Source organism: Streptomyces sp. NPDC051578 (assembly GCF_044454045.1).
Lineage (GTDB): Bacteria > Actinomycetota > Actinomycetes > Streptomycetales > Streptomycetaceae > Streptomyces.
Genome location: NZ_JBITDH010000001.1, coordinates 1,249,994 through 1,365,336, shown reverse-complemented (window position 1 = coordinate 1,365,336; position 115,343 = coordinate 1,249,994). Strand labels below are relative to the sequence as shown.

General features: G+C 71.4%; 86 protein-coding genes, 4 tRNA genes, 2 pseudogenes and 1 riboswitch (1 of these 93 cut by a window edge). Of the genes and pseudogenes, 62 read left to right on the top strand and 30 right to left on the bottom strand.

What is annotated here, in order from left to right:
• The 5 genes from ACIA6C_RS06045 to gcvT all read right to left on the bottom strand — a co-directional run.
• Window positions 1–11, bottom strand: the 5' portion of a protein-coding gene (locus ACIA6C_RS06045) for a hypothetical protein (protein ID WP_399273222.1). It extends 481 nt beyond the left edge of the window; the window shows 11 of its 492 coding nt (coding positions 1–11); its start codon is at window positions 9–11; its stop codon lies off the left edge, out of view.
• A gap of 143 nt (window positions 12–154) precedes the next feature.
• Window positions 155–1,537, bottom strand: a complete 1,383-nt coding sequence (locus tag ACIA6C_RS06040) for an L-serine ammonia-lyase (protein WP_361128366.1) — start codon at window positions 1,535–1,537, stop codon at window positions 155–157.
• A gap of 268 nt (window positions 1,538–1,805) precedes the next feature.
• On the bottom strand, window positions 1,806–3,062 hold the full coding sequence (glyA, locus tag ACIA6C_RS06035; protein ID WP_399273220.1) for a serine hydroxymethyltransferase: 1,257 nt from the start codon (window positions 3,060–3,062) through the stop codon (window positions 1,806–1,808).
• A 15-nt stretch (window positions 3,063–3,077) separates the two neighbouring features.
• A complete protein-coding gene (gene gcvH, locus ACIA6C_RS06030) occupies window positions 3,078–3,458 on the bottom strand; it encodes a glycine cleavage system protein GcvH (protein ID WP_329198480.1) in 381 nt (126 codons plus the stop codon).
• A gap of 122 nt (window positions 3,459–3,580) precedes the next feature.
• Window positions 3,581–4,696 carry a glycine cleavage system aminomethyltransferase GcvT gene (gene gcvT / locus ACIA6C_RS06025; protein ID WP_366079972.1) on the bottom strand — a complete coding sequence of 372 codons (1,116 nt, stop codon included), beginning with the start codon at window positions 4,694–4,696 and terminating at the stop codon, window positions 3,581–3,583.
• Between the two features lie 160 nt (window positions 4,697–4,856).
• Window positions 4,857–4,960: riboswitch (glycine riboswitch) on the bottom strand.
• A gap of 244 nt (window positions 4,961–5,204) precedes the next feature.
• Between gcvT and ACIA6C_RS06020 the strand changes: the two genes are divergently transcribed.
• From ACIA6C_RS06020 to ACIA6C_RS05970, 11 genes are all read left to right on the top strand, one after another.
• A complete protein-coding gene (locus ACIA6C_RS06020; protein WP_399273217.1) occupies window positions 5,205–5,852 on the top strand; it encodes an AAA family ATPase in 648 nt (215 codons plus the stop codon).
• A gap of 418 nt (window positions 5,853–6,270) precedes the next feature.
• Complete coding sequence (locus ACIA6C_RS06015; RefSeq protein ID WP_366081637.1) at window positions 6,271–7,005, top strand: enhanced serine sensitivity protein SseB; 735 nt, start codon at window positions 6,271–6,273, stop codon at window positions 7,003–7,005.
• A 56-nt stretch (window positions 7,006–7,061) separates the two neighbouring features.
• Window positions 7,062–7,802, top strand: coding sequence for an enhanced serine sensitivity protein SseB C-terminal domain-containing protein (locus tag ACIA6C_RS06010; protein WP_399273215.1), 741 nt, complete (start codon window positions 7,062–7,064; stop codon window positions 7,800–7,802).
• A 562-nt stretch (window positions 7,803–8,364) separates the two neighbouring features.
• On the top strand, window positions 8,365–9,357 hold the full coding sequence (locus tag ACIA6C_RS06005; RefSeq protein WP_399273213.1) for an ABC transporter permease: 993 nt from the start codon (window positions 8,365–8,367) through the stop codon (window positions 9,355–9,357).
• Between the two features lie 41 nt (window positions 9,358–9,398).
• Entirely contained in the window at window positions 9,399–11,159 is a 1,761-nt protein-coding gene (locus ACIA6C_RS06000) for an ABC transporter substrate-binding protein (protein ID WP_399273211.1), read from the top strand.
• Between the two features lie 143 nt (window positions 11,160–11,302).
• Window positions 11,303–12,304, top strand: a complete 1,002-nt coding sequence (locus ACIA6C_RS05995) for an ABC transporter permease (protein ID WP_399273209.1) — start codon at window positions 11,303–11,305, stop codon at window positions 12,302–12,304.
• Window positions 12,305–12,333: 29 nt separating this feature from the next.
• The gene (locus tag ACIA6C_RS05990) at window positions 12,334–13,410 is read left to right on the top strand and encodes an ABC transporter ATP-binding protein (RefSeq protein ID WP_399274490.1); all 1,077 of its coding nucleotides are present in this window, start codon (window positions 12,334–12,336) and stop codon (window positions 13,408–13,410) included.
• Complete coding sequence (locus ACIA6C_RS05985; RefSeq protein ID WP_399273207.1) at window positions 13,407–14,540, top strand: ABC transporter ATP-binding protein; 1,134 nt, start codon at window positions 13,407–13,409, stop codon at window positions 14,538–14,540. Before ACIA6C_RS05990 ends, ACIA6C_RS05985 begins: the two co-directional genes overlap by 4 nt.
• 259 nt (window positions 14,541–14,799) lie before the next feature.
• Window positions 14,800–15,456, top strand: coding sequence for a trimeric intracellular cation channel family protein (locus ACIA6C_RS05980; protein ID WP_399273205.1), 657 nt, complete (start codon window positions 14,800–14,802; stop codon window positions 15,454–15,456).
• Between the two features lie 57 nt (window positions 15,457–15,513).
• Window positions 15,514–16,374 (top strand): thioesterase family protein, encoded by an 861-nt coding sequence (locus tag ACIA6C_RS05975; protein ID WP_399273202.1) that lies wholly within the window; start codon window positions 15,514–15,516, stop codon window positions 16,372–16,374.
• A gap of 306 nt (window positions 16,375–16,680) precedes the next feature.
• Window positions 16,681–17,844, top strand: a complete 1,164-nt coding sequence (locus ACIA6C_RS05970; RefSeq protein ID WP_361128332.1) for a cysteine desulfurase family protein — start codon at window positions 16,681–16,683, stop codon at window positions 17,842–17,844.
• On the opposite strand, the gene ACIA6C_RS05965 is transcribed toward ACIA6C_RS05970, so the two are convergent.
• A complete protein-coding gene (locus ACIA6C_RS05965; RefSeq protein ID WP_399273200.1) occupies window positions 17,841–18,476 on the bottom strand; it encodes an N-acetylmuramoyl-L-alanine amidase in 636 nt (211 codons plus the stop codon). The genes ACIA6C_RS05970 and ACIA6C_RS05965 overlap by 4 nt on opposite strands.
• Before the next feature lie 69 nt (window positions 18,477–18,545).
• Between ACIA6C_RS05965 and mnmA the strand changes: the two genes are divergently transcribed.
• Window positions 18,546–19,679: a tRNA 2-thiouridine(34) synthase MnmA gene (gene mnmA / locus ACIA6C_RS05960; RefSeq protein WP_399273198.1), complete on the top strand. Its 1,134-nt coding sequence runs from the start codon at window positions 18,546–18,548 to the stop codon at window positions 19,677–19,679.
• 36 nt (window positions 19,680–19,715) lie between these two features.
• On the opposite strand, the gene ACIA6C_RS05955 is transcribed toward mnmA, so the two are convergent.
• Window positions 19,716–20,639, bottom strand: coding sequence for an NADP-dependent oxidoreductase (locus tag ACIA6C_RS05955; RefSeq protein ID WP_366081629.1), 924 nt, complete (start codon window positions 20,637–20,639; stop codon window positions 19,716–19,718).
• A gap of 144 nt (window positions 20,640–20,783) precedes the next feature.
• On the opposite strand from ACIA6C_RS05955, the gene ACIA6C_RS05950 reads away from it, so the two are divergent.
• The 10 genes from ACIA6C_RS05950 (at window position 20,784) to gatB (ending at window position 32,712) form a co-directional block, all read left to right on the top strand.
• Window positions 20,784–21,764 (top strand): GlxA family transcriptional regulator, encoded by a 981-nt coding sequence (locus ACIA6C_RS05950; RefSeq protein WP_399273195.1) that lies wholly within the window; start codon window positions 20,784–20,786, stop codon window positions 21,762–21,764.
• Window positions 21,765–21,853: 89 nt separating this feature from the next.
• A complete protein-coding gene (locus ACIA6C_RS05945) occupies window positions 21,854–22,198 on the top strand; it encodes a DUF1330 domain-containing protein (RefSeq protein WP_399273193.1) in 345 nt (114 codons plus the stop codon).
• Window positions 22,199–22,262: 64 nt separating this feature from the next.
• A complete protein-coding gene (locus ACIA6C_RS05940) occupies window positions 22,263–22,952 on the top strand; it encodes an SDR family oxidoreductase (protein WP_399273191.1) in 690 nt (229 codons plus the stop codon).
• Window positions 22,949–23,944, top strand: coding sequence for a methionine synthase (locus ACIA6C_RS05935; protein WP_399273189.1), 996 nt, complete (start codon window positions 22,949–22,951; stop codon window positions 23,942–23,944). Before ACIA6C_RS05940 ends, ACIA6C_RS05935 begins: the two co-directional genes overlap by 4 nt.
• A gap of 30 nt (window positions 23,945–23,974) precedes the next feature.
• On the top strand, window positions 23,975–26,185 hold the full coding sequence (ligA, locus tag ACIA6C_RS05930) for an NAD-dependent DNA ligase LigA (protein ID WP_399273187.1): 2,211 nt from the start codon (window positions 23,975–23,977) through the stop codon (window positions 26,183–26,185).
• A 388-nt stretch (window positions 26,186–26,573) separates the two neighbouring features.
• Window positions 26,574–28,769, top strand: a complete 2,196-nt coding sequence (locus ACIA6C_RS05925) for a putative bifunctional diguanylate cyclase/phosphodiesterase (RefSeq protein ID WP_399273185.1) — start codon at window positions 26,574–26,576, stop codon at window positions 28,767–28,769.
• A gap of 376 nt (window positions 28,770–29,145) precedes the next feature.
• Window positions 29,146–29,442 (top strand): Asp-tRNA(Asn)/Glu-tRNA(Gln) amidotransferase subunit GatC, encoded by a 297-nt coding sequence (gene gatC, locus ACIA6C_RS05920; RefSeq protein ID WP_007266718.1) that lies wholly within the window; start codon window positions 29,146–29,148, stop codon window positions 29,440–29,442.
• A gap of 4 nt (window positions 29,443–29,446) precedes the next feature.
• Window positions 29,447–30,946 carry an Asp-tRNA(Asn)/Glu-tRNA(Gln) amidotransferase subunit GatA gene (gatA, locus tag ACIA6C_RS05915; RefSeq protein ID WP_361128306.1) on the top strand — a complete coding sequence of 500 codons (1,500 nt, stop codon included), beginning with the start codon at window positions 29,447–29,449 and terminating at the stop codon, window positions 30,944–30,946.
• Entirely contained in the window at window positions 30,943–31,188 is a 246-nt protein-coding gene (locus tag ACIA6C_RS05910) for a hypothetical protein (protein ID WP_361128303.1), read from the top strand. The genes gatA and ACIA6C_RS05910 overlap by 4 nt, the downstream gene beginning before the upstream one ends.
• A 72-nt stretch (window positions 31,189–31,260) precedes the next feature.
• Window positions 31,261–32,712, top strand: a complete 1,452-nt coding sequence (gene gatB, locus ACIA6C_RS05905; protein WP_399274488.1) for an Asp-tRNA(Asn)/Glu-tRNA(Gln) amidotransferase subunit GatB — start codon at window positions 31,261–31,263, stop codon at window positions 32,710–32,712.
• A gap of 210 nt (window positions 32,713–32,922) precedes the next feature.
• On the opposite strand, the gene ACIA6C_RS05900 is transcribed toward gatB, so the two are convergent.
• From ACIA6C_RS05900 to ACIA6C_RS05885, 4 genes are all read right to left on the bottom strand, one after another.
• A complete protein-coding gene (locus tag ACIA6C_RS05900) occupies window positions 32,923–33,531 on the bottom strand; it encodes a GNAT family N-acetyltransferase (RefSeq protein WP_399273182.1) in 609 nt (202 codons plus the stop codon).
• A complete protein-coding gene (locus ACIA6C_RS05895) occupies window positions 33,528–35,636 on the bottom strand; it encodes a penicillin acylase family protein (RefSeq protein ID WP_399273180.1) in 2,109 nt (702 codons plus the stop codon). Before ACIA6C_RS05895 ends, ACIA6C_RS05900 begins: the two co-directional genes overlap by 4 nt.
• A 72-nt stretch (window positions 35,637–35,708) precedes the next feature.
• The gene (locus ACIA6C_RS05890; protein ID WP_399273178.1) at window positions 35,709–36,209 is read right to left on the bottom strand and encodes a DinB family protein; all 501 of its coding nucleotides are present in this window, start codon (window positions 36,207–36,209) and stop codon (window positions 35,709–35,711) included.
• A gap of 153 nt (window positions 36,210–36,362) precedes the next feature.
• The gene (locus ACIA6C_RS05885; RefSeq protein ID WP_399273176.1) at window positions 36,363–41,189 is read right to left on the bottom strand and encodes an FG-GAP-like repeat-containing protein; all 4,827 of its coding nucleotides are present in this window, start codon (window positions 41,187–41,189) and stop codon (window positions 36,363–36,365) included.
• Window positions 41,190–41,552: 363 nt separating this feature from the next.
• On the opposite strand from ACIA6C_RS05885, the gene ACIA6C_RS05880 reads away from it, so the two are divergent.
• Together ACIA6C_RS05880 and ACIA6C_RS05875 are read left to right on the top strand one after the other, a co-directional pair.
• Window positions 41,553–48,755 (top strand): RHS repeat-associated core domain-containing protein, encoded by a 7,203-nt coding sequence (locus ACIA6C_RS05880; protein ID WP_399273174.1) that lies wholly within the window; start codon window positions 41,553–41,555, stop codon window positions 48,753–48,755.
• 107 nt (window positions 48,756–48,862) lie between these two features.
• Window positions 48,863–49,471, top strand: coding sequence for a hypothetical protein (locus ACIA6C_RS05875; RefSeq protein WP_399273172.1), 609 nt, complete (start codon window positions 48,863–48,865; stop codon window positions 49,469–49,471).
• 106 nt (window positions 49,472–49,577) lie between these two features.
• On the opposite strand, the gene ACIA6C_RS05870 is transcribed toward ACIA6C_RS05875, so the two are convergent.
• On the bottom strand, window positions 49,578–50,396 hold the full coding sequence (locus tag ACIA6C_RS05870) for a GNAT family N-acetyltransferase (RefSeq protein WP_399273170.1): 819 nt from the start codon (window positions 50,394–50,396) through the stop codon (window positions 49,578–49,580).
• Window positions 50,397–50,450: 54 nt separating this feature from the next.
• On the opposite strand from ACIA6C_RS05870, the pseudogene ACIA6C_RS05865 reads away from it, so the two are divergent.
• The 6 genes and pseudogenes from ACIA6C_RS05865 to ACIA6C_RS05840 all read left to right on the top strand — a co-directional run.
• Window positions 50,451–50,840 (top strand): annotated as a pseudogene (locus tag ACIA6C_RS05865) (signal peptidase I); the annotation flags it as partial.
• 277 nt (window positions 50,841–51,117) lie between these two features.
• On the top strand, window positions 51,118–53,391 hold the full coding sequence (locus ACIA6C_RS05860) for an MMPL family transporter (RefSeq protein ID WP_399273168.1): 2,274 nt from the start codon (window positions 51,118–51,120) through the stop codon (window positions 53,389–53,391).
• Window positions 53,392–53,486: 95 nt separating this feature from the next.
• The gene (locus tag ACIA6C_RS05855; RefSeq protein ID WP_399273166.1) at window positions 53,487–54,041 is read left to right on the top strand and encodes a GNAT family N-acetyltransferase; all 555 of its coding nucleotides are present in this window, start codon (window positions 53,487–53,489) and stop codon (window positions 54,039–54,041) included.
• A gap of 103 nt (window positions 54,042–54,144) precedes the next feature.
• Window positions 54,145–54,786: a hypothetical protein gene (locus tag ACIA6C_RS05850; RefSeq protein ID WP_399273164.1), complete on the top strand. Its 642-nt coding sequence runs from the start codon at window positions 54,145–54,147 to the stop codon at window positions 54,784–54,786.
• 179 nt (window positions 54,787–54,965) lie between these two features.
• The gene (locus ACIA6C_RS05845; protein ID WP_361128270.1) at window positions 54,966–55,139 is read left to right on the top strand and encodes a hypothetical protein; all 174 of its coding nucleotides are present in this window, start codon (window positions 54,966–54,968) and stop codon (window positions 55,137–55,139) included.
• 79 nt (window positions 55,140–55,218) lie between these two features.
• Window positions 55,219–58,284 (top strand): AAA family ATPase, encoded by a 3,066-nt coding sequence (locus tag ACIA6C_RS05840; protein WP_399273162.1) that lies wholly within the window; start codon window positions 55,219–55,221, stop codon window positions 58,282–58,284.
• A 51-nt stretch (window positions 58,285–58,335) separates the two neighbouring features.
• On the opposite strand, the gene ACIA6C_RS05835 is transcribed toward ACIA6C_RS05840, so the two are convergent.
• Complete coding sequence (locus ACIA6C_RS05835; RefSeq protein ID WP_399274486.1) at window positions 58,336–59,502, bottom strand: PQQ-dependent sugar dehydrogenase; 1,167 nt, start codon at window positions 59,500–59,502, stop codon at window positions 58,336–58,338.
• A gap of 359 nt (window positions 59,503–59,861) precedes the next feature.
• Window positions 59,862–60,869: an aldo/keto reductase gene (locus ACIA6C_RS05830; protein WP_399273160.1), complete on the bottom strand. Its 1,008-nt coding sequence runs from the start codon at window positions 60,867–60,869 to the stop codon at window positions 59,862–59,864.
• A 73-nt stretch (window positions 60,870–60,942) separates the two neighbouring features.
• Between ACIA6C_RS05830 and ACIA6C_RS05825 the strand changes: the two genes are divergently transcribed.
• The 6 genes from ACIA6C_RS05825 (at window position 60,943) to serA (ending at window position 70,800) form a co-directional block, all read left to right on the top strand.
• Window positions 60,943–61,890, top strand: a complete 948-nt coding sequence (locus tag ACIA6C_RS05825; protein ID WP_399273158.1) for a 2-hydroxyacid dehydrogenase — start codon at window positions 60,943–60,945, stop codon at window positions 61,888–61,890.
• A gap of 346 nt (window positions 61,891–62,236) precedes the next feature.
• Window positions 62,237–65,083 carry a putative bifunctional diguanylate cyclase/phosphodiesterase gene (locus ACIA6C_RS05820; RefSeq protein ID WP_399274484.1) on the top strand — a complete coding sequence of 949 codons (2,847 nt, stop codon included), beginning with the start codon at window positions 62,237–62,239 and terminating at the stop codon, window positions 65,081–65,083.
• Window positions 65,084–65,310: 227 nt separating this feature from the next.
• Window positions 65,311–67,197, top strand: coding sequence for an acetolactate synthase large subunit (locus tag ACIA6C_RS05815; protein ID WP_361128255.1), 1,887 nt, complete (start codon window positions 65,311–65,313; stop codon window positions 67,195–67,197).
• A gap of 31 nt (window positions 67,198–67,228) precedes the next feature.
• On the top strand, window positions 67,229–67,753 hold the full coding sequence (gene ilvN, locus ACIA6C_RS05810; protein ID WP_136214556.1) for an acetolactate synthase small subunit: 525 nt from the start codon (window positions 67,229–67,231) through the stop codon (window positions 67,751–67,753).
• Window positions 67,754–67,902: 149 nt separating this feature from the next.
• The gene (ilvC, locus tag ACIA6C_RS05805; protein WP_136214557.1) at window positions 67,903–68,904 is read left to right on the top strand and encodes a ketol-acid reductoisomerase; all 1,002 of its coding nucleotides are present in this window, start codon (window positions 67,903–67,905) and stop codon (window positions 68,902–68,904) included.
• Between the two features lie 306 nt (window positions 68,905–69,210).
• Window positions 69,211–70,800: a phosphoglycerate dehydrogenase gene (gene serA, locus ACIA6C_RS05800; RefSeq protein ID WP_399273155.1), complete on the top strand. Its 1,590-nt coding sequence runs from the start codon at window positions 69,211–69,213 to the stop codon at window positions 70,798–70,800.
• A gap of 68 nt (window positions 70,801–70,868) precedes the next feature.
• On the opposite strand, the gene ACIA6C_RS05795 is transcribed toward serA, so the two are convergent.
• Window positions 70,869–72,410, bottom strand: a complete 1,542-nt coding sequence (locus ACIA6C_RS05795; RefSeq protein ID WP_399273153.1) for an MFS transporter — start codon at window positions 72,408–72,410, stop codon at window positions 70,869–70,871.
• 102 nt (window positions 72,411–72,512) lie between these two features.
• Here ACIA6C_RS05795 and ACIA6C_RS05790 point away from each other — a divergent pair, with 102 nt between their 5' ends.
• On the top strand, window positions 72,513–73,118 hold the full coding sequence (locus ACIA6C_RS05790) for a TetR/AcrR family transcriptional regulator (protein ID WP_361128245.1): 606 nt from the start codon (window positions 72,513–72,515) through the stop codon (window positions 73,116–73,118).
• Between the two features lie 49 nt (window positions 73,119–73,167).
• Window positions 73,168–74,373, top strand: coding sequence for a GDSL-type esterase/lipase family protein (locus ACIA6C_RS05785; RefSeq protein WP_399273150.1), 1,206 nt, complete (start codon window positions 73,168–73,170; stop codon window positions 74,371–74,373).
• Window positions 74,374–74,382: 9 nt separating this feature from the next.
• Here the strand turns inward: ACIA6C_RS05785 and ACIA6C_RS05780 are convergent, their stop codons facing one another.
• Complete coding sequence (locus ACIA6C_RS05780) at window positions 74,383–75,525, bottom strand: helix-turn-helix domain-containing protein (RefSeq protein ID WP_361128240.1); 1,143 nt, start codon at window positions 75,523–75,525, stop codon at window positions 74,383–74,385.
• Window positions 75,526–75,724: 199 nt separating this feature from the next.
• On the opposite strand from ACIA6C_RS05780, the gene ACIA6C_RS05775 reads away from it, so the two are divergent.
• A complete protein-coding gene (locus tag ACIA6C_RS05775; protein ID WP_366081965.1) occupies window positions 75,725–76,651 on the top strand; it encodes a proline dehydrogenase family protein in 927 nt (308 codons plus the stop codon).
• A gap of 32 nt (window positions 76,652–76,683) precedes the next feature.
• Window positions 76,684–78,315 carry an L-glutamate gamma-semialdehyde dehydrogenase gene (gene pruA, locus ACIA6C_RS05770; RefSeq protein ID WP_361128234.1) on the top strand — a complete coding sequence of 544 codons (1,632 nt, stop codon included), beginning with the start codon at window positions 76,684–76,686 and terminating at the stop codon, window positions 78,313–78,315.
• 81 nt (window positions 78,316–78,396) lie between these two features.
• On the opposite strand, the gene ACIA6C_RS05765 is transcribed toward pruA, so the two are convergent.
• Window positions 78,397–79,320, bottom strand: coding sequence for a zinc-binding alcohol dehydrogenase family protein (locus ACIA6C_RS05765; protein WP_399273147.1), 924 nt, complete (start codon window positions 79,318–79,320; stop codon window positions 78,397–78,399).
• 86 nt (window positions 79,321–79,406) lie between these two features.
• Here ACIA6C_RS05765 and ACIA6C_RS05760 point away from each other — a divergent pair, with 86 nt between their 5' ends.
• Window positions 79,407–79,853, top strand: coding sequence for a MarR family winged helix-turn-helix transcriptional regulator (locus ACIA6C_RS05760; RefSeq protein ID WP_399273144.1), 447 nt, complete (start codon window positions 79,407–79,409; stop codon window positions 79,851–79,853).
• Between the two features lie 16 nt (window positions 79,854–79,869).
• Here the strand turns inward: ACIA6C_RS05760 and ACIA6C_RS05755 are convergent, their stop codons facing one another.
• Window positions 79,870–80,571 carry a nitroreductase family protein gene (locus ACIA6C_RS05755; RefSeq protein ID WP_399273142.1) on the bottom strand — a complete coding sequence of 234 codons (702 nt, stop codon included), beginning with the start codon at window positions 80,569–80,571 and terminating at the stop codon, window positions 79,870–79,872.
• 41 nt (window positions 80,572–80,612) lie between these two features.
• Between ACIA6C_RS05755 and ACIA6C_RS05750 the strand changes: the two genes are divergently transcribed.
• Window positions 80,613–81,194, top strand: a complete 582-nt coding sequence (locus tag ACIA6C_RS05750) for a GNAT family N-acetyltransferase (protein WP_399273140.1) — start codon at window positions 80,613–80,615, stop codon at window positions 81,192–81,194.
• Window positions 81,195–81,261: 67 nt separating this feature from the next.
• Here ACIA6C_RS05750 and ACIA6C_RS05745 read toward each other — a convergent pair whose 3' ends face one another.
• Both ACIA6C_RS05745 and ACIA6C_RS05740 read right to left on the bottom strand, forming a co-directional pair.
• Window positions 81,262–83,289, bottom strand: coding sequence for a phosphocholine-specific phospholipase C (locus tag ACIA6C_RS05745; RefSeq protein WP_399273138.1), 2,028 nt, complete (start codon window positions 83,287–83,289; stop codon window positions 81,262–81,264).
• A gap of 119 nt (window positions 83,290–83,408) precedes the next feature.
• Window positions 83,409–84,421, bottom strand: a pseudogene (locus ACIA6C_RS05740) (NADP-dependent oxidoreductase).
• 101 nt (window positions 84,422–84,522) lie between these two features.
• Between ACIA6C_RS05740 and ACIA6C_RS05735 the strand changes: the two are divergent.
• The 4 genes from ACIA6C_RS05735 (at window position 84,523) to ACIA6C_RS05720 (ending at window position 88,297) form a co-directional block, all read left to right on the top strand.
• Window positions 84,523–85,401 carry a LysR family transcriptional regulator gene (locus ACIA6C_RS05735; RefSeq protein WP_399273136.1) on the top strand — a complete coding sequence of 293 codons (879 nt, stop codon included), beginning with the start codon at window positions 84,523–84,525 and terminating at the stop codon, window positions 85,399–85,401.
• A gap of 270 nt (window positions 85,402–85,671) precedes the next feature.
• The gene (locus ACIA6C_RS05730; RefSeq protein ID WP_361128211.1) at window positions 85,672–85,803 is read left to right on the top strand and encodes a hypothetical protein; all 132 of its coding nucleotides are present in this window, start codon (window positions 85,672–85,674) and stop codon (window positions 85,801–85,803) included.
• 136 nt (window positions 85,804–85,939) lie between these two features.
• On the top strand, window positions 85,940–86,980 hold the full coding sequence (locus tag ACIA6C_RS05725) for a 3-isopropylmalate dehydrogenase (protein WP_399273133.1): 1,041 nt from the start codon (window positions 85,940–85,942) through the stop codon (window positions 86,978–86,980).
• A gap of 231 nt (window positions 86,981–87,211) precedes the next feature.
• Window positions 87,212–88,297, top strand: a complete 1,086-nt coding sequence (locus tag ACIA6C_RS05720; protein ID WP_190183567.1) for a branched-chain amino acid aminotransferase — start codon at window positions 87,212–87,214, stop codon at window positions 88,295–88,297.
• A gap of 82 nt (window positions 88,298–88,379) precedes the next feature.
• On the opposite strand, the gene ACIA6C_RS05715 is transcribed toward ACIA6C_RS05720, so the two are convergent.
• A complete protein-coding gene (locus ACIA6C_RS05715; RefSeq protein WP_399273131.1) occupies window positions 88,380–89,813 on the bottom strand; it encodes a cytosine permease in 1,434 nt (477 codons plus the stop codon).
• A 164-nt stretch (window positions 89,814–89,977) separates the two neighbouring features.
• Here ACIA6C_RS05715 and ureA point away from each other — a divergent pair, with 164 nt between their 5' ends.
• The 6 genes from ureA (at window position 89,978) to ACIA6C_RS05685 (ending at window position 97,615) form a co-directional block, all read left to right on the top strand.
• Window positions 89,978–90,733 carry an urease subunit gamma gene (gene ureA / locus ACIA6C_RS05710; RefSeq protein ID WP_399273129.1) on the top strand — a complete coding sequence of 252 codons (756 nt, stop codon included), beginning with the start codon at window positions 89,978–89,980 and terminating at the stop codon, window positions 90,731–90,733.
• Entirely contained in the window at window positions 90,730–92,463 is a 1,734-nt protein-coding gene (locus ACIA6C_RS05705) for an urease subunit alpha (protein WP_399273127.1), read from the top strand. The genes ureA and ACIA6C_RS05705 overlap by 4 nt, the downstream gene beginning before the upstream one ends.
• Window positions 92,464–92,555: 92 nt before the next feature.
• Window positions 92,556–93,590, top strand: a complete 1,035-nt coding sequence (locus ACIA6C_RS05700) for an agmatine deiminase family protein (protein ID WP_361128194.1) — start codon at window positions 92,556–92,558, stop codon at window positions 93,588–93,590.
• Between the two features lie 33 nt (window positions 93,591–93,623).
• Window positions 93,624–94,241, top strand: coding sequence for a TetR/AcrR family transcriptional regulator (locus ACIA6C_RS05695; protein ID WP_366082140.1), 618 nt, complete (start codon window positions 93,624–93,626; stop codon window positions 94,239–94,241).
• Between the two features lie 308 nt (window positions 94,242–94,549).
• A complete protein-coding gene (gene cimA, locus ACIA6C_RS05690) occupies window positions 94,550–96,172 on the top strand; it encodes a citramalate synthase (RefSeq protein ID WP_361128188.1) in 1,623 nt (540 codons plus the stop codon).
• Between the two features lie 102 nt (window positions 96,173–96,274).
• On the top strand, window positions 96,275–97,615 hold the full coding sequence (locus ACIA6C_RS05685; protein WP_399273124.1) for a hypothetical protein: 1,341 nt from the start codon (window positions 96,275–96,277) through the stop codon (window positions 97,613–97,615).
• Between the two features lie 38 nt (window positions 97,616–97,653).
• Here the strand turns inward: ACIA6C_RS05685 and ACIA6C_RS05680 are convergent, their stop codons facing one another.
• The gene (locus ACIA6C_RS05680) at window positions 97,654–98,283 is read right to left on the bottom strand and encodes a YceI family protein (RefSeq protein WP_399273122.1); all 630 of its coding nucleotides are present in this window, start codon (window positions 98,281–98,283) and stop codon (window positions 97,654–97,656) included.
• Between the two features lie 275 nt (window positions 98,284–98,558).
• Here ACIA6C_RS05680 and ACIA6C_RS05675 point away from each other — a divergent pair, with 275 nt between their 5' ends.
• The gene (locus ACIA6C_RS05675; RefSeq protein WP_361128179.1) at window positions 98,559–100,142 is read left to right on the top strand and encodes an acyl-CoA carboxylase subunit beta; all 1,584 of its coding nucleotides are present in this window, start codon (window positions 98,559–98,561) and stop codon (window positions 100,140–100,142) included.
• Between the two features lie 22 nt (window positions 100,143–100,164).
• Window positions 100,165–100,368: an acyl-CoA carboxylase subunit epsilon gene (locus ACIA6C_RS05670; protein ID WP_190186906.1), complete on the top strand. Its 204-nt coding sequence runs from the start codon at window positions 100,165–100,167 to the stop codon at window positions 100,366–100,368.
• Between the two features lie 89 nt (window positions 100,369–100,457).
• Here ACIA6C_RS05670 and ACIA6C_RS05665 read toward each other — a convergent pair whose 3' ends face one another.
• From ACIA6C_RS05665 to ACIA6C_RS05630, 8 genes are all read right to left on the bottom strand, one after another.
• On the bottom strand, window positions 100,458–101,039 hold the full coding sequence (locus ACIA6C_RS05665; RefSeq protein ID WP_079429940.1) for an ATP/GTP-binding protein: 582 nt from the start codon (window positions 101,037–101,039) through the stop codon (window positions 100,458–100,460).
• Entirely contained in the window at window positions 101,020–101,598 is a 579-nt protein-coding gene (locus ACIA6C_RS05660) for a DUF742 domain-containing protein (RefSeq protein WP_361128175.1), read from the bottom strand. The genes ACIA6C_RS05665 and ACIA6C_RS05660 overlap by 20 nt, the downstream gene beginning before the upstream one ends.
• A gap of 93 nt (window positions 101,599–101,691) precedes the next feature.
• Window positions 101,692–102,105 carry a roadblock/LC7 domain-containing protein gene (locus ACIA6C_RS05655; RefSeq protein WP_008739857.1) on the bottom strand — a complete coding sequence of 138 codons (414 nt, stop codon included), beginning with the start codon at window positions 102,103–102,105 and terminating at the stop codon, window positions 101,692–101,694.
• A gap of 10 nt (window positions 102,106–102,115) precedes the next feature.
• On the bottom strand, window positions 102,116–105,310 hold the full coding sequence (locus ACIA6C_RS05650; protein WP_399273118.1) for a nitrate- and nitrite sensing domain-containing protein: 3,195 nt from the start codon (window positions 105,308–105,310) through the stop codon (window positions 102,116–102,118).
• A 295-nt stretch (window positions 105,311–105,605) separates the two neighbouring features.
• Entirely contained in the window at window positions 105,606–106,190 is a 585-nt protein-coding gene (locus tag ACIA6C_RS05645) for an ATP/GTP-binding protein (RefSeq protein ID WP_136214586.1), read from the bottom strand.
• Window positions 106,171–106,563 carry a DUF742 domain-containing protein gene (locus ACIA6C_RS05640; protein WP_136214587.1) on the bottom strand — a complete coding sequence of 131 codons (393 nt, stop codon included), beginning with the start codon at window positions 106,561–106,563 and terminating at the stop codon, window positions 106,171–106,173. Before ACIA6C_RS05640 ends, ACIA6C_RS05645 begins: the two co-directional genes overlap by 20 nt.
• A 152-nt stretch (window positions 106,564–106,715) precedes the next feature.
• Window positions 106,716–107,129 (bottom strand): roadblock/LC7 domain-containing protein, encoded by a 414-nt coding sequence (locus ACIA6C_RS05635; RefSeq protein ID WP_306432442.1) that lies wholly within the window; start codon window positions 107,127–107,129, stop codon window positions 106,716–106,718.
• Between the two features lie 9 nt (window positions 107,130–107,138).
• Window positions 107,139–110,846 (bottom strand): nitrate- and nitrite sensing domain-containing protein, encoded by a 3,708-nt coding sequence (locus ACIA6C_RS05630; protein WP_399273115.1) that lies wholly within the window; start codon window positions 110,844–110,846, stop codon window positions 107,139–107,141.
• A 568-nt stretch (window positions 110,847–111,414) separates the two neighbouring features.
• Here ACIA6C_RS05630 and ACIA6C_RS05625 point away from each other — a divergent pair.
• The 8 genes from ACIA6C_RS05625 (at window position 111,415) to ACIA6C_RS05590 (ending at window position 115,320) form a co-directional block, all read left to right on the top strand.
• Window positions 111,415–111,609, top strand: a complete 195-nt coding sequence (locus ACIA6C_RS05625) for a hypothetical protein (protein WP_361128165.1) — start codon at window positions 111,415–111,417, stop codon at window positions 111,607–111,609.
• A gap of 109 nt (window positions 111,610–111,718) precedes the next feature.
• Window positions 111,719–112,507 (top strand): fumarylacetoacetate hydrolase family protein, encoded by a 789-nt coding sequence (locus ACIA6C_RS05620; RefSeq protein ID WP_361128162.1) that lies wholly within the window; start codon window positions 111,719–111,721, stop codon window positions 112,505–112,507.
• A complete protein-coding gene (gene gltX / locus ACIA6C_RS05615) occupies window positions 112,500–113,975 on the top strand; it encodes a glutamate--tRNA ligase (protein WP_366083363.1) in 1,476 nt (491 codons plus the stop codon). The genes ACIA6C_RS05620 and gltX overlap by 8 nt, the downstream gene beginning before the upstream one ends.
• Window positions 113,976–114,100: 125 nt before the next feature.
• Window positions 114,101–114,829, top strand: coding sequence for an HAD family hydrolase (locus tag ACIA6C_RS05610; protein ID WP_399273112.1), 729 nt, complete (start codon window positions 114,101–114,103; stop codon window positions 114,827–114,829).
• Between the two features lie 85 nt (window positions 114,830–114,914).
• A tRNA-Gln gene (locus tag ACIA6C_RS05605) sits at window positions 114,915–114,986 on the top strand.
• Window positions 114,987–115,012: 26 nt separating this feature from the next.
• A tRNA-Glu gene (locus ACIA6C_RS05600) sits at window positions 115,013–115,085 on the top strand.
• A 63-nt stretch (window positions 115,086–115,148) separates the two neighbouring features.
• Window positions 115,149–115,221 (top strand) — tRNA-Glu (locus tag ACIA6C_RS05595).
• A gap of 27 nt (window positions 115,222–115,248) precedes the next feature.
• A tRNA-Gln gene (locus tag ACIA6C_RS05590) sits at window positions 115,249–115,320 on the top strand.
• The last annotated feature ends 23 nt before the right edge of the window (window positions 115,321–115,343 follow it).

Sequence of the window (115,343 nt, the reverse complement as noted above, 5' to 3'; positions counted from 1 at the left end):
ACGTGCTGCATGACGTCCCCTCGATTCCGAGAGACGGGGACAAGCTGACACCGTTGAAGACACCCGGGACGGCGTCACGGTTGCACGCACGGGGGGACGACGTGAGGGCCGGGCGCGTCGTGCGCGCCCGGCCCTCACCTCCCTGCTCAGCGGATCAGCACTCGATGACGTTGACCGCGAGGCCGCCGCGGGCCGTCTCCTTGTACTTGACCTTCATATCGGCTCCGGTCTCCTTCATGGTCTTGATGACCTTGTCCAGGGAGACCTTGTGGGAGCCGTCGCCGCGCATCGCCATCCGGGCCGCCGTGACGGCCTTGACCGCCGCCATGCCGTTGCGCTCGATGCACGGGATCTGGACCAGGCCGCCGACCGGGTCGCAGGTCAGACCCAGGTTGTGCTCCATACCGATCTCGGCGGCGTTCTCCACCTGCTCCGGGCTGCCGCCCAGGACCTCGGCGAGGGCGCCGGCCGCCATGGAGCAGGCGGAGCCGACCTCGCCCTGGCAGCCGACCTCGGCGCCGGAGATCGAGGCGTTCTCCTTGAAGAGCAGGCCGATCGCACCGGCCGACAGCAGGAAGCGGACCACGCCCTCCTCGTCGGCGCCGGGCACGAAGTTCATGTAGTAGTGCAGCACCGCCGGGATGATGCCCGCGGCGCCGTTCGTCGGGGCGGTGACCACCCGGCCGCCCGCGGCGTTCTCCTCGTTCACGGCCATCGCGTAGAGGGTGATCCACTCCATCGACAGCGCCTGCGGGTCGCCCTCGGAGCGCAGCTTGCGCGCGGTGTTCGCGGCGCGCCGGCGGACCTTGAGGCCGCCCGGGAGGATGCCCTCGCGCGACATGCCGCGCGCGACGCAGGCCTGCATGACCCGCCAGATCTCCAGGAGGCCCTCGCGGATCTCCTCCTCCGTGCGCCAGGCCTTCTCGTTCTCCAGCATCATCGCGGAGATCGACAGGCCGCTCTCCCGGGCCATGCGCAGCATCTCGTCGCCGCTGCGGAAGGGGTACCTCAGCTCGGTGTCGTCGAGCTTGATCCGGTCCTCGCCGACCGCGTCCTCGTCCACGACGAAGCCGCCGCCGACCGAGTAGTACGTCTTCTCCAGCAGCGGGGCGCCGGCGGCGTCGTACGCGAAGAGCGTCATGCCGTTCGCGTGGTAGGGCAGGGACCGGCGGCGGTGCAGGATGAGCTGGCTCGGCTCGTCGAAGGCGATCTCGTGGGCCCCGCCTATCTCGGCGCCCAGCAGGCGCAGCCGGCCGCTCTGGCGGATCCGCTCGACCTCGGCGTCGGCGGTCTCCACGTTCACCGAGCGGGGGGAGTGGCCTTCGAGGCCCAGCAGGACCGCCTTGGGGGTGCCGTGGCCGTGGCCGGTCGCACCGAGCGAGCCGAAGAGCTCCGCGCGGACGGAAGCCGTCTGGGCGAGGACGCCTTCCTTCTTCAAACGGGTCACGAACATGCGCGCCGCCCGCATCGGGCCGACCGTGTGGGAGGAGGAGGGGCCGATGCCGATGGAGAAGAGGTCGAAGACGGAGATGGCCACGGTGGCGAGACTCCCTTGTCTGCTCGTGGGTGGGAGAGGGGCACAGGAGAGCGGGTTTGATCAGCCGGAGGTGATCAGGGAGGTTTGTTCGGATTTTGTCCGACGGTCGAGCTTAACGCGGCGAGGTGAACGACCCGCCTGCCGGACGGGGCCACCAGGGGAAGCCGGGGTGTGCGTCGGCTCACATTCCCGGCCGTCCACCGGCGGGGCGGGCGTGAAAAAGGGGCCCGGGCCTGTGGGAACAGGCACCGGGCCCCGCCCGGCCGCGTCAGAGCGTCGGGTACAGCGGGAACTTCGCCGCGAGCGCGGAGACGCGCGCCTTGAGGGCCTCGGCCTCGTACGCCGGCTTGAGCGCCTGCGCGATGATCTCGGCGACCTCGGTGAAGGCCTCGGCGTCGAAACCGCGCGTGGCCAGGGCCGGCGTACCGATCCGCAGGCCCGAGGTGACCATCGGAGGCCGCGGGTCGTTCGGGATGGCGTTGCGGTTGACCGTGATGCCGACCTCGTGGAGGCGGTCCTCGGCCTGCTGGCCGTCCAGCTCCGAGTTGCGCAGGTCGACCAGGACCAGGTGCACGTCGGTGCCGCCGGTCAGGACGTCCACGCCCACGGCCTTGACGTCGTCCTGGACCAGGCGCGCGGCCAGGATCCGGGCGCCCTCCAGGGTGCGCTCCTGGCGCTCCTTGAACTCGGGCGACGCGGCGACCTTGAAGGAGACGGCCTTGGCGGCGATCACGTGCTCCAGCGGGCCACCCTGCTGACCGGGGAAGACCGCGGAGTTGATCTTCTTCGCCAGCTCCTGCGTCGACAGGATGACACCGCCGCGGGGACCGCCGAGGGTCTTGTGCGTGGTGGTGGTGACGACGTGGGCGTGCGGCACCGGGTTCGGGTGCAGACCCGCGGCGACCAGGCCGGCGAAGTGCGCCATGTCGACCATCAGGTACGCGCCGACCTCGTCCGCGATGCGGCGGAAGGCGGCGAAGTCCAGCTGGCGCGGGTACGCGGACCAGCCGGCGACGATCAGCTGCGGCTTGGACTCCTTGGCAAGGCGCTCGACCTCGGCCATGTCGACCTGGCCGGTCTCGTCCACGTGGTACGGGACCACGTTGTAGAGCTTGCCGGAGAAGTTGATCTTCATGCCGTGGGTCAGGTGACCGCCGTGGGCCAGGTTCAGGCCCATGATCGTGTCGCCCGGCTTGAGCAGCGCGAACATCGCGGCGGCGTTCGCCTGCGCACCCGAGTGCGGCTGGACGTTCGCGGCCTCGGCGCCGAACAGGGCCTTGATCCGGTCGATCGCGATCTGCTCGACCACGTCGACGTGCTCGCAGCCGCCGTAGTAGCGGCGGCCGGGGTAGCCCTCGGCGTACTTGTTGGTCAGGACCGAGCCCTGGGCCTCCATGACGGCGACCGGAGCGAAGTTCTCCGACGCGATCATTTCCAGGGTCGACTGCTGGCGGACGAGCTCGGCGTCGACGGCGGCGGCGACGTCGGGGTCGAGCTCGTGGAGCGGGGTGTTCAGTACGGACATCAGGATCCCCTGGGGTCAGTTACCGGCGGTGAGCTTGGCGTACTCGGCATCGGAGAGCAGGTCGGCCGGCTCCTCCGTGACGCGCACCTTGAAGAGCCAGCCGCCCTCGAACGGAGCCGAGTTCACCAGCGAGGGGTCGTCCACGACGTCCTGGTTGGCCGCGACGACCTCACCGGTGACGGGGGAGTACAGGTCGCTGACCGACTTGGTCGACTCCAGCTCGCCGCAGGTCTCGCCCGCCGTCACCGTGTCGCCGACCTCGGGGAGCTGGGCGTAGACGACGTCACCGAGCGCGTTGGCCGCGAACTCCGTGATGCCGACCGTCGAGACGCCGTCCTCGGCGGCCGACAGCCACTCGTGCTCCTTGCTGAAACGCAGCTGCTGGGGGTTGCTCATGACCTGATTCTCCTGGATGCGGGGGAGTGGATACGAACAGTGGTCTTGGGTACTGGGACAGCGCCGTACGGACCTCCGTGCGGAGCTCCGTGCGGCGGTGGCGCTGTACGGGCAGGGGCGGACTACTTCTGCCGCTTGTAGAACGGCAGGGCCACGACCTCGTACGGCTCATGCGTACCGCGAATGTCCACGCCGACGCCGGAGGTGCCGGGCGCGGCGTGCGCCGCGTCCACGTACGCCATGGCGATCGGCTTGCCCAGCGTCGGCGACGGGGCGCCCGAGGTGACCTCGCCGATGACCTTGCCTCCGGCGACCACCGGGAAGCCGGCGCGCGGGACCCGGCGGCCCTCGGCGATCAGGCCGACCAGCTTGCGGGGCGGGTTGGAGGCGGCGCGCTCGGCGGCCGCCTCCAGCGCCCGGCGGCCGACGAAGTCGCCCTCCTTCTCGAACTTCACGACCCGGCCCAGACCCGCGTCGAACGGGGTCAGCGAGGTGGTCAGCTCGTGCCCGTACAGCGGCATGCCCGCCTCCAGGCGCAGCGTGTCGCGGCAGGACAGGCCGGCCGGGACCAGGCCGACGCCCTCGCCGGCCTTCGTCAGCGCCTGCCACAGCTCCACGGCGTGCTCGGGCGCGACGAACAGCTCGAAGCCGTCCTCACCGGTGTAGCCGGTACGCGCGATCAGCGCGGGGACGCCGGCGACGGTGCCGGGCAGGCCCGCGTAGTACTTGAGGCCGTCCAGGTCGGCGTCGGTGAGGGAGGCGAGGATCCCCGGGGACTCCGGGCCCTGGACGGCGATCAGCGCGTACGCGTCACGGTCGTCGCGGACCTCGGTGTCGAAGCCGGCGGCGCGCTCGGTCAGGGCGTCCAGGACGGTCTGCGCGTTGGAGGCGTTCGCGACGACCATGTACTCGGTCTCGCCCAGGCGGTAGACGATCAGGTCGTCGACGATCCCGCCGTCCTCCTGGCAGATGTGCGTGTAGCGGGCGCGGCCGACGCCGACGGTGGAGATGTTGCCGACCAGGGCGTAGTCCAGCGCCTTGACGGCCTCGGGGCCGGTCAGGGTGATCTCGCCCATGTGGGACAGGTCGAAGAGGCCGGCCTTCGTGCGTACGGCGTTGTGCTCGTCGCGCTCACTGGCGTAGCGCAGCGGCATGTCCCAGCCCGCGAAGTCGGTCATGGTCGCACCGAGCGAGCGGTGCAGCGCGTCGAGCGCGGTCAGGCGGGGGGCAGTGCTCATGGGTGTGGCTCCCGGGTCCCAGGGCATGACATGACGAGGACGATCCTCCCCATCTGTCATCGGAACCTGAGAGGTTCGCCGAGAGTTCCCGCGCCGGGCGGGTGCGTCATCGGCTTGCACCTTGGGTGGAGCTGTCGAGCAGCCCGCTTTTCAGATCTGCCTCATCCACGCGGTACGGGGCCTGAGAGATTCAAGGGAGGAACTTGCTCCTTCGGCGCCCGGGCATGGCCTTGCGGCCTGCCGGGACTCTCCCGCGCGGATTCAAGCGGCCGGTATGCAGTTGGTGTCCAGATGGCGCACATCATTGCACGAGGCGGGCGGGTGTGGGCGGGCGGGCCCGAAAGTCCGGGCCGGGCCTAGCGGGGCTTGAGCAGGGCGGAACCGGGTGGGGCGGAACAGGGCGACGGAACGGGGCGGCGGAACCGGGTGGGGCGGATTACCGTCCCTTTACATTCAGTGGGCAGAGACGGGGGAGGCGATCACAGTGCGGAGGTTCGGAGTGCCGGCTTTGACGGGGACCCTTGAGGGGGTTCCGGCGCAGCGGCGTACGGACGTGTCGGTGCCGGGGCCGCCGGCGGTGGTGCAGCCGGGGCGGGTCCGGGACCTGCGCGGGGCCGGGGTGCGGGGGCCGCGGCTCTGCTTCGCCGAAGGGGACGTCGTGGTGGTGTCCGGTCTGCCCGGCGGGGGCAAGAGCACGCTGATCAAGCGGGCCGCCGGGGCCGTGGTGATCGACTCGCAGGACACGCGGGAGCGGTGGGAGCGGCGGATGCCGGGGGCCGTGCCGTATGCGGTGTACCGGCCGCTGGTCCGTCTGGCCCACTACTGGGGGCTGTGGCGGACCCTGCGGTCGGGGGCTTCGGCGGTGGTGCACGACTGCGGCAGCCAGGCGTGGGTGCGGGGCCTGCTGGCGGCGGCGGCACGGCGGCGGGGCCGGGCGCTGCACCTGGTGCTGCTGGACACCACCGCCGAGGAGGCGCTGGCGGGCCAGGCGGAGCGGGGGCGGCGGGTGTCGGCGTACGCCTTCGCCCGCCACCGTGCGGCGGTGACCCGCCTGCTGCGCTCCGCGGAAGCCGGCCACCCCCCTCCGGGCTGCGCGACGACGACCCTCCTCGACCGCCCCTCCGCTGCCGCGGTCACCCGCATCACCTTCCCCTGACCCCCGGACCGGGGCCGCACTCCCGCCCCCTCGGCTGACCACCCCGCCCCGGGGCCGCACCGTTCGGTCCCAGCGGCCGACCATCCGCGCCGAGGCGCGCGGCTGCCAGCCCCAGCGGCTGCCCCTGCCGTTACGTGGCTGCCGGCCAACCCCAGCCCCCGCCGGCACCATCCCGCCCCGCCGGACACGCCCAGCCCCGTGGGGGCACCTCCCAGCGGTAGCAGGGGGAGCCTGGGGCGCGGGTCCGGGCGGAGCCCGGCGCCCGGCGGAGCCGGGCTCCCTGGGGCTCCGCCCCAGACCCCGCGCCTCAAACGCCGGCGAGGCTGAATTGGCGGAGCCGGCAGGCGAGGGCCGGGGTTCGGGGCGGGGGCGGGACGGATTAGGGTCTGCGGGGTAGCGCGGAGCGAGGAGGCGGCGGATGCACGGCAGCGGGTGGCCCGAGAACGAGCTGGAGCAGGTGCTCGGCGCAGCCCTGGGGCAGGCGGACGCCGGGCCGCGGATCCTGGAGGTGCTCGGCCGCAGCCAGGTCTGGGTGCCGCTGCCCTCCGGCGGGAGCCCCACGCACGCCTCCCTCGCCCTCCCGACCATGCTCATCGGCGGCGACGCCTACGTCCCCGTCTACACCTCCGAGGCCCAGTTCCGCGTCTGCGCCGGCCCCGCCATGGACTTCGCCGTCGCCCCCGCCGTCGAGTTCGCCCGCGGTCTGCCCCCTCAGCTCGGCATCGCCCTCAACCCCGAGGGCGCCGTCGGCGTCCCGCTCCCCCCGCCCGCCGTCGCGGAGCTCTGCCGCAGCGGCCGCACCCCCCTCGACGGCCCCGCCACCGGCGGCCGCGTCCGGCTCTTCGAGCCCGACTGGCAGGACGACCCGGTCGACTTCCTCACCGCCGCCGCCGACGAGTTCCGCGCCCTCGGCGTGGTCACCGCCGCCCACCGCTGCCTCGCCAGCGTCGAGGGCGGGGCGCCGCAGCTGTACATCGGTGTCCGGCTGGCGGGATGGGACCCGCAGGCGCGCAGTGCCCCGCTGGAGGCCCTGGGGCGGGCCCTCACCCGCGTACCGCCGCCCTGGCCCGTGCAGTTGATCCTCCTCGACGCCGCCCAGGACCCGGTGGTCGACTACATCCGTGAGCGCGTACGCCCCTTCTACCTCCCGTAGGGCCGCTTAAGCTGGGGGCCTACGCGTGGATGACGGCGGACGAAGAGGGGTACCGGGTGAGTGCGTCAGGCACGGCCGCGGCCGGTCAGGTCGAGCACATGCTGCGCCAGGTGACTCCCGGGCGCTATGAGAGCTACGAGTCGCTGCTGCACGCCCTCGCCGAGGGCCGCCTGTGGATGCTGCTCTGGCAGGGGCGACCGGGCTCCCCGGACGCCCAGTACGGCGGCATGGAGGTCGACGGCCTCGGCTACGCGCCCTGCGTGACCTCCCCGCAGGAGCTGGCCGCCAGCGGATGGAACCGCGGCTACGAGGTGGTCACCGGCCGGGACATCGCCTGCGCCCTGTACCCGGACCGCTGGGGCCTGTGGCTCAACCCCCACGCCCAGGGCGGCGGCCTCGGCCTGCCCTGGGCGGACCTGCGCCGCATCGCCACCGGCCTCGACCGGATGCCGGCCGGCCCGCTGCGGCTGTCCGAGCCCGCCCTGGAGCTCCCGCAGTTCTACGGGCTGCTGACCCAGCACGCGCACCGCACGCCCGCCGTCCGCTCGCTCCGCCGCGCCTGGGTCCAGCCCTCGCTGGGGTCGGCTTACCTGGCGGTGGGGCTGGACCTGTACGACGCCTCCGCGCCCGCGCTGGAATCCGTACGGGAGATGATGCGGCAGTCGGTCGGGGCGGTCCCGGAGGGCGTCCCGGTGTGCACCGTCGCGCTCGCCGACGAGCACGACCCGGTGGCGATGTGGCTGCGGTCGCAGACCCGTCCCTTCTACGACCGCGAGGGCCAGGCCCCTTCCTACTAGCCCCTCCCACCGGTCCCTTCGTACGAGTCCAGCACCGGAATCCAGCCTTCCGGAACGTGCTCATGTTTTGAGACAGCCAATACCGGCCATTTCGAGGCCGCCGGCCCCCACGGTTCCCGGCGGCCTTCGTCTTGTCCTGGTTTCGCCGCTGTTGTACGCCCAAAAGGCGCAGCACTCTTGCGAGTTGGGCGAGATGCCCGTTTGCGTACCGAACGGACGGTCTTGCTCCGCTCAGGTGGGAGTGAAGTCCGGATAACGGGAATCAGGGCGTCAGATCACGGTTGCGCATCCATTCAACTGCGGGTCTGGCGGCTGGTCGAGCGCCCGATGAAGACTCCCCACCCAAGAGCCGGTCAGTCCTCCAGGACGCGGTTCGGCACGTGATCGGCACCTGCATTCGCACACCGCGTTTCACCGCAGCACTTCCCGCACGTTTCGCACTTCCTGCACTTCACACGCGTTCAGCGTGTCCCACGCACTCCGAGCGCCACTCCGCACCAACGCCGCCACAGCGGCGGGCATGGGCCGGCACACCCGTCGGCCGAGAGGGGTCCCCACCACGATGACGGCACCACTGCATGACACGAGCGCGGAGACGCCCGCACCCGTGTCCGTAGCCGACGTCCCTGCCAAGGCCATCGAAGGCCGCTCGCCCGGCCGCATCGCATGGATGCGGCTCAAGCGCGACAAGGTCGCGCTGACCGGCGGCGTGGTCGTGATCTTCCTGATCCTGGTGGCGGTCTTCGCGCCGCAGATCGTGAGCCTGCTGGGCCACCCGCCCAACGAGTTCCACGAGGACTTGATCGATCCCGACCTCGGCACGCCGATCGGCTCGTTCGGCGGGGCCAGTTCCGACTTCCTGCTGGGCGTCGAGCCCACCAACGGCCGCGACGTGTTCAGCCGGATCCTCTACGGCGCCCGCATCTCCCTGATCGTGGCCTTCCTGGCCGCCTTCGTCTCGGTCGTCATCGGCAGCCTGCTCGGCGCGCTCGCCGGGTTCCTCGGCGGCTGGGTCGACGGCGTCATCAGCCGCCTGATGGACCTGCTGCTGGCCTTCCCGCAGCTGCTCTTCACCATCGCGCTCGTCTCCGTCGTACCCAACAGCCTTCTGGGGATGGAGGGTTCGAGCGTCCGCATGGCGGTGCTGATCGTCGTGATCGGCTTCTTCGGCTGGCCCTACATCGGCCGCATCGTCCGGGGCCAGACGATGTCCCTGCGGGAGCGCGAGTACGTCGAGGCGGCACGCAGCCTCGGCGCGGGCCGCGGCTACATCCTGATCAAGGAGCTGCTGCCGAACCTGGTCGCGCCGATCCTCGTCTACTCGACGCTGATCATCCCGACCAACATCCTGACGGAAGCGGCCCTCAGCTTCCTCGGTGCCGGCGTCAAACCGCCCACCGCCTCCTGGGGAAAGATGCTGTCCGACGCCATCCCCATCTACCAGGACGACCCCATGTACATGGTGGTTCCCGGTATCACGATCTTCATCACCGTCCTGGCGTTCAACCTCTTCGGGGACGGGCTGCGCGACGCACTCGACCCCAAGGGCAGCTGAACCGCTCTTTCGATTCACCCACCTATGGAGGTTGGACAACCGTGATCCGCAGAAAGCAGGCACTCGCGATCACCGCCGTGATCGCCGCCCTGTCGCTGACCGCCGCGTGCGGTGGCGACGACACCAAGAAGGCCGCCGACGGCGACAAGGGCGACAAGGGCTACAGCGGTGCTGCCACCGGCGTCGTGAACGCCTCGGACGCCAAGGGCGGCGAGCTCAAGCTCTGGTCCCCCCAGGACGTCGACTTCCTCGACCCGGCGCGCGCCTACTACGGCTTCGTGTGGAACATGCAGCGCCTCTTCATACGCCAGCTCTACGCGTACGACAGCAAGCCGGGTGCCGCGGGCACCAAGCTCGTCCCGGACCTCGCCGACGGCGAGCCGGTCCTGAGCAACGACGGGAAGACGTACACCGTCAAGATCAAGGACGGGGTGAAGTTCGAGGACGGCGCGCCGATCACCTCGAAGGACTTCAAGTACGGCATCGAGCGCGTCTTCGCGCAGGACGTGCTGGCCGGCGGTCCGACCTACCTGATCGACCAGCTCGACCAGGGCCAGAAGTACCCGGGGCCGTACAAGGACACCGACCCCGACAAGATGGGCCTCAAGTCCGTCCAGACGCCGGACGACCACACGATCGTCTTCAACCTGGCGAGCGCGAACTCCGACTTCAAGTACCTGCTCGCCATGCCGTCCTCCTCGCCCGTCCCGGCGGGCAAGGACTCGGGTGCCACGTACACCAACAAGCCGGTCTCCACGGGCCCGTACAAGGTCGAGAGCTTCGCCTCCGGCAAGGGCGCGACCTTCGTCCGCAACGAGAACTGGGACCCGAAGACCGACACGGTCCGCAAGGGTCTGCCGGACAAGGTCACCTTCACGGTCACCACCAACCCGGACGACATGGACCAGCGTCTGCTCTCCGGCGACATCGACCTCGCCGTCGACGGCACCGGTGTCCAGCAGGCCGCGAAGAACAAGATCCTCAAGGACGCGAACCTCAAGAAGAACGCGGACAACCCGTTCACGGGCTACATCCGCTACTTCGCCTTCCCGCAGACGGTCGCGCCGTTCGACAACATCGAGTGCCGCAAGGCCGTCATCTACGCGGCCGACCCGAAGTCGCTCCAGAACGCCCGCGGCGGCCCGACCAGCGGTGACCTCGGCGCGAACATGCTGCCGCCCGGTGTCCCCGGCGCCGACAAGTCCTACGACCCGTGGAACCTGACGGCGGGCAAGCCGCAGGAGGACAAGGCGAAGGCCGCCCTCAAGGCGTGCGGCAAGCCCGACGGGTTCGAGACCACCATCGCGGTCCGCAACAACAAGGCCCCCGAGGTCAAGTCCGCCGAGTCCCTCCAGGCCGCGCTCGCCAAGGTCGGCATCAAGGCGACGATCGACCAGTACGACGGCAAGCTCTCCTCCTCCACCATCGGTTCGCCCGAGAACGTGAAGAAGAAGAACTACGGGATCATCGTGATGGGCTGGGGCGCCGACTACAACTCCGGCGCGGGCTTCCTCCAGCCGCTGGTCGACGGTTCGTTCATCGCCCAGACCGGCAACAACAACTACACGATGCTCGACGACCCCGAGGTCAACGGGCTGTTCGACAAGGCCGCCGCCGCCGCCACGCCGGAAGCCGCCGCGCCGTTCTACACGGACATCAACAAGAAGGTCATGGAGAAGGCGCTCTACCTGCCGATCAACTTCGACAAGGCGCTGGTCTACCACAACCCGCGGCTGACGAACGTCTACTTCAACGACTCCATGGGCAAGATCGACCTCGCGGTCATCGGCGTCGCCAAGTAGTCACCTCCACCAGCTGGTCAGCAAGTACGTAAGTAAGTGCCTTCACCGCACGTGCGCTAGTCCGAAGGGCAGGTGAAGGCCGCAGGCGGCGGCTGCCGTCCCCACGAGGGGCGGCAGCCGCCCGCCCCGGGCGGCCGACTGCAGTGCTCGTCTACCTCATACGGCGGCTGTTCAACGTCGCCGCCACGCTGCTGGTGGTCTCCGTGGTCACCTTCGGCATCTTCTTCGCGGTCCCGAAACTGACCGGCAGCGATCCCGCACTCATGTACGCGGGCCGTGAGACCAATCCGACCGCCCTGGCCGGCATCCGCGTGAAGATGGGCTTCGACAAGCCCATCTCCGAGCAGTACTGGCTGTTCCTCAAGGGCGTCTTCGCCGGCCGCGACTACGACTCCGGCACCGAGGTCACGCACTGCGCCGCACCGTGCTTCGGCTACTCCTTCAAGAGCGAGGCCCCCGTCTGGGAGACCATGCTCGACCGCATGCCGGTCACCCTCTCGCTCGCCCTCGGCGCGGCCGTGATCTGGGTGATCGCCGGTGTGGCGACCGGGGTGGTCTCCGCGCTCAAACGCAGGACCGCCATCGACCGGACCGTGATGGTCGGAGCCCTCGCCGGCGTCTCCCTGCCCATCTTTTTCACCGGCATGGTGGCCCCCGCGATCTTCGTCTACGGCCTCGGCTGGCTGGACGTGTCCAACTACAAACCCCTGACCGAGGATCCACTGGCCTGGCTCAACAGCCTGATCCTCCCCTGGGTCACCCTGGCCTTCCTCTTCGCCGCCACCTACGCCCGCATCACCCGCGCCACCATGCTGGAGGTCCTCGGCGAGGACTACATCCGCACGGCCCGCGCCAAGGGCCTCAAGGAGGGCGTGGTCATCCGCAAGCACGCCCTGCGCTCGACGCTCACCCCGGTCGTCACGATGTTCGGCCTCGACCTCGGCGGCCTCCTCGGCGGCGCCGTGCTCACCGAGACGACCTTCAACTTCCAGGGCCTGGGGACGGCGGCCGTCGCCGCCATCAGCCAGGGCGACCTCCCCGTCATCATGGGCGTGACCCTGCTCGCCGCGCTGTTCGTGGTCGTGGCCAACCTGATCGTGGACCTGCTGTACGCCGTCATCGACCCGCGCGTGAGGCTGACGTGACCGACAACCCCTCCACCTCCGGCGGACCCGTGTTCGTGCCCGAGCAGGCGGGGCCCGAGTCCCGTGCCTCGGCGGCGTCCTTCCTGTCCGTACGCGACCTTCAGGTCCACTTCCCGACCGACGACGGACTGGTCAAGTCCGTCGACGGGCTCTCCTTCGACCTCGACCGCGGCAAGACGCTCGGCATCGTCGGCGAGTCCGGCTCCGGCAAGTCGGTCACCTCGCTGGCCATCATGGGCCTGCACCGCACCGGCCAGGCCCGCAGCCGCCCGCACATCTCCGGCGAGGTCATGCTCGACGGCGAGGACCTCGTCCGGGCCGACGCCGACCACGTGCGCAGGCTCCGCGGCCGCAAGATGGCGATGGTCTTCCAGGACCCGCTGTCCGCGATGCACCCGTACTACACGGTCGGCAAGCAGATCGTCGAGGCGTACCGGACCCACAACGACGTCGACAAGAAGGCGGCCCGCACCCGGGCCGTCGAGATGCTCGACCGCGTCGGCATCCCGGAGCCCCACCGGCGCGTGGACGCGTACCCCCACGAGTTCTCCGGCGGCATGCGCCAGCGCGCGATGATCGCGATGGCGCTGGTGAACAACCCCGAACTGCTCATCGCGGACGAGCCCACGACCGCCCTGGACGTCACCGTCCAGGCGCAGATCCTGGACCTGATCCGGGACCTCCAGAAGGAGTTCGGCTCCGCCGTCATCATGATCACGCACGACCTCGGCGTGGTCGCCGAGATGGCCGACGACATCCTCGTGATGTACGGCGGCCGGTGCGTCGAGCGCGGCACCGCCGAGAAGGTCTTCTACGAGCCCCGCCACCCCTACACCTGGGGCCTGCTCGGCTCGATGCCGCGCATCGACCGCGACCAGACCGAGCGGCTGATCCCGGTCAAGGGCTCCCCGCCCAGCCTCATCAACATCCCGAGCGGCTGCGCCTTCAACCCCCGGTGCCCGTACGCCGACGTACCCAAGGGCGGCATCACCCGCACCCAGCGCCCCGAGCTGACCCAGGACGACAGCCGGCACTGGTCCGCCTGCCACATGTCGCAGGCGGAGCGGACCCGGATCTGGACCGAAGAGATTGCGCCGAAGCTGTGACCGACATGAACAAGACGGGTGAGCCCGGGGCCTCCGATGTCCCGGCGGCATCCGCGGCCTCCGTGACCTCCGCCGCCCCCGCCGAGGAGCCGCTCCTCAAGGTGACCGGACTGGTCAAGCACTTCCCCATCAACAAGGGGCTGCTGCGCCGCCAGACCGCGGCGGTCAAGGCCGTCGACGGCATCGACTTCGACGTCCGCCGGGGGGAGACCCTCGGCATCGTCGGCGAGTCCGGCTGTGGCAAGTCCACGATGGGCCGGCTGATCACGCGGCTGCTCGAACCGAGCAGCGGGAAGGTCGAGTTCGAGGGCCAGGACATCACCCACCTCGGCGTGGCCGGCATGCGGCCGCTGCGCCGCGACGTCCAGATGATCTTCCAGGACCCGTACGGTTCGCTGAACCCGCGCCACACCGTCGGCACGATCGTCGGAGCGCCGTTCAAGCTCCAGAAGGTCACCCCCGAGGGCGGAGTCAAGGCGGAGGTGCAGCGGTTGCTCTCGCTGGTGGGCCTCAACCCCGAGCACTACAACCGCTACCCGCACGAGTTCTCCGGCGGTCAGCGCCAGCGCATCGGCATCGCCCGGGCGCTGGCCCTCAAGCCGAAGCTCGTCGTCGCGGACGAGCCGGTGTCGGCGCTCGACGTGTCGATCCAGGCCCAGGTGGTGAACCTGCTGGACGACCTCCAGGAGGAACTGGGCCTGACCTACGTGATCATCGCGCACGACCTGTCGGTCATCCGGCACGTCTCCGACCGGATCGCGGTGATGTACCTCGGCAAGATCGTGGAGCTGGCGGACCGCAAGTCGCTGTACGAGGCGCCGATGCACCCGTACACGACCGCGCTGATGTCGGCCGTGCCGGTGCCGGACCCGAGGCGGCGCGGCGCGAAGAGCGGCCGCATCCTGCTCAAGGGCGACGTGCCGTCCCCCATCTCGCCGCCGAGCGGCTGCCGCTTCCACACCCGCTGCTGGAAGGCGACGGAGCTGTGCACCACGCAGGAGCCGCCGCTGGTCGCCCTCAAGACCGGGCACCAGGTCGCCTGCCACCACCCGGAGAACGCCCCCGACCAGGCGCCGGGGGACAAGGCCCTGCCGGGCGCGGCGGAAGCGGTGGAGACGCCGACCGTCTAGTGCTGTGACCGGAAAGGTCCACCGGGTCGCGGCGCCCGGCACGGCACCTCTGCGCGTTGTCGGACCACGGTGGTACGTGGCCCTTCGCCTTGCGATGCACCGCACCGAACACCGCGACCCGGCAAACCTTCCCGGCCACAGCACTGGCTGTTGCCCGGGGTCCCGGGGCGGACGCGCCCGGGGGCCCCGGTGCCGGGCCGCCGTCCCGCCGCGGCGGGGGCGTGCCGGGGCCGCCGCCGCCAGCCCGCACAATGGGGGCGTGTCCCACGATCTCTTCCCGCCCGGTATCCAGCACGCCCTGGACCTCGCGGGCATTTTCGTCTTCGCCACCGCCGGCGCGCTGCTCGCCGTCCGCAAGAACTTCGACGTCTTCGGCATCTGTGTGCTCGCGCTCGTCACCGCCCTCGGCGGTGGGCTGCTGCGCGACCTGGTGATCGGCGCCGTCCCGCCGGCCGCGTTCGGCGAGCTCAGCTTCTTCCTGACCCCGCTGGTCGCCGCCGCGATCGTCTTCTTCCTGCACCCCGAGGTCCAGCGGATCAACCGCGCGATCAACGTCTGCGACGCCGCCGGGCTCGGACTGTTCTGCGTGTCGGGCACGACGAAGGCCTACGAGTACGGACTCGGCCTCACCGCGTCGGCCGCGCTGGGCGTGGCGACGGCGGTCGGCGGCGGCGTCATGCGCGACGTCCTCGCGGGCGGGGTGCCGTCGCTGCTGCGCGACCGGGAGATGTACGCGGTCCCGGCCGTGGTCGGCGCCTCGATGGTGGCCCTGTTCATCGGCTTCGAGGTGCTGAACGGATTCACCACGGGCGTCGCCATCGTGACCGCCTTCGTGCTCAGACTCCTCGCGATCCGCTACCACTGGCGGGCGCCGCTGGCCTGGAACCGCCGCTCGGCCGTGACCGAAGAGCCGTGACCTTGCCGTAGCAGAGCAAAGCTACCGCTTAGTAGCTTACGGGTGTACCTTCGCCTCATGTCACACACAGCGGCCCAGGCAGCCATCGGAGACAGCGAGTTCGACCGCGACACCGCCATCGCCCCCCGAGCGGGCGAGGCCGGCGTGTACGACACGGAGCTCTCCGCCGGCTGGACGATCATCAGCGCGGTCAACGGCGGATACCTCCTGGCCCTGGTCGGCCGGGCACTGACGGCGGCCCTCCCGCACCCGGACCCGTTCACCGTCTCCGCCCACTACCTGACCTCCTCCGTGCCCGGTCCCGCCGTGGTCCGCACGCAGGTCGTCCGGAGCGGACGCACCCTCTCCACCGGGCAGGCCTCGCTCTTCCAGTACGACGAGAGCGGCGCGGAGATCGAGCGCATCCGGGTCCTCGCCTCCTACGGCGACCTCGACTCGCTCCCCGACTCCGTCCACACCACGGCGCGGCCCCCGGCCATCCCCGCGTACGAGGACTGCCTCGGCACCGAGGCCGGCCCGGCGCCCATCCCGGGCAGTTCCGAGATCGTCGACCGGCTGCGGTTGCGGCTGGACCCCGCGACGGCCGGCTGGGCCGTCGGCGCGCCGTCCGGCAAGGGTGAGATGCGGGCCTGGTTCGAGCTGGCCGACGGCCGGGACGCGGACCCGCTGTCCCTGCTGCTGGCGGTGGACGCGCTGCCGCCGACCGCCTTCGACCTCGGCCTGATGGGCTGGACCCCGACCGTGGAACTCACCACGCACATCCGCCACCGCCCGGCACCGGGCCCGCTGCGGGTCTCCATCACCACGCGCAACCTGGCCGGCGGCTTCCTGGAGGAGGACGCGGAGGTCTGGGACTCGGCCGACCGCCTGGTGGCCCAGTCCCGCCAGCTGGCCCGCGCCCCGCGCACCACTTCTTGACGCGGCTCTCGCGCCGCCCGGCCCCGATGGGCCGGCTCTCGCGCCGCCCGGCCCCGATGGGACTCCCGGGCCAGGGGCCGCCGCCCCGGACTCCGTCCGGCGATGGCCGCGCCCGGGGGCCCTTCGCGTGACACCAGCCGAGGCCGGCCGCGCGAGGGGCGCCATCTGGAGCCGGGCCGGGGAGTGGGGGACGCGGGTACCCGGACGCAGCCCCGGGCGGCCCGCGCAACGGTGGAAGGGCGGGTCGGGACCGGCTCGGGGCCCGGAGGGGTCGGGGGCGGCGGGGGCTCGTAGAATCGGGGGATCATGGCCTACCTCGATCACGCCGCTACCACGCCGATGCTGCCGGAGGCAGCTGCGGCGATGACCGCGCAGTTCGCCGCCACGGGTAACGCGTCCTCCCTCCACGCCGCAGGCCGCCGCGCCCGCCGCACCGTCGAGGAGGCCCGTGAGGCACTCGCCGAAGCCCTCGGCGCGCGCCCGAGCGAGGTGGTCTTCACCGCCGGCGGCACCGAGGCCGACAACCTCGCCGTCAAGGGCCTCTACTGGGCCCGCCGCGACCAGGACCCCGCGCGCACCCGCGTGCTCGCGAGCCCCGTCGAGCACCACGCCGTCCTCGACGCGGTCGACTGGCTCGCCGAGCACGAGGGCGCCCGCGTCGAGTACCTGCCCGTGGACCGGTACGGGCGCGTACACCCCGAGGCCTTCCGGGAAGCGGTGGAACGCAACCCCGACGACATCGCCCTCGCCACCGTCATGTGGGCCAACAACGAGATCGGCACCGTGCTGCCGGTCCGCGAACTCGCCGCGGTCGCGGCCGAGTTCGGGATCCCGGTGCACTCCGACGCGGTCCAGGCCTTCGGGCAGCTCGACGTCGGCTTCGCCGGCAGCGGCCTCGCCGCCATGACGGTCAGCGGCCACAAGGTCGGCGGCCCCTACGGCATCGGCGCGCTGCTGCTCGGCCGCGACCAGAGCCCCGTACCCGTCCTGCACGGCGGCGGCCAGGAGCGGCACGTCCGCTCCGGCACCCTGGACGTGCCCGCCATCGCGGCCTTCGCGGTCGCCGCCGTCCTCGCCGCCGAGCGGCGCGAGGACTTCGCCACCCGGATCGGCGCCCTGCGCGACGAGCTGATCACCGCCGTGCTCCGGGAAGTGCCCGACGCCGTCCTCGGCGGAGACCCCGTCGAGCGGCTTCCCGCCAACGCGCACTTCAGCTTCCCCGGCTGCGAGGGCGACTCGCTGCTGCTGCTCCTCGACGCCCAGGGCATCGAATGCTCCACCGGCTCGGCCTGCACCGCCGGCGTGGCCCAGCCCAGCCACGTCCTGCTCGCCACCGGAACCGATCCCGAGCTGGCCCGCGGCACCCTGCGGTTCTCCCTCGGTCACACCTCCACCAAGGAGGACATCACCGCCGTGGCCGCCGCCATCGGCCCCGCCGTGGCCCGGGCCCGCACCGCCGGCCTCAGCTAGGCCGTCAGCGCCTCACCGACCATGCGCAGGTACCGGTCCCAGTCCCACAGGGGGCCCGGATCCGTGTGGTCGGTGCCCGGGACCTCGCTGTGGCCGAGCAGGTGTCTTCGGTCGACCGGTATGCCGTACCTGTGGCAGACGTCCGCCGCCAGCCGGGCCGACGCCGCGTACATCGCGTCCGTGAAGTCCTGCGGCCGGTCTACGAAGCCCTCGTGCTCGATGCCGACGCTGCGCTCGTTCATCGAGCGGTTCCCGGAGTGGAAGGCCACGTCCAGCTCCCGGACCATCTGCTCCACGTGCCCGTCCTTGCGGACTATGTAGTGCGCCGACGCCTTGTGCCACGGGTTCTTGAAGGCGTCCACCGAGGTGTCGAAGCTGCCCTGCGTGACATGGACGACGATCCGGTCGACCCGGTAGTCCTCGGGCCGGTCCGCCAACCGCCAGTTCGCCGGCGAGGCCGCCGTCCAGCTCGCGCCCGCGTGGTCCAGCGCCCCCTCCTTCCGGGGCCGGGGCACCCCCGGAAGCAGCCACCACGCGCGCCCGAGCTCCTCCCGACCGGCGACCGCCGCCACCGCGAAGATCCCGAGCCCTCCGAACAGCACGGCCCTGCGGGTCCTGCCCCTGCTCCCCATGTGATCCACCCCCCGCTCCTGACAACGCGCTGTGACCCCGGGCGGTTCCCCCGTACCCTGGACGGTGCTATGACTGAGAACCTGCCGCGCACCCCCCGCCCCCTTCGCGTCCTGGCCGCCATGTCCGGCGGTGTGGACTCCGCCGTCGCCGCGGCCCGCGCGGTCGAAGCCGGGCACGAGGTGACCGGCGTCCACCTCGCCCTCTCCGCGAACCCGCAGTCCTTCCGGACCGGCGCCCGCGGCTGCTGCACCATCGAGGACTCCCGCGACGCCCGGCGCGCCGCCGACGTCATCGGCATCCCGTTCTACGTCTGGGACCTCGCCGAACGCTTCCGCGAGGACGTCGTGGAGGACTTCATCGCCGAGTACGAGGCCGGCCGCACCCCCAACCCGTGCCTGCGCTGCAACGAGAAGATCAAGTTCGCGGCGCTGCTCGACAAGGCCCTCGCCCTCGGCTTCGACGCCGTGTGCACCGGCCACTACGCCACCGTCGTGGAGAACCCGGACGGCTCCCGCGAGCTGCACCGCGCCTGCGACATGGCCAAGGACCAGTCGTACGTCCTCGGCGTCCTGGACGAGAAGCAGCTCGCCCACGCCCTCTTCCCGCTCGGCGACACCCTCACCACCAAGGACGAGATCCGCGCCGAGGCCGAGCGCCGCGGGCTGGCCGTCGCCAAGAAGCCCGACAGCCACGACATCTGCTTCATCGCCGACGGTGACACCCAGGGCTTCCTCGCGAGCCGCCTCGGCAAGGCCGAGGGCGACATCGTGGACGGCGCGACCGGAGAGAAGGTCGGCAGCCACGACGGCGCCTTCGGCTTCACCATCGGCCAGCGCAAGGGCCTGCGCATCGGACACCCGGCCCCCGACGGCAAGCCGCGCTACGTCCTCGACATCTCGCCGGTGAACAACACCGTGACCGTCGGCCCCGCCGAGGCCCTCGACGTGAGTGCCCTCACCGCCATCCGCCCCCGCTGGTGCGGCTCCGCCCCGGCCGCCCCGGGGACGTACACCGCCCAGCTGCGCGCCCACGGCGGCGAGAGCGAGGTGCACGCCGAGGTCGTGGACGGGGAGCTGCGCGTCTCCTTCACGGAGCCGGTACGCGGCGTGGCCCCCGGCCAGGCCATCGTGCTCTACGACGGCACGCGCGTGGTCGGCTCCGCCACCATCGCCTCCACCACCCGCGCCGCCGCCAACGTCTGACGGGGGCCCGGGCCGGTCCGGCCCGGGCCGCCGGGCTCAGGCCACCGTCAGGACGATCTTGCCGGTGGTCCGGCCCTGCTCGCCGATCTCGTGGGCCTTCGCCGCCTGCTCCAGCGGCAGCACCGTGTCGATGACCACGCGGAGCTCCCCCGCGTCGGCCAGCGCGGCGATCTCCAGCAGGCCGCGGAGGTCCGGCTCCACGAGCATCCAGGCGGCGTGCACGCCCTGCGGGTCCTCCGGGAGGCCGTCCGGGCCCGGCAGGGTGATCAGGTGTCCGCCCTGCTTGAGCACCTTCAGCGAGCGCTGCCCGAGGTCCCCGCCGACCGCGTCGAGCACGACGTCCACATCGGAGACGGCGTCCTCGAAGTCGGTGGTCCGGTAGTCGACGACCTCATCGGCGCCCAGCTCGCGCAGCAGCTCGTGCTTGCCCGCGCTGGCGGTGCCGATCACGTACGCGCCGCGCGCCTTGGCGATCTGCACGGCCAGGTGGCCGACCCCGCCCGCCGCCGCGTGCACCAGGACCCGCTGCCCGGCGCGCAGCCCGGCCGTGTCCACCAGCGCCTGCCAGGCGGTCAGCGCGGCCAGCGGGAGCGCCGCCGCCTGCACGTGGTCCAGGGAGGCGGGCTTCGGTGCGAAGTGCCGGGCCGGGGCGACCACGTACTCGGCGTAGCCGCCCGCCTGGCGCGGGAAGTTCGGCATGCCGTAGACCTCGTCGCCCGCGCGGTACAGCGTCACGCCCGGGCCGACCGCCTCGACGGTGCCCGAGACGTCCCAGCCGACCATCGGGACGTCGCCCCAGCCGATGAGGGCGCCACTGGCACGGGTCTTGAAGTCCACCGGGTTCACGCCGGCCGCGTGGACCCGCACGAGGATCTCGTTCAGACCCGGCTCGGGCCGCTCGGCCTCGACCTCGGTGAGAACCTCGGGGCCACCCCACTGGCTGACGACGACCGCGCGCATGACTGTCTCCTTCGTAGCGCTCTGTTGCGCCCTGTTGCGTTCTGTGGTGCTCCGGGCCGGTCGTTCCGGCCCGTGGCACCAGCTTGGCCGCTCGCCGCACCCGATGGTGTTGGCCGTACGGCCACCATGTGACAGGATCTGGCCATGCCCGCTTTGCATCGAATCGCCGTACTCGCCCTCGAAGGTGTCGCCCCCTTCGAGCTCGGCATGCCCTCGCGCGTCTTCGGCAACGCCCGCGCCGCGGACGGCAGCGCCCTCTACGAGGTCACCGTCTGCACCGCGGACGGCCTCCCGGTCGCCACCGACGCGGGCTTCACCGTCGCCGTCGCCGCGGGCCCCGAAGCCCTCGCCGCGGCCGACACCGTGATCGTCCCGCCGACCCACGCCATGCCCGGACTGCTGCGCGGCGAACCCCTGCCGGCGTCCCTCCTCGACGCCCTCGCGGCCATCCGCCCCGGCACCCGCATCGTGTCCATCTGCACCGGTTCCGAGGTGCTCGCCGCCGCCGGGCTGCTCGACGGCCGGCCCGCCACCACCCACTGGGTGCACGCACCGGAGTTCCAGCGGGCCTTCCCGCGCGTCAAGCTCGACGAGGACGTGCTCTTCGTCGACGACGGCGACCTCCTCACCTCGGCCGGCGTGGCCGCCGGCATCGACCTCTGCCTCTACCTGGTCCGCGCCGACCACGGCACGGCCGTCGCCAACCGCGCGGCCCGGCTGTGCGTCGTACCCCCGTGGCGCGACGGCGGCCAGGCCCAGTACATCGACCGGCCGGTCCCCGAACCCACCGTCGCCACCACCACCGCCACCCGTGCCTGGGCCCTGGAGCGGCTCGCCCAGCCGCTCACCCTGGCCGAGCTGGCCGCGCACGCGAGGATGAGCCTGCGCACCTTCACCCGACGCTTCCGCGACGAGGTCGGCATGACCCCCGTCCAGTGGCTCACCGGCCAACGCCTCGACCTGGCGAGGCAGTTGCTGGAATCCAGCGACCTGCCCGTCGACCTCGTCGCCCACCGCTGCGGCTTCGGCTCCGCGAACTCCCTGCGCCAGCACATGCGCGCCGCCCTGGGCATCTCCCCGATCGCCTACCGGCGCACCTTCCGCCCGGCGCTCGTGGAGGCATGACCTCCGGGGTAATCGCCCCGCCGGGCGCCGCTTGGCAGGATCGGAGCAACGGCCCGGACCGCCCGGGACAGCCGACAGGGGAGACAGCCATGACCGCGTACGCCATCGGCCACATACGTCCGGAGACGATGAACGAGGAGATCCTGCGCTACATCGAGGAGATCCAGGCCACCATGGACCCGTACGAGGGCCGCTTCCTCGTCCACGGAGCCGAGGTGGAGGTCATGGAAGGCACCTTCCCCGGCACGCTCGTCGTGATCGGCTTCCCGGACATCGAGCGCGCCCGCGCCTGGTACGGCTCGCCCGCCTACCAGGCCCTCGTCCCGCTCCGCACCCGCCACATCCCGGGCGAGATCATCCTGGTCGACGGCGTCCCGCCGGGCTACGACGCCCGCAAGACCGCGGCCGGGCTGCGCGAGGCGGCCGGCCTCTGACCCGGGCCCCCCACCGCACCCCGGCGCGGACAACGGCCCGCCCCCGGGGTGCGAGCATGGCCGTATGGCTACTCACCTGATCACCGGTGCCGGATCCGGCATCGGCGCCGCCGTCGCCGCCCGCCTGCACGCCCGCGGCGACGACCTCGTCCTGCTGGCCCGCGACGCCGGCCGCGCCAGGCAGCTCACCGACCGCTACCCCGGCTCCCGCGCCCTCGTCGGCGACCTCGCCGACCCCGACCGGCTCTCCTGGGCGTTCTCCAAGCAGGCCGTCCCGGAACGGATCGACTCCCTCCTGCACATCGCCGGCATCGTCGACCTCGGCCCCGTCGGGGAGCTGCGCCCCAAGACCTGGCACCAGCAGCTCAACGTCAACCTCATCGCCCCCGCCGAGGTCACCCGGCTGCTGCTGCCCACCCTGAGGGCCTCACACGCCACCGTCGTCTTCGTGAACTCCGGCGCCGGCCTGAGCGCCCACGCCGACTGGAGCGCCTACGCCGCCTCCAAGCACGGCCTCAAGGCGCTGGCCGACTCCCTGCGCGCCGAGGAGAAGCCCCACGGCGTCCGCGTCACCTCCGTCTACCCGGGCCGTACCGCCAGCCCCATGCAGGCCAAGGTGCACTCGCAGGAGGGCAGGGAGTACGACCCCGCCGACTGGATCGACCCCGAATCGGTGGCCACCACCATCGTCATGGCCGTCGACCTGCCCCGCGACGCCGAGGTCAACGACCTGTCCGTGAGGCCCGGCCGATGACCGTGAACGCCACCGGCGTCGGTTCGCTGCCCGGCGGCGACGCCCGCGAAGCCGCCAGGACCGCCACCGGCTCCTTCGAGGAGTTCCCGTACCTCCCCGAGCTGCCCGCCCGCGGGCCGGGCGCCGACATGATCGGCCGCACCCTGGGGCTGCTCGTGGAGATGTACGCGCACGTCGAACCCAGCGGCTGGCGCGTCAGCGACCGCCCCGGCCGCGACACCAGGCGCTCGCGGTCCTGGCTCGGGGAGGACCTGGACGCCCTGGAGGAGTTCACCCAGGGGTACCGGGGCAAGCTCAAGGTCCAGGCCGTCGGCCCGTGGACCCTGGCCGCCGCCCTGGAGCTGCACGGCGGCGAGGCCATGCTCCAGGACGCGGGCGCCTGCCGTGACCTGGCCGGATCCCTCGCCGAGGGCTTGCGCGAGCACCTCGTCGACGTACGGCGGCGGGTACCCGGCGCGCAGATCGTGCTCCAGTTCGACGAGCCGTCGCTGACCTCCGTCCTGCTCGGCCGGGTCCGCTCCGCGAGCGGCTACCGCACCTACCGGGCGGTCGACCGGCAGGTGGTCGAGGGCACGCTCCGCGAGCTGTTCGCCGTCACGGACTCCGTCGGGGGCGGCGAGGTGATCGTCCACTCCTGCGCGCCCGAGGTGCCCTTCGGCCTCCTGCGGCGAGCCGGCGCCGCGGGCGTGTCGTTCGATTTCTCCTTGCTCACCGAGCGCGAGGACGACGCCGTCGGTGAAGCGGTCGAGGACGGCCTGAAACTCTTCGCCGGAGTGGTGCCCGGCACCGATGCCCCGTTGTCAGACCCGGGCGGTAGCGTCATGGGTGTCAGGAAGCTTTGGCGCAGGCTGGGGCTGGCCCCGGGGACTCTGGCCGAGTCCGTCGTGGTCACCCCGTCGTGCGGTCTGGCGGGCGCCTCGCCCGCCTACGCCCGCGCGGCACAGGCGCACTGCGTCAGAGCGGCGAGGTCGCTCGCCGACAACCCTGAGTGACGGTCGAGACGGGCCACGGGAGGACACGGCATGGCAGCCGAACAGAAGCAGGCAGGCGACACGACGGTACCGGCGGCGGTGCGCGAGCAGCACGCGCTGCTCGCCGAGCAGGTCGAGGAGCACCGCTTCCGGTACTACGTGAACGACCAGCCGGTCGTCAGTGACGCCGAGTTCGACCAGCTGCTGCGCTCGGTGGAGGCGTTGGAGGAGGAGTACCCGCAGCTGCGCACCCCCGACTCGCCCACCCAGAAGGTGGCCGGGGCGTACGAGACGGACTTCGCCTCCGTCAAGCACCGCGAGCGCATGCTCTCGCTCGACAACGCCTTCGAGGACGAGGAACTGGCGGCCTGGGCCGAGCGGGTGGCCCGGGACGTGAACACCGGCGCCTACCACTACCTGTGCGAGCTCAAGGTGGACGGCCTGGCCGTGAACCTCACCTACGAGAACGGCCGCCTCACCCGCGCCGCCACCCGCGGCGACGGCCGCACCGGCGAGGACATCACGCCCAACGTCCGCACCATCGCCGAGATCCCCGACCGCCTCAAGGGCGAGCGGATCCCCGAGCTGGTGGAGATCCGCGGCGAGGTCTTCTTTCCGATGGAGAAGTTCGAGGAGCTCAACGCCCGCCTGGTCGCGGCGGGCGACAAGCCCTTCGCCAACCCGCGCAACGCGGCGGCCGGTTCGCTGCGCCAGAAGGACCCCAAGGTCACCGCGACCCGCCCGCTGCACATGGTCGTCCACGGCATCGGCGCCCGCGAGGGCTTCGACATCGACAAGCTCTCCCAGGCCTACGCGCTGCTCAGCGAGTGGGGCCTGCCGACCGCCCGGCACAACAAGGTGGTCGGCTCGCTCGAAGAGGTACGCGAGTTCATCTCCTACTTCGGCGAGAACCGGCACTCCGTGGAGCACGAGATCGACGGCGTCGTCGTCAAGCTCGACGAGATCCCGCTCCAGGGCCGGCTCGGCTCCACCGCGCGCGCCCCGCGCTGGGCCATCGCCTGGAAGTACGCCCCCGAAGAGGTCAACACCAAGCTGGTCGACATCAAGGTCGGCGTCGGCCGCACCGGGCGCGTCACCCCGTACGCGCAGGTCGAGCCGGTGACCGTGGCCGGCTCGGAGGTCGAGTTCGCGACCCTGCACAACCAGGAGGTCGTCAAGGCCAAGGGCGTGCTGATCGGGGACACCGTCGTGCTGCGCAAGGCGGGCGACGTCATCCCCGAGATCCTCGGCCCGGTGGTGGACCTGCGCGATGGCACCGAGCGGGAGTTCGTGATGCCCGCCGAGTGCCCCGAGTGCGGTACGCCGCTGCGGCCGATGAAGGAGGGCGACATCGACCTGCGCTGCCCCAACGGGCAGACCTGCCCCGCGCAGCTGCGCGAGCGGCTGTTCTACCTGGTCGGCCGGCAGTGCCTGGACATCGAGAACTTCGGAAAGGTCGCCGCGGCCGCGCTGACCCGGCCGCTGGAGCCGGCCTCCCCGCCGATGCTGGACGAGGGGGACCTGTTCACCCTCACCATCGAGGACCTGCTCCCCATCAAGGCGTACGTGCTCGACCAGGACAGCGGGCTTCCCAAGCGGGACCCCAAGACGGGCGAGGAGAAGATCGTCAGGGTCTTCGCCAACCAGAAGGGCGAGCCGAAGAAGAACGCCCTGGCGATGCTCCAGAACATCGAAGCGGCCAAGGACCGCCCCCTGGCCCGCATCATCAACGGCCTGTCCATCCGCCACGTCGGGCCCGTGGCCGCCGAGGCCCTCGCCCGGGAATTCCGTTCGATCGAGCGCATCGAGCAGGCCACCGAGGCGGAACTGGCCGCCACCGACGGCGTCGGCGCGATCATCGCCGCCTCCCTCAAGGAGTGGTTCGCCGTCGAGTGGCACCAGGAGATCCTGCGCAAGTGGCGCGCGGCCGGTGTCCGGATGGAGGAGGAAGGTTCCGGCGAGGCCGAAGGGCCGCGTCCGCTGGAGGGCATGACCGTCGTGGTCACCGGCACGTTGCAGAGCCACACCCGCGACGGCGCCAAGGAGGCCCTGCAGAGCCGGGGCGCGAAGGTCACCGGCTCCGTCTCGAAGAAAACCTCCTTCGTCGTCGTCGGCGAGAACCCGGGCTCGAAGTACGACAAGGCCGTCCAGTTGAAGCTGCCGGTCCTCGACGACGCCGGGTTCGCGGTACTGCTGGAACAGGGGCCCGACGCCGCGCGCGCCGTGGCCCTCCCGGCGGACGGCGCCACCGAAGCGGAGTGACGACCGGGTGAACGTCCTCGCTCGGTAGCGCAGAAGACGAACCGATGCGTGGCGTGCGGCCGTGCGGGCGGGCGCACGCCCGGCGCGGCCCCCAGTGGTAAAAGGCCGGTACAAGGCTGGTGGCGGGCCCGTGAGCTGTCGGATCATCGGATGGGTGACCCCGGTCGGCCTGGTCCAAACTCGCCTGTTCGGCGGATACCGTACTGATGAGGATGGCTGGGTCACATTCGGGCAACCACCGCCGACCGCTGCCCCTGGACCCCTCTCGCGTCCTACTGTTGAGGGGTGCTCCTGTCGTGCACGGCTGCCTGATGTGCTGTCAGCCGCGGTGGCACGGCACAGGGGCCATCGCGTGACATCGGCATCGCCGGCTGTGAGAGGGACGGGCATGAAACCCACCGAAAGCGCCGACCCGTCACCGGAATCCGGCGGGGAACCCCCGCCCGTGCGGACGGGCCGGCTCGGTCTCCTGCGTGCCAGGACACCGCAGACCCGTACGCTCGACACCGGGGCGGGCGCGGGCGGGCAGGAGGGGCGCACCGTGCTGCCCTTCGCCGTGGTCGGCCTGGCCGTCGCCGCACTGGCCTCCGGGATCGTCACGTCGCTGACCGACCGTCACGCCCTCTTCCCCGGCGGGCCCGTGGGCTGGGCGCTCGCCCTGCTCACCGGTGTCATCGTCGGCCACCTCGTGGCGCTCGGCCGCGACCGCTGGTGGGGCGGCACCGGCTCGGGAGCCGCGCTCACCCTCGGCGTCCTCCTCCTGTACGGATGGGTCCCCGCCGGACTGGTCTCGCTGGCGGTGGTCTCGCTCGTCGGCGCCGCCCGCCGCCACCGCTGGCGCCAAGGCCTGCTGCACGGTTCCGCCGACATCCTCGGCATCGGCGCGGGCGCCCTCGTCCTGGCCGCCTTCGGCGAGGCGCCGACCGTGGAGACCCCCTGGGTGCCCGGCACCTGGGACCTGGCGGCGATCCCCGAAGTGGTCCTGGTCGCCCTCGCCTACCTGCTGGTGACCCGGATCGTGCTGTGGTTCGCGCTCGCCCCGCGCGGCGCCGGACTGCCCACCGTCGCCCGCACCGCCCTGCTGAGGCAGGCGCTGGTGGCCGCCGCGCTGCTCGGCATCGCCCCGCTGATCTGCGTCGTCGCCTCCAACCAGCCCGTCCTGCTGCCGCTGTTCGCCGTACCGCTCATCGCACTGGACTCCACCCTGTGGATCGCCCGCGCCCGAGCCGAGGAACAGCTGCGCGACCCGCTGACGGGCCTGCCCAACCGGCAGTGGCTGCTGGAGCGCACCTGGTCGGCGCTGGACGAGGCTGAACGTTTGGGCACCCGCTCCGCCCTCGTCCTCATCGACCTCGACCGCTTCCGCGCCGTCAACGACACCCTCGGCCACCTCGCCGGGGACCGGCTGCTCCTGCAGATCGCCGAACGGCTGCGGCAGGCGCTCCCGCCGGACGCCGAGGCGGCACGCCTCGGCGGGGACGAGTTCGCCGTCCTGCTGCCGCTCGCCGACTCCACCACCAGCGCCCAGCGGGTCGCCCGCCACCTGGTCTCCGAGCTCAGCTCCCCGCTCGACCTGGACGGCCTCACCCTCGTCCTGGAGGCCAGCGCCGGCCTCGCCGTCTTCCCCGACCACGCCCTCGACGCGGAGGGCCTGCTGCGCCGCGCCGACGTCGCCATGTACCAGGCCAAGCGGGACCGCACCGGCGTCGAGGTGTACGAGTCCAAGCGGGACAGCAACACGCCCGACCGGCTCGGCCTCCTCGGCGATCTGCGCAGGGCGCTCGACGCGGGCGAGGTCGAGCTCCACTACCAGCCGAAAGTCCGCTTCGACGGGAAGGTGGCCGGCCTAGAGGCGCTCGTGCGCTGGGTCCACCCCGAGCGCGGGCGCGTCTCCCCGGACGAGTTCATCGCCATCGCGGAGACCTCCGGCCTCATGCCGCACCTGACGGAGTACGTCCTGGAGACGGCTCTGGCCCAGGTGGCCCGCTGGCGTGCCCAGGGGCTCAAGGTGCCGGTCGCCGTGAACGTCTCACCGCGCGACGTCCACACCCCCGGCTTCGCGGGAGCCGTGGCCGCACGCCTCGCCCGGCACGGCGTCCCGGCGAGCGGCCTCCAGCTGGAGATAACGGAACACGTCCTGCTGGAGGACCCCCAGCGGGCGGCGGACACCATGGCCGGGCTGACCGGCCACGGGGTGAAGATGTCCCTGGACGACTTCGGCACCGGCTACTCCTCGCTGGTGCACCTGCGGCGGCTGCCGGTCAGCGAGCTCAAGATCGACCGCTCGTTCGTGGCGCGGCTGGCCGTGGACGCCCAGGACGCCGAGATCGTCCGGTGCACGGTGGACCTCGCGCATTCGCTGGGCCTGCTGGTCGTCGCGGAGGGCGTCGAGGACGACGAGACCTGGGAGCGCCTGCGGGACCTGGGCTGCGACGCCGTCCAGGGCTGGCTGGTCGCCGCCGCCATGCCCCCGCAGGAGGCCACGGCCTGGCTCCTGGCCCGCGGCGAACGCGGCTGGCGCCGCCCGGCGGACATCACGGCCGAACTCGCCGCCGCGGCCGCCAACGAATCCCAGGCCTCCTGAACCGCCCGGCCCCCCACCCCCACCGGGCGCAGCCGTACCCCCACCGGCAGCTGACCCCCCCCACCGGGCACAGCCGCACCCCGCCGGGCGTAGCCGTACCCGCCGGGCGCAGCCGAACCCAGCCTGTTGGCGCAGCCGCACCCCCGCCGGCGCCGTCCCGGCTCGGGCGCAGCCGAACCCAGCCCCGCCGGCGTTTGAGGCGCGGGGTCCGGGGCGGAGCCCCGGGTAGCCCCGGGCGCAGCCCGGGGACCGCTCGCGCCGCGGCGCCGCGCCCGGATCGGGAGGCCCCACGGGCAATGGGTTCGTGGCCCACACCCCCCGCCCCATAGGATTGGCAGCGAAACCTACACACTCACCACCCCCAGAGGATCGCTGCATGCCTGGCATCACGCGCGAGGAGGTCGCCCACCTCGCTCGGCTGGCACGTCTGGAACTGAAGAGCGAAGAGCTCGACCACTTCGCCGGACAGCTCGACGACATCATCGGCGCGGTCGCCCGCGTATCCGAGGTCGCCGACCAAGACGTCCCGCCGACCTCCCACCCGCTGCCGCTGACCAATGTCATGCGCGCGGACGAGGTCCGTCCGTCGCTCACCCCCGAGCAGGCGCTTTCCGGCGCTCCCGCCCAGGAGCAGCAGCGTTTCAAGGTGCCGCAGATCCTGGGGGAGGACTAACAACATGACTGACACCGTCATCATCAAGCTCACGGCCGCCGAGACCGCCGAGAAGATCGCCTCCGGCGAGCTCACGGCCGTCGAGGTCACCGAGGCCCACCTGGCCCGCATCGAGGCGACCGACGAGAAGGTCCACGCCTTCCTCCACGTCGACCGCGAGGGCGCCCTCGCCCAGGCCCGCGCCGTCGACGCCAAGCGCGAGCGCGGCGAGAAGCTCGGCCCGCTGGCCGGCGTGCCGCTCGCGCTCAAGGACATCTTCACGACCGTCGGCATCCCGACCACCGTCGGCTCGAAGATGCTCGAAGGGTGGATCCCGCCCTACGACGCCACCCTGACGCGCAGGCTCAAGGAAGCCGACGTCGTCATCCTCGGCAAGACCAACATGGACGAGTTCGCCATGGGCTCCTCCACCGAGAACAGCGCGTACGGCCCCACCGGCAACCCGTGGGACCTCACCCGCATCCCCGGCGGCTCCGGCGGCGGCTCCGCCGCGGCCCTCGCCGCCTTCCAGGCACCGCTGGCCATCGGCACGGACACCGGCGGCTCCATCCGTCAGCCCGCCGCGGTCACGGCCACCGTCGGCGTGAAGCCCACGTACGGCTCGGTGTCCCGCTACGGCATGGTGGCCTTCTCCTCCTCCCTCGACCAGGGCGGCCCCTGCGCCCGTACGGTCCTGGACGCCGCGCTCCTCCACGAGGTGATCGCCGGCCACGACCCGATGGACTCCACCTCCATCGACGCCCCCGTCCCGCCGGTCGTCGAGGCGGCCCGCAACGGCTCCGTCGCCGGCATGCGCGTCGGCGTGGTCAAGCAGTTCGCGGGCGAGGGCTACCAGGCCGGTGTCGTGCAGCGCTTCAACGAGTCGGTCGAGCTCCTCAAGGAGCTGGGCGCCGAGATCGTCGAACTGGACTGCCCGTCCTTCGACCTCGCCATGGCCGCGTACTACCTGATCGCCCCGTCCGAGGCCTCCTCGAACCTGGCCCGCTTCGACGGCCTGCGCTACGGCCTGCGCGTCGGCGACGACGGCACCCTGTCCGCCGAGGACGTCACCGCCCTGACCCGCGAAGCCGGCTTCGGCGACGAGGTCAAGCGCCGCATCATCCTCGGTACGTACGCGCTCAGCTCCGGCTACTACGACGCGTACTACGGCTCCGCCCAGAAGGTGCGCACACTCATCTCGAAGGACTTCGAGAAGTCCTTCGAGCAGGTGGACGTGATCGTCTCCCCGACGACCCCGACCACCGCCTTCGCGATCGGTGAGCGCACCGACGACCCGCTGGCGATGTACCTCGCCGACCTGTGCACCATCCCGACCAACCTGGCCGGCAACTCCGCCATGTCGCTCCCCTGCGGCCTGGCACCGGAGGACGGCCTGCCGGTCGGACTGCAGATCATCGCCCCCGCCATGAAGGACGACCGGCTGTACAAGGTCGGTGCCGCCGTAGAGGCCGCCTTCACCGCCCGCTGGGGTCACCCGCTGCTTGAGGAGGCTCCGTCGCTGTGAGTGGTAGCGCACTGTCCAAGGCCAAGGGCTTCAAGAAGTCCAAGTCCGGTACGTACCTGTCGATCGGCACCACCGCCTTCGGTGCCATCAGCGTGATCAAGCAGGCCCGCAAGGCCCGCGTCGAGAACGACACGCTGAAGCTGGTCGACGCCGTTGTGTCCGCCGCCGCCATCGTCACCGGGCTCGCGATCCTGTACCGCGAGCTCAAGCGCCTCGGCGACGACGACGTCCTGCTGGGCTGAGAGGGAAGTTTCACTGTGACCGTCACCGAACTGCTGTCGTACGAGGACGCCCTCGCGTCGTACGACCCCGTCATGGGCCTGGAGGTCCATGTCGAGCTCGGCACCAAGACCAAGATGTTCTGCGGCTGCTCGACCGAGCTGGGCGCCGAGCCCAACTCGCAGACGTGCCCCGTCTGCCTCGGCATGCCCGGCGCGCTGCCGGTCGTCAACGCGATCGGCGTCGAATCCGCGATCAAGATCGGCCTCGCGCTGAACTGCGAGATCGCCGAATGGTGCCGCTTCGCCCGGAAGAACTACTTCTACCCGGACATGCCGAAGAACTTCCAGACCTCCCAGTACGACGAGCCCATCGCCTTCAACGGCTACCTCGACGTCCAGCTGGAGGACGGCGAGATCTTCCGCGTGGAGATCGAGCGCGCCCACATGGAGGAGGACACCGGCAAGTCGCTGCACGTCGGCGGCGCCACCGGCCGTATCCACGGCGCGTCCCACTCCCTGCTGGACTACAACCGCGCCGGCATCCCGCTCATCGAGATCGTCACCAAGCCCATCGAGGGCGCGGGCGAGCGGGCCCCCGAGGTCGCCAAGGCGTACGTCGCCGAGCTGCGCGAGGTCATCAAGGCCCTCGGCGTGTCCGAGGCCCGGATGGACAAGGGCCAGATGCGCTGCGACGTGAACCTGTCGCTGCGCCCGAACGGCACCGAGAAGTTCGGTACCCGCTCGGAGACGAAGAACGTCAACTCGCTGCGCTCCGTGGAGCGGGCGGCGCGCTTCGAGATCCAGCGCCACGCGGCGGTCCTGTCCTCCGGCGGCACCATCGTGCAGGAGACCCGGCACTTCCACGAGGACGACGGCTCCACCACGGCCGGCCGGATCAAGGACAACGCCGAGGACTACCGGTACTTCCCGGAGCCCGACCTGGTCCCCGTCGCCCCGGCCCGCGACTGGGTCGAGGAACTGCGCGGCACCCTGCCCGAGATGCCGCGCGTGCGCCGCAACCGGCTCCGCGAGGAGTGGGGCGTGGGCGAGCACGACATGCAGTCCATCCTGAACGCGGGCGCGGTGGACTCCATCGTCGCCACCATCGAGGCGGGCGCCGACTCGGCCGCCGCGCGCAAGTGGTGGATGGGCGAGCTGGCCCGCAACGCCAACGAGCAGGGCGTCTCCGTCGACGAGCTGCCCATCACCCCGGCGCAGGTCGCCCGGGTCGCGGCGCTGGTCGCCGAGGGCTCGCTCAACGACAAGCTGGCCCGCCAGGTCATCGAGGGCGTCCTCGCCGGCGAGGGCACCCCGGACGAGGTCGTGGACAAGCGCGGCCTCAAGGTCGTCTCGGACGAGGGCGCGCTGGGCGCGGCCGTGGACGAGGCCATCGCGGGCAACGCCGGCATCGCGGACAAGATCCGCGGCGGCAAGATCGCCGCGGTGGGCGCCCTGGTCGGCGCGGTCATGAAGACCACCCGCGGCCAGGCGGACGCGGCGCGCGTCAAGGAGCTCATCCTGGAGCGCCTGGGCGTCTCGGAGTAGACCCCGCACGACCCGCACGACCCGCACGATCCGTACGCGGACGGAAGGCGGCCCCGCACCGGAATCCCGGTGCGGGGCCGCCTTTTCCGGCTCAGCGCGTCAGCTGCGGGGCGGCGATGACGACCTTGCCCGTGTCGCACCCCGCGTCCACCTTGAGGCGCAGCCGCAGCGCACCGCGTACCCGTACGACATCCGTACGCAGGCGCCCCGTCAGCGGGTTCCGGGGGCGGTGAGGAAGGCGAGGCGGGCCCTCTTCGCCGGGAGGTGGACCTCGGGGAGGTCGATCTCGGGCAGCTCGATCTCGGGGCCGAGGACGAAGCCGCAGTGCTCCAGGAAGGAGAGGGCCTTGCCGTTGCGCGCGTCCGGCTCACCGACCACGCGGCGGGCGCCGCAGTCGGAGAACAGGTAGGACGTGAAGACGTTCGCCAGCACCGTGCTGAACCCGTGCTCGGGTGCGCCCTGCACGGGGCCGAGCAGCAGGTGGATGCCGATGTCGCCGGGCTCGACCTCGTAGCACTCGCTGATCCGGTCCTCGGCGCAGTCGTACGTCTGGAACAGTGCGACCGGCTCCCCGTCCCGCCGGACGAGGAACGCGTGGTGCGTGGTGCGGCGGTCGACGTCCTCGTAGATCTCCTGGACCAGCTCGCGGCCGGCTTCGGCCATTCCCCAGAACCTGGCCCGTTCCTCGATGACCCAGCTGTGGATCAGGGCGGAGTCGGCGGCCGGGTCGACGGGGGTGAGGGTGACGGTGCCGAAGCCCTCGACGGGGCGGGTGAACACGGGCTGCCGGGTGGCGGGGGCGCCGGAGGGGGCGGTCAAGCGGATTCCTTGGTGAGTCGGGCCCAGTCGGTGACGACGGGGACGAGTTCGCAGCGGGCCCACAGGGGGAGCTGATCGCGGTGGTGGGGGGAGCCGGCGACGCCGTCCGCACCCAGCGGGACCGCCCAGAGGCTGTCCTCGCGCCGGGCGAGGTCCCACACGTAACGGGCCGCCGAGGCGCGGGCGGTGAGGTCGGTGAAGCCGGGGACGGAGCTGGTGGCGTTCACGCAGTCGTGGTCGCCGCCGAGCCCGGGCCACTCGGCGTCCGGGTCCGGGAGCGCCGACCACGGGGCCAGCCGGTGTACCTGCGACCAGGGGGTGTCGGCGGTGTGCGCGGCCGCCGTCTCCTCCAGGGCGGCGCGGACGTGTGCGGCACGGTCCAGACCGGGCAGGAGGGAGGTGGTCAGCAGGCCCTCCAGGGCGTAGCCGACGCGCGGGACGAGGTACAGCCAGGGGTGGAACACCTCGGGGGCGGCGGGAGCGTCGGCCAGACCCGCGAAGACGGGGTCGGCCGCGAAGCGGCGTACGGTCGCGGTCCGGAAGGCCGAGAAGACGGTGGCGTCGGTGGAGTCGGCCTCCATGTGCCGGTCCCAGGCGAGCAGGCGCTCCCTCAGCCGCTCCGCGTCGGGGGAGAGCCCTTCGAGCCCCGGCAGCAGGGCCAGCAGGGGTTCGGCCGAGGCCAGGTGGGTGTCCCGGTGTACGTCGGCCATCGCCGCCGGGGACCAGCGGGCCGAGCCGGAGAGCAGCTCGCGGATGCGGTTCGCGCGGTGCGGGGGCGCGAACTCCACGCCGAGCGGGGAGGCGATGCCGCGTGCGTTCGCCATGACGGCGAAACCCCGGACCGGTTCGGCGGGGGTCGCGGCCCAGCCCTGCCAGGCGTACCGCGCCTCCCAGGCGGGCACGGGGCGCAGCCGGTTGGCGGGATCGCGCTGCGGGACGGCGCCGGCGACGCGGTGCAGGAGACCGCCCTCGGTGTCGGCGGCGTGCACCACGTTGACGGGCTCGGCCCAGCCGTCGAGGGCGCGGTCGATGTCGGTGACGGTACGGGCGCGCAGCAGCGCGGGCAGGGCGGCGAAGCCGAGCTCGCGGCGGACGCGGGGCGGGTAGCGCAGGGAGAGCGTCTGCTGTGCCGTGGGGGTGTGGGCCGCGGCGTCGGACGTGATGACCGGGCCGCGCGCGGTTTCGAGCACCTCGACGGTGACGGGGCCGGCGCCGGCGACCGTGATGGTCTCGGTGTGCCGGTGGACGGGCTCCCAGGTGCCGTCCGGCCCCAGTGCCTCGGCGCCGTCACCGTCGGCCACCGAGCGCAACTGCTCGACGTACAGGTCCTGGTAGTCGGCCATGGCGTTGGTGATGGCCCAGGCGGCGCTGCCGGTGTGGCCGAAGTGGGCGAGCCCGGGGACACCGGGGACGGCGAGGCCGAGGACGTCGTACTCCGGGCAGGCCAGACGGATCTGCTGGTAGACCCCCGGGTCCTCGATGAACCGGTGGGGGTCGCCCGCGATGATCGCCGCTCCGGTGGCGGTGCGGTCCCCGGGGACCAGCCAGCCGTTGCTGCCGGCCGTGCCGGGGCCGTCGGTGGCGAAGAGGGTGGCGGCGTCGTCGCCGAGGGCGCGGGCGACGCGCTCGCGCCAGAGCTTGGTGGCGAAACCGGCGAAGAGGATGTGGGTGGCGATCCAGATGGAGAGCGGGACCCACGGTTCCCAGGGGGTGCAGCCGTGTCCGGTGCGGCCGTCTCCGGTGCGGCCGTGTCCGGTGCGTGCGAACCGCTCGTCGCGGGCGGCGCCTTCGGCGAGGCCGTCGTTGACGCCCTCGACGTAGGCCCGTACCCAGGCGGCGGTCTGCGGGTCGAGGGCGTCGTGGCAGCGGCGCGCGGTGTCGTCGAGCCGGGCCTGGCGTGCGAAGCGGTCCCAGGCGACGGCCTCGGGACCGAGGAACGCGGCGCTCGACCCCTGGGCGCGGTGCCGCTCCACCTCGATCTGCCAGGCCCGGTCCAGGGCGGTGACGCGGCCCTGGGCGCGGGCGAGGCCGAGGTGGTCGCCGGCGCGGAGGTGGGGGACGCCCCAGCTGTCGCGGTAGAGCTCCGCGTCGTCCGTGCTGCGCATGCTGGGGTCCCCCCGCAGTAGTGGCTTAGGTAAGGCTTCCCTAATGTCGACACCACTATAGGGGCAGGAGGATCAGACGCCGACGGTGCCGTCGATCGCCTCCCGGATGAGGTCGGCGTGGCCGTTGTGGCGGGCGTACTCGTGGATCATGTGCAGCATCAGGTGCCTGAGCGAGACCTCCGCCTCCCACCTGGGGACGTAGCGGCGCACGTCGAGGGACTCGGCGGCGGCCTCCACGGCGCGCGCGTGCTCGACCTCCGCCTCCCAGGCCGCGAACGCCTCGGCGCGGGTGGAGGAGGAGGCGTCGTAGGCGGCCTGGAAGTCGTGCCGGTCCGACCACACGTGCGGCACCTCGTCGCCGCCGACGATGCGCCGGAACCACTGTCGCTCCACCTCGGCCATGTGCCGTACGAGGCCCAGCAGGGACAGCTCCGAGGGCGGCGACGCCGGCCGGCGCAGCTCCTCGTCGGACAGGCCCTCGCACTTCATGGCGAGGGTGGCGCGGTGGAAGTCGAGGTGGGCGCGCAGGCTTTCGCGCTCGGAGGCGAGGGGAGAGGGCGGGATGCGTTCCATGTACGGATCTTGCCGCGCGCGGGACCGCGGAGGGAAGGCATTTACGGCCGGTCCGGCTTCCCGCCCCCGACGTCCGGACGGGCCGCGACGAAAGGCCCCGCACCTTCCGGGAAGGTGCGGGGCCTCGTGGTCAGCGGTGGACCGCCAGGCAGCTCACCAGGTGCCGGGCAGGGTCTGCCAGCTCAGGAAGCCGTTCTCGAAGCCTCCGTCCGCGCGGCCCTTGAAGGTGAACGCGCCGCTGGCGCCGCTGGCGTAGTTGTACATGCTGGAGATGTCGGCGCGGCCGTCCCCGTCCGAGTCGCCCGATACCGGCATGCCCGCGTTGGACCCGTACCAGTAGCCCTCCGGCGTGTCCCAGCTGCGGACAGCGTCGCCGACCGTGCCGTCCGGCTTGGCCGCCAGCGTCGACAGGGAGGCGTGCCCGTCGCCGTGGTCGTACATGAGCGCGGCGTCGGCGCGGCCGTCGCCGTTGTAGTCGCCCGCAGTGAACTTGATCTTCGCGTACTCCCAGGCGCCTCCTGCGGGCTGGGTCCAGGACTTCACAGGGGCGGCGAAGCCGCCGTTCGGCTGGGCGAGGCCGGTGAAGACCGCGACACCGCCGGCCGAGTACCCGTACAGGGCCAGGAAGTCGTCGCGCTTGTCGCCGTTCGCGTCGCCGACCTGGAAGGTGGCGTGGTCGATCCACCAGTTGCCCGGCCCGGTACGCCAGCTCGCCATGGCGGCGTTGAAGAGGCCTTCGCCCTTCGCGGTCCAGGTGTGTGCGCCCGCGTCACCGCCGCCGTAGTCGTAGATCATGGCGAAGTCGTCGCGGGCGTCGCCGTTGAAGTCACCGGCGAGCGGCTTGGCCCTGGCCCAGTCGAAGGTGCCCGCGGCCACGGTGAGGCCCTTCACGGGGGTGAAGGTACCCGTGGTGTTGGAGAGGAAGCTCCACAGGGCGTTGCTGCCGTCGGCGTAGCCGTACAGTGCACCGATGTCGGTGCGGCCGTCGCCGTTGAAGTCGCCCGTGACCCACTTGGCGCGCCCGTAGGAGAAGGCACCCTTCGCGCTGGTCCAGCGCACCGTCGGCTCCTCGTATCCGCCGTCGGGCAGCGCGTTCAGCACGTACAGGGCGCTGGTGTCGTCGCCGTAGTCGTAGGCGGTGGCCAGGTCGGTGCGGCCGTCTCCGTTGAAGTCGCCCGACAGGTCGGTGCGCAGGTGCGCGGTGCGGTCGGCGGGCTGGTGCTCGACGGTGGAGCCGGTCACGCGGTTGTGGCGGATGTATCCGTTCTCGAAGTCCTCGCGGGGGCCGCCCGCGACCTCGTACTCGTCGGACTGCGGATAGCCGAGGGCGCTCTTCTCGGCGCCGAGGGCGATCCACTTCTTGCGGATGGATCCGAAGACCGACCACGAGCCCTTGCCGCTCCGCCAGTAGACGGAGCCGGTGGCCTCGGTGTCGGAGCGCTTGCGGAAGTGGTTGAAGCGGGCCACGCTGCCGTCGCCGACGTTTGTCTCGTCGGTGACCGGGTAGCCCAGGTAACTGGCCGGGCCGCCCAGGGCCGCGTACTTGCCGTAGATGGATCCGTGGACGGACCACGCACCGGTGTCGGAGGACCAGAACACGCCGGCCTTCCCGCCCGAGGCCGAAGAGAAGGTGGAGAACCGTCCGGTGCCGTCGAAGGTGGACGCCTCGTCGGAGGTCGGGTATCCCAGGATGCCCTTCTCGGCGCCCATCGCGAGCCACTTGGCGCGGATGGCGCCCCATACGACCCAGGCGCCGCTGCTGGGGTGCCAGTAGATCGAGCCGTTGTCGCTGCTCTGGCCGGGGCCGCGCAGGTGTACGTACCGGCCCACGCCGTCGCCCGGTACGAGGACGTCGGTGGTCGGGTAGCCCAGTGCGGTACCGCCCTTGGCGAGGAACTTGGCCAGGATCGGACCGCAGAGGCTGTGCGTGCCGGTGGCGGGGGAGGTGAACGACCGGCACTCGGACCAGGAGGTGCCGCCGAGGACGAGCTGGCGGCCGGCGCCGAAGGCGGAGCCGCCCGTGAGGGCCTGACCGGGGATCTCCGTGATGCGGCCGGTGCCGTCGCGGGACCACAGGTCGGCGTACCCGTCGGCTTCGAAGTCTCCGTTGCTGGCCAGGTGCGGGTAGGCCGCGCCGGTGAAGCCGCTTCCGATGGAGGAGGCGCGGACCGTGGCATCGGCGAAGACGGACAGATCCGCGGTGGTCACCGAGGAACTGTCGGAGGTGGGGCGGCTCGTGTACTGGTGGATCTTGCCGGAGACGGTGTCACGGGCCCAGATCTCGGGCAGCCGGTCGCCGTTGAGGTCCCCCGGCGACATGATCGTCATGTTCTTCCAGTCGGCGTTGCCGAGCAGAATGGGCTCGCTGACGGCGTCGAGGAAGCCGACCGCGGAGCCCAGGTAGAGCCAGAGCTGGTCGCCGGTCTTCACCAGCAGGTCCGGCTGGTCGGCGTCGTCGGTCTTCCCGTCGTTGTTGTCGTCGTTCACGCTGGCGATGGCCACGACCTGGTCGGCGTTGGACCAGTGGTCGTCCACGTCGGAGTTCGCCACTTGGAGCTCGATGCGGTTGGCGTCCGCGGCCTCCAGGTCGCCGTCACCCCTGTTGGGGTAGACGTAGAGGTTCTTGCGGGAGTTGTCGGGGCTGGGCCGCAGGGCGACGAGATCCTCGTAGTAGTCCTCGTTCCAGCTGCCCCGGTGCGTCAGCGACGCGGCATCCGCGAAGGAACCCTGGTCGAGCTGCTTGGACAGGTCGAAGGTGCCGTCGCCCTTGCCGGGGTGCATCCACAGGGTGCCGGATCCCGGGTCGACGCTCCAGATGTCGACGGTGCCGTCTCCGTTGAGGTCGCCGTGCTTGTCACGCGTGGCCAGGCGCTTGACGTAGAACAGGTACTCCTTGAGGTTCGACCGGTTGCCGGAGGCGTCGAGGCTGTGCACGAAAAGGCGCTGCGGTCCGGCCGTGGTCGGCATGTAGCGGATGTCGACGGAACCGCCCGTGGTGGTGGGCGAGACCCTGTTGACCTTGGGGTTGGAATCGGTCCACCACTCGAAGGCGGTGACGTCCTTGACGCCGTTGGCGCTGAGGTTGAAGACGCCTTCGGTACGGGCGAGGCCGGTCTTGGCCGGGTCGTCCTCGTTCTCGGGGAACTGCTCCGACTTCACGACCGGGGTCTTGTCGGGCCGGGTGCGGTCGAGGGCGAACACGCACTGGCCGGCCCAGGGGCTCGCGGGGCCGACACCGTCCAGCGTGCGGACGTCCCACCGGTAGGTGCCGTCCAGACCGCGGGCGGGTATCACCAGCTGCGCCACGTTCCCGTTGCTCGCTTTGACCTTGGCGACGGTGGGCGTGGCGGCTCCCTCCTTCCAGTAGTGGAACTCGGCGTAGAGGGAGACGTCCTCCTTGTCCTTGTCCTTGACGCGGGCGCGCAGCACCACCTGGTCGGTCGTGCCGATCACGCCCCCGGTGCAGGGCACGGACGGGTCGGTGGAGCGGTCCGTGGGCTTGTCCGGCGTGGTGTTGAACGTGGTGGAGATCCGGGCGCTGTTCGGGTCGAGCTTGCGCCAGGAGACGTCGACGGTGTCCTTGGCCGCCTTGAGGCCGAAGGTCCAGTTTCCCCAGTGCCTCTGGGCCGCCATGGCGACGGCCGACTTCACATTGAGTTCGATCAGGTCGCCGTCGCCCGGGCAGTTGCGTCCGCCGAAGGACTGGCCGGTGGCGTCGACCATCCGCTGCCAGGCCGGCTGGTTGTTCCAGGTGGTGGACTTGGAGATGGTGCCCGTGTCCCAGACCTGGATGTCACCGGACTTGCAGCTCCAGGAACCCGCGGACTTCTGCTTGATGCGCAGCGTGGATTCCAGGATCTGCTTGTCCCAGTAGTCGGTCATGCCGACCTGGAAGAAGGTCTTGGCACAGATCACCGCGTTGCCGTTCGCGGCGTCCTTCGCGCAGCCGACGCGGGCGTCCTTGCTCAGCGTGCCGCCGTTCCAGTAGTTGGTGTTCGGCGAGGACGGGAACGCGTTGTGCTTGTACGCGATGGTCCATGCCTGCTTCCAGGCGTCCCAGGTCGGGTCGATCACGACGGGGTACGTGGTCCCGGCCGCCTTGAGCAGGTTCTGGTCCGGCGTCAGGGTGAGCGTGGAACCGCTGAGCCTGACGCCCAGGTCGGCCTGTTTGGCGCCCGTGGTGACGCCCTCGACCGGAGCGCCGGGCGGGTCGCCGGCGGCGGCCGAGGAGCGCAGGCCCTTCGCGGTGGGGCCCGGGGTGGCGGCGGGCTGCTGCGCGTTCCGCCCGCCGGCGTCCCACATCTGCGGCTTCGCGGAGCCGAAGACCGTCTGGCCGGCCGGGTCCACGGCGCTCAGCCGGCCGTCGGTCTCCGCGCGTACGGTCAGGCCCTTGCCCTTGAGCCCGAAGTTCAGGGCGGCCAGCTCGGGGTTGGCGGCGGCCTCGCGGCTCTTGACGATCAGCGCGTGCGAGAAGCTGTCGACGCTCGCGCTCACGCGCAGGTCCACGCCGGGCAGGACCTCCGGGTAGAGCGCGCTGTCGCCCTCCAGCTCCGGCTCGGGGAGCGGCTTCGGCCATGAGAGCGAGACGTCGCGGCCGTTCTCCGACATGACGACGAGGGGGGCGTCGCCGCCTCCCGAAAAGGTCAGGCCCATCCGCGTCGCTTTGGGGGTCAGCCGCCCGTCCTGCGTGCGCTGGAGCGTGGCATCAACCGGAATCAGCTTTCCGCTTTTCCGGACCCGTATCGGGACGAGGGAACGGTTGGCTGTCTTCGTTCCGTCGGGATTGGCCCATACGTCGTCCGTCTCGGTGCGCTGCCCGACGATCTCGACCGGCTTTCCGGTGCGCTTCGCCTCGGACGCCGCCTTCTCGGCTTCTTGGCGGACGGCTGCCGGATCCCCTCCGGAGGAGGTGTCCCTCGGGGGGGCCGCTACGGCGGCGGAGCCGGCCCCGGCCAGGCCTGCGGACAGTACCAGCGTCATGACCAGCGCAGATGCGACTGCGCGTGGCTGGCCGATGGCGCGGAAGCGCGCCAGGGGTGGTCTCACGGCTGTTCCTCGTGGTCGATCCGCGCGCCCGAGAGCGGCTCGTGCGGGCGGATGTGTTCATGGGTCCCGGCGAGCCTCTCATGAGGACGGATGGCAAGAGGAATAACCGGAATTCGGAATTCCGATTCAGTCGGCTTTCTGTCCGACTTTGCCTGATGTTGGTGTAGCTTTACTTCCCCAAAATTGACGTGCTCATGCAAGTTGGGGGCCTTGGTCGGGCTCCTCGCTGTTACGTTCTGGGGCGTTGCCCGAATAGCGTGTACATTTGTCCACGCGCGATTTATCACGGAAGCCAATTTGCGAAATCGTAATTGGTACGGTAGGGGTACGCGTCTCAGACGCGCGTGGCGCTGGCCCGTTCCCGTCCTCGCCGTCACCCTGCTCGCCACGAGTCTCACGTCAGCGCCGGCGTCCGCCGCCAACGGTTCCAAGCCGCCGGAACTCCAGCGCCTCACCAAGGTCGGCGGCAAGCCCGTCACGGGCAAACCCGCCCCCGGCAAAGCCGAATCACAGCTCAAGAAGTGGGTCGCGCCGCCCAAGGTGGCCGTACCTGCTGCGGGTTCGGCCGAGGTGGACCTGCCGGCCACCCCGCCCGTCCCCTCCGGTGCCCGGTCCAAGCTGCTGACGGCTCCCGCCGCAGGCCCGGTCGTGCCGGAGAGAGCCGGGGTCAAAGCCGGTGCACTGCCGGTCCGCGTCGCCGTCGATCCGACGGCCCGGCCGCAGAACCGCAGCAACCCCGAGGCGGCCCGCTCGCTCGCGTCCGGGGCGCCAGAGGCCGCCGGTGACGTCAGGGTCAAGGTCGACCTGCACGACCGCGCCGCGGCCGGCCGGGCCGGCGTTCCCAACGGCCTGCTGCTCTCCGTCCGGCGGACCGACACCCGGGCCGGTGACGCCCCGGTCTCGGTCCAACTCGACTACGACACCTTCAAGAACGCCTACGGCGGCAGTTGGGGCTCGCGCCTTCGGTTCACGGCGCTCCCTGCCTGTGCGCTGACCACTCCGGAGCGCGCGGAGTGCCGTACCGGCACTCCCGTCACTGCGAAGAACGACGCGCGGACGGGCACCCTCACCGCGACCGTCGACACACCGGCGCCCGCTGACATCCCTGCGGCGCCCGGAGCCTTCGCGATGCCGGCCGCCCCGTCCGGCGCCGCGCAGCGGATGGCACCCCTCACGTCTGCCGGCGCCACTGTGCTCGCCGCTGCGCCGAGCGCTGACGGTGCCAACGGCACGTTCACGGCCACCTCGCTCAGCCCGAGCAGCACCTGGCAGGCCGGCGGCTCCGCCGGGGACTTCTCCTGGTCCTACCCGCTGGACACCCCGGCCTCCCTCGGCGGGCCGAGCCCGTCGCTCTCGCTCGGATATTCCAGCGCGCAGATCGACGGCCGCACCTCCGCCTCCTCGCAGCAGACCTCCTGGGTCGGCGACGGCTGGGATCTCGGCTCGAACTTCATCGAGCGCTCGTACCTCCCGTGCAGCCAGGACAAGAAGGAAGGCTCGGGGTTCAACAACCCCAAGGACGACACCGGCGACCTCTGCCACAGTGTCTCCGCCGTCACGATGTCCCTCAACGGCGGCTCCACCGCACTGGTACGGGACGACAAGACGGGCCAGTGGCGTCCGGCGCAGGACGACGGCTCCCGCGTCGAGCTCCTCGCGGGGGCCGACAACGGGGACAAGAAGGGCGAGTACTGGCGGGTCACCACCGCCCAGGGCATCCAGTTCCACTTCGGCCTCAACAAGGTACCGGGCTGGACGTCGGGCAAGCCCGTCACCAACTCCGCGCTGCTGGTGCCGGTCTACGGCAACCACCCCGGCGAGGACTGCTTCAAGCCCGGCGACTTCGCCGGTTCGGTCTGTGACGAGGCCTACCGCTGGAACCTCGACTACGTCGTGGACCCGCGCGGCAACGCGATGACCTATTGGTACAACAAGGAGGTCAACCACTACGGGTCGAACTACAAGATCGCCGGTGGTTCGACCAACCGCGCCTATGACCGCGGTGGGTGGCTCGACCACATCTCCTACGGCCTGCGCAGTGACAACCTCTTCGCCAACGCCCCGGCCCAGGTGGACTTCACCGTCGCCGAGCGCTGCCTGACGACGAAGGACTTCGACTGCGCCGAGGGCAAGCTCAAGCCGGAGGTGGACTGGAACATCGCGAAGATGTGGCCGGACACCCCGGGAGACCAGTTGTGCGCGGCCAAGGAGGAGTGCAAGGCCAGGTTCACGCCGACCTTCTTCTCCCGCAAGAGGCTGACCGAGGTCACCACCAAGGTCTGGAACGGCACGGCCCACCAGCCGGTGGACACCTGGAAGCTGACCCAGGACTTCCCGCAGACCGGTGACGGCACCGACTACCCGATGTGGCTCGCCGCCATCGAGCACACCGGCAAGAACGGTACGCCGATCACCCTCCCGCCGGTCACCTTCCGGGGCAAGCAGCTCCCGAACCGCGTGGACGGCATGGGTGACGGCAAGCCGCCGTACCTGCGCTACCGCATCGAGGCGATCGACACCGAGACCGGTTCGACCGTCAACGTGCACTACCGCGATCCGGAGTGCCGGGCCGCGGAACCCCGGGTGATCCCCGCCTCCCCGGAGTCGAACACCCTGCGCTGCTACCCGGTCATCAACGAGATACCGGACCCGAACGACCCCAAGCGGGAGAAGAAGCTCTACGTCACGGACTGGTTCCACAAGCACGTGGTCGACCAGGTGTCGGAGGAGGACCGCAACGGCAACTCCCCGACCCGGGTCACCGAGTACCAGTACCTGGGTACGCCGGCGTGGGCGTACGACGACGAGACAGAAGCCATGCGGCCCCACACGCGCACGTGGTCGCAGTGGCGCGGCTACGAGCGCGTCCGGACGCTGATCGGTGCCGCCCCGGACAAGCGCTCGCAGACCGAGACGCTGTACTTCCGGGGTCTCGACGGCGACCGCGCCGCCCCGTCGGGCGGCAAGCGGTCAGTGAAGGTCAAGGACTCCGAGGGCAAGGAGATCGCCGACCACCGGCTGTTCGCGGGGCAGACCCGCGAGGTCCTCGCCTACAACGGCGAGGGTGGCGGGCTGGAAGCGGCCACCACCTACACGCCGTGGCTCTACGGTCCCACGGCGAGCCGGGCCCGCGAGGGCATCGAGCCGATGGAGGCATACGTCCGGGGCACGACGAACGTGTCGTCCCGGATCCTGCTGTCCGACGGCCGCGGCTGGCGCCGTACCTCGCAGGACTCGGTCTTCGACCGGCGCGGACTCGTCCAGTCCGTCTCGGACCTCGGCGACGTCTCCGACCCGAAGGACGACAGCTGCACCCGCTTCGAGTACGACTCGGACGAGGCGCAGTGGATCATCGGCCGGCAGAGGCGGATCGAGACGACCGGCACGTCCTGTGACGTGAAGGACGTCAAGCGCCCCGAGGACGTCGTGTCCGACGCGCGCATCTTCTACGACGGCGTCGGCAACGTGACCCGGACGGAGTCGCTGTCCGGCTACTCCAACGGCCGGCCCGTCTACACGTCGGACGGTTCGGTCACCTTCGACGCGTACGGACGCCCGAAGACCACCACCGACGTGTTCGGCAAGGTCACCAAGATCGACTACACCCCCGCGGCGGGGCAGATCGTCACCAAGGTCGTCACCACCAACTCCCTCGGCCACACGGAAACGGTCGAGAGCGACCTCGGCCGCGGCTCCGTCCTGTCCAAGCGGGACACCAACGGCCGTGGCACCGCCATGCGGTACGACGCCCTCGGCCGCCTGTCCAAAGCCTGGTCGCCGGACCGTGATCCGTCCACCAAGTCGCCGGACGCCGAGTTCGCCTACGACGTACGTCCCGACGGTCCCGTGGTCATCACGACCAAGAGCCTGCTCGACGACGGCACGTACCGCAGCAGCTACGAAATCTTCGACAGCAGCCTGCGGATCCGCCAGACCCAGATGGAGGCGCTCGGCGGCGGCCGGGTGATCAGCGACACCTTCTACAACAGCCTGGGCCAGGTGTGGAAGTCCAACGGCGCCTACTACACCGGCGGCACCGCCTCCGGTGTCCAGTGGGCCCCGAAGGACAACGAGGTCTCGGCCTCCACCCTCACGGAGTACGACGGCTCAGGCCGGCCGGTCGCCCAGATCTCCCGCAAGTTCGGCGAGGAGACGTCGCGCACCACCACCCGGTACGGCGGCGACAGCATCACCGTCGACCCGCCGAAGGGCGAGACGCCGACCCAGGCCTTCCTCGACGGCCAGGGGCGCAAGACGGAACTGCGCTTCTTCCGCTCGGACTCTCCCACCGGTGCCTACGACACCACCCGGTACACGTACGAACGCCGGGGCCAGTTGGAGAAGGTCGTCAACGAGGCCGGGGACACCTGGTCGTTCGAGTACGACATCCGCGGCCGCCAGACCAAGGTGACGGACCCTGAGAAGGGGACGGTCACCAAGGCCTACGGCAAGGGCGACCGGCTGGAGTCGACGACCGACTCGCGCGGCCGGACGATCGCGTACGAGTACGACGTCCTGGGCCGGACCACCGCGACCCACGAGGGATCGCTCACCGGACCCAAGCTCACCGACGCGGTGTACGACACCCTGCCGGGAGCCGTGGGCCTGCCCGTCTCCGCGACCCGCTATGTCAACGGCAACGCCTACACGCAGGCCGTGACCGGCTACGACGCCGAGTACCGGCCGACCGGCACCTCGGTGACCATTCCGAAGTCCGAAGGCGCCCTCGCCGGCACCTACGACTTCTCCGCCGGCTACCGCCCCAACACGGGCCTGTCGGCCTGGTCACAGCAGCCGGCCGTGGCCGGTCTTCCGGCCGAACGCACGACGCTGGCCTACAACCACTTCGAACTCCCCACCGTCATGGGCATCGCGGGGAAGACGTTCGTGGGCAAGGTCGACTACTCGCCCATGGGTGACGTGCTGCGCACGGAATCGGGTCCGGCCGGATCGCAGCTGTACACGAGCAACTTCTACGACGAGCAGACCCGCCGCCTCACCCGGACAGTCAACGACCGCGAAAAGGCGCCGGGCCGGATCAACGACACGTCGTACGACTACGACACGGTCGGCAACATCCTCAAGATCACCGACAAGGAGGGGCCGGAGGCCTCCGCCACCACGGACACGCAGTGCTTCGTCTACGACTACCTCCAGCGGATGAGCGAGGCGTGGACGGCCACCGACGACTGCGCGGCCCAGCCGGGTGCGAGCGGTCCCGGCTCCCGGCCGAAGGTCGGCGGCCCCAACCCGTACTGGTCCTCGTACAGCTTCGATGCGGCCGGCAACCGGACCAAGGAGGTCCAGCACGCACCGGCGGGCGACCTGACCAAGGACGTCGTCCGCACTTACGGTTACGGCACCCCCGGAAAGGCCGGGGCGAACCGGCTCGGCAAGGTGGACACCACCGGGCCCGGTGGTGCGCGTACCGAGTCGTACGGCTACGACGAGGCCGGAAACACCACGTCACGCACCGTCCAGGGGAACACCCAGGTCCTCGAGTGGGACAGCGAGGGCTCCCTCACCAAGGTGACGGAGGGCGGCAAGACCACCGAGTTCCTCTACGGACCCGGCGGCGACCGGCTGATCAAGCGCGACCCCACGGGCAGCACGCTGTACCTGCCGGGCACCGAGGTCAAGCTCACCACCTCCGGCGCCCTGGAGGGAACCCGCTACTACTCCCACCCGGCCGGTCCGACGATGGTGCGCACCGCAAAAGCCGGTGTGCTCTCCACGTCGTACCTGCTGAGCGACAACAACGGCACCTCGACGACCGCCGTCGACGCCGCGACGCAGGACGTCACCCGGCGCAAGTTCACGCCGTTCGGCGAGGCACGTGGCACGGCTCCTTCGGTGTGGCCCGGCAAGAAGGGCTTCGTCGGGGGAGAGATGGACGAGTCCACGGGCCTGGTGCACCTGGGCGCCCGTGAGTACGACCCCACCACCGGACGGTTCCTGTCGGTCGACCCCGTGGTCGACTTCAACGAACCCAAGCAGCAGAACCCGTACGCCTACGCGAACAACTCGCCGGTCACCTTCAGCGACCCCGGCGGTCAGTCCATCGCGCCTCCCGTGATGCCCATCAAGGACTTCTCGGACGCCGAACTGGCATGGGCGAACTGGGCGAACGGGCGCAGCGCACTGGACGTCGCGCTGGACGTGGCCCTCGGTATCCTCAAGGACGCCTCCGGTTACAACGACATCCGCGACTGCCTCGGCGGCGACTGGGGCGCCTGCGCCGGCCTCGCCTTCGAAGCGGCGCTTCCCTTCGCGGGCAAGGCCAAGCGCATCCTCAAGGCCCTCGACCGTGCCTGGGACGCGTTCAACGGCTGGATGAGCAAGCTGAGGCTGGCGCGGGACATCATCTCCCGGGCCCAGCGCTACCAGCAGGCGATGGCCAAGTACGCCGAAGACCTGGCCGAGTGGAAACGGCAGATAGAGGAAGCCGCCGAACGGGCCAGGAAACTCGAAGAGGAAGCGGCAGCCGCGCGAAGAGCCGCGCAGGAGGCGGCGGCCGCAGCGGCCAAGAAGGCCGACGAAGCCGCGGCCACCGCGGCCCGGCAGGCAAAGGAAGCCGCTTCCAGGGCGAAGAAGGCGGACAAGGCCGGAAAGTCCTCCAAGGCCGCCGAGCCCAAGAAGGCGGCGAAGAAGGAGCCCGAGAAGGGCGAGACCTGTAACAGCTTCGTTCCCGGCACGCAGGTCCTGCTCGCGGACGGCTCCACCAAGCCGATCGAGGACGTGGCGATCGGCGACGAGGTGGTCTCCGAGGACACCGAGGCCGGCACCACCTCCGTGGAACCCGTCGTCGCCCGCATCATCGGCGAGGGCAGCAAGAACCTGGTCGAGGTCACCGTCGACATCGACGGCGACCGGGGCGGTGCCTCGGAGAAGATCACCGCGACGGACGGTCACCCCTTCTGGATCCCGGCCTTGGGCGAATGGCTCACGGCAGGGGAACTGAAGGCGGGGGAGTGGCTCCAGACCTCTTCGGGGACCTGGGTCCAGATCACCGGGACCAAGACGTGGACCGAGCACAAGCGGGTCCACAACCTGACCGTCGCCACCCACCACACCTACTACGCGCTGGCGGGTGCCACACCGCTCCTCGTCCACAACTGCGACGGCAAGGAAAGCAAGTGGACACCGGACGAGAACTACTCGCCCGAGGCCATAGAGAAGCGCAGCGAACAGTGGAAGGCACAGGAAGGCCTCACCAAGAGGCACGACCGGCTCGCCCGTACCGTTGCGTCGAACCCGAACTACCCCCAGCGGATATCCAACAGGCGGCTCGACTTCTGGCGCAACGAAGGAAACGTCGACGGCTGGGCCGACTGGAAGGACTCGCCGATCTTCGACATGACGGGTCCGGGTCTGGGTGAACACAACCAGATCCGCGTGATGGTCCATCACACGACCGGTGAGATCGCGTGGTTCCCGCTCAAGAAGAACGGTGAGCACAATTACAACAAGCCGCAGTTCTACAAGTACGCCAAGCGCTAGCCATCCGTAGCAGGTAGCTGGTGCCACCACCGGCACAAGAGGGCGGGTCGTCGCTTGCGGCGGCCCGCCGCTCGTGCAGTGGGGGAAGGACAAGTGAGGAAGACATCGTGAACGGTCTGCATCCGGATCTCGTGGGGAAGCTGGCGGCCGCGGGCTTCGGGTTCGTGGAGGTCGTGGACACCAGGGACGATCTCGTCCCGGTGCTCGTCGCCCGTTATGTCACGCAGTTGTACCCGGAGGACGGACGTGAGGACATCAACATCCGCCACGACGTCCCCGACCTGGGCGCGGCGATCAATACGGAGTGGGAGCGGCTCGCCGCCGAGTGCGGCCTGTTCTCCGTGACGGCCGACGGCCGACGCGAATTCCTCGTCGGCATCGACACCGCCGTCGACGTGCCGGACGAGACGGAATTCGAAGCGCACCGCTGGGTACGGGTGACGATGGCCGATGAATGGGACATCGCCGGCGCCGGATGCGAAAGCGGGATCCTCGGAGTCGGCCGGAACAATCCGACCTTCGTGATGGCTTCGCTGAACGGCGACGTGGTGATGATCTCCGGATACTGGCAGATCGGCATCGGCATCGGGTACGCCCCCCGCCCGGAGCGGATCGCGGAGCTCAGGGAACAGGCGAGGCGCGTCGCGTCGTACACGCACATGGAGCGGGCCCAGCGTGACTGGGCCGAACGCTGGCTCGCCGCACTGGAATCCTGACGCGGCGCGCGGGCGGGAGGGCGCGCGGAGGTGCGCCGCCCGCGGAGGCGGCCGGCTCGTGTGCGGGCGCGCCGCGCGCCCGTACCCGAAGCCGCGCGCCGCCGCGTCAGCCCTGCCAGACGTACGGCACCGTCGTCCCCAGTACCCGGAAGCCGAGGCGCTCCAGGATCGGGCGGCTGTCGGCCGAGGCGTCGACCTGGAGGTAGGGGATGCCGCGCTGCGCCGCCAGGCGGGCCCGGTGGGCGATCAGGAGGCGGTAGATGCCGCGGCCGCGCCACTCGGGAGCCGTACCGCCGCCCCACAGGCCCGCGAAGGAGCAGCCCGGGAGCATCTCCATCCGGGCCGAGCTGACCGGGGTGGCGCCCGCCATGGCGACCACGGCCTCGATGGTCTGCGGCCGCTCCCGCAGCAGGTCGAGGACCTGCTCGCGGATGCGCGGGCGCTCGACGCCGAAGGCGAGGGCGTGGGCCTCCATCATCAGGTCCACCCCCGCCTCGTCCTCCACCACCCGCAGGGTGATCCCCTCCGGCGGCTCCAGCGGCAGCCCGGCCAGATCGGCCGTGCGGGCCACCAGCAGCGTCTCGGGCGGCTCCGGCACGAAGCCCGCCGCGCGCAGCCGCTCCGCCAAATCGGCGGGGGAGTCGTAGTCGTACAGCTTCCACTCGAACTCCGCGGGCTGCCCGGGCTCCGCGGCCCGCCCGAAGTGCGCGACCTGCGCGGCGATCTCCGCGTCCGCGTTCCCCTCGTCCAGCTCCGACCAGAGGACGCCGTTCCAGCCGAGCAGCCCGGGCACCGTCTGCCGGACGATGGCGCCCACCCGCTCGACCCGCGCCAGGGCCGAGTCGGACCGGGCGCCTCGGCGCATCTGCGCGTCGTACAGGGCGCGCACCTTCGAAAGGTCGTCAAAATTCACCGCAGTCGTCATCCGGCCAGCCCACCACCCGCCGACGGTCGCGCACAACTGCATTAGCCTCGCCCCGTGAACGACCACTCGACGCCCTCCGTTCCCGCCCCGGCCGTCTACACCGGCAAGGCCGCCCCCGACGCCGCCGCCGACCGCGGCTGGCTCCTCGGGCACTTCAAGGCGCCCGGCGATCCCCGCCACAGCGACGACGTGGAGATCAAGTGGGGCGTCCACCCCAAGGGGGACGAGCGGGCGCAGTGGGTGACCGGAGAGGAACGCACCGCGCTCCAGGTGCTGATCAGCGGGCGGTTCCGGCTGGAGTTCCCCGGCCGCAGCGTCGTCCTCGCCGAACAGGGCGACTACGTCGTATGGGGTCGCGGCGTCGACCACTCCTGGTACGCGGAGGAGGACACGGTCGTCCTCACGGTCCGCTGGCCCTCGGTCCCCGGATACCGGGCCGATGCACCGTCGGCCGGCCTGCCGCGGGAGACGGCCCCGGACCCGGCCCCGGACCCCGATCCGGTCCCGGCTCCCTGTGACGATGCGCACGAAACGGACCAACGATCACGAACCGCTGTGATCCTTGAGGGTGGACTGTAGGGCACCGGTGCACGTGTACGCCCAGGCGTAGGCGAAACCCGGAACCGGCGGAACCCAGACTTCGGCCGGGCCTTCACACGTTCAGGCGTTCTTTGCGACGGGCCGTCTCCCGTGAAGATCCGAACCTCAGGGAGCACGTCCGTTGGCAGCAATCGCACGGTGGTGCGTCCGGCACCGCCTGGCCACCGTCCTGATCTGGCTACTCGCCCTCGCCGGGACGGGGGTCGCCGCCGGAGCCGCCGGATCGGCGTTCTCCAACGACTACGAGGTCCCCGGAACAGAGTCCGGCCGGGCCGCCACCCTCCTGCGCGAGGGCTTCCACGGCCAGGGCGGTGACACCGACACCATCGTCTGGCGCGCCCCCGGCCACCAGACGGCCCGAACCCCCTCCGTCGAACAGCGGATGACGCGGGCGCTGGAGGCGGTGTCGCGCCTGCCCGGCGTCGGGTCGGTCGCCGGACCCTACGGTTCCCACCCCGGGCAGGCCGCCCGGATCAGCCCCGACGGGCGCACCGCCTACGCCGTCGTCACCTTCGACCTGCCGGCCGACTCCGTACCCAAGGCCCAGGCCGAGGCCGTCGTCCGCGCGGCCAAGAACCCGGTCACACAGGCGGACGGCCTCCAGGTGGAACTCGGGGGCCGGGCCATCGCCCTGACCCGGACGCCCAGCACCCACTACGCCGAAGCCGTCGGCGTGGGCATCGCGGCCGTCGTCCTCTACCTCGCCTTCGGCTCCCTCGCCGCCAGTCTGCTGCCCATCGCCACCGCCCTGGTCGGCGTGGGCACCGCCTACTTCGCGACCACCCTCCTCGGGCACGCCCTGCCCGTCGCCGACTTCGCCCCGATGCTGGGCACGCTCGTGGGTCTCGGGGTCGGCATCGACTACGCGCTGTTCATCGTCACCCGCCACCGCAAGGGCCTCGGCCGCGGCCTGCCCGTCGAGGAGGCGGCCGTGCAGGCGGTCGCCACCACCGGCCGGGCCGTGGTCTTCGCCGGGGCCACCGTCTGCATCGCCCTGCTCGGCATGCTGGTGCTGCGGCTCGGCTTCCTCGACGGAGTCGCGATCGCGGCCTCCCTCACCGTCATCCTCACCGTGGCCGCGTCGGTCACGCTGCTCCCCGCCCTCCTGTCGGTCATCGGCACGCGCGCCCTCTCGCGCCGCGAGCGCCGCAGGCTGGCGAAGGAGGGGCCGCGGCCCGAGGCACCCGCCGGTTTCGCCGCCCGGTGGTCCGCCTTCGTCGAACGGCACTTCAAGCTGCTCGGACTCGTCGCCGCCGCCGTGATGGCGGTACTGGCGCTGCCCACCGCCTCCCTGCACCTCGGCACCTCCGACCAGGGCAACGACCCGGCCGCCTCCACCACCCGCAAGGCCTACGACCTGCTGGCGGGGAGCCCCGCGCGGGAAGCGGCGCCGCCGTCGCCGGCCGCTGGCTTCGGTCCGGGGACGAACGGCCCGCTCACCGTCGTCGCCCGGCTCGACGGCGCCGGCGACCGGATCGCCGTGGACCGGCTCGCCGACGCGCTGCGCACCGCGAAGGGCGTGGCCTCCGCCGCCCCGCCCGTGTTCAACCGGAGCGGCGACACCGCCGTCCTGACCGTCGTACCGGACTCCGCGCCCCAGTCCCGAACCACCAGCGACCTGGTCGACACGCTGCGCCGGGACGTCGTACCGCGCGCCGCGCGGGGCAGTTCGATGGAGGTCCACGTCGGTGGGGTGACCGCCTCCTTCGACGACTTCGCCGAGGTGATCATCGGGAAGCTACCGCTGTTCGTCGGGGTGGTGGTCGCCCTGGGCTGCGTGCTCCTGTTGCTGGCCTTCCGCTCCGTCGGGATCCCGGCCAAGGCCGCCGCCATGAACGTCGCGGCCGTCGCCTCCTCCTTCGGCGTCGTCGTCTGCGTCTTCCAGTGGGGGTGGGGCAGTGAGCTGCTGGGCCTGGGCCGCGCGGGCCCGATCGAGCCGTTCCTCCCCGTGATCATGGTGTCGGTGCTCTTCGGGCTGTCCATGGACTACCAGGTCTTCCTGGTGAGCCGGATGTACGAGGAGTGGCTGGCGACCGGCGACAACCGCCGCGCCGTACGCGTGGGACTGGCGGAGACCAGCCGGGTGATCAACTCGGCGGCCGTGATCATGATCTCCGTCTTCCTGGCGTTCGTCCTCAGCGGCGACCGGCTCATCGCGATGTTCGGGATCGCCCTCGCGTCCGCCGTCGCGCTCGACGCCTTCCTCCTGCGCACGCTGCTGGTGCCCGCGCTCATGCACATGCTCGGCGGCGCCAACTGGTGGCTGCCCGCGTGGCTGGACCGCCGGCTGCCGCGCATCAGCATCGAGCCGCCCGAATCCCACGGCCGTGCGACACTTCCGGCGCAGCGGGGCGGTGCCGGCACCCCCTCCGCCACCGCCACCGCGTCCCGGTGATCCCGGGCCGACCGACGCGAGCGCCCCGACCGACGCGAGCGACCCGACCGACGTGACCGATCCGTCCGATCCGACCGATCCGAAGGAAGAGCCTGATGTTCTCGATAGACCTCGCCGCCGACGCCCAGCTGTTCCCGCTGGAGATCTGGCACGCCGAGGAGTTCCTCGCGCACATGGACCGCGGCCGCGAGTTCATCGGTGAGCACATCCGGCTCGCCGACTTCGTCACGGACGTCGACTCGGCCCGCGCCTTCCTGTCCGGCTACGCGCAGAAGACGGCCGCCGACGGCGGACGGCTGTATGGGATCCGGGTCGACGGGAAGCTCGTCGGCGGGGTCCTCTTCCGGATCTTCGAGGCGGATACGGGGAACTGCGAGGTCGGCTGCTGGCTTGAGCCGGCCGCCGCCGGCCGGGGCCTGGTCACCGCGGCCTGCCGGATCCTCATCGACTGGGCCTTCCGGGAGCGCGGCATGCACCGCGTGGAGTGGCGTGCCTCCTCCGCCAACCACAAGAGCCTCGCGGCGGCCGAGCGCCTCGGGATGCGGCGGGAGGCGGTGCTGCGGGAGAGCTACCCGCACCGGGGCGTCCGCCAGGACACCGAGATCTGGGCGGTGTTGGCCTCGGAGTGGCCGCAAACCGCCGGACGGTAGCCGGGCCCGCCGCGGGCGCGTGCCCCGACCCGCGGCCCACCTGGGCCGATGCGGCGGGGAGGTTCTCAGGAACCTCTCAGAAACGCCGCCTACGGTGCCCCGCATGGAGACCACCAAGACCCCCGCACCCGCCGACACCGCCACCGAGACCCCCGAGGGCGTGACGGCGGCCGACACCACAGCCGGCGAGCCCGTCGTCCTGGACAAGGACGTCGCCGCCGAGGCGGATGAGGCGGACGCGGTGGACGAGACCGACGCGAACGACGAGACCGACGGGATCGACGGGTTCGACGAGGCGGACGGGACCGACGGCACGGACGCCTCCGAGGAACGCACCGGCGGCGTCGGAGCCGCCGCCGGCGCCATCGCCGCCGCCGCGCTCGCCACCGTCGCCCTCTCCGGCAGCTGGGTCTCCCGCGTCGCCGCCGAGCGCGAGAACCTGGTGAACCAGCTCGACCTGAGCGCCGGGGCGGACAACAACGAGAAGATCGCCGCGCTCTACAGCTCCCCCTGGCACGCCACCGCGCTCGCCAACGGCGTCCTCGCCACCCTCGCGCTCCTCGTGGCCGTCTTCGTTCTGGCCCGCCCGGCGTTCGGCACCCCCGGCCGCACCCTGCCGACCTGGGTCCGGTCCGTCGCCTGGGCGGCCGTCGCCCTCGCCGCCATCGGGATCGTGATCTTCGCGCTCATGTACTTCGACGTCCTCCTCCCCGTCCCGACGGCCCCCGCCCAGCCCGCCGGCTAGGCAACCGCCTTAGCTCCCCCCACCCCTCCCGCACCCCGCCTCAGGCATCCGCGGGCCCTGCCTAAGGCACCCCGGCCCGTACAGATGCGGCATGCGCCCGATGCGGCGGTACCCCCTGGGACGCGAATCTTGGACCACACCGAACGAGGTGCCCGAGAAACGCAACCAGGGAGTACGAGATGTTCGCCTACGAGATCGCCAATGCCCGCCGCGCCGACCTCATCCGCGAGGCCGACAACTACCGGCTGGTCCGGCAGGCCAGGAAGGCGCGCCGCGCCGCCTCCTCACGGAGCCAGGAATCGGGAGGGGCGGTGGTGACGAGCCAACGCAGCCGCTTCACACCGGCAGCGTGAACCGCCCCGCACCGCGGCTCCACTGACCGACATGACAAGCGCACCGATAACAAGTGCCGCAGGACAGCACCCCTGTGCGATGCTCGACGCCGTGGAGACCAGATCTGTCAGCCCGGTGTTCGTCGGCCGAGCCGATGAACTGGCCGCCCTCGTCGACGCTTTGACGCGCGCCGCCGGACACGAGCCGCAAGCCCTCCTCATCGGCGGAGAGGCGGGGGTCGGCAAGACCCGCCTCACCGAGGAGTTCCTCGACGCGGCCGCCCGCCGAGGCGCCGTGGTGGCCGTCGGAGGCTGCGTGGAGATCGGGGCGGAGGGGCTGCCCTTCGCCCCCTTCTCGACCGCCCTGCGCAGTCTGCACCGCAGGCTCCCCGACGAGCTGACGGCCGCGGCCGCCGGCCAGGAGGACGAACTGGCCCGCATTCTCCCCGAACTCGGCGACACCCCCCGGGGCCCGCACGACGAGGAGAGCACCGCTCGGCTGTTCGAGCTGACGGCCCGGATGCTGGAGCGGCTCGCCGCGGACCGCACCATCGTGCTCGTCCTGGAGGACCTGCACTGGGCCGACACCTCCACCCGGCACCTCCTCGCCTACCTCTTCCGCACCCTGGTCAGCGGCCGTCTCGTCGTCGTCGCCACCTACCGCGCCGACGACGTCCACCGCCGCCACCCGCTGCGGCCCCTCCTCGCCGAACTGGACCGGCTGCGTACCGTCCAGCGGATCGAGCTGTCCCGGTTCAACCGGGCGGAAGTGCGCCGCCAGCTCGCCGGGATCCTCGCCGCCGAGCCCGACGAGGGCTTCGTCGACTCCGTTTTCGAACGCTCCGACGGCAACGCCTTCTTCGTCGAGGAACTCGTCGCCTGCCGGGCGAGCGGCTGCCACGCCGGACTCACGGAATCCCTGCGCGACCTGCTGCTCGTACGTGTCGAGGTCCTTCCCGACGCCGCCCAGCGCGTGGTGCGCATCGTCGCCGAGGGCGGCTCCACCGTCGAGTACCCGCTGCTGCGGGCCGTCGCCGGACTCACCGAGGACGAACTGATCGAGGCCCTGCGGGCCGCCGTCGGAGCCAACATCCTGCTCGCGACGCCCGACGGGGACGGTTACCGGTTCCGCCACTCCCTGGTGCGCGAGGCCGTCAGCGACGACCTCCTGCCCGGGGAGCGGGCCCGCGTCAACCGACGCTACGCCGAAGCCATGGAAGCCGACGACTCGCTGGTCCGCGCCGAGGAGCGGGTCATCCGGATGGCCACCTACTGGTACCACGCCAACGATCCGGCGAAGGCGCTTCCCGCGGTGCTCGCCGCCTCGGTGGCCGCCCGGCGCCGGCACGCCTACTCGGAGCAGCTGCGGCTACTGGAACGCGCCCTGGACCTGTGGGAGAGCGCCCCCGCCGAGGTCCGCGACGCCCTGCGCCCGGTGGACTACACCGACGTGTACCCCCCGTGCGGCTGCGACCCGGCCACCACCGCGCTCGCCCGGCTCGACCTGCTCGCCGAGGCGACCGTCGCGGCCCGGTTCGGCGGCGAACGCGAACGCGCCCTCAAGATCACCAAGATGGGGCTGAGGCTCCTCGAAGAGGACCAGGACCCCCTGCGGGCCGCCTGGTTCTGGGCCGAGCGCTCCTCCCTGGTCGCCGGCCTCGGCCGGGGCGACGGGTGGGAGGAACTCGCCAAGGCGCAGGAACTCGTCCAGGGACTGCCCCCGTCGCACGTCCACGCCCAGGTCCTGGTCCGGGCCGCGGGCTGGGGCATGCTCCACAACCCCGGCCCCGGAAACCTGGAGGCCGCCGAACGCGCCGTCGAGTACGCGCACATGGTGGGCGCCGAGGAGATCGAGCTCAACGCCCGCATCACCATGGGCTCCCTGCTCGCCGACTCCGGCGAACGCGAAAGGGGCCTCGCGGTGATGGCCGAGGTGAAGGAACGCGCCACCGCATCCGGCTACTTCATGCTCGCCGGCCGGGCCCACATCAACCTCAGCTCCCAGCTGGAGAGTCTGGGACGGTCCGCGGAGGCCGTGGAACTGGCCCAGCTGGGGGTCGAACTCGTCGGCAAGGCCCGGCTCCTGGACATCCAGGCCTGGATGTTCGGGAACATGGCGGAGAGCCTCTACAGCCTCGGCCGCTGGGACGAGGCCGCGGAGGCGGCCCGGCGCACCCTGCGGGTCGGCCAGAGCGCCGCCCCGCGCGGCTCCGGCGCCGCGCGCCTGGCCTACCTCGCCCTGGCCCGGGGCGAGCTGAGCGAGACCGCGACGCAGCTCGCCGCCGCCCACGCCCACTTCGGCACGCACGACACCCAGCCCCAGCACCGCATACCCCTGTACCGCCTGGCCGTCGGACTGGCCGCGGGGGAGGGCCGGATCGCCGACGTCCGCGCCGAGGTCGCCGAGGCGATCGCCGCCGGCTTCCCGCTCGGCCACCACCGCTACGCCTGGCCGCTGCTCCTCGCCGCGGCGACCGCGGAAGCCGACGCCCGGGGCCTGCCCGCCGCCGACGCCGGCCGCGCCGCCGCCGTGGACGCCCTGCGCGCCGCCGCGCGGAACCTGGCCACCCCGGTGCCGGTGTGGGCCGCCCACGCCGAGTACCTGCGCGCCGAGCTCCGCCGGGCCGAAGGCGAGGACACCGTCCGCGACTGGACCTCGGTCGTGCAGGCGGTCTCATCGCTGGACCGCCCCTACCTGCTGGCCCGCGCCCGCCACCGGCTCGCCGAGGCCCGCCTGGCGGCCGGCTGCGACCGCGAACGGGCCGCGGCCCTGGTGCGTGACGCGTACGCCACCGCCGAGCGGCTGGGCGCCCGCCGGCTGAGCGAGTGCCTGGTGCTGCTCGCTCAGCGGGCCAGGCTCCCCCTCACCGCCCCCCGGCCGGCCGGGCAGCCTGCCGCACCGGAAGCGGACCCGGTCGAGACGCTCGGCCTGACCAGCCGCGAGCGGGACGTGCTCCGGCTGGTCGCGACGGGCAGCACCAACCGGCAGATCGCCGAGGAGCTGTTCATCTCCCCGAAGACGGCGAGCGTGCACGTCTCGAACATCCTGGCCAAGCTGGGCGTCTCCGGCCGCGGTGAGGCGGCTGCCCTCGCCCACCGGCTGCGGTTGTTCGACCCGGCCCTCCACCCGGCCCCACCCGCCCCGGCGGTACCCGGCCGGCTGTGAGGCCCGCCCCGGCGGTACCCGGGTGAAAGCCCTGCGGTCCGCCCGGGGCCGTCACCGCACCGTCAGCGTCAGGATCCTGTCGTCACCCGCCTTCGGCGTCCCGCGCCCGTCCGTCTCGCTGGTGACCAGCAGCAACCTGTCCCCGCCCAGGGCCACCACCGTCCGCAGCCGGCCGTACGTGCCCTGGAGGAACGCTTCCGGCTGCGCCACCGGCGTCGCCCCCGACAAGGGGATCCGCCACAGCCGCTCGCCCTTCAAGGCCGCCATCCAAATCGAGCCCTCGGCCCACGCGATCCCGCTCGGCGAGGCCTCATCCGTCTTCCACACCGCCACCGGATCCCGCAGGCCGGGTCTGCCCGCCTTCCCCTCGGCCTCGGGCCAGCCGTAGTTGCCACCCGGCTCGATGAGATTGAGCTCGTCCCAGGTGTGCTGGCCGAACTCGGAGGCCCACAGCCGCTTGTCCTGGTCCCAGGCCAGCCCCTGAACATTGCGGTGCCCGTAGGAGTAGACGACGGAGTCGGGATCGGGATTGCCATGCACCGGCTGCCCGTCCGGGGTCATCCGCAGGATCTTCCCGCCGAGCGACTTCTTGTCCTGCGCCAGCGCGGTGTCCCCCGTCTCCCCGGTCCCGGCGTAGAGCATCTTGTCCGGGCCGAAGGCGATCCGGCCGCCGTTGTGTATGACGCCCTTGGGGATGCCCCGCAGGATGGTGTCCGGGGCGCCCAACTGCTGTCCAGGTGCACGGCCGGGGTCGTACCGCATCCGGGCGATGCGGTTGTCCGACTCGGTCGTGAAGTACGCGTACACCAGATGGTCCGAAGCGAAGGAGGGGGACAGGGCCAGCCCCAGCAGCCCGCCCTCACCGCCCGGTGCCACCCCCGGCACCTCGCCGATCCGCGTCACCGTGCCCGTGTCCACCCGCACCCGGCTGATGGTCCCCTTGTCCCGCGAGGCCACCAGCAGGTCGCCCTCCGGCAGCGGCGCCACCCCCCACGGCGACTCCAGGTCCTTGGCGACCTCGCCTGTCACGGTCACCGACCCCTTCGCGGGTGGCGCCGGCGCCCGCGGGGAGCCGGACGGGCCGCCCGAGGCAGCGGTCGCCCGCGCGGAGGCCGGCGCGTCCGGTGGTGAGCTGCCCGGCCGCGCGGTGGAGCCGCCCGGCGGTGAACATCCCGCCGCCAGCAGAGCCCCGCACCCCGCCAGGGCGAGAGCCGCCAGTGCTCCTCGCGGCCGGGCGCGCGGGCCCTCGTAAGGCAAGTGCGGTCGCGGCGCCTCCCCGAACCCTCGCAGCCGCGCACGGCCCCGCGCCGCCCCCGCCGGTCCCCGTCCGTATCGCATCGCCCTGCTCCCCTCCGGTCCTGTGACTGTGCCCTTCCATCTGACTCAACAGCCACGGCCCTACCCGAAGTTCCACCGCTCGTACACTCGATCGAGTGGATGTCCGGGCGGTCGGGGAGCGCCCCGGGGACGCCCGCAAAGCCGGAAAACCCCGGCTCCGGAGCCGCGAACCCCCGGCTCCGGAGCCGCGAACCCCCGCCCCCGGAGCGCTGTAGGGGCCCGCCCCGGAGCGGGCCCGCTCAGTCCCAGGCCCCTACCGCCGCCGGCAGCCCCGCTATCTCCGCCAGATCGGCGGCCGTCAGACGCACCTCGGCCGCCCGCGCGTTCTCCGCCGCCCAGTGCGCCCGGTCCGCGCCCGGCACCGGCACCACGTGCGGCCCCTGCGCCAGTACCCACGCCAGCGCCACCTGGGCCGCGGTCACCTGCGGCCCGTGCCGCAGGGCCACCCGGCGCAGCCCCGCGACCAGCACCTGGTTCGAAGCCATCGCCTCCGCCGTGAACCGCGGGTGCCGGGCCCGCACGTCCTGCGGCTCGAAGCCCGCCCCCGGCCGCAGCGTCCCCGTCAAGAAGCCGCTGCCCAGCGGCATCGCCGCCAGGACCCCCACCCCCCGCGCCGCACACCAGGGCAGCAGCTGCCACGCCGCCTCCGGCGACCACACCGACAGCTCCGCCTGCACCGCGCTCACCGGGAACACCTGCTGCGCCCGCTCCAGGTGCCGCACCGTCGCCCGGTACCCCCGGTCCCCGCGCCGCCCCGCCCCCGGGCCGGCCCCCGCCCCCAGCGCGCAGAACCCGAGCGCCCGCACCTTCCCCGCCCCCACCAGCTCCGCCATGGCGCCCCACGTCTCCTCCACCGGGACGTCGGGATCGACCCGGTGCAGCTGGTACAGGTCTATGACGTCGGTCCGAAGCCGCCGCAGCGACGCATCGCACGCCCGCCGCACGTACCCCGGGCGCCCGTCGGCCACCACGTGCTGCTCGCCCGCCCGCAGCCCCACCTTGGCGGACACGAAGGCATCGGAGCGCCGCTCCCGCAGCACGCGCCCGAGCACGAGCTCGTTGGTGTACGGCCCGTACACATCGGCCGTGTCCAGCAGGTTCGCCCCCAGGTCCAGCGCCGTGTGCAGGGTCCGCAGCGACTCCTCGCCCCGGCGGTGCGAAGGCGCGTACCCCCAGCTCATCGGCATGCAGCCGAGCCCGACGGCGCCCACCGTCAGCGGTCCCGCCCCGATCGACCTGCGCTCCACCCCTGCGTCCCCCTCCCGGTCCGGCCCTCAAACTAACGGCTTGATCCCGATGCCTTCGCATAGCCTCGTGATCATGACTGCAACGACCGGGGACGTATGGCTCCCCTTCCCCGCCGAAGACGTCGACGGGCTCCCCGACTGCTTCCGCTACCGGCTCTGGGACGGCGAGGAGCACTTCCCGGCGGATCCGCAGCCGTGCGTCTTCTACGTCACGCCCTACATGAAGTCCCCGGCGGTGACCCTGCGCCCCCTGGCCGGCATGCCCGCCATCCGCGTCGTGCAGACCCTGACGGCCGGCATCGACCACGTCCTGCCCGGCGTCGATCGCCTGCCTTCCGGCGTACGGCTGTGCAACGCGCGCGGCGTCCACGAGGCGAGCACCGCCGAACTGGCCCTCACCCTGATCCTCGCCTCCCTGCGCGGCATCCCCGGCATGGTGCGCGGTCAGGACCGCGAGGAGTGGCGCTCCGGTTTCTACGAGGCGCTCGCCGACAAGTCCGTCCTGATCGTCGGCTACGGGTCGATCGGAGCGGCCGTCGAGGACCGGCTGGAGCCGTTCGAATGCCGGCGGATCACACGCGTCGCCCGCTCGGCCCGCTCGGTGCCGCGCGGTCCGGTGCACGCCCTCGCCGACCTGCCCCGGCTGCTGCCGGAGGCGGACGCGGTGGTCCTGTGCACGCCGCTGACCGAGGAGAGCCGGGGCCTGGTGGACGCCGGGTTCCTCGGCCGCATGAAGGACGGCGCCCTGCTCGTGAACGTCGCCCGCGGGCCGGTCGTCGACACCGGGGCGCTGCTGGCCGAGCTGGGCTCGGGACGGCTGCGGGCGGCGCTGGACGTCACCGACCCCGAACCGCTGCCCGCCGGACACCCGCTCTGGCACGCCCCGAACCTCCTGATCACGCCTCACGTGGGGGGCAGCAGCAGCGCTTTCGAGCCACGCGCAAAGCGCCTCGTCGCCCGCCAGCTCACCCGTTTCGCCGCGGGTGAACCCGTGGAGAACACGGTGTTGATCACCGACTGAGGGCAGGATGGTGACCATGCGCATTCGCGCGGGTGCGCGCAGTGGCCACAGCCCTCCCGTTGGTGACGGAGAGTAGAGACTCTATGTCGCTGAGTGACGAAAGTGGTGTATCGTCCGGAAGAAGGGGCTGCGCCACGAACGTCTGGCGCTGGGGAGTGATCAGACCATTTGGGGGGCGACGGGCGATGCACGGCCAATGGACGAACGATCCGCTGCGGCACAGCCGCCGGAAGCGACGACGGGGTGTACCGGAACCGGTCGGCGAGGGGGCCCGGTGAGCGCCCCGGGGGCGGCGCTCCTGACCCGCCCGCCCGGCCGCGGCGGAGGCCGGGGCAGGGGCCTGGCGATGCAGTTGGTCCTCGCCGCCGCCTGCGCCGGATACGCCGTCGGATCGGCGCTCGGCTGGGGCTCGAAGCAAGTAGCGGATTTCATGGGGGACTTCGGTCTCAGCGGGGCCGCGTTACTCGCCGCCGTCTCCTGCTACGGCTACGCGCGCACCATCGACCCGCGCGAGCGGCCGGCCTGGCTGCTCTTCGCCTTCTCGTCCCTCATGGGCGCCTGCGGGAACGCCGTCTGGGGCTGGTACGAGGTGGTCCTCGGCAGTGAGGTGCCCAAGCACTCGCTCGCCGACTTCGCCTTCCTCTGCTTCGCGCCGCCCGCGATCGTGGGCCTGCTCGTCCTCGCCAAGCGCCCGGTCACCCGTGCCGGGTGGGTCTGCCTCGGGCTCGACTCCTGGCTCATCGGCGGCTCGCTGCTAACCCTTTCCTGGAGTTTGGCGCTCGCGAACGCCGCGCGCACCGCCCAGTCGGGGACCCCCAGCAGCGTGCTGAGCGCCGCGCTCACCCTCGCCTACCCGATCCTCGACATCGCGCTCGTCTCGATAGTCCTGGTCCTGCACTTCAGGCGCTCCGAGAGCAACCGGTCCGCCGTCAACACCGCCATCGCGGCGCTGGCCCTGACCGTACTCAGCGACGCGCTGTTCACCTCACCGCTGCTCAGCGCCGAGTACAAGTCCGGTCAGCTGCTGGACGCCGGGTGGTTCGCCGGCTCGCTGCTCCTCGCGTACGCGCCCTGGGGCCCCCGGCGCAGCCACCCGGTGCCCGTCGTCGCCCGGCACCCCCGGGGAGACCGGCCGGTCAGCCGTCCCATCACCGGATCGCTGACCGCGCTCACCCCGTACCTCGCCGCCGCCGTCTGCACGCTGGGGATCCTGTACAACGTCGTGGACGGCCGCAAGGTCGACCGCGTGGTCGTCTTCACCGGCTGCACGGTCGTGCTCGCCCTCGTCATCCGCCAGGGCATCATGCTCCTCGACAACATCGCGCTCACCCAGGAACTGGCCCAGAAGGAGAACCACTTCCGCTCCCTGGTCCAGGGTTCGAGCGACGTCATCATGATCGCCGCGCCGACGGGGACCCTGCGCTACGTCAGCCCCGCCGCCGCCGGGGTCTACGGCCGCGAGGCGGAGGAACTCGTCGGCACCGAACTGGCCACCTTGATCCACCCCGACGACCTGGGCCGCGTGGTCCACGAGGTCCGCCGCTTCCTCGCCGCGCCGCCCACCGAGGAACCCACCACCCGCATCGAGTGCCGGTTCAAGTCGGGCGGCGGCGAGTGGCTCAACGTCGAGTCCACCGTCAACCGCCACCAGGGCGGCCTCATCCTCAACAGCCGGGACGTCACCGAGCGGGTCCGCCTCCAGGCCCAGCTCCAGCACAGCGCCGAGCACGACGCGCTGACCGACCTGCCCAACCGGGCCCTGTTCACCCGCCGCGTCCGCCAGGCCCTCACCGGCCGCCGGGCCGGCGACCACAGCACCGCCGTGCTCTTCATCGACCTCGACGGCTTCAAGGCGGTCAACGACACCATCGGGCACCAGGCCGGCGACGAACTGCTCGTCGAGGCGGCGCGCCGCCTCCAGGACTCCGTCCGGGCCGGGGACACCGCGGCCCGCCTCGGCGGGGACGAGTTCGCCGCCCTGATCGTCGGCGACGGCAGCCGCGACCGCAGCGCCCGCGAGTACCAGGTGCGCGAGATTGCCGACCGGCTGCGCGCCACACTGTCCCAGCCGTACCGGATCTCCGGGAGCGAGGTCCGCGTCGCCGCCAGCATCGGGGTGGCCTTCGCGGACCCCGGCATCACCCCTTCGGACCTGATGCGCAACGCGGATCTGGCCATGTACCGGGCCAAGGCGGGCGGCAAGGACCGCGTCGAGCTGTACGCGCCGCAGATGCAGGCCGAGGTCGTGCGCAAGGCGGAGCTGGCGGGCCGGCTGCGCACCGCGCTCCATGACGGCGAGTTCGCCCTGCTGCACCAGCCCGTGGTGTCGCTGGCCACCGGGGAGGTCACGGCGGTGGCCGCACAGGCCCGCTGGCGCTCCGCCCAGGGGATCCTCTTCACCCCGGCCGAGTTCCTGCGCGTCACTGAGGCCGGCGAAGGCACGCGCGCGGGCTCCCCGGGCTCCCCGGGCTCCCCGGGCGCCTTCGCCGGGGCCGCGGCCGGACGCGCCGCCGAGCTGGGGCGCTGGCTGCTGGAGGAGGCCGTGGAGGTGGCCGCGGAGCGGCACCGGGCCGGGCACGACGTCCCGGTGGCCGTCCGGATGACCGCCGAACGGCTGTTGGACCGCGGTACGCCGGAGGCCTCGGTGGAGGCCCTGCTGACCCGCCACGGGCTGCCGTCCGGCAGGCTGGTGATCGAGCTCGCCGACAACGACCCCAGGGTGCCCTTCGACGAGCTGGAGCGGCGTCTGGCGGCCTTGCGCAGGCTCGGCGTCCTGATCGCGCTCGACGGCTTCGGCAGCGGTTACGCGGCCATCAGCGCCCTGCGCCGCCTCCCCGTCGACATGCTCAAGCTGGACCGCGGCCTGGTCGAGGGCGTGGTCGAGTCCCCCCGCCTCCACAAGATCACCGCGGGGCTCTTGCGGATCGCAAACGACCTCGGCATGCAGTCCGTGGCCGACGGGGTGGACCTGCCCGAGCAGGTCATGGCGCTTCGCTCGATGGGGTGCACCCACGGCCAGGGAATGGCCTTCTCCGGGCCACTCGACGAATACAGGCTGCGGCGCGCGCTCGTGCGCGGTACGTTCCCAGTACCGGGCGCGCTGGCCCAGCCCGCCTTGGCCGGTGGCTCGCCCAGTGGCTCGATGGTCACCCTCAGAGGCTCACATAATGAGACGCCCGTCCCACCTACTTGACATCGACCTCCCGCCAGAGGGAGGGTCAATGCCATGCGCACCCGAATTCTCGTACTTGGAAAGCGCGTCGGCTGAAGCCGGGGTCGGTATGTCCCCGCTCCACAACGCCCGACGCGCTCCCCTCGCTTGCCTCCCGGCACGAGGGGTTTTTTGTTGCACTGGCACACGCCCCCGGCCACGGTCGGGGGATCCCCGCTCCTCGTAAAACCCTCAGCTTCGAGAAGAGAATGCCGATGACCGACCAGGCCACCGGGGCCCACCATCCGCAGCCGCGGCCCCGTACGGGTGGACAGCAGTCCGCCGCAGTTGAGCACGTCACGGGTGCGCAGTCCCTCATCCGCTCTCTCGAAGAGGTGGGGTGCGACACCGTGTTCGGCATCCCGGGCGGCGCCATCCTTCCCGCCTACGACCCGATGATGGACAGCAAGAAGGTCCGTCACATCCTGGTCCGCCACGAGCAGGGCGCAGGCCACGCCGCGACCGGCTACGCCCAGGCGACCGGCAAGGTCGGCGTCTGCATGGCCACCTCCGGCCCCGGCGCCACCAACCTGGTCACCCCGATCGCCGACGCCCACATGGACTCCGTCCCGCTGGTCGCGATCACCGGCCAGGTCTCCTCCAAGGCGATCGGCACCGACGCCTTCCAGGAGGCGGACATCGTCGGCATCACCATGCCGATCACCAAGCACAACTTCCTCGTCACCAAGGCCGAGGACATCCCGCGGACGATCTCCGAGGCGTTCCACATCGCCTCCACCGGCCGCCCCGGCCCGGTCCTGGTCGACATCGCCAAGGACGCGCTCCAGGCGAAGACGACCTTCTCCTGGCCGCCCACCCACGACCTGCCCGGCTACCGGCCGGTCACCAAGCCGCACGCCAAGCAGATCCGCGAGGCCGCCAAGCTCATCTGCCAGGCCAAGCGCCCGGTCCTGTACGTCGGCGGCGGCGTCATGAAGTCCGGCGCGACCGCCGAGCTCAAGGTCCTCGCCGAACTGACCGGCGTCCCCGTCGCCACCACCTTGATGGCCCTCGGCTCGTTCCCCGACAGCCACCCCCTGCACGTCGGCATGCCCGGCATGCACGGCTCGGTCACCGGCGTCACCGCGCTGCAGAAGTCGGACCTGCTGATCGCCCTCGGCACCCGCTTCGACGACCGCGTCACCGGCAAGCTGGACAGCTTCGCCCCCTTCGCGAAGGTCATCCACGCGGACATCGACCCCGCGGAGATCGGCAAGAACCGCGAGGTGGACGTCCCGATCGTCGGCGACGCCCGCGAGGTCATCGCCGACCTGATCCAGGCCGTCCAGGCCGAGCACACCGAGGGCAACGCGGGCGACTACAGCGCCTGGTGGAAGGACCTCAACCGCTGGCGCGAGACGTACCCGCTGGGCTACGACCTGCCCTCGGACGGCATGCTCTCCCCGCAGCAGGTCATCCAGCGCATCGGCGAGCTCGCCCCCGAGCACACGATCTACGCGGCCGGCGTCGGCCAGCACCAGATGTGGGCCTCGCACTTCGTCAACTACGAGGAGCCCCGCACCTGGCTGAACTCCGGCGGCGCCGGAACCATGGGTTACGCCGTCCCGGCGGCCATGGGCGCCAAGGTCGGCATGCCCGAGCGCACGGTCTGGGCGATCGACGGCGACGGCTGCTTCCAGATGACCAACCAGGAACTGGTCACCTGCGCGCTCAACAACATCCCGATCAAGGTCGCGATCATCAACAACGGCGCACTGGGCATGGTCCGCCAGTGGCAGACCCTGTTCTACAACCAGCGGTACTCCAACACCGTCCTGCACGCGGACGAGACCGGTCACGACACCGTCGGCTCCCAGCTCGGCGAGTCCGTCGCCCCCCGCCAGGGCACCCGCGTCCCGGACTTCGTCAAGCTGTCCGAGGCGATGGGCTGTGTCGCCCTGCGCTGTGAGGACCCGGCCGACCTGGACCGTGTCATCGCCGAGGCCAACGCGATCAACGACCGTACGGTGGTCGTCGACTTCATCGTCCACGAGGACGCCATGGTGTGGCCGATGGTCGCCGCCGGCACCTCCAACGACGAGGTCATGGCAGCCCGGGGCGTCCGTCCCGACTTCGGCGACAACGAAGACGACTGAGCCGAGAGAGCCGAGAGAGAGAACGCCCCACATGTCCAAGCACACGCTCTCCGTCCTGGTCGAGAACACGCCCGGCATCCTCGCCCGGATCGCCGCGCTGTTCTCCCGCCGCGGGTTCAACATCGACTCCCTCGCGGTCGGCGTCACCGAGCACCCCGACATCTCCCGCATCACCATCGTCGTGAACGTCGAGGACCTCCCGCTGGAGCAGGTGACCAAGCAGCTGAACAAGCTGGTCAACGTGCTCAAGATCGTCGAGCTGGAACCGCACAGCGCCATCGAGCGCGAACTCGTTCTGGTGAAGGTCCGCGCCGACAACGAGACCCGCTCCCAGATCGTCGAGATCGTGCAGCTGTTCCGAGCCAAGACGGTCGACGTCTCCCCGGAGGCCGTCACCATCGAGGCCACCGGCGGCAGCGACAAGCTCGGCGCCATGCTCAAGATGCTGGAGCCCTTCGGCATCAAGGAGCTCGTGCAGTCCGGCACGATCGCCATAGGGCGTGGCGGCCGGTCCATCACGGACCGCAGCCTGCGCGCGCTCGACCGCAGCGCCTGACCGATCGCCCCGCGCGGCGGCCTTGCGCGGCGACCCGCCGGTGACCCGGCGACGACACGCAAGCCGCCCGCATGGCGAGACCGAGAAACTCTCATTCCGTTCCCCGCCGTACGGTGGGAGCAACACCAGCGCACCAAGGAGATATCCCAGTGGCCGAGCTGTTCTACGAGAACGACGCCGACCTGTCCATCATCGCGGGCCGCAAGGTCGCGGTCATCGGCTACGGCAGCCAGGGCCACGCCCACGCGCTGTCGCTGCGCGACTCCGGCGTCCCTGTCGTGGTCGGTCTGAAGGAAGGCTCTAAGTCCAAGGCCAAGGCCGAGGAGCAGGGCCTCAAGGTCCTCCCCGTCGCCGAGGCCGCCGAGTGGGCCGACGTCATCATGATCCTGACCCCGGACCCGCTCCAGGCCGAGATCTACGAGGAGTCCGTCAAGGACCACCTCAAGGACGGCGACGCGCTCTTCTTCGGTCACGGTTTCAACGTCCGCTACGGCTTCATCAAGCCCCCGGCCAACGTGGACGTCGCGCTCGTCGCGCCGAAGGGCCCGGGCCACCTGGTCCGCCGCCAGTACGAGGAAGGCCGCGGCGTGCCCTGCATCGCCGCCGTCGAGCAGGACTACACCGGCAACGCCTTCGCGCTCGCGCTCTCGTACGCGGCCGGTATCGGCGGCACCCGCGCCGGCGTCATCAAGACGACCTTCACCGAGGAGACCGAGACCGACCTGTTCGGTGAGCAGGCCGTCCTCTGCGGTGGCGCCTCCGCCCTGGTCAAGGCCGGTTTCGAGACCCTGACCGAGGCCGGCTACCAGCCGGAGATCGCGTACTTCGAGTGCCTGCACGAGCTCAAGCTCATCGTGGACCTGATGTACGAGGGCGGCCTGGAGAAGATGCGCTGGTCGGTCTCCGAGACCGCCGAGTGGGGCGACTACATCACCGGCCCCCGCATCATCACCGACGCCACCAAGGCCGAGATGAAGAAGGTCCTCGCGGAGATCCAGAGCGGCGAGTTCGCCAACACCTGGATGGCCGAGTACAAGGCGGGTCTGCCGAAGTACAACGAGTACAAGAAGGCCGACGAGGCGCACCTGCTGGAGACCACCGGCAAGAAGCTGCGCAAGCTGATGAGCTGGGTCGACAACGACGAGAGCTGATCGGGTGAGGCGGCGGGCCCGGGACCGAGTCCCGGCCCCGCCGCGCACCACCGGCCCCGGCCGCCGCGGCGTCACCGCCGAGCCGATCAGGCCGGATCGGCACCCTCCGAAGCCGCCGATTGTCCACCCCGGCCAATCACGGACGGGTGATCCTTCCGTACAGGCGGAGTTCCGGCCCGGAAGCGCTACTACACTGCTCAACACAACGCGTCAGGCCCACAGTGTCGTGCGTCTTCCACGCGGCTACCCCCTCCACCGCCTGCGGCCGTCGGGACGGCCGTCCGCACTGGACTTGTGAGGACCCACGTGAGCTCGAAACCTGTCGTACTCATCGCCGAAGAGCTGTCGCCCGCCACGGTGGACGCGCTCGGCCCTGACTTCGAGATCCGGCACGTCAACGGAGCCGACCGGGCGGAACTGCTGCCCGCGATCGCGGACGTGGACGCGATCCTGGTCCGCTCCGCCACCAAGGTCGACGCCGAGGCCATCGCCGCCGCCAAGAAGCTCAAGGTCGTCGCCCGCGCCGGCGTCGGCCTCGACAACGTCGACGTCTCCGCCGCCACCAAGGCCGGCGTGATGGTCGTGAACGCGCCGACCTCGAACATCGTGACCGCCGCCGAACTGGCCTGCGGTCTGCTCGTCGCCACGGCCCGCAACATCCCGCAGGCCAACACCGCCCTCAAGAAGGGCGAGTGGAAGCGGAACAAGTACACCGGTGTCGAGCTGAGCGAGAAGACCCTCGGTGTCGTCGGCCTCGGCCGCATCGGTGTCCTGGTCGCCCAGCGCATGTCGGCCTTCGGCATGAAGGTCGTCGCGTACGACCCCTACGTACAGCCCGCGCGCGCCGCCCAGATGGGCGTCAAGATGCTGACGCTGGACGAGCTGCTGGAGGTCGCGGACTTCATCACGGTGCACCTGCCCAAGACCCCCGAGACCCTCGGTCTCATCGGGGACGAGGCCCTGCACAAGGTGAAGCCGTCGGTCCGTATCGTCAACGCCGCCCGCGGCGGGATCGTGGACGAGGCCGCGCTGTACTCGGCCATCAAGGAAGGCCGCGTCGCCGGCGCAGGCCTGGACGTGTACGCGAAGGAACCCTGCACGGACTCCCCGCTGTTCGAGCTCGACCAGGTCGTCTGCACCCCGCACCTCGGCGCGTCCACGGACGAGGCCCAGGAGAAGGCCGGTGTCTCGGTCGCCAAGTCGGTGCGCCTCGCCCTCGCCGGTGAGCTCGTGCCCGACGCGGTCAACGTCCAGGGCGGCGTCATCGCCGAGGACGTGCGTCCCGGCCTGCCGCTCGCCGAGAAGCTCGGCCGCATCTTCACCGCCCTCGCGGGCGAGGTCGCGGTCCGCCTCGACGTCGAGGTCTGCGGCGAGATCACCCAGCACGACGTCAAGGTGCTGGAACTCTCAGCCCTCAAGGGCGTGTTCGAGGACGTCGTCGACGAGACGGTCTCCTACGTCAACGCGCCGCTGTTCGCGCAGGAACGCGGTGTCGAGGTCCGGCTGACCACCAGCTCGGAGTCCCCGGACCACCGCAACGTGGTGACCGTGCGGGGCACCCTGTCGGACGGTCAGGAGGTCTCGGTCTCCGGCACGCTCGCGGGCCCCAAGCACCTCCAGAAGATCGTCGGCATCGGCGCGTACGACCTCGACCTCGCGCTCGCCGACCAGATGGTCGTCCTGCGCTACGCCGACCGCCCGGGCGTCGTCGGCACCGTCGGCCGCATCCTCGGCGAGGCCGGTCTGAACATCGCGGGCATGCAGGTCGCCCGTGCCGAGGAGGGCGGCGAGGCGCTCGGCGTCCTCACCGTCGACGCGGAGGTCCCGGCCAACGTCCTCACGGACATCGCCGCCGAGATCGGCGCCGTCTCGGCGCGCACGGTCAGCCTCACCTGATCGGCCGTACGCGCAGCGGAAGGGCCCCGGTTCCCCCGGGGCCCTTCCGCTTTTTTCCTGTACGAGGCTCAGTGCGCGAGGACTCCGGGGGCCTCGGCCGGCTCCGCCGCGGCCGGGGCGGGAGCTCCCACGCCCCGCATCGAGACCACCGCGAGCACCGCCGCCGCGAGCAGCAGCGCCGTGCCGCCCCAGGCCGCGTACCGCATCCCGTGCACGAAGGCCTCCCGGGCCAGCGTCAGCACCTGCCCGCCCGCCTCCCCGCCGAGCCGCTGGGCCACCGCCACCGCGCCGCCCAGGGTCTCCCGTACGGCCGGGTCCGCGCCGGCCAGGTCACCGCGGTAGACGGCGGTGCCGAGGCTGCCGAGGAGCGCCATCCCGAGGGCCCCGCCGAACTCCTGGCCCGTCTCCAGCAGGGAGGCGGCCGAACCGGCCTTCTCGGCGGGGGCGGATCCCAGCGCCATGTCGGAGACGAGGGACATCACCGTCACGATGCCGGAGGCGAGGACGCCGGCTGCGACCAGCAGCAGCCACAGCGAGTCGGTGCCGAGGAGGCCCATCAGGGCGAACCCGGCGGCGGCGAGGACGAACCCGCCGGCGATGACGTAGGCCCGGTCGGTCTTCTGGGCGAGGGCCGCGCCGACGGGGGCGGCGGCGCCGATGGCCAGGGAGGGGGCGAGGCTCCACAGGGCCGCTTCGAGGGTGCCCATGCCCAGGACCGACTGCAGGTACTGGGTGGTGAAGTAGGCCGAACCCATCATGGCGAAGGCGGCGACGGTGTTGAGGCCGATGCCGGCGCCGAACCCGCGGCCCTGGAAGAGCGCACGGCTGATCATGGCGTCCTCACGGGTGCGCTGGCGGCGCAGGAACACGTAGCCGAAGACCAGGCCGACCGCCACGCAGCCGAGGTAGAGCGGCTCGAAGCCCTCGGCGGCGATCTCCTTGAGGCCGTAGACCAGCGGCAGGACGGCGGCCGTCGACAGCGGGACGCTCAGCAGGTCGAAGCGGCCGGGGGCGGGGTCCTTGAACTCCGGGACCAGCACGGGGACCAGGAGCAGCAGGAGCAGCATCGCGGGGACGTTGATGAGGAAGACCGAACCCCACCAGAAGTGGTTCAGCATCAGGCCGCTCATCACGGAGCCGAGGGCGATGCCGCCGGTCATGACGCCGGACCAGATCGCGATGGCCTGGCCGCGCTGCTTGGCGTCCTGGAAGAGGTTGCGCACCAGTGCCAGCGTGGACGGCATCAGGGTCGCACCGCCGATGCCGAGCAGGACGCGGGCCGCAATGAGCATTTCCGGGCTGGTGGCGTAGGCGGCGCCGACGGAGGCGAGGCCGAACGCGGCCGCGCCCATCAGCAGCAGCTTGCGGCGGCCGATCCGGTCGCCCAGCGAACCCATGGTGATGAGGAGTCCGGAGAGGGCGAAGGCGTAGCTGTCGAAGATCCACAGCTGCTGGGTCGCGCTCGGGTCCAGCTGCCGGGTGATGGCGGGGATGGCGAAGTAGAGGACGGAGACGTCCATCGAGACCAGGAGCAGGGGCAGCACGAGAACGGTGAAGGCGATCCATTCACGGCGGCCGGCGAGGCGCGCTGTAGCAGCGGGGTTCGTCATGAGAAGTAATGTACAGACGTCATAAACGTCTGTCTAGTACGACTGTGTGGAACGTTCGTCAGGGACATTCGTCTATGACGCTTGTCTTGTTATGCTGCGGCCATGGGACATCGTGAAGATCTGCTCGTGGGCGCGAAGAAGTGCCTGATGGAGAAGGGTTTCGTGCGGACCACCGCGCGCGACATCGTCAACGCCTCGGGTACGAACCTGGCGTCCATCGGCTACCACTACGGCTCCAAGGACGCGCTGCTGACCCAGGCCTACATCGAACTCATCCAGCAGTGGGGCGACACCTGGACGGCCGACAGGGTCGGCGAGGACGGCTCGCTGGAACGGTTCCGCTCGGTGTGGGAGGGCGTCGTATCGGGGCACGAGCAGAGCGGTCCGCTGTGGGCGGCGAGCATGGAGGTCGCACTCGGCGGCGAGCGGCTGCCGCAGCTGCGCCAACTCCTCGCAGCCTCGCAGGGAGAAGGGCGCAAGGGCATGATCGCGCTCATGACGGGCCGGCCGGAGGAGGAGCTGACGGACCGGGAGGTGCGCACCCTCGGGGCGTTCTACCAGGCGCTCCTGAACGGCCTGATGATCCAGTGGATCTTCGACCCCGAATCGGCGGCCACGGCCGAGGAGTTCACCGAAGGCATGCGCATGGCCGCCGAAGGCATCTTCCGGGCCGCGGGGGGACAGGCGAAGGCCGACGACGGCGCCTAGCGGGCGGGGCGGCCGGGGGAGCCGGGGGAAAACCATGCGGCGCCCGGTCATGCCGTGTGGCTATCGTCGCTGGTCACCCCCTAAGGAGGCCAAAGTGGCGGACTGGACCACCACCCCTGTCGGACCCCACATCCTGCGCGGTGCGCTCGAACTGGAGCGCACCGCGCACGGGTTGCTCCCGCACCGGCTGCCGGGCCGGGCGCGAAGGCAGTGCCCCGACCCCTACCTCGCGATGGTCGAGTCCCAGCCCTCCGGCGTCCGGCTGGCCTTCCGCAGCCGCGCCACCGCCGTCGAACTGGACGTCCTGCCCACGAAGGTGGCCTACAAGGGCGCACCGCCGCAGCCCGACGGCGTGTACGAACTGGTCGTCGACGGCCGTCTGACGGCCAGTGCCGTCGCCGCCGGCGGGAACGTGCTCACCGTCGACATGACGGGCGGGTCCGGGGTGACCGAGCCCGGAGACGTCGCCACCGTCCGCTTCACCGCACTGGCGGCCGGGGAGAAGGACATCGAGATCTGGCTGCCCCAGGCGGAGATCACCGAACTGGTGGCCCTGCGCACCGACGCGCCCGTCAGCGGGGCGGCCGGCCACGGACGCCCGGTGTGGCTGCACCACGGCAGTTCGATCAGCCACGGTTCGAGGGACTCCGGTCCGACCGGCACCTGGCCGGCCGTCGCCGCGCGCGCGGGCGGCGTGGAGCTGGTCAACCTGGGGTTCGGCGGCAACGCGCTGCTCGACCCGTTCACCGCCCGGGCCATGCGGGACACCCCCGCCGACCTGATCAGCGTCAAGATCGGCATCAACCTGGTCAACACCGACCTGATGCGGCTGCGCGCCTTCGGCCCGGCGGTCCACGGCTTCCTCGACACCCTCCGCGAGGGGCACCCGAGCGCGCCGCTGCTCGTCGTCTCGCCGATCCTGTGCCCGATCCAGGAGGACACCCCCGGGCCCCTCGCGCCGGAGTTCGAGAACGGGACGCTGAGGTTCCGGGCGACGGGCGACCCGGCGGAGCGGGCCGCCGGGCGCCTCACCCTCAACGTCATCCGTGACGAGCTGGCCCGGATCACGGCCGCCCGCGCGGCCGAGGACCCCCACCTGTACTACCTGGACGGCCGGGTCCTCTACGGCGAGCCGGACCTCGCCGGCCTCCCCCTCCCGGACGGCATCCACCCCGACGCCGCCGGCCACCGCCGCATCGGCGAGCGCTTCGCGGAACACGCCTTCGCGCCCGGCGGCCCGTTCGCGCCGAAATAGCGGCTCCGGTCAGCGCAGGCGGGCCGTTTTGAGGGCCATGTGGAGCAGGAGGCGGTCCTCGCCCTCGTCCAGGTCGAGGCCCGTCAGGTGCTCCACTCTGCCCAGGCGGTAGTACAGGGTCTGGCGGTGGATGCCGAGGGCGGCTGCCGCGCGGCCGGCTTGGCCCGCGCAGTCGAGGAAGACCTCCGCCGTGCGGGCCAGTTCGCGGTGGGCCGGGGCGAGGAGGGCGCGGGTCGCCGGGTCGTCCGGCGGGGCCGTCGCCAGTGTGGCCAGCATCCGGTACGGGCCGATCGCCGACCACCGGGCCACCGGGCCGAGCCGGGGCTGGGCGGCCGCAGCCCGGGCCGCGGCCCAGGCCTGCGACCAGGCGTCGGCCAGCCCCGCCGTCCCGCGCCGGGGCTCCGCGATCCCGGCGGTGGCCGCGGCGGCTCCCCGGGGCAGCAGCCGGGCCGCCACCGCCTCCGCCGGGGTCGGCGCGTCCGCCGAGCGGAGCCTGACCAGCAGGGCCAGCCCCGGCGGCCCCGGGGACGGCGCCACGCACACCGCCGCCGCGCCCGGGACCGAGCCCGGGGCCTCCCCGGCCCACGGGGTCAGGCACACCAGGGCGTGCAGGCCGTCACCGTCCGGGCCGAGGGCGGAGCGCAGCGCGGCCTCCGCCATCTCCCGCTCCCAGCCCCGCCCGGCGGTGAGCGCCGTGCGGAACTCCCTCGACAGGTCCGCCCCCGCCCGGGCCTCCTGCGCGAGCAGCACCCCGATCCGCTCGGCCACCTCCATGGCGGAGGCCAGCGCCGCCGGGCCGGGTCCCTCGCCGGCTCCGGGCTCCGGATCCAGCAGCCACACGTAGCCCTGCACGATGCCCCGGTACCGCACCGGGAGGCAGATCCGGCCCCGGAACACCCCCGCGTCCGGCGCCGCCGGGATCCGTACCGGTCCGGTGGCGCGGGCGATGCCGAACGCCTCGAACCAGGCGCGGACGGCCGCCGTCGACTGCCGGGTGAGGATCGAACGGGTCCGGACCGGGTCCATGGCGAGATCGTCGTCGCTGTCGTGTGCGCCGAAGGCGATGAGGCGGAAGTCCCGGTTCTCCAGCGTCGCCGGGGCGCCGACCAGCGCCGAGATCTCATCCACCAGGTCTTGGTAATCGCCCTTCACCCGCACATTCTCCCACCCTCCGAACCGGTCGTCAGACATATGTATGAGATCGCCGCCACGGATGCGTGACAGCTGTCGATAGCAGAGGATCGTGGGGATCCTTAGGTTTCACGGTGGTTTTACTTGCGTTTTTCCTACGTCCTCCGCCCATCCGGCGACGGATCGTATGTCCGCTTCTGCCACCCGTTGGAGGTGCCCCGTGCTGGGTCCTGCGATCCTCGCCGCTTCGCGCAGCGACAAGATGCGCCGAATCGTCTCTGCCGCCCCCGTGACCAAGCCCGTGGTGAACCGGTTCATCCCCGGTGAGACGGTCGACCAGGTCATCCCGATCGTCGAAGACCTCACGCGCAAGGGCCTTGAGGTCACCCTCGACGTGGTCGGCGAGGACATCACCACCGTGGAGCAGTCCCACGCCGCGCGGGACGCCTACCTGGAGCTGATCGAGCGGCTGGGCGCCCTGGGTCTGGGCGACAAGGCCGAGATGTCGGTGAAGCTGTCCATGTTCGGCCAGGCGCTCGAGGGCGGCCACGAGCTGGCGCTCGCCAACGTCCGCCCCGTCGTGGAGGCCGCAGCCGCCATCGGCACCACCGTCACCCTGGACGCCGAGGACCACACCACCCTCGACTCGATGTTCGCCATCCACGAGGAGCTGCGCCGGGACTTCCCGCAGACCGGCTGCGTGATCCAGGCGTACCTCTTCCGCACCGAGGCCGACGCCCGGCGCCTTGCCGCCGCCGGCAGCCGCGTGCGTATCGTGAAGGGCGCCTACAAGGAGCCCGCCGAGGTCGCGTACCAGGACAAGGCCGAGATCGACAAGGCGTACGTCCGGATCATGAAGATCCTGATGGAGGGCGAGGGGTACCCGATGATCGGGTCCCACGATCCGCGTCTGATCGCCATCGCGCAGGAGCTCGCGCGGGCGGCCGGGCGCAAACTGGACGAGTACGAGTTCCAGATGCTGTACGGCATCCGCGGTGAGGAGCACCTGCGGCTGGCCGCCGAGGGCCACCGGATGCGCGTCTACACCGCCTACGGGACGGACTGGTACGGCTACTTCATGCGCCGCCTGGCGGAGAAGCCGGCCAACCTGCTCTTCTTCCTCCGCTCGATGATCACCAAGAACTAGGTCCAGAACTAGCTCAAGGAGTTACCAGCCCCATGGATGCTGTGACCCAGGTCCCCGCGCCGGTCAACGAGCCGGTCCACTCGTACGCCCCCGGCAGCCCGGAGCGCGCACGTCTCGAAATCCAGCTCAAGCAGCTGTCCGAGAACCCGATCGACCTCCCCATGACGATCAACGGCGTCAAGCGCATGGGCGGCGGCGAGCGCTTCGACGTCGTGCAGCCGCACGACCACAAGTCGGTGCTCGGCACCTACGCCAACGCCACCGAGGCCGACGCCCAGGAGGCCGTCGACGCCGCCCTGGCCGCCGCCCCGGCCTGGCGCGCGATGTCCTTCGACGACCGCGCCGCGATCATCCTGCGCGCCGCCGACCTGCTCGCCGGCCCCTGGCGCGAGAAGCTGGCCGCGTCCACCATGCTCGGCCAGTCGAAGACCGCCCAGCAGGCCGAGATCGACACCCCCTGCGAGCTCGTCGACTTCTGGCGCTTCAACGTCCACTTCGCCCGCCAGATCCTGGCGGAGCAGCCGGCCGCGAACAGCGCCGGCGTGTGGAACCGCAGCGACCACCGCCCGCTCGAAGGCTTCGTCTACGCGATCACCCCGTTCAACTTCACGGCCATCGCCGGCAACCTGCCGACCGCCCCGGCCCTGATGGGCAACGTGGTCGTGTGGAAGCCGTCCCCGACGCAGACGCACTCCGCGGTCCTGCTGATGGAGCTCCTGGAGGCGGCCGGGCTGCCCAAGGGCGTCATCAACCTGGTGACCGGCGACGGCATCGCCGTCTCCGAGGTGGCCCTGAACCACCCCGAGCTGGCGGGCATCCACTTCACCGGCTCGACCAAGACCTTCCAGTACCTGTGGAAGACGGTCGGCAACAACATCGAGAAGTACCGGTCCTACCCGCGCCTGGTCGGCGAGACCGGCGGCAAGGACTTCGTCGTCGCGCACCCGTCTGCGGACCGCGACATCCTCAAGACGGCCCTGACCCGCGGCTCCTTCGAGTTCCAGGGCCAGAAGTGCTCGGCCTCCTCCCGCGCCTACATCCCGGCGTCGATCTGGAACGACGGTTTCAAGGAAGCCTTCGCGGCCGAGGTCGACGGCATCGCCATGGGTGACGTCCGCGACCTGACGAACTTCATCGGCGCCGTCATCGACGAGCGTTCGTTCGCCAAGAACAAGGCCGCCATCGACCGCGCCAAGGCCGACCCGACCTGCACGATCGTCGCGGGCGGCAGCTACGACGACTCCGAGGGGTACTTCGTCCGCCCGACCGTCATCGAGTGCACGGACCCGGCGAACGAGGTCTTCACGACCGAGTACTTCGGCCCGATCCTGGCCGTCCACGTCTACGAGGACGAGCAGTTCGACGCGATGCTGGAGCAGATGGAGTCGGTGTCGGCCTACGCCCTGACCGGCGCCGTCATCGCCCAGGACCGCTACGCGGTGGCCGACGCGATGGACAAGCTCCGCTTCGCGGCCGGCAACTTCTACATCAACGACAAGTCGACCGGCGCCGTCGTCGGCCAGCAGCCCTTCGGCGGTGGCCGCGCCTCGGGCACGAACGACAAGGCCGGCGCGGCGTCCAACCTGCTGCGCTGGACCTCGACCCGCTCCATCAAGGAGACGCTGGTCCCGCCCACGGACTACGCGTACCCGCACATGGGCTGACAGCCCCCCGCTGAACCCCGCCCCCGTTCCGGTACCCCCAAGCCCGGATCGGGGGCGGTTTCCATGTCCGGGGCGGGAAGGTCACGGCACCAGCACCACCTTGCCGAGGTTGCGGCGCCGCTCGACCACCGCGTGCGCGCGGGCCGCCTCCGCCAGCGGGATCTCCTCGTGCACGGACGCGCGCAGGGTGCCCGCGTCGCGCATCTCCCACCCCTCGCGCAGCCAGCGGGCGTACAGCGCGGGCCGGCCGAGGGCGATGGTCCGCATCTGGAAGCCGATCACCGACGCGCCCCGGACCAGCAGCTCGTACGCCTCCACCGTGCCGCCGCCGGAGCCGAAGGCCACCAGGCGGCCGCCGGGCGCGAGGGCGCGTACGGCGGGGGAGAGCAGATCGCCGCCGACGCCGTCGAGGACGATGTCGTACGGGTCTCCCCAGTCGGCGTCCTCGTACAGCACGACCTCGTCGGCGCCGAGGGAGCGGACGAAGGCCCCCTTCGCCGGGTCGCTGACGGCGGCCACCACCCGCCCGGCGCCCCCCGCCCTGGCGTACTGGAGCGCGAGGCTGCCGGTGGCGCTGGCCGCCGCCGTCACCAGGACCGATTCGCCGGGCTCGGGGCGCGCGGCCTCGTACGCCCCGCGCGCCACCAGACCGCTGCGCACGAGGGCGATCGCCTCGACGGCGCTCGCGCCCTCGGGGACGCGGGAGGCCATGGCGGTGTCCAGGACGGCGAACTCGGCGTAGGCCTCGGCGAAGCAGAGCCCGGTGACGCGGTCGCCGACGGCGAAGCCCGTCACGCCGGCGCCGAGGGCCTCCACGGTGCCGGCGACCTCGCCCCCGAGCGGCATCGGCTCGCTGCTCTCGCGCACCTTGCGGACGGTGGGCAGGGTGACACCGATCGCCTCGACGCGGACCAGCAGCTCACCGTCCGCCGGGCGGGGGACCTCGGCCTCCTCGCCGAACAGCACCTCGGGGCCGCCGTTGACCTCGTACCGGACGCGCAGCACGGAACCTCCTCCGCTCGATTCGTTGGATGCCCCAACGATAAAGGAGATCGTGGGGATGTCCAACGGTTTCGGGATAGGCTGTGCCCATGACTCCAGCGCCCACGCCCTCAGCGCTCGCCCGCATCCAGACCTTGCCGAGCTGGCTCGTCGGCCGGGTGGCCGCCCGGGGCCGGGCACTGGTCGCCGACGCGCTCGCCGCGGAGGGGCTCAAGCTCGCGCACCACGCGGTACTCGCGGCGACGGACGAGTACGGCCCCTTCGCCCAGGCCGACCTGGGCCGTCGGCTGGCCATCGACCCCAAGGACCTCGTCGGCCTGCTGAACCACCTCCAGGGCGAGGGCCTCGTCCTGCGCACGCCGGACCCCGCCGACCGCCGCAAGAACGCGATCAGCCTCACCCCGGCGGGCGCGGAGACCCTGGCGCGCTGCACGGCCCTGGCCGAGGCGGCGAACACCGAGTTCCTCGCGCCGCTGGAACCGGCGGAGCGGGACACCCTGCTGGCACTGCTCGGCCGGATCCACGACGCCGCGTAGGCCCGGCCCGGGGCGCTCAGACCTCGACCAGGACCTGGTCCAGGGACTTGCGCACCAGGTCGGGGACCTCGCAGTCGTCCGCGGGGTAGCCGACCGGGATGACGGCGAAGGCCTTCTCGTTCGCCGGGCGCTCCAGGACGTGGGAGAGGAAGCGCATCGGGCTCGGTGTGTGGACCAGCGCGGCCAGCCCGCTGAGGTGGAGCGCGGACAGCAGCATGCCGACCGCGATGCCGACCGACTCGTCGACGTAGTAGTGCTTGCGCTTCGTGCCGTCCGGCCCCAGCCAGTAGCGCTGCTGGAACACCACGATCAGGGCCGGGGCGTCGGTGAGGTGGGTCTTGACGGCGTCCGTGCCGATCGGGCGCAGCGCGGCGAGCCACTCCTCGCCGAGGCGGCCGTCGTAGGAGACCTGCTCCTCCTGCTCCGCCGCCGCGCGGATCTGCCGGCGCACCTGCGGGTCCTTGACCAGGACGAACGTCCACGGTTGCTGGTGCGCGCCGGAAGGGGCGGTCGCGGCGCAGGCGACGGCGTCCCGGACGGCCTGCTCCGGCACGGGATCGGCGGAGAAGTGGCGGACGGTCCGCCGCTCGTCCATTCGCTCCCTCAACTGCGCTGCGCGGGCGAGGGATTCGGCGCTCGGCATCCGCTCGGGCCGGTAGGGGACGGGCCGGTACGGATCGCCGTGGGTCGGGGTCCACTGCTGGGTCTCGGGGGACATGCAGCGAGTGTGCGCGGGCGGCCGCGGGGAGGGCCAGGAACATGCCGGTCGATCCGTGGCCGGGAGACACTGGTTCCATGACCGATACACGGACAGTCCTCGCCCACACCTCGCAACTGGCGCCCGGCGCGCCGGAGGAAGTCCGGGCGCTGCTGGACGCCGCGTTCGGCGGGGACTTCACCGACGAGGACTTCGAGCACGCGCTCGGCGGCATGCACACCCTGGTGTACGAGGGCGCCCAACTCGTCGCGCACGGCAGTGTCGTCCAGCGGCGGGTACTGCACCGGGGGCGGGCCCTGCGCACCGGGTACGTCGAGGCCGTGGCCGTCCGCGCCGACCGGCGGCGCTGCGGGATGGGGAGCGCGGTGATGGCCGGCCTGGAGGCGGTGATCGCACGGGCCTACGTGCTCGGCGCCCTGTCGGCGTCGCAGGACGGAGCCGGGCTCTACCTCGGCCGGGGATGGTCGGTGTGGCCGGGGCAGATCGGGGCGCTCGCCCCGCAGGGGGCCGTACGGCTGCCCGAGGAGGAGGGGTCCACGTACGTGTGGTCGCCGCCCGGCGGGGCCCGGCTGGACCCGGCCGGGCGGCTCGACTTCGACTGGCGCGACGGGGACGTGCTCTAGGGGGACGCCCTCCGGGCGGGGCGCGCTCCGCCCGGCCCTGCTCCGGGCCGGGCGGCAGCGACCGCGGTCAGCCCGAGACGCTCGGCGCGCCCGTCTCGATGTAGCCCGTGTAGCGGCGCGACCAGGTGCCGTCGCAGTCCGCCAGGATCGTGAAGTCGTACCAGCCGTTGCTGTACGCGACCGCGTTGAAGTAGTCCTCGCGGGAGGAGCCCGCCGGGACGGTGTACGTCCACGGGCCGTCCGTGCGGTAGGCGTTCGAGCGGATCGTGAAGGTGACCGGCGCGGCCGAGGCATTGGTCATCTTGAGGTAGAGCGCCGTCTTGCCCGTGCCCGGTTCCACCGCGTAGCGGGCCGCGACCTCCACCGACTTGCCCGCCTTCGACGCGTCGCCGATGAAGCGCCGCAGGAAGCGGTTGGGCCCGTACATCGAGATGTCGTACTTGCCGGAACCGCTGCCGAGCCCGATGTTGAAGTAGTCCGTCGCGGTGGAGCCGGGGTCGACGGTGTACTGCCAGGCCGCCGTGTCCCGGTACTGGTGGGGGTGGATCGAGAAGTGCGCCGCCTGCTTCGCCTGCGCGCCCTGGTTGGTCATCGAGAACCAGGCCAGGATCTTGCCCGCCGCTCCGAACTCGAAGCGGTCGAGGTTGCCGTTGACCTGGTACGGAAGGGCCCGCGCGGGACGGGTCCCGGGCTCCTGTGCCGGCAGGGCGTTGTCCTGGGGAGCGGGGTTGGGCAGCGGGCCGCAGGTGGACTGGCCGATGACCTTCGCGGTCGCGGGCAGCCCGGAGGGGACGCCGTAGACGGGGTGCGCGAAGTCGAAGACCCCGGTCAGGTCGCCGGTGACCTTGCGGCGCCACGCGCTGATGTGGGGACAGGTGGCCGGGGTGCCCAGGGCCGAGGTCCACGTCTCCATGAAGCGCAGCACGGAGGTGTGGTCGAAGACCTCGGAGCTGACCCAGCCGCCCCGGGTCCACGGGGACATCACGAGCATCGGCACACGGAAGCCGAGGCCGATCGGGGTGTCGTCGATGTACTCGCCGGGGGTGCCGGGCGGGGCGACCGGCGGGGCGACGTGGTCGAAGAAGCCGTCGTTCTCGTCGTAGTTGAGGAAGAGGACCGTGGAGTCGAAGACCTCCGGGTTCGCGGCGAGCGCCCGGTAGACCAGGTCGACGAAGTGCGCGCCGTCGCCGGGGGGTGCGTACGGGTGCTCCGAGAAGGCCTCGCTGGCCACGACCCAGGACACCTGGGGGAGGGTGCCGGCGACCACGTCGGCGCGGATCGCCGCCGCGATGTCGTCGGGGGTGGAGCCGGTGACCTTGGGGACCGAGCCCATGCCCCGGTCCCACAGCGGGTTGCCGGGGGCGGCGTCCGTGAACTTCTTGAAGTAGGCCAGGCCGTTGTCGCCGTAGTTGTCCTGGGCGTTCTGGTAGACCTTCCAGCTCATCCCCGCCCGCTGGAGGGCTTCGGCGTACGTCTCCCAGGTCAGCCCGGACTCGTCGCCGCCGTCCTTGCTGCCGGCGTCGACCTTGCCGCTCCACAGGAACGTCCGGTTGGGGCCGGTCGCGCTGAGAGTGGAGCAGAAGTAGGCGTCGCAGACCGTGTAGTTGTCGGCGAGCGCGTAGTGGAACGGTATGTCGCCCCGGTCGAGGTAGCCGAGGGTGCGGGTGTTGCCGACACCGAGGACCCAGTTGTCCATCCGGCCCTTGTTCCAGGCGGCGTGCTGCGAGGTCCAGCTGTGCGGGAGGCCGCCGTTGCACTGGGCGAGGGTCTCGCCGTCCACACCCCCGGCGGCCGGGGTGGCGCTCAGCTTCCAGGGGTACTGGCGCCCGCCCCAGTTGGGCTGGTTGAAGGTGCCCCAGCCGCCGGGGATGTTGCCGGCCGCCCGGTCGGCGAAACCGCGGACACCCCTGAGCCTGCCGAAGTAGTGGTCGAAGCTGCGGTTCTCCTGCATGAGGATGACCACGTGCTTCACATCGGTGATCGTGCCGGTCGCGGCCGCCGCGGCCGCCGTCGTCGGCGTGACCGCGGGCAGGGCGGCCCCCGCCACCAGCCCGGCGCCGATACCCACGAAACCTCTGCGGCTGATCGGTGTCACTGGCTACTCGCCTCCAACTCAAGTGCCCCGCTGGCACGTTGACCGAAAGAGTGGCGGGCGCCGGGTCAAAGGTCTACATCCGTGCGGTAAGAAGTCGGTGAACTTCCGGGTGGCCGGAATCAGCCGTCGACGCGAACGAGCATCTTGCCCAGGTTGTCCCCGCGGAGCAGGCCCAGGAAAGCCTCCACCGTGTGCTCGAATCCCTGCATAACCGTGGCATCCGTACCGATCCGCCCACTGCGCAGGTGCGGGACCAGGAACTCCTCCAGCTCGTCCTGGAGATTGGTGTGATGGAGAACCAATACCCCTTCCAGCCGCAGCGACTTGTGCACGATCTCGAAGAGGTTGCGCGGCGCGGCGGGGGAGCGGTCGCCGTTGTACATCGAGATCCCGCCGACCCAGGCGATCCGCCCGAACTCGCGCAGCACGTCGATCGCGCCCGCCAGGTGGTCCCCGCCCACGTTGTCCACGTACACGTCGATACCGTCGGGCGCGGCCTGCGCGAGCTGCTCGCCGACCGGCCCGTCGTGGTAGTCGAAGGCGGCGTCGAAGCCGAGTTCACCGGTCAGGTGGGCGACCTTGGCGGCCGAGCCCGCGCTGCCGATGATCCGGCGGGCGCCGAGCAGGCGGGCGATGCGCCCGGTCGCCGTGCCCACCCCGCCCGCGGCAGCGGAGACGAAGAGGTCCTCGCCCTCGCGCAGAACCGCCGTCCGGGTCAGGGCGGCGTACGCGGTCAGGCCGGTGCCGCCGAGGATGGACAGGTACGCCTCCAGCGGGACGCCCTCGTGGCCGCGGAGCTTGCGGGCGCCGTCCGCGCCCAGGGTGACCAGCGCGTGCGTGCGCCAGCCCTGCCGGTGGAAGACGAGGTCGCCTTCGGCCAGCCCGGGGTCCCGGGAGGCGACGACCCGCCCGACCGCGCGCCCTCCAGCGGGGTGTTCAGCCCGAAGCCGCCCTCGCCGCCGTCCATCAGCCCCCGGTGGTACGGGTCCACGGAGAGCAGCAGGTTGTGGACCAGGGCGGTCCCCGGAGCGGGGGTGGGGACCGGGGTGCGCACGTAGGCGAAGTCGGTGGCGAGGGGGAAGCCGGTGGGGCGGGCGATCTGGTGGACGACGTAGCCGGTCTGCGTGGTCATGGCAGTGACCGTAGGAAGGAATCACCGGGCCGGGCAGGGGGTTGGGCTCATGGAAGCCGCACACCCATGAATCCCGCTCATAGAACGAGGTGAGAGCACACGTGGCCGAGCTCGCTCCACAGGAACTGCGCATCCTGGTCGCCGTCGCCGAGACCGGTGGCTTCTCCGCCGCGGGCGCCGCGCTCGGCATCGGCCAGTCGGCCGTCTCCCACTCGGTGCGCGGCAGCGAGGCCAAGGTCGGCGCCGTCCTGTTCGAGCGGGGCCGGACGGGGGCGGTGCCCACCCCGGCGGGCGAGCGGGCCGTCGCCCTGGGCCGGCGCATCCTGCGCCTCTACGAGGTCCTGGGCGCCGAAGCCCGGGGCGCCGGCCGGCCCCCGGCCGAGGCGGTCGAGGGGGTCCTGCGCATCGCGGCGTTCCGCAGCGCGGCGCTGCACCTGCTGCCGCCCGCCCTGGAGCGCCTCACGGCCCGCCACCCCGGGCTGCGCCCCGAGGTCCGGGTCGTGCGCGAACTCGGCGCCGGCGCCGCCGGGGAGGTGCTGGCGGGCCGGGCCGACCTGGGCATCGCCACCCTCACAGGACCGGCGCAGCCGCCTTCCGGCCTCCTGAGCGGGGTGATCGCCGAGGAGGCGTACTCGCTGGTCCATCCGGCGGGACATCCCGACCCGAAGGCGCTGCCCCTGCTCGACTGGGACGAGAACTGCGGCTCCTACACGCGCGACTGGTGGGCGGCCCAGGACTGGATCCCGCGGGCCACCGTCAAGGCGGAGGACGACGGGATGGTGCTGACCATGGTCGGCCGGGGGCTCGGGATGGCGATCCTGCCCGAGCTGTCCCTGCGCGAGGCGGGCGAGTCCGTCGAGATCGCCGATCTCGGCCCCGGACGGCCCAGGAGGCGGGTGGGATACGTCACCACCGCGGAAGCGGCGTCCACACTCGCCGTCAGGGCTCTGATCAGGGAACTCCGGCCGGAAACGGGTTGAAAGGGGAACCGGATCGCCGCCTTGCGGGCACTGCGTTCGAGTCATTCCCGTCTCAGATACTAGGAAGTCCGAGTAATTGCGGAGACAGACAGCAGCACCTGCCCTAGCTTTGTAGGAGCCGAACGTCTCGCCGATCCGGCGAATGGCGGTCGAGAGCGCGCCCTTTGGCAGGCAACCCCTGCGGCGCACCGCTCCCCGCCTCTTCCGGCGCCTTGAAGGAACCCCTCATCCGTGGCCCCGCCACGCCGTGATCTCAAGGAGTCGATCACCATGACCCCCACCACCGCCGCAGTCCGCCGCGTCCGCCACTCCTCCACGGCCGACGCCGACCGCAAGAACGCCGCCGCCGCCCTCCAGCGGGCACTGGACCGCCGCGACAACGGCGGCTCCACCGGCCACTGAGCCGCCTCGCGGCCCGCCGTCACCCCCCGTCCCAGCCCCGCCGCCCGGGCCGCAACCCCGGAGCACCCCCGCACCCGTTCGTCCACATGGTGGACGGAAGATGTCTGAGGGCTGGGACAGGGAGTACGGTTCCGGCATGTCGACCAGCATCAATCTCGCAGTGATCCCCGGTGATGGCATCGGCCAGGAAGTCGTGGCTCAGGGCCTCAAGGTCCTTACCGCGGTCCTGCCCCAGGATGTGAAGCTGGAGACCAAGGAATACGACCTCGGCGCCCAGCGCTGGCACCGCACCGGCGAGACCCTCCCGGACGCGGAGCTCGACAGCCTCAAGCACCACGACGCGATCCTGCTGGGCGCCATCGGCGACCCCTCGGTCCCCTCCGGGGTCCTCGAGCGCGGACTGCTGCTGAAGCTCCGCTTCGCCTTCGACCACTTCATCAACCTGCGCCCGTCGAAGCTCTTCCCCAACACGGCCACCCCGCTGGCCGGCCGCCCGGAGATCGACTTCGTCGTGGTCCGCGAGGGCACCGAGGGCCCGTACACCGGCAACGGCGGCAGCCTGCGCACCGGGACGCCCGCCGAGGTGGCGACCGAGGTCAGCATCAACACCGCGTACGGTGTGGAGCGCGTCGTCCGTGACGCGTACGAGCGGGCCAACGCCCGGCCCCGCAAGAAGCTGACGCTGGTCCACAAGAACAACGTCCTCGTGTACGCGGGCCACATGTGGAAGAACATCTTCGACAAAGTCGGCCGGGAGTACCCCGAGGTCACCACCGACTACCTGCACGTCGACGCCGCGACGATCTTCTTCGTCACCCAGCCCGAGCGCTTCGATGTCATCGTCACGGACAACCTCTTCGGTGACATCCTCACCGACCTGGCCGCGGCCGTGACCGGCGGAATCGGCCTGGCCGCCTCCGGGAACATCAACCCGACCGGTGCCTTCCCGTCCATGTTCGAGCCCGTCCACGGCTCGGCCCCGGACATCGCCGGCACCGGCAAGGCCGACCCGACCGCGACGATCCTCTCCGTCGCCCTCCTGCTGCGCCACCTGGGCTACGAGGCCCAGGCCGTCCGCATCGAGGAAGCGGTCTCCGCCGACCTGGCCGAGCGCGACGGCACGTTCCGCTCCACCGACGCGATCGGCGACGCCCTCGCCGCGCGCGTAGCCGGCTGACCCGGCAGAGCTCCACACCCAGGAAGCCGCCGGGTCGCGATCACCGCACCCGGCGGCTTCTCCTGCGCGGCCCCGGGTGCCACCATCTCCCCTGGGCCGCGTCACCCCGTTTCTCCGAGGACACCTCGCGCGCGATAATCGAACGCGAGGCCGCGGAATACGGGGAAGCTCGGACGTCCTAGTACGCGTGAGCGCGGTCCGCCATACACAAACGGTGAAGGACAAGCACTCATGACGACGCCCACCATCGAGCTGAAGCCCTCCTCGAACCCCCTGTCCGACGCGGAGCGCGAGGCGATCTTGGCCAGCCCCGGTTTCGGCCGCCACTTCACCGATCACATGGTGACGATCAAGTGGACCGAGGGCCGCGGCTGGCACGACGCCGAGCTGGTCCCGTACGCGCCGCTGTCGATCGACCCGGCGAACATGACCCTGCACTACGCGCAGACCATCTTCGAGGGCCTCAAGGCCTACAAGCAGCCCGATGGCACCGTCGCGACGTTCCGCCCCGAGGCCAACGCGGAGCGCTTCCAGGCCTCCGCCCGCCGCATGGCGATGCCCGAGCTGCCCGCCGACCTGTTCATCGCCGCCTGCGACGCCCTCATCGCGCAGGACCGCGCCTGGGTGCCGGACTCCGGCGAGGCCTCGCTGTACCTGCGGCCGTTCATGTTCGCGTCCGAGGTCGGCCTCGGCGTCCGTCCGGCCAACGAGTTCCTGTTCATGGTCATCGCCTCGCCGGCCGGCGCGTACTTCCCCGGCGGCGTCAAGCCCGTCTCCGTGTGGCTCTCGGAGGAGTACGTCCGTGCCGTCAAGGGCGGTACGGGCGCGGCCAAGACCGGCGGCAACTACGCGGCCTCCCTGGTCGCCCAGGCCCAGGCCGCCTCCCACGGCTGCGACCAGGTCGTGTGGCTCGACGCCGTCGAGCACCGCTGGATCGAGGAGATGGGCGGCATGAACCTGTACTTCGTGTACGGCGACCGCATCGTCACCCCCGAACTCACCGGCTCGCTGCTCCCGGGCATCACCCGTGACTCCCTCCTCACCATCGCCCGCGACCTCGGCTACACCGCCGAGGAGGGCCGGATCAGCACCGAGGACTGGAAGCGCGACAACGAGAACGGCACCCTCACCGAGGTGTTCGCCTGCGGCACCGCCGCCGTGATCACCCCGGTCGGCTCGGTCAAGTCGGAGCGCGCCAACTGGACCCAGGGCACCGGCGAGCCGGGTGAGGTCACCATGAAGCTCCGCAAGGCGCTGCTGGACCTCCAGACCGGCCACACCGCCGACACCCACGGCTGGATGCACCCGCTCGGCTGATCCCGCGTACGCGCGAAGGGCCGCCCCGGACGTCGGGGCGGCCCTTTCGTATGCGCGGCTCGTATGCGCGGCGTCGCGGGGCTCAAGCCGCGACGGGCTCCTCGGCGGGGTTTTCGGCCGCCGGTGCCGGCGCCTCGCCGCCGCCGAGGGCGGTCAGGACGGTGTAGGCGAGTCCCCCCGCGAGGCCCGAGAGGACGAAGGAGCAGTCCACCCCGCCGGTCAGGGCCAGCAGCGGCCCCTCGTAGAAGGGAGTGGTCACGGCGAGCAGGCCGACGCCCGCGCCGATCGCCCAGGCGGCGGTGGCCTGGAGGTTCCACCCCGCGCGGTACCAGTAGATCCCGCCGACCGAGCGGCGGTTGAAGACCTGGAGCGCGTCGGCGTCGTACTGCCCGCGGCAGCGGACGTAGCCGATGAGGGTGATGACGGCCCACGGCGTGCCGATCGCCGTCAGCAGCAGGACGAACGAGGTCATTGCGGACTGGACGTCCCACTCGAACGAGCCGATGAAGACGAACGCGGTGGCGACGGCGGCGGCGATCACGGTGGCCTTGGTCCGGGTGGCCTTGGGGACGATCGCGTCCAGGTCGAGGCCCATGGAGTAGAGCATCAGCCCGGCGTTGCCCACCGAACCGGCCGCGGCCGCCGCGAGCAGCGGTACCAGGTACCAGAAGGGCGCCGCGGCGACGAGCGGTCCGGCGTAGTCGGTGCCGGCCCCGGCGGCGAGCGCGGTGTACGTACCGAACAGCTGCGGGATCAGCAGGCCGATCGCCAGCCCCAGACAGGTGCCCCAGAAGACCTTGCGGGAGCTGTGCCGGGTCGGGGAGATGTAGCGGGTGTAGTCGCCCAGCAGGGTGATGAAGGCGACGGGACCGCTCAGACCGGCCGCGACGGCGGCCAGCAGCCAGGTCGGCCAGAACGAGCCGAGCAGGTACTGCGTCCCCGCCGGCGCGGCGGTGGTGAAGTCGGGCGCGTAGGCGTAGATGCCGATGGCGAGCAGGACCACCATGCCGATGGACAGCACCTTGCTCATGCGCAGCAGGAGCCGGTATCCGAAGACGGCGCCGACGACGGTGAAGGCGGCCAGTACGCCGTACATGACCGCGTGGGTGGCGCCGGTGTCCGGGAGCCCCATGAGCCGGGCCAGGGTGGCGACCATCACGTCGCCTCCGATCCACAGGGTCAGGGCGGTGTACCCGAGCGCGAGGAGCAGGCCCACGACGGAGCCGACGAGGCGTCCCCGGACGCCGAACTGGGCGCCGCTGGAGGTGGAGAGGTTGGTGGCCGTCCGCAGGGAGACCAGCGCCAGCGGCGCGGTGAAGGCGATGCCGACGACGGTGCCGGTCACGATGGCCGTCAGCGAGGGCCACAGCCCGAGCCCGAAGGACGGGGGCAGCCAGCCGAACACGATCACGCCGAGGCAGAGATTGGAGCCGAGCAGGATCGAGACCAGGTCACGGGGACCGCTCGTCCGCTCCTCCTCGGGGATCGTGTCGACTCCGCGCTGTTCGATGGGCATGGGGGAGCTCCCTTGGCAGGGCGGGTGAGTGCGCGATGAGTGCGCTTCGTTTGAGCGACATTCAATGTGACTCAAGCGCAGGTCTCAGGTCAATGCTTCGTTGCAGGGCAATGAAGAGTTAGAGTGATGCTCTAACCCATCGAGGCAAAAGGTGGTGGATCGGCGTGCGGCTGACCCCTACGGAGCGCGACCGGCTGCTGCTGCGCGGCGCCGCTGAACTGGCCAGGGCCCGCCGGGCCCGCGGCTTGCGGCTCAACGTCCCGGAAGCCACCGCGCTGATCGCGGACACGGTCTGCGAGGCGGCCCGCGACGGCAAGCGGCTGGCCGAGGCCATCGAGGAGGCGCGGAGCGTGCTCGGCCCCGACGACGTACTGCCCGGCGTGTCCGACGTGGTCACGGAGGTCCACGTGGAGGCGGTCTTCGACGACGGATCCCGCCTCGCGGTGGTCTCCTCGCCGATCCGCGGCGCGGTGGGCCTCGGCGACGACGCGCCCGGCGCGGTCGTGCCCGGCCCGGGCGCGCCCCAGCCGGAGCCGGCCTTGCACCTGAGGGTGCGCAACACGGCCCCCGTGCCGGTGAGCGTCACCTCCCACTTCCACTTCTTCGAGGCGAACCCGCGCCTGGACTTCGACCGCGCCGCGGCCTACGGGATGCGGCTGTGCGTCCCGGCGGGCTCCTCCGTCCGCTTCGACCCGCACGGCGAGGGCGAGGTCGGCCTGGTCCCGATCGGCGGCGACCGCATCGCGATCGGCTTCGCCGGGCTGGTCGACGGCCCGCTGGACGCCCCGGGCGCCAAGGCGCAGGCGCTGGCCAGGGCGGCGGCCTGCGGGTACCTGGGCGCGCAAGCGCAGGGACCCGGAGCCGCCGGAGCGCCCTCCACCGACACCGACAGCCCGCGCCCGGAAGGGAACCCGGCATGAGCCGCCAGACCCCCCACAGCGACCACTGCGCGCCGGGCAGCCGGCACATCGACCCGCACGAGTACGCCTCCGTCTTCGGCCCCCGCGCCGGCGACCGGGTCCGGCTCGGCGACTCGGGCCTGACCGTCCGGGTCGAGCACGACGCGCAGAAGCCGGGCGACGAGTTCCTGGCCGGTTTCGGCAAGACCGCCCGCGACGGCCTGCACCTCAAGGCCGCCGCCGTCCGCGAGACCTGTGACGTCGTGATCAGCAACGTGCTGGTCATCGACGCCGTCCTCGGCATCCGCAAGGTCTCCGTCGGCATCCGCGAGGGCCGCATCCACGCGATCGGCCGGGCCGGCAACCCCGACACCCTCGACGGTGTGGACGTCGTCGTCGGCACCGGTACCTCGATCGTCTCCGGCGAGGGCCTGATCGCCACCGCCGGAGCCGTGGACACCCACGTCCACCTGCTCTCCCCGCGGATCATGGAGGCCTCGCTCGCCGCCGGTGTCACCACCGTCATCGGCCAGGAGTTCGGCCCCGTCTGGGGTGTGGGCGTCAACTCTCCGTGGGCCCTCAAGCACGCCTTCAACGCCTTCGACGCCTGGCCCGTCAACATCGGCTTCCTCGCCCGCGGCTCCTCCTCCGACGCCGCGCCCCTCGTCGAGGCGCTGGCCGAGGGCGGCGCGAGCGGGTTCAAGGTCCACGAGGACATGGGCGCCCACACCCGCGCCCTGGACACCGCCCTGCGCGTGGCCGAGGAGCACGACGTCCAGGTCGCCCTGCACAGCGACGGCCTCAACGAATGCCTTTCCGTCGAGGACACCCTGCGCGTCCTGGACGGCCGCACCATCCATGCCTTCCACATCGAGGGCTGCGGCGGCGGACACGTCCCCAACGTGCTCAAGATGGCGGGCGTGCCGAACGTCATCGGCTCCTCCACCAACCCCACCCTGCCCTTCGGCCGGGACGCGGTCGCCGAGCACTACGGCATGATCGTCTCCGTCCACGACCTCAAGCCGGACCTCCCGGGCGACGCGGCCATGGCCCGCGACCGGATCCGCGCCGGGACGATGGGCGCCGAGGACGTGCTGCACGACCTCGGCGCGATCGGCATCACCTCCTCCGACGCCCAGGGCATGGGCCGCGCGGGCGAGACCATCCGGCGCACCTTCGCCATGGCCGCCAAGATGAAGGGCGAGCTGGGCCCCATGGAGGGCGACGGCGAGGGCGACGACAACGCCCGCGTGCTGCGCTACATGGCCAAGCTGACCATCAACCCGGCCATCGCCCACGGCCTGGCGCACGAGATCGGCTCCATCGAGGTCGGCAAGCTCGCCGACATCGTGCTGTGGCGCCCGCAGTTCTTCGGTGCCAAGCCCCAGCTGGTCCTGAAGTCCGGCTTCCCGGCGTACGGGGTCACCGGTGACCCCAACGCAGCCACCGACACCTGTGAACCCCTCGTCCTGGGGCCGCAGTTCGGCGCGTACGGGGCCACGGCCGCCGACATCTCCGTCGCCTTCGTCTCCGCCGCGGCCGCGGCGCTCGGATCCGACCTGATGCCCACGCGCAGGCGCCGGGTGGCCGTACGCGGCACCCGCGGCATCGGCCCCGGCAACCTCCTGCTCAACTCCCGGGTGGGCGCGGTCGATGTGGACGCGCGCAGTGGTCTCGTCACGCTCGACGGTGACCCGCTGCGCTCCGAAGCGGCCGATTCGGTCTCCCTCAACCGCCTGTACTTCTTGTAAGCCGGCACAGCCCCGAGCCGGCACAGCCCCGAGCCGGCACAGCCCCGAGCCGGCACAGCCCCGAGCCGGCACAGCCCCTTAAGGACCCCCTCATGACGAAGCCCGCCGCCGACGGATTCCGGATGCCCGCCGAGTGGACGCCCCACGAACGCACCTGGATGGCCTGGCCCAGCCCCAACCCCACCTTCACCAACGAGCAGGAGCTCGCCGAGGCCCGCGAGGCCTGGGGCGCCGTGGCCCGCGCGGTTCGCTCGTACGAGCCCGTGACGCTGGTCGTCGCGCCCGGTGACGCCGAGAGCGCCCGCGCGATAGTCGGCGACGACGTACAGATCGTGGAGCGGGAGCTCGACGACGCCTGGATGCGGGACATCGGCCCGACCTTCGTCACCAACGACGCCGGCGAGCTGGCCGCCGTCGACTGGACCTTCAACGGCTGGGGCGCCCAGGAGTGGGCGCGCTGGGGTCACGACGAGAAGATCGCCCGCCACGTCTCGGACCTGACCGGCACCCGGACGTACAGCACCTCCCTGGTCAACGAGGGCGGCGCCATCCACGTCGACGGCGAGGGCACCGTGCTCCTCACCGACACCGTGCAGCTCGGCGAGGGCCGCAACCCCGGCTGGACCCGCCAGCAGGTCGAGGAGGAGATCCACGCCCACCTCGGCACGACCAAGGCGATCTGGCTGCCGTACGGCCTGGCCGGCGACTACGGCACCTACGGCACCCAGGGCCACGTGGACATCGTGGCGGCCTTCGCGCGGCCCGGCGTGGTCATGGTCCACAGCCAGCCCGACCCGGCCCACCCGGACCACGAGCGCTGCAAGACCATCGCCGCCATCCTGCGCGCCTCCACCGACGCCCGGGGCCGGCAGCTGGAGGTCGTGGAGATCCCGGCGCCGACCGTGCTGGAGGAGGACGGCGAGTGGGTCGACTACTCGTACATCAACCACTACCTGTGCAACGACGGCGTCGTCCTGTGCTCCTTCGACGACCCGCGCGACGAGGAGGCGGCGGAAATCTTCCGCGGTCTGTTTCCCGGGCGGACCGTGACCCTCGTCGACGCACGTACGATTTTCGCCGGGGGTGGCGGTATCCACTGCATCACCCAGCAGCAGCCGAAGGTCTGACCCGGGCGGTCGGACCGATGTGAGGAGAGGCCCATGGCGGCGGGTGGAGTACGACCGGCGCGGAAGAACGCCCCGCCGCGCGAGGACGTACTCGTCGCCGCCATGGCCACGATCGCCGAACGCGGCCTGGACGGCCTCACCATGGCCGGTCTGGGCCGCCAGGTCGGCATGAGCAGCGGCCACCTCCTCTACTACTTCGGCAGCAAGGACGAACTGCTGCTCCAGACGCTGGAGTGGAGCGAGGCCGCGCTCGGCGCCGAGCGGCGGGCCCTGCTCTCCCGCCGCGGCCCGGCGCGCGAACGGCTGGCCGCCTACGTGGACCTCTACGTCCCCGACGGCGCCCGGGACCCGCACTGGACCCTGTGGCTGGAGGTCTGGAACCGTTCGCAGGACGCGGGTCCCCGCGAACGCGAACGGCAGGCCGCCATCGAGGGCGCCTGGCACCGCGACCTCGTGGCCCTGCTCGCCGAGGGCATCTCGCGGGGCGAGTTCCGCCCCGTGGACGCGGACCGCTTCGCGGCCCGGATGCGGGCCCTGCTCGACGGGTTCAGCATCCAGGTCGCCGTCGGCCTGCCCGGAATAGGGCGGGGCGACATCCTCGACCACGTGACCGAATTCGTGGACGAGACGCTCGCGGCGCCGCCCGCCTGATCCAGGAGGCGGACCGCTCGCATAGTGAGACGTCGGTCCGCGCGCACGGACCGCTGTGACACACTGCGGACGTGCCTGCTCAGCTCATGATTATCGCCAGCAGCGCGCCGGTCCGCAGTGACCGCTGAGCCGTGGAACCACCACGGGAACGCGGCCACCGTGCCCCAGACCCGCGCGCAGACCTCTCGCACCCGCGAGGGGTCTTTTCGTTTCCCGGCCCATTCCTGCCGGGAACCGGCGGCGCGCGATGATGGGGGCAGTGGATCCCCGGTCTCCGGAACCACTCATCCGACAGGAGTCAGACCAGCATGACGACGACAGAGGCGGCAGCGCCGGCAGAGGCCCTCGACGACGGCTTCCACGTCTTCGACACCACCCTGCGCGACGGCGCCCAGCGTGAGGGCATCAACCTCACGGTCGCGGACAAGCTGACGATCGCCCGGCACCTGGACGACTTCGGGGTGGGGTTCATCGAGGGCGGCTGGCCCGGCGCCAACCCCCGCGACACGGAGTTCTTCGCCCGCGCCCGCGCCGAGATCGATTTCAAGCACGCCAAGCTCGTCGCCTTCGGCGCCACCCGCCGGGCCGGCGGCTCCGCCGCCACGGACCCGCAGGTCCGCGCGCTGCTGGAGTCCGGCGCACCGGTGATCACCCTGGTCGCGAAGTCCCACGACCGGCACGTCGAACTCGCGCTGCGCACCACCTTGGACGAGAACCTGGAGATGGTCCGCGACACCGTCTCGCACCTGGTCGCGCAGGGCCGCCGGGTGTTCGTCGACTGCGAGCACTTCTTCGACGGCTACCGCGCCAACGCCGAGTACGCGAAGTCCGTCGTACGCACCGCCCACGAGGCCGGCGCCGATGTCGTCATCCTCTGCGACACCAACGGCGGCATGCTCCCCGCCCAGATCACCGCCACCGTCGCCACCGTCCTCGCCGACACCGGCGCGCGCCTGGGCATCCACGCCCAGGACGACACCGGCTGCGCGGTCGCCAACACGCTGGCCGCCGTCGACGCGGGCGCCACCCACGTCCAGTGCACCGCCAACGGCTACGGCGAGCGCGTCGGCAACGCCAACCTGTTCCCGGTCGTCGCCGCGCTGGAGATCAAGTACGGGCGGCGGGTGCTGCCCGAGGGCGCGCTGGCCGAGATGACCCGGATCTCGCACGCCATCGCCGAGGTCGTCAACCTCACGCCCTCCACGCACCAGCCGTACGTGGGCGTCTCCGCCTTCGCGCACAAGGCCGGCCTGCACGCCTCCGCCATCAAGGTCGACCCCGACCTCTACCAGCACATCGACCCCGAGCGCGTCGGCAACACCATGCGGATGCTGGTCTCCGACATGGCCGGCCGCGCCTCCATCGAGCTCAAGGGCAAGGAACTCGGCGTCGACCTCGGCGGCGACCGGGCGCTGATCTCCCGGGTCGTGGAGCGGGTCAAGGAGCGCGAACTCCAGGGCTACACGTACGAGGCGGCCGACGCCTCCTTCGAGCTGCTGCTGCGCGCCGAGGCCGAGGGCCGGGCCCGCAAGTACTTCCGGGTCGAATCCTGGAGGGCGATCGTCGAGGACCGCCCGGACGGCACCCACGCCAACGAGGCCACCGTCAAGCTGTGGGCCAAGGGGGAGCGGATCGTCGCGACGGCCGAGGGCAACGGCCCCGTCAACGCGCTCGACCGAGCGCTGCGGGTGGCGCTGGAGCGGTTCTACCCGCAGCTGGCCAAGTTCGAGCTGGTGGACTACAAGGTCCGCATCCTGGAGGGCAAGCACGGCACGGAGTCCACGACCCGGGTGCTGATCTCCACGACGGACGGCGCCCGCGAGTGGTCCACCGTCGGCGTCGCCCCGAACGTGATCGCGGCCTCCTGGCAGGCCCTGGAGGACGCCTTCACCTACGGCCTCCTGCGCGCGGGAGTCGAACCGGCCGAGTAGCCGCCGGTGGGGAGGGGCCCCTCCCGCCGCCCGGCGGTCCTCCCGGCGGGTCCTTATCTCCGGTTCACACGGGACGAGCCCGGTTCGGGTAGCGTCGTGACCATGAGGACCAGGCTTATATCCGTATTGTCCGGTCTGCTGCTGGCACTGTTCTCGGTCGCCTTCATGGGCGTACCGCAGGCGTCCGCCGCCACCGGAACCGCAGCCGTCGCGCAGGCCCTCAAGAAGGGCCCGGTCTACGTCGACCCCCGCGCCGAGGCACAGCTGCCGAAGGCGCAGGCCGACGCGCTGGCCCGGAAGATCGAGAAGGCCGGGAAGCCGGTCTTCGTCGCGGTCCTGCCGGCCACCGGCGAGTTCCCGCCCCAGGGGCTGCTGAGTGCCGTCCGCGCGCAGACGGGCATCACGGGGCTGTACGCGATCCGCCTCGGCAACGGCTTCGACGCCGGGGCGGACGCCTCGGTCATGCCGCGGGTCGCCGTACGCAACCTCACCGACGCCGTGAAGGCGGGCGGCCCGGTCGACGCGGTCACCGAGCTGAACAACTTCGTCGACCAGGCCCTCACCCAGACCCGGGGCAGGGCCCCGGCCTCCTGGGGAGACACGGGCGCGGACGACGGCACCCCGGTCGGCGGCCTGGTCACGCTGGGCGCGGTGGCCGTGATCGGCGGCGGCGGCGCCTACGCGCTGGTCCGGCGCAACCGGAAGAAGAAGGAAGAGGAGCGCCGCGAGGCGATCGCCCGCCTCGGCGTGGTCGTGGACGAGGACATCACCGCCTTCGGCGAGGAACTCGACCGGCTGGACTTCCAGCCCGGCGAGCCCGGCGCCGACGACGCCATGCGCGCGGACTACGGGCAGGCCCTGGACGCGTACGAGAAGGCCAAGCAGATCATGGCGCAGGTCCGTCACCCGGAGGAGGTGCGGGGAGTCACGCAGGCGCTGGAGGACGGCCGCTTCGCGCTGGCCCGCCTCGACGCGCGCCGTCAGGGCAAGCCGCTGCCCGAGCGCCGGACGCCCTGCTTCTTCGACCCGCGGCACGGCCCGAGCACCGAGGACGCGACCTGGGCCCCGGCCGGCGGGACGGCCCGTACCGTGCCCGTCTGCACGGCTGACGCCGTGCGGCTGCGCGACGGCCTGGACCCGGCGGTGCGCACCGTCGACACCGACTACGGGCCGCGGCCCTACTACGACGCGGGCCCGGCGTACGGCCCCTGGGCCGGCGGGTACTTCGGCGGGGGCATCCTGCCCGGGCTGCTCGTGGGCACGATGCTCGGTTCGATGATGTCCGGTCCCGCGTACGCCTCCGACTTCGGCGGGGCGGGCGGGTTCGACGGAGGCGACGTGTCGGGGGCCGACTTCAACCCGGGCGACTTCGGCGGCGGCTTCGACGGGGGCGGCGGGTTCGACGGGGGCGGTGGCGGGTTCGACGGCGGGGGCGGCTTCTAGCCGCCCCCGGGGGTCCGGCCGCAGGCCCGTCGAGGGCGTCAGGCCTGCTTGACGGCCGAGATGTCGAAGGTCAGCTTCACCTTGTCGCTGACCATCACGCCGCCGGCCTCCAGTGCGGCGTTCCACGTCAGGCCCCAGTCGGAGCGCAGGATCTGCGCGGAGCCCTCGAAGCCGACGCGCTGGTTGCCGTAGACGTCGGTGGCGGAGCCGTTGAACTCCAGGTCGATCGAGAGCGGGCGGGTGACGTCCTTGATCGTCAGGTCGCCCGTGATGCGGTACGTGTCGCCGCCGAGCGCGGCCGCCCCGGTGGAGCGGAAGCTCATCAGCGGGAAGGTCTCGGCGTCGAAGAAGTCGGCGCCGCGCAGGTGGCCGTCGCGGTCGGCGATGCCGGTGTCCACGGAGGCGGTCTTCACGTCGATGGTGGCCGTCGAGCGGGCCGGGTCGGTGCCGTCCAGGTGCAGGAGGCCCTCGTGGTCGGTGAAGGCGCCGCGGACGTTGGTGACCATGGCGTGCCGGACGGTGAAGCCGATGCTGCTGTGCGCCGCGTCGATGGTGTAGTCACCGGTGAGGGCCGCGAGCGCCGGGTCCACGTCCAGCGTGGCGACGGCTGCCGCGGGGGCGGCCGCGGTGGCGGTGTTCTGGCTGCTGCGTCGGGTGAAGATGCCCATGATCGCTCCTTTGGGGACGACTGCGCCGGCGGTCCCGTCGGCGGTCAAGTTTTGTTTAAGCTTCAACGACATCGACGCTAGGCCCATTCCGTTCAAATTTCAACCTCTCTGCCTCCACTGGGGTGATTTATAGGATCTCCACAACGGCCGAACCCCTCGTCTGGTGGAGTCCGCGCATCTTCGGGCGGTTCTGTCCGGGCCGGACAGCGGATCGCTCCCGAGACTGTGCGGAACCAACGGAGGGTTTTCGGCCCGTCACTTCGTAAGGTCGGTACATGACCGTTGTGGACCAGACTCCGAGCGAGCCGACGGACGCCCGCGGGCGCGTGGCCGAACTGCACTCCCTCAGGGAGCAGGCGCGGCGCGGCCCCAGTGACCGGGCGACCGAGGCACAGCACGCCAAGGGCAAGCTGACCGCGCGCGAGCGCATCGCGCTGCTGCTCGACGAGGGTTCCTTCAAGGAGGTCGAGCAGCTGCGCCGCCATCGGGCGAGCGGCTTCGGCCTGGAAGGCAAGAAGCCCTACACCGACGGTGTCATCACCGGCTGGGGCACCGTCGAGGGCCGCACGGTCTTCGTCTACGCGCACGACTTCCGGATCTTCGGCGGCGCCCTGGGCGAGGCCCACGCCACGAAGATCCACAAGATCATGGACATGGCCATCGCGGCCGGTGCCCCGCTGGTCTCCCTCAACGACGGCGCGGGCGCCCGCATCCAGGAGGGCGTCTCCGCCCTCGCGGGCTACGGCGGCATCTTCCAGCGCAACACCAAGGCCTCCGGCGTCATCCCGCAGATCTCGGTCATGCTCGGCCCCTGCGCCGGCGGCGCCGCGTACTCCCCGGCCCTGACGGACTTCGTCTTCATGGTCCGCGAGACCTCGCAGATGTTCATCACCGGCCCGGACGTGGTCCGCGCGGTGACCGGCGAGGAGATCACCCAGAACGGGCTCGGCGGCGCCGACGTGCACGCCGAGACCTCGGGCGTCGCGCACTTCGCGTACGACGACGAGGAGACCTGCATCTCCGAGGTCCGCTACCTCATCACGATGCTGCCCTCCAACAACCGCGAGAACCCGCCGCTCCACCCGACCTCCGACCCGGCCGACCGCCGCTCCGACGTGCTGCTGGACCTGGTGCCCGCCGACGGCAACCGGCCCTACGACATGCTCAAGGTCATCGAGGAGCTCGTCGACGACGGCGACGTCCTCGAAGTCCACGAGCGCTGGGCCCGCAACATCATCTGCGCGCTCGCGCGGCTGGACGGCCAGGTCGTCGGCATCGTCGCCAACCAGCCCGGCCACCTGGCCGGCGTCCTGGACATCGAGGCCTCCGAGAAGGCGGCCCGCTTCGTCCAGATGTGCGACGCCTTCAACATCCCGATCGTCACCCTGCTCGACGTCCCCGGCTTCCTGCCGGGCGTCGACCAGGAACACGGCGGCATCATCCGCCACGGCGCCAAGCTGCTGTACGCGTACTGCAACGCCACCGTCCCGCGGATCTCGCTGATCCTGCGCAAGGCGTACGGCGGCGCGTACATCGTCATGGACTCCCAGTCCATCGGCGCCGACCTCACCTACGCCTGGCCGACCAACGAGATCGCCGTGATGGGTGCCGAGGGCGCGGCCAACGTCATCTTCCGCAAGCAGATCGCGGACGCCGAGGACCCCGAGGCCATGCGCGCCCGCATGGTCAAGGAGTACAAGGCCGAACTGATGCACCCGTACTACGCGGCCGAACGTGGTCTCGTGGACGACGTCATCGACCCCGCCGAGACCCGTGAGGTCCTCGTCAGCGCGCTGGCCATGCTCCGCACCAAGCACGCCGATCTGCCGTCCCGCAAGCACGGCAACCCGCCTCAGTAAGAGCGAAGGAGACCTGCCACCCATGAGCGTCACCGCAGACACGCTGCTCAAGGTCGAGAAGGGCCACGCCGAGCCCGAGGAGCTGGCCGCGATCACCGCCATCCTGCTCGCCCGCGCCGCCGCCACCCCCGCGGCCGCCCCGGTGCACCGCATCGGCTCCCAGGCCCGCTGGCGCCGTCTGGAGCGCAGCCCCGGCTTCCGCTCCGCCCACAGCTGGCGCGGCTAGGACCGCGAGCACCGGCGGCACCACGACGAAAGGGCCCCCGCACTCCTCCCGGAGTGCGGGGGCCCTTTCGTACCGGCCGGTCCGGCCGGCTAGCGCAGGCGGGCCATCAGGGCGTGCTCGACCAGGGTGATGAGCGCGCTCTTCGCGTCGCCGCGGTGGCGGGCGTCGGTGGTGATGATGGGGGCGTCCGGGCCGATCTGCAGGGCCTCGCGGACTTCCTCCGGGGTGTACGGCTGGTGGCCGTCGAAGCCGTTGAGGGCGATGACGAACGGCAGGCCGCTGTTCTCGAAGTAGTCGACCGCGGGGAAGCAGTCCGCGAGGCGGCGGGTGTCGACCAGCACCACGGCGCCGATGGCGCCGCGCACGAGGTCGTCCCACATGAACCAGAAGCGGTCCTGTCCCGGGGTACCGAAGAGGTACAGGATCAGGTCCTGGTCCAAGGTGATGCGGCCGAAGTCCATGGCGACCGTGGTGGTCGTCTTGTCCCCGGTGTGGGTCAGGTCGTCGATACCGGCGGAAGCGCTGGTCATGACGGCTTCGGTACGCAGCGGATTGATCTCGGAGACCGCGCCGACGAACGTGGTCTTGCCCACGCCGAAGCCGCCCGCCACCACGATCTTCGCGGAGGTGGTGGAGCGAGCCGCTCCGCCGTTAGAGCTTGCGAAGTCCACTGAGCACCCTTTCGAGCAGTGTCACATCTGGCTGGCCGCCGGCAGACTCGTCGCCGCCGGGCTGATGAATGGCGACAAGGCCCGCCTCTGCCAGGTCGGCGACGAGGATGCGGGCGACACCAAGAGGAATGGAGAGGAGTGCCGAGATCTCCGCGACGGATTTGATCTCCTGGCACAGACGGCAGATGCGCTGGTGCTCGGGCAACTGCCCTTGCAGCCGAGCGGGATCGGCCGTGGTACTGACCAGCGCCTCGATGGCGAGCTGGTAGCGCGGCCGGGTACGGCCGCCGGTCATCGCGTACGGACGCACCAGGGGGTTGTGCGCCTTGGGGGCCTGCGGACGCGAGGCCCGCGGCTCCTGCTGCGGAAGCCGGTGAGGAGCCTGCGGCTGCTGCGGCTGCTGCGGCTGTTGGGGCTGCTGCCCGTACGGCTGCTGCTGGTAGGGGTTGTGCTCCGGCACGGGCCGGCTGGGCGCGGAGGGGAAGTTGAAGCGGTTCTGGTCGTGCCCACCCTGCGGCTGCTGCGCGCCGCCATAAGGATGTCCTCCGGGTGTTGTCACGCTTCCTCCTCCTGCTCCAAGAACGCAGTACTCCCTGTAGAACCGCGCCACCGCACCCTATGGTGCGATGACGCGAAACGCACTGCCTGTTTGCTAGTTGAGAAGACTTCCCTGCAGCTCCGAACGCAGTTCCGGGGTGAGGACACTGCCGGCTCGGTCCACAAGGAGGGCCATCTCGTAGCCCACGAGGCCGATGTCGCACTCGGGGTGCGCGAGCACCGCGAGCGACGAACCGTCGGAGACGGACATGAGGAACAGGAATCCCCGGTCCATCTCCACCACGGTCTGGTTGACGGCGCCGCCCTCGAAGATGCGGGAGGCCCCGGCGGTCAGCGAGGTCAGACCGGAGGCCACGGCCGCCAGCTGATCGGCGCGGTCGCGCGGGAATCCGTCGGACATCGCCAGAAGAAGGCCGTCGGCGGAGACCACCACCGTGTGGGACACCCCGGGGGTGTTGTCCACGAAGTTGGTGATCAACCAGTTCAGGTTCTGTGCCGCCTGGCTCATCGGGCTCACACTAACGCTCCTGGTCATAGCTGTTACTTGACTGCTCGGAACCCGCGCTGCGTCCCTGCTGGACACCCCGCCGCAGGTTGCTCAACCTGCCGCGGACGTCCTCCGGGGCGCGGGAGACCTGGGGGCCGCCCTGCGGGGTCGTCTCCGCAGCGCCCTCGACCAGGTTGGCCTTGGGCACCCGCCGAGGGAGACCGGACGGGGTGACCCCGCCCGCCTTCGGCTCACGGAGCTTGGCGGCCTGCTGCCAGCGCTCGTCGTTGTTCGAACGCCACGCTGCGCTGCCCGCCGTCTCCTCCGGCTCCAGCTCCGCGCCGGCCGGCTGCTGCTGACGCTGCGGCCGCTGCTCGAAGAGGGATCCGGTGGACTCCGCTTTCTGCTGTCCCGACTGCCACTGCTGGCTGCCGCGGCGCGGCAGGCCGGCCCCGGTCATGTGGTGGCCGGTGTCGGCAGCGGCGCCCGGACGATCGAAGCCTACGCGGTCCGGAGCCGCTTCGGGAGCGGCCTGGGATTCCGATTCGGTCCCGTAATCCTGCTGGTAGGCGCCCGAGTAGGTGTTCTGTTCGGGCCACTCCGCCTGCTGGGACTGAGATCCGTAGCCGTCGTCGTAGGACTGGGCGCCCTGACCCTGGTCCTGGTATTCCGCTTCCGGATACGCGTAGTTCTGCTGCGGGTAGGCCTCGTAGGACTGCTCGGTGCCCGAAGCGTCGTACGAGGATTCGTAGCCCTGCTCGGACTGCTGCTCGTAGCCCTGGTACTCCTGGTAGCCGTGCTCGGGCTGCGGCTCCGGATACTCCTGCGCGGCATGCCCGGACTGCTGGTCCTGGTCCTGCTCCTGCGGGTAGCCCACCTGGGCCGCCAGCGCGGCCCGGCGCTCCTGCTGGGTCAGGGACCGCCCGACCGGGTCGAGCGGGCGCTCCTCGCCGTCGCCCTGGGCGTCGTAGCGCGAGTCGTCGAAACCGAGCTCGGCGGCCGTGCGCAGCGGCGGGGCCGACTGGGCCTGCTGCTCCGGGATGATCGAGGAGACCGTGAAGTCGTCGTCCGGTATGCCCTCGCCACCGCCACCGTGGGTGATGGCGTCGGGGAGCATGACCAGCGAGGTCGTGCCGGCCGCTTCGCCCGAGGGACGCAGCTGGACGCGGATGCCGTGGCGGTCCGCCAGCCGGCCGACCACGAACAGACCCATGCGCTGCGAGATCGCGGCGTCCACGGTCGGCGGGTTCGCCAGCTTGTGGTTGATGTCCGCGAAGTCCTCGGCGGTGAGGCCGATGCCCTTGTCGTGGATCTCCACCATGACGCGGCCGTCGGGCAGGCGCGTGGCGTTGACGCGGACCTTGGTCTGGGGGGAGGAGAACGTGGTCGCGTTCTCCAGCAGCTCGGCGAGCAGGTGCACGAGGTCGGTGACGGCCTGGCCGTGGATCTCCGCCTCGGAGACGCCCGAGAGCTCGATGCGCTCGTACTGCTCCACCTCGGAGGAGGCGGCGCGCAGCACGTCGACGAGGGGCACCGGCTGGTCCCAGCGGCGGCCGGGCTCCTCACCCGCGAGGATGAGGAGGTTCTCGCCGTTGCGGCGCATACGGGTGGCCAGGTGGTCCAGCCGGAAGAGGTTCTCCAGCTGGTCCGGGTCGGCCTCGTTGTTCTCCAGGTCGGTGATGAGGGTCAGCTGGCCCTCGATCAGCGACTGGTTGCGCATGGAGAGGTTCGTGAAGATCGCGTTGACGTTCCCTCGCAGGAGCGCCTGCTCGGCGGCGAGCCGGACCGCTTCCCGGTGGACCTGGTCGAAGGCGCGGGCGACCTCGCCGATCTCATCCTGGGAGTCGATCGGGATCGGCGTCACGCGGGTGTCGACCTTGCCGGGGTCGGTGCGCGAGAGCTGGTCGACGAGCGTCGGCAGGCGCTGCTCGGCGACGTCGAAGGCGGCGCTGCGCAGGCGGCGCATCGACCGGCTCATCTGGCGGGCCATCATGCCGGCCAGGATGAAGGCGGCGAGCAGGGCCACGACCACGGCGGCACCGGTGATGATGGCGTCGTTGCGGGCGGAGTCGGAGAGCGCGACGGAGTCCTGGACGGCCTTGCCGAGCAGTTCCTTCTCGATCTCGGCGTAGCCGTCGAACTTGGCGGTGGCCGCGGCCTGCCAGGCGGGGGCGGTGGTGCCGGCGGCGGCGAGCTTGTCCTTGCCGACGCCGCTGGCTATCGCCTCGGTCATGCCGGTGAGGGCGGAGCCGTTGACGACGGGCGGGGCCTTGAAGGGGGTTCCGGCCTGCTCGGCCGCCAGCTTGGCGGCGGTCAGCTTGGCGGCGCCGTCCTTGGACTTCTCCGCCATGACCTCTTTGAGGCGGTTGGTGTCCGCATCGGTGCCGGCGGCGACGTACTCGCCGATGGCGATCTCTTCGAGGTAGGCGTAGGAGGAGAAGGCGACGAGCTGGCCCTTGCGGGTGTCCTCGTTCTCGTTCGGGCGGACCAGCAGGTGCGTACCCACCGACCGCTGGAGCGAGTTGGCGGCCTTGGCCAGCTCGACGGCGTAGACCATGCGGCCGTAGCTGGTGACGTTGCCGGTGCCCAGGCCCAGTTCGTTGGAGAACGTCATGAGGTAGTGCTGGACCAGCACGTAGCCCTCTTCGGTCGGGATGGGGCCCGCCGAGTTGGGGAGCGCCTTCTTCGGCGTCTCCGGAGCCGTGTAGGCCGTCTTGCGGACCTGCTCCAGCTTTGGCTCCTCCTGGTGGAAGAGTGCCAGGCGGTGCTCCAGACCCTGGTTCTTCGGGAGGTCCTTGGAGGCCTCGGCGAACTTCTCCTTGGCCGCGTCCGTGGCCGCGTACGCCTTCTGCACGATCGGGCTGTTGCGGTCGCCCTTGAGGAGCGGCTCGGCCGTGAGGTCACGCTCGTTGAGGAGGGCCTGTCCGTACTCGGCCGCCGCCTGGACGATGCGGGCGGTCTTCTCGGCGTCCTTGGCCTCGTTCCAGCTGTCGACCGAGCCCTTCACCTGGAACCCGCCCATGACCAGTCCGACGAGGACGGGCACGAGGAGGATGGCGTTCAGCTTGGTCGGCACACGCCAGTTGCGCGGGGCGAACTTGCTGCTGCTGCCCTTGGCGGCGGGTGGCTCCACGGGCACGTCGACGTGCGACGCGGCCGCTCGCGGCGGCGGGGTGAAGTTGCCCCGCGCGGGTTCGACCCCGGGGCTCGCGTTGCTTCGCCTCACTCGTCCAACAACCTCTCGGCGGTGCTACTAGCTAGTTCGTTGAATTCCAGCACGGTTGACGGTCCTGTTCCAAACACTTGGAATCAGCCATTCCGACAACCTTATGTCACGTATAAATCGGACATAAAGAGCGACCTGCGGCAAAAGCCGGGCCAGTTGTGAGCACAGCGGTACCGCGTGAACGCACCCTGTGCCCAACTGGCGCCAATTGTCTGTCGAAACGTTATGAACGAGGAGGGCGGGCCGTGTTCTATGACACAACCCGCCCTCCCTCGGAACCGACATGCGAGCGGCGCTACTTGAGCCGCGCCATCAACGCGTGCTCCACGAGCGTGATGAGCGCGCTCTTGGCGTCCGCGCGGTGGCGGGCGTCGGTGGTGATGATGGGGGCGTCCGGGCCGATCTGCAGGGCCTCGCGGACTTCCTCCGGGGTGTACGGCTGGTGCCCCTCGAAACCGTTGAGGGCCACCACGAACGGCAGCCCGCTGTTCTCGAAGTAGTCGACCGCGGGGAAGCAGTCGGCCAGACGGCGGGTGTCGACCAGGACGATCGCGCCGATGGCGCCGCGCACGAGGTCGTCCCACATGAACCAGAAGCGGTCCTGTCCCGGGGTACCGAAGAGGTACAGGATCAGGTCCTGGTCCAAGGTGATGCGGCCGAAGTCCATGGCGACCGTGGTGGTCGTCTTGTCCCCGGTGTGGGTCAGGTCGTCGATGCCCGCGCTCGCGGACGTCATCACGGCCTCGGTACGCAGCGGATTGATCTCGGAGACCGCGCCGACGAACGTGGTCTTGCCGACGCCGAAGCCGCCCGCCACCACGATCTTCGCGGAGGTGGTGGAGCGAGGAGCCGCTCCGCCGTCAGATCTTGCGAAGTCCACTGAGAACCCTCTCGAGCAGCGTTACATCCGGCGTTCCGCCGGCCTCTCCATTGCCCGGCTGGTGGATGGCCACCATTCCGGCCTCGGCCAGGTCGGCGACGAGGATCCGGGCGACACCGAGCGGCATCGACAGCAGTGCGGAGACCTCCGCGACCGACTTCACCTCACGGCACAGGGTGCAGATGCGCTGGTGCTCCGGCAGCAGGCCGGACAGGTGCATCGGATCGGCCGTGGTGCTGACCAGCGCCTCTATGGCGAGCTGGTAGCGGGGCCGGGTCCGGCCGCCGGTCATCGCGTACGGACGTACCAGCGGCTGGTCGCCTTCCGAGTACGAGTCTCCGTACGAGTCCGGGTAGGCGGGGGGCGGGGTCATTGATCCTCCGGGCTGGACAGCAGTGGTCAGCGTGCCGTCTCACGGGGCGGCCGGTGGGGGGGACGGTATGACGGCCTGGCGGTGGTACTTGGTTGCGGGGCGGGAGCCCCGGTCCCCCGGCCGGAAGTACCGTCCGGCCGGGAGGGTCGCGGTCAGCCGAGCAGGCTGCCCTGGAGTTCCGAGCGCAGTTCCGGGGTGAGGACGCTGCCGGCCCGGTCCACGAGGAGGGCCATCTCGTAGCCCACGAGGCCGATGTCGCACTCGGGGTGCGCCAGTACGGCCAGCGAGGACCCGTCGGAGACGGACATGAGGAAGAGGAACCCCCGGTCCATCTCCACCACGGTCTGGTTGACGGCGCCGCCCTCGAAGATGCGGGAGGCCCCGGCGGTCAGCGAGGTCAGGCCGGAGGCCACGGCCGCCAACTGATCGGCCCGGTCACGGGGGAAACCTTCCGACATCGCCAGAAGGAGTCCGTCGGCGGAGACCACCACCGTGTGGGACACCCCGGGGGTGTTGTCCACGAAGTTGGTGATCAACCAGTTCAGGTTCTGTGCCGCCTGGCTCATCGAACTCAACTATCGCTCCTGCTGGTAAGTGGGGTCGATCTGGTAACTGCCGGTCGCGGGGCCGGTGGTGCCGGCCTGGCGCCCCTGCTGGATACCGCGTCGGAGGTTGGTGAGGCGGCCGCGGACGTCGTCCGGGGCGCGCGAGACCTGCGGGCCGGTCTGGGACTCGGCCTGCTGCTGGGCGGTGCCGGCCACGAGGTTCGCCCGCGGCACCCGCTTGGGCAGGCCCGAGGTGGTGATGCCGCCGGCGGCCGGCTGGCGCACCCGCTCGGCCTGCCGCATCAGCTCGTCGTTGGGCGAGGACCGCCAGCTGACGGTCGGCACCGCGCCGGTCGCCGTCTGGTCGGCCGCGGGCTCCTGACCGCGCTGGGGGAGCGGCTGCTGGTGAGCCGGCGCGGCGGGAGCCTGCTGCTGGAACTGCTGCTGCGGCTGCTGGGGTACGGAGGGACCGCCGTCCTGGCGGGCCCAGTTCGACTCCAGCGTGTCGAAGATGGGGCTGCGGGCCTCACCCGGACCCGGGGCCGGCGGCAGCGCCTCCGGCTGCGGACGCGGCGCCGAGTAGCCGCCGGTCTGGGGAGCCGGGACCTGGCGGCCGTTGTAGCCGCCCACGCCGGGACCGCCGCCGCGAGGTGCCTGGAAGTCCCCGGGGCGCTCGAACTGCCCGGTGGCAGACGGGTCCAGGGGACCGCGCACGTCGGGGCGCTCGAACTGCCCGGTGGTGCTGCCCGCGGCGCTGCCGCCGGTGGCACGCGGGGCCGGGGCGTTGAAGTCCGGCCGGGGGAACTCGGCCGTCGCACCGGGGCCCGACAGCTCGTCGTGCCCCCGCGGGACGTCGTGGCCGCCCTGGCCCGCGCCCCAGCTGGTGCTCTGCGGAGCCCCTCCGGGCGCGGTACCCGCACCCGGGAGCTCCGGACGCGGGGCGCCGCCGCGCGGCGGCAGCTGCGGCCGCTTGCGCTGGACGGGAGCCTGGCCCTGGCCCTGGCCCTGGCCCTGGGCGGTGGCCGGAGCGGGCTGCTGCTGCGGCCGCTCGAAGCCGTTGCCCTGCGGGAAGGCGGAGGGACCGGCACCGGGCCGCTGCTGCGGACCGCCGGCGGGACGGGTACCGGGCCGGGACTGGGCACCGCCGGGCGCTCCGCCCGTCGGGCCTCCGTTCGGGACCCGGCCCGGGAGCGGGGCACCGGGGGCGAAACCGCCCGCGCCCTGACCCGCCGGGGCACCGGGACCGGCCTGCGGACGCGCCGTCGGGCCGCCCTGCGGGCCGGGACCCTGGCCCTGGGGCCGCGCCTGCGGACCGGCGGAACCGTCCCGCCCGGGCAGCGCGGCACGCTGCCCGGCGGCGGGGACCTGACCGCGCTGCGGACCGGCGCCCACGGGGGGACGCGCGCCCGTGCCGCCGACGGGACCCTGGCCCGCGGAACCGCCCGGACCGCCCTGGGGAGAACCGGAACCGGGACCGCCCTGGCCGCCCTGGCCCGGCATCGGTGCGGGCTTCTTGCCGCCCTGGGCGACGTCCACCGGCAGCATGACGAGCGCGGTGGTACCGCCCGAGTCGGAGGGGCGCAGCTGGATCCGGATGCCGTGTCGCAGGGACAGGCGGCCGACCACGAAGAGGCCCATGCGGCGGGAGACGGAGACGTCCACGGTGGGCGGCGACGCGAGCCGCTCGTTGATCGCCGCGAGGTCCTCGGGGGAGAGGCCGATACCGGTGTCGTGGATCTCGACGAGCACCCGGCCGTCCGGCAGGGCGTGACCGGTGACCTTGACCTTGGTCTGCGGGGAGGAGAACGAGGTGGCGTTCTCCAGCAGCTCGGCCAGCAGGTGCACGAGGTCGTTGACGACGCGGCCGGCGACGTCGGTGCCGGGCACCGACGACAGCTCGATGCGCTCGTACTGCTCCACCTCGGACGCCGCGGCGCGGAGCACGTCGACGAGCGGGACGGGGCGGGTCCACCGGCGGCCCGGCTCCTCGCCCGCGAGGACGAGGAGGTTCTCGCCGTTACGGCGCATTCGGGTCGCGAGGTGGTCGAGCTTGAAGAGCGAGGACAGCTGGTCCGGGTCGGCCTCGCGCGACTCCAGCTCGGAGATGAGCGAGAGCTGGCGCTGGATCAGACCCTGCGAGCGGCGCGAGAGGTTGGTGAACATCGCGTTGACGTTGCCACGCAGCAGTGCCTGCTCGGCGGCGAGGCGGACGGCCTCGCGGTGCACGTCGTCGAAGGCCGCGGCCACCTGGCCGATCTCGTCGCGGGTGTGCAGACCGACGGACTCCACCGTGGTGTCGACGTCCTGCGGGTCGGTCTCGGAGAGCTGCTTGACGAGCTCGGGCAGCCGGTCCTGGGCGACCCGGGTCGCCGTGTCCTGGAGGCGGCGCAGCGAGCGGATCATGGAGCGGGCCATGACGAAGGCGCCGACGAGGGAGACGCCGAGGACGAGCAGGATCAGCGCACCGTTGATGATGGCGTCCTGCTGCGACTCGCTCTTGAGCTCGCGGGCCTTCTGCTCCATGTCCTCGAGCAGGGTGAGCTCGATGACCTTCATCGCCGTGAGCTTGGTGCCGTCGGAGTCGTACCAGTCCATCCAGGAGCGGTACTCCTGCTCCTTGGAGAACTGTCCCGGCGAGGACAGCACGCGGCGGGTGTAGTGGTCCGCCTTGCTGATCTCCGCGTTGCCGTCGCCGAGGCTCGCGAGGAGTTCCTCGGGCTTGCCCTGGTAGACGAGTTCGAAGGTCTTCTTCGCCTGGCTCTCGCCGCGCAGCGCGGACATCGCGTACAGGCGGTCGTTCTCGGACAGCTGGCCCGGGTGGTCGCCGCTCTCGGGGAGCGAGGCGGCGATCATCGCGCGCTGGATGGAGGCGTACTCCTTGGCGGAGGAGAACGCCGCCAGGGCACGCGTACGCTTGATCATCTCCGGGTTGGAGGTGGCCTGGGCCATGTCCTGCGAGAGCGAGAGCAGCGAGACGATCAGCGCGTTGTACTCGGTGACCGTCTGCTGGGCGCTGCTCTGGTACGCCTTCTTGCGGATGTCCTCGATGCCGGTGAGCTGGCGGCCGATCTGCAGGATGTTGTTGCGGATGGACTTGAGGGTCTCGTCCTTGTCCTGCGTGCTGTCGACCTTGTCGGTCGCGGCGTCGAAGGCCTTCTTGGCGACGTCCGTCTGGTCGCGGACGCCCTCGACGAGGGAGTTCGGCTTGCCCGACCTGTCGACCGACAGCGGACCGGCCGACTTGTCGCGCTCCTCCTGGAGCGCGGCGGCCAGGTTGGTCGCCTGCCGGGTCATCGTCGTCAGCAGCTGCATGTGCTCCAGCTGCGCGATGTCGTTGAGCGAGTCGTTGATGCGGAAGCCGCCGAGCGTGGTGGCGGCGACGACGGGCAGGGTCAGCAGCGACACCAGTCGCGTGCTGATGCGCCAGTTCTGCATGGCGAGGCGTGAGCCGGGCCCGCTGGGGGCCTTCGGTATCGCCACGTCCTGCTCGGGAGCCGGCTCGCCCTTGCCCTTGGTCCGCGCCGTGCCCTTGGGCTTGGCCCGGCCCTTGGCCTTCCCCTTCACGGGGCCGGCGGCATCGGGGCCCGCTCCTTCGACAGCCGGCCCGCGGTTCTGGGCGTGCTGGGGCGAGGAGCCACGGTCGGTCCCGCCGCGCGGCTCCTGCTCCGACGCAGCTTCCCCTCGGCCCTCGTGGGCCTGGGGAGAACCCTTGCCATCCCTCTTGAATCGTCCCTGCACTAGCGTCGCAACCTCTGGACCAGGCGTCCCGCCGGTGGAGCGGTGGGACGGTGTCGAGTCGTGGGGCACTGACGGCCCCATGGTGGTCGTCGGTGACCGGCGCGTCTCCCTCTCCTTGCCGCCGCGCTCGGCGCTGAGTCGCGCCACCTGCGCGCCGGCTGATTCCCGCGGCGGTCCCGCGAATTCCAGCACAGTGGGGGATCTCCAACAAGGTGCGCGCGCCGCCCCGGCGAGCCGGTGACGGCTTGTGACAGGCGCGTTACGCGACGTGGAACCCCTTTCGGGTTAAACCGGACTTACGCCGACCAAACACCGTGGCTGTCAAGGTGTCCCAGTCGAGATGATCAGGAGCGGAATGAAGCGTTCAATGGCGCAATGTCCGTTTCGCGGTGCCCAGTTGACTGCCTGTTATGCCCGTAATGCCCGGTCACTGGTGAGGAAACTCACACAGCTGTGGCCATTACTTCCCGGTTCCGTGGGGGATTCAGATGTTTAGCCTTTCCCTTTGCAGGGTTGGCGCATCCGACAACCACCACACCGACGAGCGAGCCGAGGGCCCAGAACTCCCATGAACGCGCAGAAGACGACTCTGATGTTCCGCAACATAGCCAACCCCCGCCGCACCACCCTGGCGCACCTCCAGGACGCCGAGGAACTGCAGCCGGCCGCGGCCGCGGAGCACTCCGTCGACCTCCCCGCGCAGACCGCGAACCCCCGCCGCACCGTCCTGATGGACGCGCCCGTCGCCGCCGCCGCGCAGTAGGACCCGCTCCGAAGGACGCGAAGCGCCCCCGCCCGCCGCGTTAGCCTGGAGTCCGCAGACTCCGGCCTGCGGAAACACGTGGCGCAATACAGAGGGGCAGACGCAACAGGTGCGCATCGCCAGGTTCTCGATCGACGGCAACGTCGCGTTCGGCGCGGTCGAGGGCAGCACTGCCCCCGGCGCCGAAGGCGAGCTCGTCCTCGACATCATCAAGGGCATCCCGTTCGCCGACTTCGAACTCTCGGGCACCAAGGTCCCGCTGAACAAGGTCCGGCTGCTGCCGCCCGTGCTCCCGAACAAGGTCGTGGCCATCGGCCGCAACTACGCGGAGCACGCGGCGGAGCTCGGGAACGCGGTCCCCGAGACGCCCATCACCTTCTTCAAGCCCTCCACCTCAGTGGTCGGCCCGGGCGACCCCATCACGTACCCCTCCTTCTCCCAGGACCTCCACCACGAGGCGGAGCTCGCCGTGGTCATCGGCCGGATGTGCCGGGAGGTCCCCAAGGAGCGCGTCAAGGACGTGATCCTCGGCTACACCTGCGCCAACGACGTCACCGCGCGCGACGTCCAGCAGCGCGAGAAGCAGTGGGCCCGCGCCAAGGGCTTCGACAGCTCCTGCCCCCTGGGCCCCTGGATCGAGACCGACCTCGACCCGTCCGACCTGACCATCCAGTGCACCGTCAACGGCGAACAGCGCCAGCTCGGCCGCACCAGCGACATGGTCCGATCGATCGAGGACCTCATCGTGCACATCACCGAGGCCATGACGCTGCTCCCGGGCGACGTCATCCTCACGGGGACCCCGGCCGGAGTCGGCCCCCTCAACGTCGGCGACGAGGTCGCCGTCACCATCGAAGGCATCGGCACTCTCACCAACAAGGTGATCAAGCGTGGCTAACGCGAACGTCCGCGTACGTTTCTGTCCCTCCCCGACCGGCAACCCCCACGTGGGCCTGGTCCGGACCGCCCTCTTCAACTGGGCGTTCGCCCGCCACCACGGCGGTACGTTCGTCTTCCGCATCGAGGACACCGACGCGGCCCGCGACTCCGAGGAGTCCTACCACCAGCTGCTCGACTCGCTGCGCTGGCTGGGCTTCACCTGGGACGAGGGCCCCGAGGTCGGCGGCCCGCACGCCCCCTACCGCCAGTCGCAGCGGATGGACATCTACGCGGACGTCGCCCAGCGCCTGCGGGACGGCGGCTACGCCTACGACTGCTACTGCACGACCGAGGAGCTGGAGGAGCGCCGCAACGCGGCCCGCGCGGCCGGCAAGCCCTCCGGCTACGACGGCCACTGCCGCGACCTGAGCGCCGAGCAGGTGGCCGCCTACCAGGCCGAGGGGCGTCTGTCGATCGTCCGCTTCCGGATGCCCGACGAGCCGATCACCTTCACCGACCTGGTCCGCGGCGAGCTGACCTTCACTCCGGAGAACGTCCCGGACTTCGGCATCCTGCGGGCCAACGGCGCTCCGCTGTACACGCTCGTCAACCCGGTCGACGACGCGCTGATGCAGATCACGCACGTGCTGCGCGGCGAGGACCTGCTGTCCTCCACCCCGCGCCAGATCGCGCTGTACAAGGCGCTGATGGAGCTGGGCATCGCCACCGGCGTCCCCGAGTTCGGCCACCTGCCGTACGTCATGGGCGAGGGGAACAAGAAGCTCTCCAAGCGCGACCCGGAGTCCTCGCTCAACCTGTACCGCGAGCGCGGCTTCCTCCCCGAGGGCCTGCTGAACTACCTCTCGCTCCTCGGCTGGTCGTTCTCCAAGGACCAGGACATCTTCACCATCGAGGAGATGGTGGCGAAGTTCGACATCCCGGACGTCAACGCCAACCCGGCCCGCTTCGACCTCAAGAAGGCCGAGGCGATCAACGCCGACCACATCCGCAGGATGGACCCGAAGGCCTTCGCCGACGCGTGCACCCCGTGGCTGCGTGCGCCGCACGCCAACTGGGAGCCGCAGGACTTCGACGCGCAGGCGTGGGAGGCCATCGCGCCCTACGCCCAGACCCGCGTGACGGTCCTGTCGGACATCACGGCGAACGTCGACTTCCTCTTCCGCCGCGAGCCGGTCGAGGACCAGGCGTCCTGGGACAAGGCGATGAAGGGCGAGCCCGCGGCCCTGCTGACCACTGTCCGCGCCCACCTGGAGACGGCCGACTGGAGCGACCCGGAGGCCCTCAAGCAGGCCGTGCTGACCGCCGGTGAGGCCCACGGCCTCAAGCTGGGCAAGGCCCAGGCCCCGGTCCGCGTCGCCGTCACCGGCCGCACCGTCGGACTGCCGCTCTTCGAGTCCCTCCAGATCCTGGGCAAGGACCGCTCGCTGACCCGGATCGACGCGGCCCTGGCCAAGCTCGCCGCCTGACCCGCACCACCCCCCGAAGGGGCGGCCGCCTCCGCGCGGCCGCCCCTTCGGCGTCGCCGGAACGCAGGTGACGGACTTCTGCGTCGCGCCCTCGCGGGGCGGCTGTGCGGCGTAATGTCGGCGGCATGCCGATCCGCGCGTTCTTGTGGGACGTCGACGACACCCTGTTCGACTACACCGGTGCCGACACCGCCGGTCTCGCGCGGCACCTGGCCGAGGACGGGCTGGCGGAACGCTACGGGTCCCCGGCGGCGGCCCTCGCGCTGTGGCGCGCCGCGACCGAACGGCACTGGGCGCGCTTCGCCGCCGGTGAGACGACCTTCCGGGCCCAGCGCCGGGACCGGGTGCGCGACTTCCTGGACGTCCCGGAGATGAGCGACGCCGAGGCCGAGGGCTGGTTCGACCGGTACGTCGTGCACTACCAGGCGGCCTGGGCGCTCTTCCCGGACGTGCTGCCGGTGCTGGACGCCCTGGCCCGCGATTACCGGCACGGGGTGCTCTCCAACTCCTCCACCGCCAACCAGGACCCCAAGCTGCGCCGGCTCGGGCTGCGCGAGCGCTTCGACGTACTGGTCTGCGCCGCCGAGCTCGGCGTCAGCAAGCCGGACGCCGCCGCCTTCCTCGGAGCCTGCGAGGCGCTCGGGCTGCCGCCGCAGGAGGTGGTGTACGTCGGTGACCAGCCGGAGATCGACGCCCGCGGAGCGCGGGACGCGGGCCTCGTCGCCGTGTGGCTCGACCGGAACGGCGCGCCCGGACCGGCGCCCGAAGGAGTGCACCGGATCTCCGGTCTTGCCCAGCTCCCCGCACTCGTGGCCGCCGATACCCGTTTTGGAGCACGGTCAGGCATCCGGTAATGTTCTTTCTGCGCCGCCCGAGCGGGCCGGAAGGCCGGACGGAGGCGCTAACCGAATGAAAGTCCCCCAGGGGCTTGCATTTTGGTGGGCTATAGTGTAATTGGCAACACGAGGGTTTCTGGTTCCCTTATTCTAGGTTCGAGTCCTGGTAGCCCAGCGCAGTGCAGCAGTAACGCAGTGCTTGCCCCCGTTGTGTAGCGGCCTAGCACGCCGCCCTCTCAAGGCGGTAGCGCCGGTTCGAATCCGGTCGGGGGTACAGATCCTTCCCGCAAGACCTCCACTGGGTAGCTCCCGGACGTCTTGATGCAGGATCGCTAGGGCCCCCGTTGTGTAGCGGCCTAGCACGCCGCCCTCTCAAGGCGGTAGCGCCGGTTCGAATCCGGTCGGGGGTACTATGTCTAGCTTGGTCTAGACCACTATGGGCTATAGTGTAATTGGCAACACGAGGGTTTCTGGTTCCCTTATTCTAGGTTCGAGTCCTGGTAGCCCAGCGCAGTGCAGCAGTAACGCAGTG

Coding starts and splice junctions, on each gene's coding strand:
- ACIA6C_RS06015 (WP_366081637.1), top strand. CDS start 6,271: ATGCACGGCAGCGGGTGGCCCGAGAACGAGCTGGAGCAGGTGCTCGGC.
- ACIA6C_RS05890 (WP_399273178.1), bottom strand. CDS start 36,209: ATGGAACGCATCCCGCCCTCTCCCCTCGCCTCCGAGCGCGAAAGCCTG.
- ACIA6C_RS05790 (WP_361128245.1), top strand. CDS start 72,513: ATGGGACATCGTGAAGATCTGCTCGTGGGCGCGAAGAAGTGCCTGATG.
- ACIA6C_RS05670 (WP_190186906.1), top strand. CDS start 100,165: ATGAGCGTCACCGCAGACACGCTGCTCAAGGTCGAGAAGGGCCACGCC.
- ACIA6C_RS05820 (WP_399274484.1), top strand. CDS start 62,237: ATGCAGTTGGTCCTCGCCGCCGCCTGCGCCGGATACGCCGTCGGATCG.
- ACIA6C_RS05675 (WP_361128179.1), top strand. CDS start 98,559: ATGACCGTTGTGGACCAGACTCCGAGCGAGCCGACGGACGCCCGCGGG.
- ACIA6C_RS05855 (WP_399273166.1), top strand. CDS start 53,487: ATGTTCTCGATAGACCTCGCCGCCGACGCCCAGCTGTTCCCGCTGGAG.
- ACIA6C_RS05950 (WP_399273195.1), top strand. CDS start 20,784: ATGCCCGCTTTGCATCGAATCGCCGTACTCGCCCTCGAAGGTGTCGCC.
- ACIA6C_RS05705 (WP_399273127.1), top strand. CDS start 90,730: ATGAGCCGCCAGACCCCCCACAGCGACCACTGCGCGCCGGGCAGCCGG.
- gatB (WP_399274488.1), top strand. CDS start 31,261: ATGGGCCTGGAGGTCCATGTCGAGCTCGGCACCAAGACCAAGATGTTC.
- ACIA6C_RS05700 (WP_361128194.1), top strand. CDS start 92,556: ATGACGAAGCCCGCCGCCGACGGATTCCGGATGCCCGCCGAGTGGACG.
- ACIA6C_RS05870 (WP_399273170.1), bottom strand. CDS start 50,396: ATGACGACTGCGGTGAATTTTGACGACCTTTCGAAGGTGCGCGCCCTG.
- gatC (WP_007266718.1), top strand. CDS start 29,146: ATGCCTGGCATCACGCGCGAGGAGGTCGCCCACCTCGCTCGGCTGGCA.
- ACIA6C_RS05695 (WP_366082140.1), top strand. CDS start 93,624: ATGGCGGCGGGTGGAGTACGACCGGCGCGGAAGAACGCCCCGCCGCGC.
- ACIA6C_RS05730 (WP_361128211.1), top strand. CDS start 85,672: ATGACCCCCACCACCGCCGCAGTCCGCCGCGTCCGCCACTCCTCCACG.
- ACIA6C_RS05955 (WP_366081629.1), bottom strand. CDS start 20,639: ATGCGCGCGGTCGTCGTCAGCCAGTGGGGTGGCCCCGAGGTTCTCACC.
- ACIA6C_RS05715 (WP_399273131.1), bottom strand. CDS start 89,813: ATGCCCATCGAACAGCGCGGAGTCGACACGATCCCCGAGGAGGAGCGG.
- ACIA6C_RS05655 (WP_008739857.1), bottom strand. CDS start 102,105: ATGAGCCAGGCGGCACAGAACCTGAACTGGTTGATCACCAACTTCGTG.
- ACIA6C_RS05680 (WP_399273122.1), bottom strand. CDS start 98,283: ATGGGCATCTTCACCCGACGCAGCAGCCAGAACACCGCCACCGCGGCC.
- ACIA6C_RS05720 (WP_190183567.1), top strand. CDS start 87,212: ATGACGACGCCCACCATCGAGCTGAAGCCCTCCTCGAACCCCCTGTCC.
- ACIA6C_RS06005 (WP_399273213.1), top strand. CDS start 8,365: ATGACGGCACCACTGCATGACACGAGCGCGGAGACGCCCGCACCCGTG.
- ACIA6C_RS05785 (WP_399273150.1), top strand. CDS start 73,168: ATGCCGTGTGGCTATCGTCGCTGGTCACCCCCTAAGGAGGCCAAAGTG.
- ACIA6C_RS05750 (WP_399273140.1), top strand. CDS start 80,613: ATGCCGGTCGATCCGTGGCCGGGAGACACTGGTTCCATGACCGATACA.
- ACIA6C_RS05640 (WP_136214587.1), bottom strand. CDS start 106,563: ATGACCCCGCCCCCCGCCTACCCGGACTCGTACGGAGACTCGTACTCG.
- ACIA6C_RS05755 (WP_399273142.1), bottom strand. CDS start 80,571: ATGTCCCCCGAGACCCAGCAGTGGACCCCGACCCACGGCGATCCGTAC.
- ACIA6C_RS05725 (WP_399273133.1), top strand. CDS start 85,940: ATGTCGACCAGCATCAATCTCGCAGTGATCCCCGGTGATGGCATCGGC.
- ACIA6C_RS05825 (WP_399273158.1), top strand. CDS start 60,943: ATGACTGCAACGACCGGGGACGTATGGCTCCCCTTCCCCGCCGAAGAC.
- ACIA6C_RS05625 (WP_361128165.1), top strand. CDS start 111,415: ATGAACGCGCAGAAGACGACTCTGATGTTCCGCAACATAGCCAACCCC.
- pruA (WP_361128234.1), top strand. CDS start 76,684: ATGGATGCTGTGACCCAGGTCCCCGCGCCGGTCAACGAGCCGGTCCAC.
- ACIA6C_RS05685 (WP_399273124.1), top strand. CDS start 96,275: ATGAGGACCAGGCTTATATCCGTATTGTCCGGTCTGCTGCTGGCACTG.
- ACIA6C_RS05840 (WP_399273162.1), top strand. CDS start 55,219: ATGCTCGACGCCGTGGAGACCAGATCTGTCAGCCCGGTGTTCGTCGGC.
- ACIA6C_RS05815 (WP_361128255.1), top strand. CDS start 65,311: ATGCCGATGACCGACCAGGCCACCGGGGCCCACCATCCGCAGCCGCGG.
- ACIA6C_RS05970 (WP_361128332.1), top strand. CDS start 16,681: ATGGCCTACCTCGATCACGCCGCTACCACGCCGATGCTGCCGGAGGCA.
- ACIA6C_RS05965 (WP_399273200.1), bottom strand. CDS start 18,476: ATGGGGAGCAGGGGCAGGACCCGCAGGGCCGTGCTGTTCGGAGGGCTC.
- ACIA6C_RS05925 (WP_399273185.1), top strand. CDS start 26,574: ATGAAACCCACCGAAAGCGCCGACCCGTCACCGGAATCCGGCGGGGAA.
- ACIA6C_RS05610 (WP_399273112.1), top strand. CDS start 114,101: ATGCCGATCCGCGCGTTCTTGTGGGACGTCGACGACACCCTGTTCGAC.
- ACIA6C_RS05975 (WP_399273202.1), top strand. CDS start 15,514: ATGTCACACACAGCGGCCCAGGCAGCCATCGGAGACAGCGAGTTCGAC.
- ACIA6C_RS05940 (WP_399273191.1), top strand. CDS start 22,263: ATGGCTACTCACCTGATCACCGGTGCCGGATCCGGCATCGGCGCCGCC.
- ACIA6C_RS05760 (WP_399273144.1), top strand. CDS start 79,407: ATGACTCCAGCGCCCACGCCCTCAGCGCTCGCCCGCATCCAGACCTTG.
- ACIA6C_RS05945 (WP_399273193.1), top strand. CDS start 21,854: ATGACCGCGTACGCCATCGGCCACATACGTCCGGAGACGATGAACGAG.
- ACIA6C_RS05795 (WP_399273153.1), bottom strand. CDS start 72,410: ATGACGAACCCCGCTGCTACAGCGCGCCTCGCCGGCCGCCGTGAATGG.
- ACIA6C_RS05635 (WP_306432442.1), bottom strand. CDS start 107,129: ATGAGCCAGGCGGCACAGAACCTGAACTGGTTGATCACCAACTTCGTG.
- ACIA6C_RS05895 (WP_399273180.1), bottom strand. CDS start 35,636: ATGCGCAGCACGGACGACGCGGAGCTCTACCGCGACAGCTGGGGCGTC.
- gcvH (WP_329198480.1), bottom strand. CDS start 3,458: ATGAGCAACCCCCAGCAGCTGCGTTTCAGCAAGGAGCACGAGTGGCTG.
- ACIA6C_RS05850 (WP_399273164.1), top strand. CDS start 54,145: ATGGAGACCACCAAGACCCCCGCACCCGCCGACACCGCCACCGAGACC.
- cimA (WP_361128188.1), top strand. CDS start 94,550: ATGACGACGACAGAGGCGGCAGCGCCGGCAGAGGCCCTCGACGACGGC.
- ACIA6C_RS05885 (WP_399273176.1), bottom strand. CDS start 41,189: ATGACGCTGGTACTGTCCGCAGGCCTGGCCGGGGCCGGCTCCGCCGCC.
- gcvT (WP_366079972.1), bottom strand. CDS start 4,696: ATGAGCACTGCCCCCCGCCTGACCGCGCTCGACGCGCTGCACCGCTCG.
- gatA (WP_361128306.1), top strand. CDS start 29,447: ATGACTGACACCGTCATCATCAAGCTCACGGCCGCCGAGACCGCCGAG.
- ACIA6C_RS05845 (WP_361128270.1), top strand. CDS start 54,966: ATGTTCGCCTACGAGATCGCCAATGCCCGCCGCGCCGACCTCATCCGC.
- ilvN (WP_136214556.1), top strand. CDS start 67,229: ATGTCCAAGCACACGCTCTCCGTCCTGGTCGAGAACACGCCCGGCATC.
- mnmA (WP_399273198.1), top strand. CDS start 18,546: ATGACTGAGAACCTGCCGCGCACCCCCCGCCCCCTTCGCGTCCTGGCC.
- ACIA6C_RS05935 (WP_399273189.1), top strand. CDS start 22,949: ATGACCGTGAACGCCACCGGCGTCGGTTCGCTGCCCGGCGGCGACGCC.
- ligA (WP_399273187.1), top strand. CDS start 23,975: ATGGCAGCCGAACAGAAGCAGGCAGGCGACACGACGGTACCGGCGGCG.
- glyA (WP_399273220.1), bottom strand. CDS start 3,062: ATGTCCGTACTGAACACCCCGCTCCACGAGCTCGACCCCGACGTCGCC.